The organism is Roseateles sp., assembly GCF_965262435.1.
In the GTDB taxonomy this organism is placed as follows: domain Bacteria; phylum Pseudomonadota; class Gammaproteobacteria; order Burkholderiales; family Burkholderiaceae_C; genus Paucibacter_A.
Window position 1 is genome coordinate 1,885,530 of record NZ_OZ253537.1, and the last position, 112,223, is coordinate 1,997,752.

Genomic DNA, 112,223 nt, shown 5'->3' on the forward strand with positions numbered 1-112,223 from the left:
CCAGGTCTGGACCGGGCGGTGGCCTGGACACGTGGCGAGGTCTCGTTTGACGATGTCACCCTGAATGAGTCCGTGGCCGAGATGAACCGCTACAGTTCGAAGCCCATCGTGATCGTCGATGCCGACAGGCTCAAGGCGCTGCGAGTCAGTGGCCTTTTCAGGACGGGCGACAGTGCGAGGTTTGCGCGAGCTGTGGCGGCGCTGCATGGTTTGGACGTCAGAGCACAGTCTGATCGTTTGGAGCTGGCTCTCCGTTGAAACGCTGCTGCGGCAGCGGCAGGGCAGGGAAGAGGCGGCCCGCTCCCGTGCCAGCGGATGGGGGCTTCAGTGCATTCATGCGGTGCATGAACGCGCCCCCGTGCCGGACAGGCCTTCGGCCAGACCGGTACCGCCGACACCCGCCACGCCCGATGCCGGGCCGCCGGAGCCTGTTCCGGCCGACTTGATGTCGCGCCCTGGGCGTCATTCGTGCACTGGGCTCAAAAGGGTTCGGATATGGTCCGTTTTTGGTCCGGATACGGTCCGGATACGGTTCGCTTACGGTCCGGATATGGTCCGGATATGGTCCGGTTTCGGTTCACATCCGTCTGGTTGCTGCCGTTTGGCCAGCGACCAGGCTCACCGCGTGCTCGGAAAGTTAGGAAACCGCGGTGATTTGGGCTTGGAAATCAGCGCCTGGCCGCAGCTTTGAAGACCAAGAAGAGTAGAAAAACTGAGTGCAGGATAGGCTAGCTGCCAGCATTTGGATGCCGTGAGCGGCAAGGCTACGGATCAATGAGCCGCTGGCCGATCACGAAGATTCCAGCCATCGCCATTGACTCGACAGGGCCTAAAGTCGAGCCGTCATCAACGCGAAACCAATGCGCTCCGTCAGTACGCACAGCCTTCAGGACGGGGGAGAGGTCGTATGTCTCTTCGCAGGTCAGCTTGCCGCCGCCTTGTAGTTGAGCTGCCACCGTGGAGTGGTTGCCGTTCCAAATCATCACGATGGGCCAGGGGTGCCAACCAATCCCAAGGTGGTTGTGACTCTGACGAAACCCTCCCCACGGCCGCCCCTTGCCCATGTTGCCGAGCGCACCATGTAGCCTCCAGCGTTCCCACGGATGTGGAAATACGGCGGCGTCTTCCAGCTTCACCTGGATGGCCTTCTTCTTGCGCACCACAAGGTCATCAAACCTTTGCCCGGCCGCATTGATCGGCAGCCTTGGGTCCCACAGCGGCGACTTGGGATCGAAGGAGTGCGTCCTGTGCTGGCGTGCATCAAACAGCAGCGTTTCGAGCATTTCGCCCTGTATGACACGCGATAGCGCGATGGTCAGGCCTCGCAGGGCGTCTGGACCGTGCTGTGCGGCTGACTCTATCGACCAGAGAAGGCTCTCCCAGCGATGTGACGGGTTAAGCCTGCCTCTGGTAGGAAGCTCTGGGTAGGGAATGCGCTCTGGCTGTTCCTTGTGGGTGGCCTTCCGATCCAGTTTCGTTGCCATTTTTGCCAGTTTGCGTAGGAGCTTCGAATTCACGGGTTACTTTTCTCTGTGTTCGGGCGGCTCACCACAGGCAGCACATCTGGAACCGCCCAGAAGCCCGTCAACCTTCTCGGGCTACTTCATTGACACTAACGTCCTGGCGCACAACCGTGCCAACGTGTGCAGCATGCAGTAGGACGGCTGCACCAAGTTCTTCGCTATTTCCGGCGGGCACCCTTCCTCGGTCTGAGCGATGGCGTGCATGCCAGTGTGGACAAGCCCGTTCATCGAACTCCAGCGGAAGCTGCTGGTCGACGGATTCGTTGAAGTGCCCGATGAACTCGTTGAACTTGCCTATGCCGAAAAGCGTGGCAATCAGCTCCGTGCATTGTGCGGGCGGTCTTCCTGTGATCCGCGAGAACGAGTCGATGCGATTCTGCTCGATGAAACAGAATCGAAAGGTGTCGGGGTTGGCGGCCAGCGCCTCCTCGCAGTTCTGGCGTCATGGTCAACGGGCAGTGAACTCAAACACCATGTAAGTTAGCGCATGCCTTTTGGTAGGCGGCCCAGCTAGGCCGTTGCTCAAGCGCCGCTCGAATCTTCGTCCGACGCGTGATCATGTGTTTCTCAGGCGAAAGCATAGGTTGCATGTCAGGTTAGGTGCGCCGGGCGGCCGATTCGGACAGCAACGTCTTGGCTGCAGCAACGATCGCTCTGTGGTCTGGGTTTGCTGTGTCAAACGCAGGGGTTCGATCAAAATGCCAGTTTGTGAATATGGTGTTCGCCAAACGTTCCGCGTGGCTGGTTCGCCTTTTCGGAGACGTCATGAAGGCTAGCATCCATCACGAGGTATCGTTCGTAACAGCGGGGCATTAGCAGCCGCCGCATGGACCGAGCGCGCAACGAATTCGCTGGGCCATCCCAAAGGGAGGTGTAATTTGGCGACAAGGGCTGGCTCTCATGCTGGACGTGGGTTCCGATATCAGGATGCGGTAGCGGCATGCCTTGCCGTGGAAGGATTTGTCAGCCAGTTTGGGTACGGCAGCGTCGTCCCTGAAGGGGGCGACGATCTCGAGCTCAAGATTGCCAGCGCGAGAACGCTCGCTCAAGTTAAGTCGCGGCGCGACCACATGGGCCCGTTTTCACCTCGCTCGGTGGCGAGTTTCGTCAGGAAGATGTGGGACGGGAAGGGACTTCAACCTGACGACCAATTTCTGCTGGTGCTCGAGAGCAATGTGGGTGAACGCCGCACTGCCGTCCGCCAGTTGCAAGACCTTTCCGCCTATCCGACCGTCGTAGCCGAGCTGAAGGGACGCAAGGGGCTAGCTGGCCTCACTGCGCGAACCAAGGTGCTTGTGCTGCCTGACCCTCGCGGAAGCGCCGTAGCCCAGATATCGGCCAGGCAGGCCTGCACCTCCTTCGAAGGTGAGATGTATTTCGCGGACCTGCTTGGTGTGGTGGGGCGTCTTTCTGATGACAACGGCACACGCACGGCGAACACCTATCTTGGGCTTGCCGTGTCTGACATTCAGCAGCGGTTCGACGCGCTACAGCCGCTTTTGACATCAGCTGTGGTCGAGGCAGCGCTGACCGAGGGCTTGTGTTCAGCTGTGGATTTCTTGACGCCCGATGAGGATCCGCTGTTCTACCTGGGGGTCGATGCGCAGGCGTCGCATGTGGCCGCAGGACTCGTTGTGGAACGCCCTGAGCTCCGTGCGGCCGTCCTAGAAGGACTGGAGACCCGCAAGAACGCGCTAATTCATGGCGTTTCCGGCTCAGGAAAGTCGGCAGTCCTTTGGGAGGCCGCGTACGCCAGTCGCCACGCAGTGCGTTGGTTTCAGGTTCGGCGCCTGCCGCCAGCCGCCATTGCGTCGCTTGTCCAGCTGGCGCACTCCAGGCGAGCTACCGCAGATGCACCCGTCGGCTTCATCATCGATGACGTGGGCCAAGGGTTCTCGGAGGGGTGGACGGCGTTGGCTGCCGAGGTAAGCCGAACTCCCGGGCTGCTGCTCTTGGCATCCGTACGAGAGGAGGATCGCTACCCGCTGGTAGATAGTCGTCGGGCCACCCAGGTCAAGGTTCAGGGCGATGACACCCTGGCTGAACGAGTGTGGAGAGAGCTGCGGGATAGAGGGCAAACCGCTTGGCAAGGATGGCGAGAACCTTGGGCGCTGTCGGTTGGCCATCTGCTTGAGTACACGCACGTGCTTACCCAGGGGCATCGATTAAGCGAGACGCTGCACGCGCAGATTGCAGCGCGCATGAACGATGTCACTCGACACGATGAGCTGGACGTCTTGAGGGTGGTGGCTTGTGTGAACGCCGCGGGTTGCGGTGCCGAGGTGTCAGAGTTGCCTCGAGTCTTGTCCAAGCCCGCGACCGCGGTCTCGGTCGCACTGACCAGACTCAAGGATGAGCACCTGGTTCAAGACGCACATGATGGCAGGATCGTAGGGCTGCATGAGTTGAGGTCAACAGAGCTGCTACGCCTGTCTCACGAGTTCCCGCCGCCCATGTTGTCAACGACGGCCGCAGCTGCGGTTTGGCTGGTGCCGGCATCCGAGATGTCTCGGTTCCTCGAGCGCATGCTCTCTAAGCACAACGGATGCGATGACGCGGTAATTGAGGGTCTGGCGCGCAGATTGGAGCGCGCGCCCACACCGGCACTTTTGGGCGCGATTCTGACGGGCCTGGACCGTGCGAACGCACATCGGGTGATCGGACGATGGCTCCAAACTCCCGAAGCGCAAGCCATGGCGAGGTCGTTGCGAGGAACCCCTGCCGGATTCGCGATTGGCGACATTGAGCCACCGGATATCGGTCCGACTGTGCCTGCATCCCGACGCTTCACTGAAATCAGGACTGAGGTCATCGCTTCAGGTTTGACCGCTCGCCTTTTGGCTCGGTTGGCTCCAAGCGACCTACGCCGCACGCTGCATGCGGCGAGCAGCATAGGAGACTTGACACGGCTCATGGCTTCGCTGCTCGGTCAAGTCATCCCGACTTCGCATTTGGGTGAACTGGCCGCGCATTCCCCTCCGCTCATCGACGCGGACTTTCAAGCCGTAGCCTCGCTACTTCAGGTCACAGCATGGGTCGACAGAACGTTGGCAATCAGCTGGGTCAATGCGGTAGGGCAGGACGCGTTGTTCCAGCGCTTCTCTGACAATGTGGCCTGGGCGGAGGCGCCGAGTTTGAGCCCATGTGAGGAAGGGCAGGAGGTTCGTTCAGACATCTGGTTTGTAGCAACGTCCGTGCAGACCGACCTCAACAACGAGGTGTATCAGACCTGTGAGACCTTGCTGGCGCTGACACCTACGGTCGATATTGTGTCCAGCGACGCGCTCGGAGCTGACGGTGCTGTCGTTCCTTTCACAGTCGGAGGCTACCCGCTTGCCAGCAAACGCATGCCCAGGGCAAACGTTCCCGCGCCCGAGCAGGTCGCCCGCAATCGTGCGTGGCTGGCCATACTCAACGCCCACTTGGCTACAGAGAGCTACACCGCCTATCTAGCGCAATGCCTGGATCTGCTTCGTCTTCTTGTCCCGAACCTCAGAACGCTTCTTGACGGGCAGTTTAGAGTAAAGACAGATGCCACGGCGCTCAACGCCTTAGGGCGCGTCTACGAGGCAGCCCTTGGTTTGGTGGGGCCACAGGAGGAGCCGCCAGCTGGTGAGGTCCGCAGGTGGTCGAGGCTGCCCTCGATCCTGTCGAGTTGCTCCACGGATCTCGTCCGCAGGTTTCTTGCGCTGCCGCAAGGTGCTTTGGCCTACATGGGTTGGCTCGCTGACATCCAGAAGAGCATCACGATTGCAGCGTCCGAGGAGCCATGGGATGTGTTGTCAATTGAGGTTCCGAAAGAGTTGGATGAGCTGCGGCGCATCGTGGAAATGTTGCAGATGATGGCCGGGGAGGCTGAGAAACGAGGGGTGCAGCCGTTCCTCACCCACCGGTGTCGGACGGCACCAAGGGGGAGTGCGCTTGGAAAGGCGGCACTCGCCGCGCGCCGATATCGCGAAGCAGAGTTCAAAGACCTGGAAGGTAGGCTGAGGACTGAGCTGAACGCAGTTAGCCCTGGCATCGGCGTTCATCTGCTGGCTGAGGCCACCATTCCCGAGGTGTGGCCGCCTGCGGACGTGCTGATTACCTTGCCTGTGAACACAGATGGAACAGGCGTGGACCTTGCGAGTGCCTGGCCAGCCTGGCGTGCTCTCGTAGACGGCAGGCGCAAGATTTGTGTCCTGCCTGTCATGAACGGGCTCGGGTTGACGAACCTAGCCACCTTTGGCTTTGACAGGCTGCTCCCGGTTCTACCAAATGAATTGGCACAACCCTGGTGCGCCGCCGCAGGATTCGAGGCAGCTCCGCTGGATTCGCTAAACGGGTTTACGCGTTTCACCAACCCGTTGGCAGAGCTCCAGGGCATCCAGGCTTACTGGAGCCGCAAGGGAGCCAGGACGCCCGACGAGGAGCGCATCTATCGGGCGGTCTCTGAGACTCTCCAAGAGGCGAGGGGGGCTTGGAGCAACTTGGCGCTCACGGATGACATCAAGGGGGCTGGCCTGCACCTCTTGAATCTCGGTCTTCAAGGCGAGTTCCCGATTGCGAATGCTGCCGCAAGGCTCCTGCAAGGCGAGCGAACCCAGACCATCGAACTTATCGAGTCATTTGTCCTGAGTCTTACCGTGTTCGACTGTCAGCGTGCAGGCGTTGGCTAGGTCGAGAATTGGTAACGCATGTGCTACCAATACGCGCTAAAATTCACTTGCTTTCGATGCTCAGCAGAGGCATCCGCGCAAGCCCGCCACGGGCGGTACACGAGGAGGTAGTCGGTGGCACTGACACGCGATTTCAAGGAAACGATCCTCGCCCGGGTGCAAGCAGACCCAAAGTTTCGTGATGCCCTCTTGAAGGAAGGTATCGAGACCATGCTTGCAGGTGACGTGGACGGCGGCAAGGCCATCATTCGGGACTACATCAAGGCAACTGTCGGCTTCGAGAAGTTGGGGGCGGAGTCCGGCTCATCGCCCAAGAGCTTGATCAGGATGTTCGGCACCAGTGGCAACCCGCAGGCCAAGAATCTGTTTGCAGTGATTAGCTGTCTGCAGCAGCTTGAGGGCCTGACGTTGCATGTGACGGCCCAACGGCACGGGCGAGGGGCATGAAAGATGCGTAGCAGCTCTTGGCCACTGACCCGTCAAACACACGACATCTGCAACTTCGCGACGGCGAACCTGCGGATTGGTAATGGAATCTCGACTCTGGGTGTGAAACCAACGACCCAGGTTGTCACGGAAGGTGATATAGCATGAACGCCGATATTCTCAAGCGGGTTGTTCGCGCCATCGCCGATGGTTCGCAAAGCGATCTTGATCGTCTCGCGGGAAAGATCGTCGAGGCAGAACGCAAGACGGGCCATGTCCGGCTGGCCGAGCAGCTGGAGGCTATCCTCAAGCAACCCAAGCCAAAGCGAGCACAACCCTCGCAGGCGCCAGTGGCGGATGTGGAGCGGACGCTCAAAGAGCTGCCCATGAGCCGGCGGCATGGGGAAACGCTCGCGACACTGATCCCGGCCGAGCATCTCGAACACCACATGGTGCTGCCGGCAGCAGTCGAACAGCGGTTTGCGCGTATCGAGTCCGAGTACGCCGCCCGCGACCGTCTTCGCACCTTCGGCCTGCGTCCAAGAAAGACCGTTCTCTTGTACGGCCCTCCTGGCTGCGGGAAGTCGCTGGGCGCAAAACGGCTCGCGTGGAACACCGGCCTGCCCTTGATGAAGGTGCGGTTCGACGTGCTGGTCTCTTCTTTTTTTGGTGAGTCCGCGCAGAACCTTAGGTCGATCTTTGCCGCGGCCAAGGAGAAACCGTGCGTGCTGCTCTTGGACGAGTGCGATTTCATAGCCCGATCGCGTGCGAACTCCAAGGATATCGGCGAGGTCTCGCGCATCGTCAACTCGTTGCTTCAGCTCATGGAGGAGTACGACGCGCCCGGATTGCTGGTCGCGACGACGAACCTTGAGTCGGCGCTGGACTCTGCGCTTTTTCGCCGCTTCGACGACGTGTTCTCGATCCCGTTGCCTGGTCCGATCGAGATTGAGAAGCTTCTGCGCATGACGCTGTCCACGGTTCTCATGGAGAAGCGCATCCTGTGGGATCAGCTGGTGGAGCGGCTGACGGGATCGTCTGCGGCGATGGTGGTCAAGGCGGCCCAGGACGCCGCCAAGGCTGCTGTGCTGGCAGGCGGTGTGCCGTTGTCGAACGACAGGCTGTTTCAGGCGATCGAGGAGCTGCAGCGGCATGACGCCGCACAGAGGGCGTAAACAATGCCGGGCGAGCACAACTTCGAGTACCTGCCACTGATACGTGCTTTCAAAGGACCGGCCAAGCTACGCGGTGGAGGGAAAACCTCGCCGCAGACGCTCGCGAACAGGAACACTCGTCGAGCTCATAGCGCGAAGCTCGACGCCGAAGCCGCCCTGTGCACCGCGAACTGGCAGGCACGCAAGGCTGAGCGGCAGGCCGCCGGTGATGCGCTTCCCGAAATCCCGGTGGGGGTCCCCATCCTGCTCCAAGTCGATCCGGGGCTTGATCTGGATGCTCTGCGCGACAAGTTCTCCTTCGAAATCGTCGCTGAGCAGGAGGAAGGCTATGTGATCGTGGCGTCCGAGGACGTCGAGATCTCGTCGTTCCGCGCGATGATCCAGGGCTTCGCGGTGCAGGTCCACGGCTCGGCAACCATCGCTCAGGTGCACCGGCTGTTTGACGATCCGAACCAGACGGATCGCTTGGCACGCATCCTCTCTGAGCACATGCAGAGCACCTGGGGCATTCTTGGCGACGACCAGCTCTACATCGTGGACATCGGTATCGCCTGCGCGGGTACGCAGGAGATCCCCACGAAGCCCAAACGCGGCAAGCGGGCAACCGATGCGGAGTGGGCGGCCAAGGAGTTGGCATGGTCGCAAGCGCGGGCCAGCGCCTACAACGAATGGGACGACATCAAGATCGAGCGCGAGACGGCGATCCAGCGATTCGCCGAGTTCTACAACGCGGAGATCCTGCATCTCGTTGATGGCTCCGACTTCGAGGCCGGCGTTCTGCCGGACAGCTTCACGGTCAGGTTGAAGATCTCAGGGAAGGGGTTACGGGACTTCGTTCTCAACTATCCTTACGTGTTCGAGGTCGTCGAGCCCGAGGACATCACGCTGCCCCAGAGCGCGGGTCATTTGGAGGCCCAGCCGCTGCCAGCCGTGGCGCCCGTCGCCCCCGATGCCGATGCCCCGACGGTGTGCGTCATTGACAGCGGCATTCAGGAGGGGCATCTCCTGCTTCAGCCTGCTATCGATAAGGCCACGTCGCATTGCTTCCTACCTGGCAAGGCACCGACCGACGTGGGCGACTTTGTCGCTGGTGGCGGGCATGGCACCCGTGTCGCCGGAGCCGTGCTGTACGGCGAGGATGTGCCGAAGGCCGGGAACCCCAAGCTGCCGTTCTGGATTCAGAACGCGCGCTTGCTCGACGACAACAACCGCATGCCGGACGAGATTTTTCCCGCCGAGGCCATGCGCACCACGGTCGAGCGCTATCACCTTGGGCCGCGTGCGACGCGCATCTTTAACCACTCGATCAACGCCTACGGCTACTGCCGGCTCCGGTACATGTCGTCATGGGCGGCGGAGATCGACGCGCTGTCCAACGAGCACGACGTGCTGATCATTCAGAGCGCTGGCAATGTTCGGCTCACGGGGCCAATGCCCTTCCCAGGCGTCAAGGACCATCTCGTCGCGGGCCGCGCCTACCCCGACTATCTCTACGAGGGTGCCGCGCGTGTTTCGAACCCTGGTCAAAGCCTGCAGGCGCTGACCGTGGGCTCCATTGCGTATGGCGCCTTTGCGGCTGGTAACTGGCGCAGCTTTGCGACCGAACCCAACCTGCCGTCCGCGTTCTCACGTTCTGGTCCCGGCATCTGGAACGTCATCAAGCCGGAGGTGGTCGAGTACGGCGGCGACTTTATCCGCACTAGTAACGAGCCGGTGGACGTGCAAAGCGGTGGTGCGATACCGGCGGTCTGTCCAGAACTGGTTCGTTCGACCATGTTTGCTCCAGGTCCGGCTGCAGATCGCGATGCAACGGGGACTTCGTTTGCCGCGCCGAAGGTCGCGCGCATCGCCGCGAAATTGCAGCGCTTACTGCCTGATGAGCCGACGTTGCTTTACCGAGCGCTCCTGGTCCAGTCGGCGCAATGGCCGACCTGGGCTGAGGAGGTGTTGTCGAGGTTGCGAACACCCCACCCGCAGCAGACGTTGGAACAGCGGCAGGAGTTGCTCGATAAGGCCTCGCAAATCATTCGGTGCATCGGCTTCGGCGTCCCGGACGAGACGCGTGCCACTGTGAACACCGATCACCGGACAACGTTCATAACGAGTGCAGAAACGCCGATCAGTGCCGGACACTGCCACATCTACCAGGTGCCGATCCCCGCCGCGTTGCGCCAGCAAGCGGATGAATTTGACATCCGCATCGACGTCACGCTGTCCTATGTCGCGCAGCCCCGTAGAACCCGGCGCAATCTTCGCCGGTACCTTTCGACGTGGGTGGACTGGGTCACCAGCAAACTTGGTGAAGGCCTCAACGATTTCCGCGTGCGTGCGATGAAGGATGAAGAGAACGGCGGGGCAGCGCTCCCTGGCTCGACTCTTCCCTGGACGCTTCAGGAAAGCGCGACCACCGGTTTGGTCCGGGACTCACGGCGCAACAGCGGCACAGTGCAGAAAGACTGGGCCATCGTGAGGTCCAATACCTTGCCGGATCACTTCTGCATCGCGGTGCGCGGGCACCAAGGCTGGAGCCGGGACCCGGATTCGACAGCGCGCTATGCGCTTGTGGTCACCTTCGAGATCGTCGGCAAGGAAGTCGGCATTTACGACCCGCTTCGCATCGCGGTTCTCGAACTGCAAACGCAGATCTCGACCGAAGTGGAAGTCAAGGTGGAGGCTGAGGTCGAGGTCGAAGTGCAGGCCGCCGAATGATTGCCTCGCCACAAGAATTGCAGTTGTCGGCGCGATGACATGTTCGGCAGCAACTCAGTAGATGCCCGGGAAGGCGGCGACGATTGCCCGCGCGAGGACATGGCACGGCCCATCGTTCTCGGCGGTCTGCTGGTGTGGTGATCGGCCGCCAGCGAACTAGGATGCAATGCGCGCGTGCGTGCCTGCGTGCTCCCTGAGCAGGTAGAGAAGCCCCCCGCCGTCGATCAACTCGAGCGGTTTGTCCTTCGAGAAGTTGTAGGCGTCCGTCCCGTAGCCGCTGGTGCATACGAGGATGCCCTTGCTCGCACCCTCGTTGAGCATCGTGCCGTACAGGTCGCGGACAGCGCTGACGCCGACCGTGTCCCGGTAGCGCTTGGCCTGAATCACTACCTTGCCACCGAGGACGGGGCGTGGATCGAACGCCACCGCGTCAACACCACCGTCGCGCGATGAGCGCGTCAGTTTCGTGTCCAGCCCCATTTTGCCAAACAGGTTGGACACAAGGGTCTCGAACTCGCTCGGGGTCAGATCCATGAGGTTAGGGCGGGATTCCAAGACCCCGAGGGCATCGCCTTGCTCGATGAACCGCTTGTCGAACATGTCGAACTCGACGATAGGTTTCACAGCCTGGAACTCATCTGGGCGCGCCGAGACCTGAGCCCCCAGATTGCGCAAGCACGCGATCTTGTCGACCTTGTCCAGATACAGTCGGTCAAACTCTGTCTTAAGTGCGCGAACGCTGACCACCGGGACACGGGTCTCGCGGCCGCTGGCGGGGTCAACTGTATCCAGTACACCATTGAAGGTGACCAAGGCCAGTGCGCCGGCTTGGTCGGCCTCGAAGACCTCGTGAAGCGTACGAAGCGTCACCGCCGCCAAAAGATCCTGGTAAAACTTCTTTACCTCGGCGGGCTTGCGTGCCTTGGACTCAATCTCATCGCGCGTCTTAACGTATCGGTAGTCCGCCTGGCTCGGGATCACTGACGACAGGGGTAACTCGTACTCGATCACCAGCTCGTCCGAGGACGCGTTGAAGGCGAGGCGAAAGTTCTGCGGGAAGCCCTCCTCCGGGTACTCGGAGCGCGTCAGGACCATTTCGTTGTATGCGACCACTGCGTCTGCTTCCTTCGCCCTGTAGTCCGCCTCGAACTCGTCCACCTCAGCGTTGCGACGTTGTTGGTCTGCCTGGTACGCTGCCTTGCGCCGCTCGTGGTCGGCATGCGCGTTCGCGAGCGCTAATGCCTTTGCGGCCTCCGAGCGTTCGTGGGCTGCGAGCGCCTTTGCGTGCTCTGCCCGCGACTGCTCGACGCTGCGTGCATGCTTTGCCCCAGCGCCTGGTACGAGCCTCTGCATCCAGCTCGGCGGAGGGATTGCGGCCTCGAGGGGCGCAGGCTTCGGAGCCAGCTCGGGAGGGCGCTTGAAGTCCTCGAAGGGCATGCGGTTGCGCAAGGAACTAAAGCTGATACGGTCATCAACACGCAGCGTGTGACTCAGGATGCCCTGAAGGGCATCGAGCTGGTTCGCGATCTCGGCGTTTAGGTCATCGGCCTCCGCTTGCCGATCTGCCAGGTAGTGCCCCTTGGCCTCTTTTGCGGCCGCTGCGTCGGTACGACGCAGCTGTGCCATCGCCATGCGCTGATGACGCTCCACCTGCCTTGCTTGCGTTGCGGCGGTCCTCACTGCCCTTTGGCGATCGCGCTCTGCGGCCGCCATTGATCGACCAACCGCACGAAGAAATCCTTCGACTCCAGACCTACGTCCCATTGTTCTCTCCCGTTTAGCCTTGCCCTACGAACAGCCAGTTCTTGCGCCCGGTCGCCCAGTGCCTGATCTGCTGCTCATCGAAGTTGTTGTCGATAGGCAATGCCGGATCGTGCAGGTAGCGCGTGAGCGCACCCCAGCGCTTGAGGTTGTAGTCCATCGCTTTGGCCGTGGCGCTGCCGTCCGGCACTTTGGCGCGGTAGATCACGAGCCAGTCATGCAGCGCTTGCTCAATCGGCGCCGCTCGCGTTCGTCGCTCTCGCAGCCTGTCCGGCGTTGGCCTTCGCTTGGAGGTTTAGTGCGGGCGTACCGGTGGAGCGCTGTCACTGAAACAGCCAGACGCATCAGGAGGGAAATCTCAGGATTCAAGAGCGCCGGTGTTGACTAGCCTGGCGCTTGCCCACCCGCATCGGCCTGCGCAGCAAGAACAGGGCCGAGTTGCTGCGCGAGTAGCTCATCAATCAACTCAACCAGGGGAACCAAGTCCAGAGCCCCCCCTGCAAGGCTTGCGTCAACCTGAGCGAGTGCTGCCACGTAGCGCGGCCGGTTCTGCCTGAGCAATTCCGGAAGTGCCGTGTCCCCCGGCAACATGCCCCCGAGCTTGAGACACAGTACAAAGTAGGCGGCAGCCCTGGCCGTGCGGCCGTTGCCGTTGATAAAGGGATGAATGAAGTTAATTCGCCAGAGCACAAATGCTGCAAGGACAACCGGCTCGGATCTGTCCCATTGGCGATTCACCATGTTTACGAAGTCGTCCATGAGTGCGCCCACGCGAAAGTGAGCAGGCGGCTCGTGGTTCACAATGTCGCCCGTCATGATGCTGACGGGGCAGGGCCGGTATTCACCTGCGTTGGTGTGCATGCATGCGATGGCGTGAAAGTTCAGCGCCTTTATGACCGTGGACGACAGAAAGGCTCGATCGACGGTCAAGCTGGCCTGAATGATAGAAGCCAGAAAGCTGTACTGGCGGCTACCGTTGGCGGCTTCGAGCTGTTCGTACGCTGAGTGTTGCTCAGTGCCGGTTATCTCGTGCAGTATCAATTTGCAGCAGCGAGCAAGTCACCCATTTCGCGGCGCAGTTGCTGGCGCACCTGATCCTTCGTCATGGTGTTGTTCTTGCCGAGAGAGCCGAACACGAAAGACACGCGTTGCTCGAAACGCTGTTCAGGAGACTGAGACATCTTGGCCGCGCGCTCCAGAGCTTGAAGCACCGCGGGGTCACTCTTCAAAGCAAGGGTGTTCAGATTCATGGCATTCCTGAAGTGGCAACGCCGCTGTGAGGCGGCGACGGTTCAAACATATCCGAACTTCGGAGGGCGAACAAATTTCCGAGAGCGATTAGCGCAATCATGCATCGAAAACGCGCAATTCGCATCACCCAAAAGGAGGGGGGAAACGCGCTAATCACACACTCTGCCCGCAGCCGGATCAACCCCGGAGCCCATTCGGCAAAACACGCGATTCTAGCGCGGCATACTCGTCCTGGCTACTCGGACGGAACGGGTGACCATCTCAGCAGCCGTGGTCTCGTTCTCAGGCAATCCGGCAACAATTTGCCGATCCGGCACCATAACGAACGTCTGCTATGGGCCAAGCGTCAAATACACGGCCTCAGCCCTGACTAACGCAATCCATGCACACTCTGGCGGCCTAAATGCCGAGTGTTGCCACAATAGCCGAAAGTCCGGCGGGTAAGTCTGATAGGTTAGTTTGCGCTCAACTCACGAGCAAGCAACTCGATCGCCTCCCGCTTCTCCAGCATGTAGTCGTGACCGTCGTAGTGCCTGGCCTGGATGCCCGTCAGTCCGTGCGATTGCACGTGCCCCCGGATCTCGCGGCTGATGCGGTTGGCAGCCAGCAGCGTTTCCACACCGGACCGAACACGCTTCAGCTGAAAACCTTCAAGCGCATCACCGACCACCTGCGCTGCCCAGCCCGATAAGGTCGTGCCTGAGATTGGCTTCACACCCTTAGTCGTGGAGAAGACATGGTCGCCAACGCGTTCGAATGCCTGAAGGTCGCGCACAGCCGCCTTGATGATCGGCACCGTGTGTGCCCGAGGGCCTCGTCCCGGGCGGCCCTTGGTGTCATGGATCGTGATCGAGTCTGCGCGTACGTCTGCCCAGCGCAGGCGCACGAGCTGCTCGATGCGTTGTCCGCCTGTGAGCAGGTGCATGCGCAGGCAGCGACCGCGTAGCCCCGGCAGCTTCTCGATCAACTGCCAATAGGTGCGGAGTTCATCGGTGCTCAGCGGTCGCTTGTCCGCGCCGTCGAATCGACCATCGCGGCGCGTCTGAGCTGCCGGGTTAGTCTGAACGGCGTAGGCTTTGAATGTGACCGGAATCGACGCTGTCACGCGCACATCGACGGCGCACTGAAACGCGGCCCGCAGATAGGCTCGGAGCTTGTTCGACGTACGCCCTTGCCCTGCTCAGCCAGCCGTCGCAGCATGTCGATCACCTGGTCCTGAGTGATTTCGCTCGCCGGCGTCTGAGCCAGCGTGGGCCAGGCTTTCACGACATGCAGATCGAAGAGGTTCTTCGCCTCGCGGGCGCTGATGCGGCCCTGGGTCGCCTGATGCTTGACGTAATCATCAAGCAGCTTGCCCAGCGAATGCGCGGCCCGGGTCGCCGCAGCCTCCTTGTCGGCCACATACTGCCTGAGCTCAATGGCCTTAGCCTCTTTGAGGCCACCGATGCCTTGTAGCTCCGTATGCTTGAGGGATAGCTGGCGGCAACGTTCGCGGGCAGCAGCGACGCTCAAGCCACGTGATGTCGCTACCAGCTTTTTGGGCGGCGACACGGGGTCGTAGGGGCCGAGCGGCTCGCGGTGCGTACGACCCTCGTTCGCGTAACGCCAGTAGAACTGGACCGCGCCCGTACTCAATCTGCGCGCCTGCAAGGAGCCGCCTTGCTCCAACTTCTCGATCGTGATGAAGGTTCCGGCGGGCAGCGCCAGAAGCTGTTTTGGCAGCGCCAAAGACGCTGGTGCCAGTCCGCTCATTTTTGTCCCCCTTTTTTCTGGTGCCAGTCTGGTGCCAGTTTCAGGGGAGATGCTACGAGATCGCCTGGAACGTCGGTAGACATAACCTATTGATTTATAATGATTTGTTCGTCCCGGGAAATCTCGTAAAATCCCAGTTTGAAGTTCTCATAATCCTTTGGTCGCAGGTTCAAGTCCTGCACGGCCTACCAAGTATTCATGCGGGTTAGTAGGCGATTTCTTCGTTTCGCTGCAGACCGACAAGTACCCACAGGTACAGATTCGGGACCGTGGTCAGGGGCGGTGGCAGCCGACAGCCTGAATGGCGACCGTCGTTTAGACCGATTTTGGGGCACCGAAAACCTTCGACTTCGGTCAGCGCTGCTCTCAGCAGCAGGGGCTGTTTCAGACTTACGTGCAAACAAGCAAGCGCCTTCGGCCCGAATCGGGTGAAGGCGCTCTCGCTTTCTTGGCCATGTCCAAGCCCATCTGACCCCACCGCGCCCTCCAGCGGTTTAGCCTGCCCCCTTCACGGGCGGCTCTGCGCGGGGGCGGCGGAGCAGGGGATCAGAGCGCGCCGAACTTGACGTTGATGCCTGTGAAGAAGCCGATGTCGTTCTTCTTGACGCCGCTGGGAGGCTTGCTGTTGTATTGGTCCGAAAGGCTGACGGTGAGGTTCAGCGTGCTGCTCATGGCGACTGCCAGCCCCGCACTGAACTTGGCCAACATCGCCTTGTCGCCGCTCAGGCCCGGGTACAGGTCCAGGCGCTGCGTGAAGGCCACGGTGGACGACAGCTTGTGGGTCGAAGTTTCAGCCAGGTAGATGCTGGCGCGCGAGAAGCGGGTGTCGGTCTTGCCGCCGATGGTTTTGGTGACGCTGTACTTGTCGGTCGTGTAGCTCAGGCCGCCGAGCAGGTCGAAGGTGGTCAGCTCGGTGTTGATGACCTTGAAACCCAAACCACCCGACAGACCGTTGCGCAGGCTCAGGCCCGTCAGCTTGTCGCCTTCCATGCCGAGCTTGCCGAACGCGTAGGTTTGCGGGGAGAGATTGAAGTCGTATTGACCGGTGGCAGCCCACTTGTCGGCCGTGGTCATGTCCGCACCGTTGACCTTGCTCTTGGCGTAGTTGATGACAGCGCCCAACGTGATCTTGTCATCGGCTGTGGCCCGCGCCACACCGGCGTTGAGTTGCAGGTTGGTGGACGTGGTGTTGCCCGAGTTCATCGCCAAGGCAGCGCCGCCAGTGCCGCGCCACTCTCCGTCGGTCTTGGCTTGCGCCAGGGCGCCGCCCGCGGCGAGGCAGGCGAGTGTGGAGCAGGCGAGCTTGATCAGCTTCGAAGTCATGTGAGGTTCCATTTTTTGGGTTTCAGGGCAGTGCTCCGCCCAGCGCGCCAGCGTTCACGCAGCGCGCGGGCGGGCCTTCAGGGCCGTGCGGGCCGTGCGGGCCGTGCGGGCCTTGAAGAGGCCTTAGTTCTTTGCGAGCGAGTCGCGGATCTGGCGCAGCAGGATCACGTCCTCCGGCGTGGCGGCGGGGGCAGCCGCGACGACCGGTTCGGCCTTCTTCATTTGATTGATCAAGCGAACCATCATGAAGATGATCAGCGCGAGGATGGCGAAGTTCAGCGCAACGGTGATGAAGTTGCCGTAGGCGAACAAGGGCACGCCCGCCTTGCTCAAGGCCTCGTAGGTCATCGGCCCAGTGAAGGTCGCGGGCGCGTCGGCCAGCTGGATGAAGTAGTTAGAAAAATCCAGACCGCCGAAGATCTTGCCGACGATCGGCATGATGAGATCTTTGACCAGGGAGTCGACGATCTTGCCGAAGGCGCCGCCGATGATGACGCCGACGGCGAGGTCGACGACGTTGCCCTTCATGGCAAATTCTTTGAATTCAGATGTGAAGCTCATGGGTGTTTCTCTTCAGGGCGTGTGTTGAGGGAGTGGTGCTGAGGGTGCCGCGCCATCAAGCCTTGCTTGTCGCCGCGACACCGGATTTCGAGGAACTGGAGCAGGCTTTGCCGGGCACCCGGCTCGATCAGTCGTCGCGGCCGGCGACGACGCGGTATGCCATCGCGCCCAGCAGTGCGCCGGCAATCGGCGCCACCCAGAACGCCCACAGCTGCTCCACCGCCCAGCCGCCGACAAACAGCGCCACGCCGGTGCTGCGCGCCGGGTTCACCGAGGTGTTGGTGACGGGGATGCTGATGAGGTGGATCAGGGTCAGGCCCAGGCCGATCGCGATCGGCGCGAAGCCTTTCGGGGCGCGTGCGTCGGTGGCGCCGAGGATGATGACCAGGAACATCGCGGTCATCACCACTTCGCAAACCAGCGCGGCCAGCATCGAATAGCCGCCGGGCGAGTGCGCGCCGAAGCCATTGGAGGCGAAGCCGCTCGACAGCTCAAACCCGGCCTTGCCACTGGCGATGAGGTAGAGCACCCCGCCGGCGGCCACGGCGCCCAGGGTTTGGGCCACGATATAGGGCAACAGCTGGGTGGCGGGGAAGCGGCCACCCGCCCACAGGCCGATCGAGACCGCCGGGTTCAGATGGCAACCGCTGATGTGGCCGATCGCGAAGGCCATCGTCAACACCGTCAAGCCGAAGGCCAGGGAAACACCGAGTAAGCCGATGCCCACGCCCGGAAACGCCGCCGCCAGCACGGCACTGCCGCAGCCGCCGAGTACCAGCCAAAAAGTGCCGAGAGCCTCGGCGCCGTACTTGTTCATAGTCGTTCTCCTCAAGGGTTGTCAGGTGCGCTGGGTGCCGCATTCGGCGTGCGCTTGCCTGAAGTTGCCTCGGCATCGTAGGGAGCGAGAGGAGAGGGCGCGCCCACCGCCGGTTGGGCCCGAACCCATACCTGGGTCGGGCATTGGGCGCGGGCTTTGGGCGCAAGACCTGAGATGCGCCCGATCAGGGCGCCGGCACCAGCCTGTGCTTGATGGCTTTGAGAACGGCCTCGGTGCGGTTGTCCACCTGGAGCTTGCCGAGGATGTTGGTGATGTGGAACTTCACCGTCGGCACGGCGATGGCCAGCTCGGCCGCGATCTCGGTGTTGTTCAAGCCGCGGGTCATCAAGGCCAGCAACTCGGTCTCGCGGGGCGTGAGGTCGGCGCCGGGCGAGCCTTGTTGACGCCGCGTCATCAGCGCATCGGTGGCCTCGGGCGCCAAGGTGCGCCGGCCCGCATGGGCGGCGCGGATGACCGCCACCAGTTCATGGGCGGACGCATTCTTCAGCACGTAGCTGTTCGCTCCGGCCTCGATGGCGCGCTCGACTTCTTGCGGGTCGACCAGACTGGTCAGAATCACGAAGCGGGTGCTGGGCATCTGCGGGCGCAGCAAAGAGACGGCCGCGATGCCGTCCATTTGCGGCATGACCAGGTCCATCAGAACCACATCGGGGGCTGCCGACGGGATCAAGCGCACCGCGTCTTGCCCATTGCCCGCCTCGCCAACGCGCAAGAACTCGTCTTCGCCGTCAATCATCGCGGCGAGACCCGCGCGGATCATGGGATGGTCGTCGACGATAAACACGCGGATCTTGTCGCTCTTCATGACTTGGCGCCTTCCCACTCAACTTGCAACAGCGTGCCTTGCCCCGGGGCACTGGTCAGGGTCAGCCGGGCGCCAATCTCCAGCGCCCGGCTGCGCATGTTTTCGAGCCCGAAATGCCCGGGGTGCGCCACGTCAGGGTCAAAGCCCGCGCCGTCATCACGGATCCGCAACACGACCTGGCGAGCCCCATGCACCTCCCAGCGCACCTCACAGTGGCGCGCGGCACTGTGCCGGGCCACATTGGACAGCGCCTCTTGCGCGATGCGGTACAGCTGGATTCGCAGATCCGGCGTCAAGGCGTCGTCCGCCGCCAGCACGGAGTCGACCTCGATGTCGCCGCGACAGACCACCGCTTCGATCGCGTGCTTCAGCAACTCGGCCATTGGCGTCTGCTGCAGCGCGTCGGGACGCAACTCGAACATCAGCAAGCGCATCTCGGCGAGCGCGCCGCGGTTCAGCCGTTCCAGCGACTCGGCTTGGGCCGCCACCGTGGCGGCGCTCGGCGGCGGCTCGCGTGCTGCGCTGCGCGCCAGCGTGCCGGCCAGCACATTGGCCGCAAACAAGGTCTGCGAGACGGCATCGTGCAAGTCGCGAGCGATGCGGTTGCGCTCGGCCATGACGGCCACCTCGCGCTCCTGCTCTTGCAATCGGGCATGGCGCATGGCCAAGGCGGTCTGGCTGCTCACGGCCTTGAGCAGCCGAGCCCGCTCGGCGTCGAAGTGATCTTCTTCTTCGTGGTCCACCCGCATCACGCCAAGCACGTCCTCGCGGTAGCGCAGCGGCACGGCCATCCAGGACCGGCTGGCGCGGTAGAGCTCGGAAGAGCGGGCATCGTCGGTGACCTTGGACCACAGCCAGGACAAGAGGCCCTGCCGCGCGCGGTTCTCGATCAGCGGCTGGCGCTCGCGCTCGATCTGCTCGTAGCGCTGCAGGTTCGCGCGCGACAGACGCATGCCCGTCAGGTCCTCGCTGCTCGCCTGCTGATGGCCAGAGCCCGCCCGGTAGCCCAGCAGCACGATATGCCCACCCGCCGCGCGTTCGCTGCGCGTCCACAGCGAGGCACTGGCGTACTCCATCGTTTGGCCGAGTGCGGCCAGCGCTTCGTCGACCAATTCGTGCAGGTTGGACTTGCTGGCCAGCCCGATGGACAGGTCCTGCAAGGTGGAGAGCTCATGGGTGCGCGCCGCGAGGCGTGTCTCCAGGGCCGCGTTGCGTTCTTCCAGCAAGCGCTCCCGCAAGCGCGCAGCGTCGACCATGCGCCGCAGGTTCACACTGGCGCGCCGCAACTCCTGCGTGCAGTCGAGCAGGGGCAGTTCCATGTCGAGCGGTGCATCGTCTCTGCGCAAGACATGGGCCGCATCGGCGAGCGTGTTCACGGCCCTGCCTGAGCGCTGTGCAAGCCAGATGGCAGGCAGGCCCGCCCCCAGAGCCCCGCCGGCGATGCCGAGGACGAGCGGCCAAGCTGGTGTCACCGCCATGGCAGCGACGCCGCCCAGGGTCAGAAGCAGCACGCAACTGCCCGTGATGCCGATCTGAGCGGGCAGGCTCTGCGCGTCGAACCAGCGCCGGCCGGTGTCGATCAGGCCCATAGGCTCGGCGTGAGCAACGACCCAGGTTCAGCGGGCCTGGGCATCGGAGTCGTCCTTCTTCTTCTCGAACGACGCAACAGCGGCCTCGAGCAAGCGGGCCGCAACATGGCGCCCCCCAACCCCGGCTGCAATCGCCACGGCAAGGGCCACGGCACCGAAGACGCACCCGAACGCGATCGTGACGATGTCCGCAGGCAGGCCCGCCTGACGCAAGGCAAGCGCCGCGGTGAAGAACAGGATCACGGCGCGCGCCAGATGCGCCAACACCTTGGCATTGGGTGCCGCCGTGCTGCTGACCGCTCGCCCGGCCACGGCTGCGAGCCACAGGCCCGCACCGAAAATCACGAGCGCTGCCGCCAAGTGCGCGAGCAAACCGCCGAGCGAGGCGACGGCCTCGGTGAGCACCGCGAACCCGAGCACCTCGCAGGCTTGTGTGAGCGCCAGCAGAACGGCCGCGACCATCAGCGCGCCACCCGCCAACTCCGAGGGGTCGCGCCCACCAAGGCGCCAGTCCGGTGGCATGCCCAACTGGCCCGGAAGGCGATTCAGGCCCAGGCCGGCCAGCAAGGCGGTCAGCAGGCCTGCCAGCATGCGCCCCAGGATCGCCCCAATGGCGACGATCAGCCCGGCAGAGATCAGCCGAGGGACAAGATCAATCACCGAGTCGAAGAGGCGCCCCACCGGTTTGGCGACGACTTCCAAGCCCAAGGTCTGCAATGCGGCGCTCAGCGTTGGCAGCAAGACCAGCAGAAATACGGCCGACCCGATGACACTGGCCAAGGTCCGATCGCCCAGCGCCGTGCCGAGCCCGATGCGAGCCGCGAGTCGCTCAGACCCTGCCGCGGTCAACACCCCAGTCACCAGTTCACGCAGGATGCGCGCCGCGAGAAAACCCACCCCGAACACCACGACTGCGCCCATGACACCCGGCAGCGCACTGAGCAGCCGCGCCATCATCGCGTTCACCGGCGTCAGCAGCCCTTCCAATTCGAGTGCGCCGAGCAAGGCCGGCAATGCGAACAACCAGACGAGCCAGTACGCAATATTGGCCAGCAGATCCGTCAGGCCGGGTGTTTGCAAGCGGGCTTCAATTCCGCGGGCGGCAGCCACCCGGCTCACCGCCGAACGCGCCAGCCGCGCCAGCAACCAGGCCACCAGCAATAGAGCTCCTGCTCCCAGGGCTTTGGGCGCGAACGGGCCCAACCAAGAGCCCGTCGCGGACAACAAGTCGTTCCATTGATTCATTGAGATCCCTAGGCGCAGCTGCCATTGTTCGCAGCGAACGCCGCCACGGCGTGGATGTTACAAAGCTTTGTGATCGCCGCACCCATCCCAGAGTCGGGGATCGTGGGTCCTTGGAGGAACGAGCCAAGCTCGCGGTTTAGGCGCCGAGTGATGTCGTGGGCAAGATCAGAAAGTCCACGCTCTGCGGCACCGACCTGTACAGCCTGCGCGGCGATGCGCCGACCGGCCTGCCTGGCACCGTGCTGGGCCATGAAGGCGTCAGCGTCAAGGTCGACCAGAACCCGGAGCGACTGGGGGCGCACAAGGTGACGGTCACCACGGGCCTGGTCGACACGGTGAGCATGCCGATGTTGCGCAAGACCTTGCAGCCCTAGACTCTGCCCATGCCCCTCGCTTCCGATCATGCTGTTTCGCGCCTGCGCGCTGCCTGCCTCTTGCAGGACACGAACAACACCCGCCCCCGGCTCGACCGCGGCGAGCCCCGCATCGAGCGTTGCGGGCGCTGCCGCCTGATTCCAAGCCATTGCATGTGCCATCTGCGGCCGGTGCTGGCTCCGCTGCCGGGGCGAGCCGCCGTGTGCCTGATCATGGCGGAGTTCGAGGCCCTCAAGCCCAGCAACACGGGCTGGCTGATTGCCGATGTGCTGCCCGATACGCAGGCCTATTCATGGTCGCGGGTGCGGGTGGAGCCCGGTCTGCTGGCCTTGCTGGCTGATCCGCAATGGCAGCCCTTTGTGGTGTTCCCGGGCGAGTTTGCCGAGGGGCGCGAGGTGGTGACGGAGCTAGCCGCCTTCTTGCCCAGGGATGATTCAGCTCCGGTCCCCAAACGCCCCTTGTTCCTTCTGCTCGACGGCACCTGGTCCGAGGCACGCAAGATATTCCGCAAAAGCCCGTATCTGGCGAATCTGCCGGTGTTGAGTCTGCAACCCGAGCAGCTGTCGCGTTACCGCCTGCGCCGCTCTTCCCACGAGCACCACTTCTGCACCTCGGAAGTGGCGGCTCTGTGCTTGGCCCTGGCCGGTGATGAGCATGCTGCGCAGACGCTGGAGGCTTACCTGGAGGTGTTCAGCAATCGCTACCTCAGCGCCAAGCAAAGTGTGGCGGCGGACGAGGGGGACGAGGGGCATCAGCGTTTGCGGGCGCTGGCGGCGGAGCAGACCCGCCGAGCCTGAAGAATCCGGAAAAGCCGACAAACCCGACAATGCAGCATGGCCCTGCAGCTCCGCACCAAATTCATCCTTCTCGCCGTCCTGCCTCTGGTGACCAGCCTTTTGCTGATCGCGCTGGCGGTGCGGCATCAGGAGCGCGAGCTGGTGCAGCGCGAGCATGCGCTGGTGGAGCGCGCCTATATGGAAGCGCGGCGGGCGGAGCTGAAGTCTTATGTGGCGCTGGCGGTCAGCACGGTGAAGCCGCTGTACGAGGCGCCGGGTGACCCGCTGGTCCAGCGGGCGCAGGCGCTCAAGCTGCTGGCCTCGCTGGACTATGGGCCGGACGGTTACTTTTTTGTCTACGACCTGGACGGCAACTCGCTGATGCACTCGCGCCAGCCTGAACTGGTGGGGCGCAATTTGTGGGACATGCGCGACCCCCAGGGCCGGCCGACCATCCAGGAGTTGATCGCGCAGGCGCGCCAGGGCGGCGGCTTTGTCGATTACCTCTGGCGCCGCCCGTCCAAGGGCCAGGTCGAGGCCAAGCTCGGCTATGTGGTACCGCTCGATCGTTGGGGCTGGATGATTGGCACGGGCCTCTACCTCGGCGACCTGCATGCCACCATGGAGCAGCTGGACGCCCAGGCCAGCAGCAATATCGCCACCACCTTGCTCTGGATCGCCGGCATTGCCGTCTTCGGCGTGGCCTTGATCAGCAGCACGGGGCTCTTGCTCAATGTCAGCGAGCACCGCATCGCCGATGCGAAATTGCGCCTGCTGGCCCATCAGGTGGTGCAGTCGCAAGAGGACGAGCGCGCGCATCTGGCGCGCGAGCTGCATGACGGCACCAGCCAGACCTTGGTGGCGACCAAGCTGCTGGTGGAATCAGCCGTGGACGCGCTGGAGGCCGGGCGGCCGATGCCGGCGCGCGTGCTGGCCACGGCCTTGGAGCGGCTCAAGACCTGCCTCGACGAGGTGCGGCGCATCTCGCATCGCCTGCGCCCGGCCATGCTGGACGACAGCCTGGGCTTGCCGGCCGCGCTGCAAGCCCTGGGGCGCGAGTTCGAGGACGATGGTGGCGCGGGTCTGGTGGAGGTGAGCGTGCAGGGCGAGCCGGTGGAGCTGCCCGAGCTGGTCAAGACCGTGCTGTTCCGCGTGGCGCAAGAGGCGCTGACCAATGCGGCCAAGCATGCGGCGGCCGCGCATCTGCAGCTGGGCTTGAGCTTCGAGCCCGGTCGGGTGCGGCTGCAGATCAGCGATGATGGCGCCGGCTTTGACGAGGCCGCCGTGCAGGAACATCCACGCCAAGGCATCGGCCTGCGCAATATGCGCGAGCGCCTGGCCTCCATCGGCGGGCGCTTGCAGATCCGCTCGCAGCCGGGCGCGGGCACCGAGGTCTGGGCCGAAGTGCCGCTGTCTCTGAACCCCGCTTCCATGGCCTCCGCATGAACTCAGTTTTCGCTTCTGCCCCGATCCGCATTGCCCTGGTGGACGACCACCCGCTGGTGCGTGATGGCCTGCGCCTGCGCCTGGGCGCGGTGCCGGAGTTCGCGGTGGTGGGCGAGGCCGGTGATGCGCGCGAGGCCCTGGCCTTGCTGGCGCACACCGCCGTGGACATCGTGCTGATGGATGTGGGCATGAAGGAGGTCAGCGGCATTGAGCTGGCCGCCGATCTCTTGCAGCGCCAGCCGGGCCTGCGCGTGCTGATGCTCAGCATGTACGACAACCCCGAGTATGTGCAGCGCGCCCTGCAGGCCGGTGCCCAGGGCTATGTGCTCAAGGACGCGCCGGCCAGCGAGATCGTGGCCGCCATCCAGGCGGTGGCGGGCGGGGGCACGTTCTTGAGCCCGGCGGTGTCGCGCCGTCTGTTCCGCGCCCAGACACCGCGGCCCCTGCTGTCTCCGCGCGAGAGCGAGGTGCTGGCCGCCTTGGGCCGCGGCGAATCGAGCAAGCAGATCGCCGCCGCCATGGACCTGAGCGTGCGCACGGTGGAGGCGCACCGGCAGAACATCAAGCGCAAGCTGAATCTCGAGGGCCAGGCGGAGTTGATCAAGTATGCCGTCGAGCATGCCGGGCAGGCGTGAGAGCTTGTAATTTTCTACTGCGCGACTGCCATGCGTCGTTGGTCCGGTGCTCGGAATCCTCACGTACAGGAAGTACGTTCCGGTTCCTGTGCTCCGTCCGCCTAGCCTGACAGCCGCTCGCTACAAAAATTCTCAAGCTCTGCGTCTGGCGGGCGCACGCGGCAGCACAGGCCTGCGCCCCATCAGGGTTGACCCTTAAGTGATGCCACGCGCCGCCGCGCGTGGTCTGACGGATGCGCGCGGCCGGCCGCTGGCCGAGACTGCGGCCACGCAGCGGTCCCCCTCGTTTTTCTTGCCTGTTTCTCTCTCTCGTTCCCACAACCAAGACCGCGCGGATCAGGAGACAAAACTCATGTCCTCGAACATCAGGCGCCACCTTGGGTGGCTTCTGGTCGCGGTGCTGGGCGCTTTTGCGCTGGCCACCGTGGCCCTGGGCCGCGGCGAAGCGGTCAGTGCTTTGTGGGTGGTGGTGGCCGCAATCTGCGTCTACCTGATCGCCTACCGCTACTACAGCCTCTTCATCGCCAGCCGCGTGCTGGAGCTGGACCCGCGGCGCCAAACGCCCGCCTGGCGGCACAACGACGGTCTGGACTACGTGCCGACCAACAAGTACGTGCTCTACGGCCACCACTTCGCCGCCATCGCGGGCGCTGGCCCTCTGGTCGGCCCGGTGCTGGCTGCGCAGATGGGCTACCTGCCCGGCTTGCTCTGGCTGCTGGCCGGCGTGGTGTTTGCGGGCGCGGTGCAAGACTTCATCGTCCTCTTCATCAGCACCCGCCGCGACGGCCGCTCGCTGGGCGATCTGGTCAAGCAGGAGATGGGCCTGGTGCCGGGTCTGATCGCGCTGTTCGGCGCCTTCATGATCATGATCATCATCCTGGCCGTGCTGGCGCTGATCGTGGTCAAGGCCCTGGCGCATTCGCCCTGGGGCACCTTCACCGTGGCAGCCACCATCCCCGTGGCGCTGTTCATGGGCGTGTACCTGCGCTATCTGCGCCCGGGCCGCATCGGCGAGATTTCCATCATCGGCTTTGTGCTGCTGATGCTGTCCATCGTCGGCGGCCAGTGGGTGCATGAGAGCCCGGTCTGGGGCCCGATGTTCACCTTCGAAGGCACGACGCTGACCTGGATGCTGATTGGCTACGGTTTTGTCGCCGCTTCCATCCCTGTGTGGCTGCTGCTGGCGCCGCGTGACTACTTGTCCACCTTCCTGAAGATCGGCACCATCGTGGCCCTGGCCATCGGCATCGTCTTCGTCGCACCGACGATGCAGATGCCGGCTATCACGCAGTTCGCCGCCGGCGGTGGCCCGGTCTGGTCGGGGGACATGTTCCCCTTCCTGTTCATCACCATCGCCTGCGGTGCCGTCTCGGGCTTCCATGCGCTGATCTCTTCGGGCACCACGCCCAAGATGCTGGAGAACGAAACCCACGCGCGCTTCATCGGCTACGGCGGCATGCTGGCCGAAAGCTTTGTGGCGGTGATGGCCTTGGTGGCCGCCTCCTGCATCGAGCCGGGCGTGTACTTTGCGATGAACAGCCCGGCCGCCCTGGTGGGCAAGACGCCCGAGGCCGTGGCCGCCACGCTCTCGACCTGGGGCTTTGTCATCACGCCCGAGATGCTGATCCAGACCGCCAAGGACGTGGGCGAGAACACCATCCTGGCGCGCGCCGGCGGTGCACCGACCCTGGCCGTGGGCATGGCGCAGATCCTGCATCAAGCCATCGGCGGCAAGGCCATGATGGCCTTCTGGTACCACTTCGCCATCCTGTTCGAGGCGCTCTTCATCCTGACCGCCGTGGACGCCGGCACCCGCGCCGGCCGCTTCATGCTGCAAGACCTGCTCGGCAGCTTCGTGCCCGCCCTCAAGCGCACCGATTCGCTACCCGCCAACCTGATCGCCACCGCGCTGTGCGTCTCGGCTTGGGGTTACTTCCTCTACCAGGGCGTGGTCGATCCGCTGGGCGGCATCAACACCTTGTGGCCGCTGTTCGGCATCGCCAACCAGATGCTGGCCGCCGTGGCCCTGATGCTGGGCACCGTGGTGCTGTTCAAGATGAAGAAGCAGCGCTATGCCTGGGTGACGGCACTGCCGGCCCTGTGGCTGCTGATCTGCACCATGACCGCCGGCTGGCTGAAGATCTTCTCGTCCGATGCCAAGGTGGGCTTCCTGGCCCACGCCAGCAAGTACAGCAAGGCCCTGGCCGATGGGCAGCTGCTGGCCCCGGCCAAGACGCCCGAAGCCATGAGCCGTGTGGTCTTCAACGACCGCCTGGACGCCGCCCTGTGCGTGCTCTTCATGTTCGTGGTGATCAGCGTGCTGATCTACAGCGTTCGCGCCATCCTGGCCGCGCGTGCCTCGGCCAAGCCCACGGCCCAGGAAACGCCGTTTGTGGCTTTGTCGGCTGCCGCTGCGACTTGAGCGATCCATGGCGGCCGCTGATGACGTGATCGAACAGGCGCGTGAACTGCGCCAGCGTGTCGGCCAAGCCGGCCGCTACCTGGCCCAGGGCCTGCGCCTGATGGTCGGCTTCCCCGACTTCGACACCTACCGCGAACACATGGCCCGCACCCACCCGGACCAGCCGGCCATGACCTATGAGCAGTTCTTCCGCGAACGCCAGGCGGCGCGTTACGGCGGGGCGGATGGTCGGATGAGCCGCTGCTGCTGACCCGGCGGGCGGCTGCCGGCCGCACATTGCGGACCTTGGCTTGGGTGACGATCGGGCCGACTGGGTGCTTTGCTCCGTTCATGTCCTCCGCCCCCAGCCTGTGGCTGGGGGCTCCTCCTCCTTTACTTCACTTCGCAGAGCACCCAGCCGACCCGATCCAGCAAAGCCTTGCCCCATCGACGAGAGCGCCAATCGGTGGCCCTGACAAGGGGTGTTGGGTGAGTGCTGAAGCGAAGTAAAGGAGGAGGGCCGCGCGCAGCGCGGCCCGGGGGACATGAGCGGAAGTACTCTCCCGACGCCCCTTGGCACAAGCCCAAGCTTCAAGGGCTGTTCTGTGCCGTTTGCGGCCTTCGGCCTCAGACCTTCTTGCTGTAGAAGGCCTGCGCCACCAACTGCTCCAACACGCCTGCGTCCACATCGGCCAGCCGCTTCAGGTAGACGCAGCCTTTGCCGCACTTGTGCTTGCCCAGCGCTTCCAGCAAGGGCTCGGCTTCGTCAAACCCTGTCAGGCCGTAGAGCGCGATATCCGCCGCCCGCGAGGCAAAGCCCACGGCGCAAATCTCACCGGTCTTGCCGCCCGCCAGCGGGTAGCGGTGCAATCCGAAGCCGACGATGGCGCTGCCCCACATCACCGCAGGCTGGCCGGTGGCGCGCTGCATCAAGTCGGCCAGCGCCAGGCAGTCAGCGCGGCGGGTGGTATCGGCAATCGCGTTCAGGTAAGCGGCCACATCGGCGGCTGTGGCTTGGGTCTTGTTGGCGGGCATCGCTCAGGGCTTTCAAGTCTCGGTCGGGGGAGATGTTGAGGGGCAGGCCAGCGTCGGCTTCTTTCAGGGCAGCCGGTCGTCAGCCTCCTCGTTCAATCGCAAGAAGGTGCCCGCAGCATCGAACTTCAGGCCGAGCTGGCCGATCCAGACAAACCCCTCCTTCTCAAAAGGCTCGCTCTCGGGCACGGGCTGTCGCGCAGCCTCGATCAGGGCCTGTCGGGTGTACGAACCCTTGGCCATCGTTCGGATCAGGGCCCTGGTTTGTGCCAGTGCCTGCCTTGTGTCGGATGCCGAAACCTCGGCATAACTGCGTGTGATGGCTGCGTCGATTGCGTGATAAGCCCACCAGGCGTTGGAGCCGATGAGTGCTGCGATGAGCGCAAGGACGAGGTGGCGAGGATGACGCATGGGCGAGGGGCTCCTGTTGTGAGGAGGGGTGAGCACATTCATCGGAATTGTGCGGTCGCGGCCAGCGCTCTCGACCTCCCGCCGCGTTCTCGGAGAATGAGTGCGCCCCACTTCTTGCGAATGCTCTATGTTGTCGCCCGACCGATCCCCCGCCGTCTACCGCGCCCTCGCTCTCCACCTCGCCCACCCCGACCCCAGCCAGCCGCCGCTGATCCAGGGCCTGAGCTTCGAGCTGCGCCCGGGCCTGAGCCTGCTGCGCGGCGGCGATGGTCGCGGCAAGACGCGCTGCTTGCGTTTCATCGGTGGGCGGTTGGGCGCGCCGCTGTCGGGCCAGATCGAGTGCAGCCTGGCGCCGGAAGACATCTTTTTCGAGGACCCGACCGACCCGGCGCTGGATGCACAGCAGGCCTCGGCATGGCTGGCGGGTTTGCGTCGCGGCCATGCCGGCTGGCGCGCGGACCTGGAGCCGGCCTTGGTCGAAGGTTTTGCTCTGGCGCCGCATCTGGACAAGCCGCTCTACATGCTCTCGGCCGGCAGCCGGCGCAAGCTGGGCTTGCTGGCCGCGGCTGTTTGCGGCGCCCGCCTGACCTTGCTGGACACGCCGTTTGCCGCCCTCGACGGGCGCTCCACCCGCCTGCTGGGCGAGCTGCTGCAAGAGGCCGCAGCGCAGCGTGAGCGCGCCTGGCTGCTGGCCGACTACGAGCGGCCGGCTTGCTTGCAAGGGGTGGACTTGCAGGCTGCGATCAATCTGGGAGACTGAGCCAAGCCGCGCCAGTATTCACGTGCTTCCTGGGGATGGCCGGCGAGCCAGCTGGCTCCTATGGTCGTGCTCGCACCGCAGCGTTGCGGGAAGCTAGCAAGCAAGGAGCATGGCATGGCATACGGTGATCGGGTCTTGCGACAAGGGCTCAAGGGTGACGATGTGGTGGAGCTGCAGCTGCGCCTGGCGGGCTACCGCGGCACGCTGCTCGATGGCGACTTCGGCTCGGGCACCGAGCTGCAGGTGAAGTGCTTTCAGCGCGACTACATGGGCCTGAGCACGCCCAGCGGCGTGGTGGACCGCGCCACCTTTCTGGCCATCGACGAGCTGGCCAGCCGCTTTCCCATCGACTTTGCGCAGCTGCGCTGCCCTTGCGGGGGCTGCAGCGGTTTCGGCCAGGGCCGCTTCAAAGGCCGCTACATGCCGGGCGGCGAGGGGCAGGAAAAGTTCCACCGCTATGAATACCCCGGCATCCACCGCCTGATCCTCTGGGCGGCGCGGGCCTTGTTTGCTTACCGCGAGGACATTCGCTTCAGCTTCTCCTCGGGCTACCGCTGTGCGGTCGAAAACGAGCGCAAGGGCCGCACCACCACCAACCATCACGGCAAGGCGGTGGACATCGACACCGTGCTGGCGCCCGGCATGGGCAAGCGCGAAGACCTGGAGCGCTGCAACGCGCTGCGCAGCCTGCTGGTCGAAAAGTCTAACGCCCAGATCGGCTGGCTGGGCCGCAACCGCAAATCGCTGGAACCCTCGGAAATCGCGCCCACCTGGGTCCACTACGACGTGCGCGAGTACGAGAGCAAATACCTGCGCGACGATTTCTTCTGCCGCGACCTGGCCGGCCTGGACCGGCGCGTGCCGATCACGGTCTGAGCCCGGGCTTGCCGCTCAGAAGCTCAGCACTCAAAAGCTCAATACAAAGGCCGCGCCCCCTCCAGCGGCCGCACATGGCGCACGCGGCCGCCCATGCCGTGCACCAGCTGGCGCACCATGGACTCCACGGTCCGCTGCTGCTGACCCTGGGCATCACGCTTTGGCCGCCGCGCGCCACATCCGCCTGGCCTTGAGCCTGCAGCCGGTTGAGGCCTTGCGCTGATTGACGGTCGATCAACGGCAGACCCAAAGCCCGGCGCACAGCGCCAGGCCGATGGCATAGAGCCAAGCCGTGCCCGGCACCAGATAGGGGTAGAGCATCAGCGCCACGCCAAGCCAGAGCTGGCGCCGATTGCCCTGCTTGCGACCCAGGCGCCAGGCCACCAGACCGATCAGGCCGAAGACGATGGCGCCGAAGATGTAGGCGGGGCTGGGTAGCTCCAGGCCCAGGGCTTGCAGCTCGCTGAGGGTGGCGTTCATCGCCGCATTGTGGGCCTCAGCGTAGACTTCCTCCCCCGGCCTGCGAATGGGCAGGCCGGCGAGAACCCACAAGGAAGTGAAGAGACTATGAGTGAGCAGCGCCTGATGGTCGGGGTGGACAAGTTTGAGAACATCGTCGCCCTGCTGCTGGAAGAAGAAGGTTACTGGGTGCGACGCGGCTTCAAGGTCAGCTTGACCCAGGATGAAAAACGCCAGATCGGCAAGACCTCGGCGCCCAAGCCCGAGATCGACATGCTGGCCTACCACCATGGCCGCAACGAGCTGCTGGCGCTGGAGGTCAAGGCCTACCAGGACACGCCCGGCGTCAAGCTGGCGCAGATGCAGGAAGTCCACGAAGTGCCGACCGGCCGCTTCAAGCTCTTCACCAGCGAGGTTTACCGCCGCGTGGTGCTGGCCCGCCTGCTGCAGGACCTGAGCGCCGTCGGCATGGCCGATGCCCAGACCCAGGTGCGCCTGGGCCTGATCGCTGGCAAGGTCAATCAGGGCCAGAGCGAAGCGCTGCGTGCCCACATGCAGGAGCAGGACTGGTTGTTCTGGTCGCCTGATGATGTCAAGGCCAAGGTGGCGGCGCGTTCGGTTCAGGCTTGAGAGCTTGATAGTTTTTTACTGCGCGACCGCCATGCGTCGTTGGTCCGGTGCTCGGAATCCTCACGTACAGGAAGTACGTTCCGGTTCCTGCGCTCCGTCCGCCTAGCCTGACGGGCGCTCGCTACAAAAACTACCAAGCTCTTGGATTGGACGAGGATGGACGATGTCGTCGATTGAACGCTTGCTGCCTCATGGCACCGGCCGTCTGCACTTGCGCCGCCTGCGCGCCAGCGATCTGGCGGATTTCCAGTCCTACCGCCAAGATCCGCAGGTGGGCCTCTACCAAGGCTGGCAGGCGCAGAGCGATAGCGAGGCCCTGGCTTTTTTGCAGCAGATGGCCGAGGCGCCGCTCTTGCAGCCCGGGGTCTGGTGCCAGTTGGGCATGGCCGATGCGGCCAGCGATCGCCTGATCGGTGACATTGGCATCTGCTTGGCCACAGACGCTGCCTCGGTCGAGATCGGCTTCAGCCTGCGGGCGTCCCGCCAGGGCCAGGGTCTGGCGGCCGAGGGCGTGGGCGCCTTGATATCACTGCTTTGGGCCCACACGCCGGCGGCTGAGGTCCGTGCCATCACCGATGCGCGCAACCTCGGCTCCATCCGCTTGCTGGAGCGCCTGGACTTTGCGCGGGTGGACAGCCAGGACGCGGTGTTTCGCGGCGAGGCCTGTGTGGAGCACCACTACCGCCTGCTGCGCCCCGCTCAAGTGGCAAGGTAGTTCCAGCTGCCTTCGCAGCGCACAGTGCTGCGCACCGAGTTTGCGATGAAGCAGTGCTCGTGCGCGGCATGGTGCAAGGCTTGCACGGCCGCCTCGTCGGGCGCCTTGGCGCCGCTGAACTGCACCTCGGGCCGCAGCATCACCTCGGTGATGGCGTCCTGCCCGGCTTCGTTGGGGGCCATCAGGCCTTCGGCCGGGTCGTCGTAGCGGGTCACCACATAGCCGGCGCGGGCCGCCAGGTCCAGGAACCAGAGCATGTGGCAGCTGGACAGGGCGGCGATGAAGGCCTCCTCGGGGTCCACCGCGCTGGGGTCCGAGAAGGGCAGGCGCACGACGGTGGGCGAGCTGGATGCCGCCACATCGGCGCCGCCGTCAAACTGCCAGCGGTGGGCGCGGCTGTAGCGCCGGCCCGTGAAGTCTTCATCGGGGCCCAGGGCCCAGCGGATGGTGGCGTGGTGCGTGGACATGGGAGCGATCCTTAGCAGCGGTGGGCTGCATCTTCCGTCATCCCGCGCAGCGCAAGGTCAGGTTGATGCGCTGCTCGCCCAGCAGCGGGTGGCGGCCCGGGGCCAGCGCCTGCACGCCGTGGAAGGCCAGGCGCGAGGGCCCGCCCCAGACCAGCACATCGCCATGCTGCAGCGGCCAGCGCGCCGGCCGCTCGCTGCGGCTCAGGCCGCCGAACATGAACAGGGCCGGCAGGCCCAGTGAGATGGAGACGATGGGTTGCCGCAGATCCTGCTCATCGCGGTCCTGGTGCAGGCTCAGCGGTGTGCCGGGCAGGTAGCGGTTGATCAGGCAGGCGTCGGGGCGAAAGCCGGGGTAGCCGGCTTCCTCGGCCACCGCCACGGCCAGCTCGGCGATCACCGGCGGCAGGGCCGGCCAGGGCAGGCCGCTCAGCGGATCCCTTGATTGGTAGCGGTAGCCGCGCGCGTCCGAGACCCAGCCCAGGGGGCCGCAGTTCGTCATCGCCACCGCCATGCGCCGCCCGCCCGGGGTGAGCCAGTGTCGTAGGGCAGCGACGGCGATCACGCCCTCGGCCGCCGCGAGCAGTTGCGGCGCCTGGGCCAGCGCCCGGCCGCGCAGCAGCACCGCGCCGGGGGCCAGGTTTTGCCTGGCGGGTGGCGGCTCCAGGGCTTCAAACAGGTCGAGATTCATGTGGCGCGAGCCTGGGTTCTTGTCAATTGGTGAAATCTTTTTTGGGTCAAATTCAGCAAGACTGCTGGCTTGCAAAAGCTTGCAAACCCGGCTTTCCGTGGCCTGAAAAGCGAGTGGTCGCTGACATATTTATTTTTCTATCACCAGCACCGGCTCGCGGCGGGCCGATCCGCTGATCCGGGTCAAAACGGGCTCGCTAAGATGAATGCAGCATGCGCAGCCGGGCTTTCATGGCCCGGCCAGCCGCCACAGCCTGACGCTCCTTTTCTTGATTTTGCGCCCCTCCCTCGGAGTACCCCGTATGAGTTCTTCCAGCAGCACCCCCCAAGCCACCCAGTTCGATTTCGAAGACAGCCTGGCCCCGCAGCGCCAGCCCCTGGCGGCGCCGGCCGCCTTGCCGGCCCAGGAGATCAGCGCCGAGGTGCTGCTGGAGAAGTACGCGAAAGGCGAAGAGCAGACCCTGGACGAGCTGCGCCTGCGCGTGGCGCGCGCCCTGGCCCAGGCCGAGGCGCCCGAGGCCCGGGCCGAGTGGAAAGCCAAGTTCCTCGATGCCCAGCGCCGCGGCTTCGTGCCGGCCGGTCGCATCAATTCCGCCGCCGGCACCGAACTCAGCGCCACCTTGATCAACTGCTTTGTGCAGCCGGTCGGTGACTCCATCGCTTCGATCGACGACGGCCACCCGGGCATCTACACCGCGCTGACCGAGGCAGCCGAGACCATGCGGCGTGGCGGCGGCGTCGGCTACGACTTTTCCCGCATCCGCCCGCGCGGCGCCTGGGTCGGCTCGACCCAGAGCAGTGCCTCCGGCCCGGTCAGCTATATGCGGGTGTTCGACCGCAGCTGCGAGACGGTGGAATCGGCCGGCGCACGCCGTGGCGCGCAGATGGGCGTGCTGCGCTGCGACCACCCCGATGTGGAGGAGTTCATCCGCGCCAAGGACAAAGGCGATCTGAAGAACTTCAATATCTCGGTCGGCGTGACCGATGTGTTCATGCAGGCCGTGGAAGCGAACGCCGAGATCGAACTCGTGCACAAGGCCGAGCCCGGCGCCAAGCAGCGCGCGGCCGGCGCCTACCAGCGCGGCGACGGCCTCTGGGTCTACCGCAAGCTGCAGGCGCGCGAGCTTTGGGACATGGTGATGCGCTCCACGTATGACCACGCCGAGCCCGGCGTGCTCTTCCTGGACCGCATCAACGCCGACAACAATCTGTACTACTGCGAGTCGATCTCGGCCACCAACCCCTGTGCCGAGCAGCCGCTGCCGCCTTATGGCTGCTGCTGCCTCGGTTCGGTCAACCTGACCCATTTCGTGCACCAGCCTTTCGGCCTGGACGCCCGCTTCGACGGCGAGGCCTTTGCCGAGGTTTGCCGCACCGCCACCCGCATGCTGGACAACGTGCTGGACGTGACGCCCTGGCCGTTGCCCGCGCAGCAGCAAGAGGCACGCAACAAGCGCCGCGTCGGCCTGGGCTTCACCGGCCTGGGTGACACCCTGGTGATGCTGAATCTGCGCTACGACAGCGAGGCCGCGCGCGCCATGGCCAGCGAGATCAGCACCCTGATGCGCGACGCCGCCTACGAGGCCTCGGCCGATCTGGCGCTGGAGCGCGGCGCCTTCCCGCTTTTCAACGCCGACCTGTACCTCTCGGGCGGCAACTTCGCCTCGCGCCTGCCGCAAGGCTTGAAGGACAAGATCCGCGCCCAGGGCCTGCGCAACTCGCACCTGCTGTCGATCGCGCCCACCGGCACCATCAGCCTGGCCTTTGCCGACAACGCCTCCAACGGCATCGAGCCCGCCTTCAGCTGGAGCTACACCCGCAAGAAGCGCATGGCCGACGGCAGCTACAAGGAGTACGCGGTCGAGGACCATGCCTGGCGCCTCTACCGCCATATGTTCGGCACCGACGCGCCCTTGTCCAAGGCCTTTGTGACCGCGCTGGAGCTCTCGGCGTCCGACCATGCGTCCATGGTGGCTGCGGTCGCGCCGTTTGTGGACACCTCGATCTCGAAGACCGTCAATGTGCCGGCCGACTACCCCTACGCCGATTTCCAGGACCTCTATACGCAGGCCTGGAAGAGCGGGCTCAAGGGCCTGGCCACCTACCGGCCCAATAGCGTGCTTGGTTCGGTGCTCAGTGTCGAAGCGGCCCAGCCGGCGCCGGCCGCCGCCGTCACCGCACCCGAGCCGCTCAAGCCCGTGGCCTCGGACGGCAGCAACCAGCGCATGCTGGTCTCGCGCCTGCCCAATGCGGTGCTGGCCTCGCTGCGCTGGCCCAGCCGGCCGGAGCTGCCTAACGGCAATCCCGCCTGGAGCTACATGATCCGCCACCCGCATGGCGACTTTGCGCTGTTCGTCGGCGAGCTGCCGGCCGAGGGGCCCGATGCCGGCCTGTTCGGCAAGAACCTGCCTTTTGAGGTCTGGGTCAACGGCGCTGAGCAGCCGCGGGGTTTGTCGGCCGTGGCCAAGACCTTGTCCATGGACCTGCGCAGCAATGACGCGGCCTGGCTGCGCCTCAAGCTCGATGCCCTGGCCACCGTGGCCGAGGAGCGTTCCTTCGAGATGGCCATGCCGCCGGGCGGCGAGCAACGCCTCTTCCCCGGCGTCGTCGCCGCCACGGCCGCAGTGATCCGCTGGCGTTGTGAGCAGCTCGGCGCCCTGGCCGAGGGCGGCGCCACGCCGGTAATCGACGCCATGTTCAGCCGCGAGGAGCCGCGCACCAGCACCATGGGCACCCTGGCCTGGGCGGTGGACGTGGACAACCCGGCCACCAACGAGCAATTCACTTTGACCCTGAAAGAGGTCAGCCTGCCCACGCCGGACGGCGGCTTTGTCACCCGGCCTTGCGCCATGGGTTTCTCGGGAAACTACCCCAAGGCGCTGGACGGCATGGCCCGCCTGCTGAGCTTGGACATGCGGGTGATGGACCCGGCCTGGATCGGCATGAAGCTGCGCAAGCTACTCAATGTCGGCGAACCGCTGGGCCACTTCATGGCGCCCGTTCCTAACCTTTCTGGTGAGCGGCGTCAGCAGATCTGGCCCTCGACCGTGGCCTATGTCGCACGCCTGATCATCCACCGCTACGCCATGCTGGGCGTGCTGGACGAGCAAGGCCTGCCCCTGGTCGAGATGGGCTTGCTGCAAGCGCCGCAAGCCGCGCGCTCCGCTCCTGGTGTCGCTCTGCAGGCCCAAGCTGGCAAGCCCTGCCCGGAATGCGGCAACCGCACCATGATCCACAAGGACGGTTGCGATTTCTGCACCGCCTGTGGTTATGTGGGGGCAGTTTTGTCTGTGTGTTGACCCTTGAAGGCAATGTCTAGGGCAGACGCCGAGCCTCGTCGTCGTAGCCTGTCTTCGCGCAGGCCTGAGAACGTGCGCTGGACCACAGACCGCAGGGCCCGTGCCGCAGAGACTGCGTCATGCGTGCTCTGCTTCTTTTTCTGTCTGTCGGTCCCTTCTTTCTTCAGGCCTGTGGCAGCACCCGCGCCCCTGCGCTGAGTGCTGCGGGCCAGCCCGCGCTGCTGATGCCGGTCATCTGGGCCGGCGCGCCGGCTGGGGCCCGGCCAGGTGGTGCCATGCCTGCGGCCACATCCGGGCGGATCGACAGGCCCTGGTGGTCCGCCTTCGACGACCCCCTGCTCAGCGCCTTGATTGCAGACGCCCTGGCCGCCAACACCAGCATCCACGGCGCGCGTGCCGCCGTGCTGCAGGCGCAGGCTCAGCGGGACCTGGCGGCCGCGGCGCTCTGGCCGCAGCTGGACGCTTCCGCTTCGGCGCAGCGTGGCCGGGCCGGGGGCGCTAGCACCGGCCAGCGCCTGCAACTGGGCCTGGACGGGCGCTGGCAGCCCGATGTCTTCGGCGCCACGCGCAGCGCGGTGCAGGCCGCGGACGCAACGGCCCTGGCCAGTGCGGCCAGCTTGGGCGCTGTGCAGCTGCAGCTGAGCACCGAAGTGGGCTTGAACTATGTGCTGCTGCGCGCCGCTCAGGCGCGCTTGCGCATCGCTGAAGACAACCTCGCCAACCAGCGGGAGACGTTGGAGATCACCGATTGGCGCGAGCAGGCCGGCTTGGTCAGCAGCCAGGAGGCCGCGCAGGCGCGCGCGGCGGCGGCGCAGACCTCCGCGCTGCTGCCGAGTTTGCGCACCAGCATCGCCCGCGCCAGCCATGCCTTGGCCGTGCTCAGCGGCCGGCCGCCGGCCGAGCTGCTTCAAACCTTGGCCCCCGCCGGGGCCCTGCCACAGCTGAGCCCAGCGGCCCAAGCCGGCGCGCTGAACGCTCGCATCCCCGCCGAGACCCTGCGCCAGCGCGCCGATGTGCGCGCGGCCGAGCACCGCATCGCCGCCGCCCTGGCGCAGCTGGACCGGGCCGAGGCGCTGCAGCGCTGGCCGAGTTTTTCAATCAGCGGATCTTTGGGCCTGAGTGCCGCCAGCCTCAGCGGTCTGGGCCGCAGCAGCGCCATGCTCAGCAGTCTGTTGGCAGGCATCGCCCTGCCGGTCTTGGACGGCGGCGCGGCGCGCGCGGAAGTCAGCCTGCAGCAGGCCGGCTTGCTGCAGGCGCAGCAGCAGTACCGGGCGGCCGTGCTCTTGGCGCTGCAGGAGGTGGATGACGCGCTGGTCGCCTTGCACGGCGACCGGCAGCGCGTGGCCAGCCTGCAGCAGGCCAGCGCGGCGGCCGTGCAGGCGGCGAACCTGGCCCAGCAGCGCTACCGCAGCGGCTTGGTGGACTTCCAGGCCGTGCTGGAAACCCAGCGCAGCCAGCTGGCCAGCCAGGACGGCCTGGCCAGTGCGGGCGCGGATGTCAGCGCCGACCAGCTGCGCCTGATCCGGGCCCTGGGCGGCGGCTGGCGCGAGCCGCTGGCAGGCCAGCAGCCATGAGTGACAGCCCGAGCCCGGCAGCCGTGCCGCCCAATCCCAGTTCCGGAGAGGCTGCCGACCTGAGCGAGCTGCTGGCCGAGCCAGCCGCGCGCGTCTGGTACCGACGGCCGCTGTTCTGGGGCACGGGCCTGCTGCTGGCGCTGCTGGCCCTCGGTCTGTGGTGGTGGCTGGCCAGCCGAGCTGCTCAGGCCGAGCCGGTCTATGTGACCCAGCTGGCGGCGCGCGGTGACCTGAGTCTCACGGTCAGCTCCAATGGCAGCTTGCAGCCGACACGGGCCATCAATATCGGCAGCGAGCTCTCGGGCACGGTGCTGCGGGTGCTGGTGGATGTGAACGACAGTGTCAAGAAAGGCCAGGTCCTGGTCGAGCTGGACACGGCCAAGCTGCGCGGCCAGATCCAGCGTTCGCAAGCGGCCTTGCAGGCGGCGGCCGCGCGCCTGGACCAGGTGGCGGCCACGCAAGACCAGGCCACGGCCACGCTGGCGCGGCTGGAGGAGGTCGCGCGCCTGTCCGGCGGCAAGGTGCCGGCCAAGACCGAGCTGGACGCCGCCCGCGCCTCTGGGTCTATGTGGACGAAGCCGATGTCGGCGCGGTGCAGCTCGGGCAGGCGGCCAGCTTCACCGTCAGCGCCTACCCGGCGCGCAAGTTCCCGGCCCTCATCACCCGGGTCGGCTTCGGCTCCACCATCACCGACAACGTGGTCACCTACCTGAGCTACCTCGATGTCGACAACCGCGAGCTCAGCCTGCGCCCGGGCATGACGGCCAGCGCCACCATCACCGCCACGCAACGCCGCGATGTGCTGCTGGTGCCCAATGCGGCCCTGCGTTTCACGCCCAGCGCGGCCGGCGATGCGGCGGCGAGCGGCAAGAGCGTCGTCAGCCGATTGCTGCCCAGCATGCCGCGCGGCGGCACGCGCCGGCAGGCGGCGGCCGGTGCCAGCACGGCCACGGCACGCCAGGTCTGGGTGCTGCCCGGCGCCGCCGAACCCGGGCAGCAAGGGAAGGAGGGCAGGGGCGTGCCGCAGGCCGTGGCGGTGCTGCCCGGCATCAGCGATGGCCGCATGACCGAGATCATCGGCGGCGAGCTCAAGGCCGGCATGCGTGTCATCACCGACCAGAAGAAATCCAGCCAGGCCGGCCCATGACGGCCGCCCCCGCCCGGCCCTCAGTTCCCCTGATCCAGCTGCAGGGCATCAGCCGGCGCTACGGCAGCGGGGCCAGCGAACTGCTGGCGCTCAAGGGCATCGATCTGCGCATCGAGGCCGGCGAGTTCGTCGCCATCATGGGCCCCAGCGGCTCCGGCAAGTCCACGGCCATGAACATCCTCGGCTGCCTGGACACACCCAGCGCCGGCCAGTACCTGTTCCGCGGGGCCCATGTCGAGGCGCTCAGCCGCGACCAGCGTGCGCGCTTGCGGCGGCGCTATCTTGGCTTTGTCTTCCAAGGCTTCAATCTGCTGGCGCGCACCTCGGCGCTGGAGAACGTCGAGCTGCCCTTGCTTTACCGCGGCGACGCGGCAGCCGCACGGCGCACGGCGGCCCTGCGGGCGCTGCAGTCGGTGGGCCTGGGCGGCTGGGAGCGCCACACGCCGGCCGAGCTTTCGGGCGGCCAGCAGCAGCGCGTGGCGATCGCGCGCGCCATCGTCACCGAGCCGGCCGTGCTGCTGGCCGATGAGCCGACCGGCAACCTCGACAGCCAGCGCAGCCACGAGATCATGGCCTTGCTGCTGGCCTTGAACCGTGACCAAGGCATCACCGTGCTGATGGTCACGCACGAGCCCGATATGGCGGCCTATGCGCGGCGCATGGTGCAGTTTCTCGACGGCCGCATTGCCGCTGATGCGGCCAACCTCACGCCCACCGTGGCGCCGCCAGCCAAAACCGAAGCCGAGGCCGCCTGATGCTGCTCAGCGTGCTCCTGTTGGCGCTGCGCTCGGTGCGGCGCAATCTGCTGCGTTCCTTTCTGACCATTCTGGGCATCGTCATCGGCGTCAGCGCCGTCATCACCATGGTGACCCTGGGCAACGGCGCCACCCAGGCCATCGAGGCCCAGATCACCAGCCTGGGCAGCAATCTGCTCATGCTGAGCCCGGGTCAACGGATTGGTGGAGGAGGAGGCGGAGGAGGGGGGGAGCAGCGCGCGCGGCGGCGTGCCCCAGTTCAGCGAGGCCGATGCGGCGGCGATTGAAGCGCAGATTGGCGGCGTGGCGGCGGTGGCGCCGCAGAGCCGCGCCTCGGTCACCCTGGTGGCGAACGGCCGCAACTCGGCCAGCAATGCCACCGGCAGCAGCAACAGCTGGTTCGACACCGGCAACTGGCGGCTGGCCAGCGGCCGGCGCTTTGAAGAGGACGAGCAGCTGGCCGGCGCGGCCGTCTGCATCATCGGCGAGACGGTGCGGCGCGAGCTGTTCGGCGGCACCGTGGGCCAGACCGGCCTGGGTCAAGCGCTGCGGGTCCGGCAGTTCAGCTGCGAGGTGGTCGGCATCCTGGTCGCCAAGGGCCAGGGCGGCATGGGCGACCAGGACGATCTGGTGCTACTGCCCCTGCACACCTTGCAGCGCCGTGTCACCGGCAGCCGCAAGGTCAGCAATCTGCTGGTGGCCATGGAGGAGGGCAGCGACAGCGGGCCGCTGAAAGCCAGCCTGCGCCAGCTGATGCGCGAGCGCCGCCAACTGGCCGACAGCGAGGATGACAACTTCAATATCTTCGACACCCAGCAGCTGGCGGACACCTTGTCCAGCACCATGGGCGTGCTGACCCGCCTGCTCGGTGCGGTGGCGGCGGTCAGCCTGCTGGTGGGCGGCATCGGCATCATGAACATCATGCTGGTCAGCGTCACCGAGCGCACACGCGAGATCGGCCTGCGCCTGGCCGTCGGCGCGCTCGAGCGCGAAGTGCTGCTGCAGTTCTTGATCGAGGCGGTGGTGCTCTCGGCCTTGGGCGGCCTGGTCGGTGTGCTGATCGCCACCGGGGCGTCTTACGGCCTCGCGCGGTTGATGGCCGTGCCCTACCAGTTCGACCCCGCCATCAACCTGCTGGCCCTGCTGTTCTCGGCCGGCATCGGCGTGCTCTTCGGCTACTTCCCGGCCCGGCGCGCCGCGCGCATGGATCCGATCGAGGCTTTGCGGCATGAGTGAGGGGCGTGGGGGGTGAACAGGTGAATGGGTGAATGGGTGAATCGTGAATCGTGAATCGTGAATCGAAAGTGGATGTTTGTTCACTTGTTCACCCGTTCACCTGTTCACCTGTTCACCACTCACCACTCACCACTCACCACTCACCATTCACCATTCATCATTCACCATTCACCATTCACCATTCACCTCCCCAAGCCCCGGCTTTTCCGGGTTTCACTGCCAGCCACAAGCGACTAGGCTCTGCGGCATCTGAGTCGCGGCAATCCGTGGAGGCCTGGATGGCATTTGCACATGAGCTGGTCTTGTTTCCTCTGGAACGCGAGGTGCAAGCCGCGGCCCAGCAGCTGAGCGAAAGCTCGGACTGGAACTCGCGGCTGGAAGTGGCCTGGGGCTTGCGCCAGCTCAACAGCCCGCGCGCGCAAAGCCTGGCCAGCGCCTTGCTGAAGGAACTCGGCGAGGCTGAGGAGCAGACTGCCTTCATGGACCCGGCCGCCCTGGCCGCCATGCGCGGGCGCCTTCATCTGGTGCAGGCCGAGGTGGCGGCGCTGATGCTGCGCCTCGATGACGCCCAGCAGCACATGGCCAAGGCCCAGGCCGAGTTCGACGCCTTTCCCAACCCGGTGGCCCAAGCCGATGTGCAAGGCCTGCAGGCCGCCGTCCATGCCGACCGTGGTGACGTCGACCTTCAGCGCGATGCCTTGCAAAACGCCATGGACTGGGCCGACCAGGCCCGGGACGCCGAGCGCCAGCTCTACTACCGCGCCAATCTTGCGCGCGCAGATCTGTTCCGCGACTTCGAGCTGGCCCGGGCCGCCTGGTCCGAGCAGCTGCCGCTCAGCGGCGAGGGCTTGTCCGCCATGTGCACGGCGGCGCTGGACGACTACCGCGCGCTCGAACATGGCCTGGCCTCCGACTATGTCGAGGCCGGCCGTTTCCTCGAGCTCAGCTACGAGGCCAGCCTGGAGTCCGGCCAGGTGCGGCGGGCCATCTCGGCCGCCTCCAATCTGGGTTATAGCTACACCAGCATTTCCGACTACGAGACCGCCCTGGTCTGGCTGAAAAAAGGCCTGGCGGTGGCGCGGCGCGTGCGCTGGCCGGGCGCCATCGGCCTGTGCCTGGCGCAGACCGGCGAGGCCTTGCGCCGCGTCGGCCAGACCGAATCGGCGCGCGAGCTGCTGCGCGAATGCCTGCAGACCTTGGTCCAACACCCGCACAGCCGCACCGCCATGATGGCGCTGGACTATCTCGGTCAGGCCGAGCTGGACCATGGCCATTACGCAGAGGCGCTCAAGCATTTCGAGCTGCTCGGCGAACGCGAGAGCCATGCCCACTCGTCCGACATGCGCACCGGTGTCGTGCTCGGCCGGGCCCGCGCTTTGATGCATCTGGGTCGCCTCGACGAAGCGCGCACGGTGGCGCTGGAGGCGGTGGCGGTGATCACGGCGCAGCAGCAGCGCTCCGATCTGGTCGAGCTGCGCGCCATCCTGGCCGAGATCGAGCGGCGCAGCGGCGCCGCGCCGGCCGTCGTGCTCGACGGGCTGAAGCTGGCCCTGGAGCAAGCCCAGGCCCTGGACGGCTACCAGCCCAAGCCCGAGCTGCTCGACGCCGCCGCCGAGGCCTTCGATCGCGCTGGCCAGCCGCAGGAAGCCTATGCCATGGCCCGGCGTGCCGCCGCCGCCCGCCAAGCGAGCTGGGCCACGGCGTCCAAGCACGCTCGCCAGCAGGTCGAGGTGGCGCGCAACGAGCGCCAACATGCGCGCCAACTGGCCCAGGCCAAGGAAGAGCGCCTGAGCAAATTGCAAGCGGCCCATGAGCTGCTGCAGCAGCTGGTGGTGCTGAGCCGCGAGATCGCGCGCCAGCGCAGCCCCGGCCTGATCTTCACCGTGCTCGGCCGCGAGCTGCGTTCGGTGCTGGGCGCCGATCTGCTGGCCGTCTACCGTCGCGATGCCAGCGGCCAGACCCTGGTGATGGGCGAGTCGTCCAAGGGCGAGCACGAGGACCTGGCCTTCAAAATCGCGGTTAGCGAGGCCGACAACCCAGTGGCCGCGTGCAGCCGCGATTGGACCGAGCGCCAGTTGCCCCTGGGTGATTCGGGCCGCAGCCGGGTGTTCGCGCCCATGGTCGGGGACGACGCCAACCCGGCCGTGCTGGTGCTGGAGCTGGCCGCCGGCCAGGCCTGGGGTGCGCGTGAGCAGGGCATCCTGCGCCATCTGAGCACCGACGCGGCTCTGGCCGTCAAGCGGGCCGTGGCCTGAGGCTCAGTTTCATGCTGAAAGCGGTGGGGTCTCGCTCTCGCTCTCGTTCTCGATTTCGGGCCAGCCGAAAAAGCATGCCACCCGCTGCTGCTGAGCCCAGGTGTCGGCCTCGCCCAAGGCCATCAGTTCCTCGGTGAAGGGTGCCTCGAACAGCAGGTAGCTGGCCAGGGCTGCGCCCTGCGGCTTGGGGCTGTCCGGCGCGGCCTGACCGACACCGGCGCCACGCAGCAAGGTGCGCACGGCGCGCGGCAGGCTGTCCAGATGGCGGGCGGCGATGTCATCCAGGCGCTGTGAGGGCGCGATCACCAGCGCATCGAGCGGCCGCAGCGGTGTCTCGGCCAGGGCTGCGGGCGGCAGCAGGGCCAGGGTGCGGTTGATGCGTTCCATGCGCTCGATGTCGACCGCCAGCGCGTCGAGAAAAATGCCGGAGAGCGCATGGCCGGCCACCTGGGCCAGGCTGGGGTAGACCGAGCTGAAGCGGCGTTCGGCCGCCGGCTCATGCATGCGACCGGCGCCGATGATGAGCAAGCGGCGCGCGCCCAGATGGATGGCGGGCGAGAGCGGCGCGGTCTGGCGCATCGAGCCGTCGCCGTACCAGGCGCCTTGGCCATCATGGTGCAGGCGCGTGGCCGGAAAGATGAAGGGGATGGCCGAGGAGGCCAGCAGGTGCTCCTGCGTCAGCATGGTCGGCACGGCCAGGCGGCTGGAACGCAACCAGGGCGCGATCGGCCGGGCCGACTGGTAGAAGCTGACATGCTCGCCGCTGCTGTAGCTGGAGGCGGTCACCGCCAGGGCTTGCAGATGGCCGCGCGCCAGCATGCTGGGCAGGCGGCTCATGGGCACCAGGCGGCTGAGCAGGCCGCCCAGCGGCGTGTTGTCCAGCAGCGAGCGCGGGCGAAAGCGCGCCAGCGCCCAGCCCAGAGACATCATGCTCAGCCAGCGCGCGCCGCTGCGCGCCACGCCCAGCGCATCGCTGCGGTAGACCTGCTCGGCGCGGAACTGCGACCAGACCTCGGCCAGCTGGTCGACACCGGCGTCGTAGTGGTCGGCATGGCAGGCCAGGGCGGCGCCGTTGATGGCCCCGGCCGAAGTGCCGACGATGACGCCGAAGGGACAGTCGCGCTCGCTGCGGCCGCCCAGGTGCTGGCGGCGCATGGCGGTGATGGCCTTGAGCACGCCCACCTGGTAGGCCGCCCGCGCGCCGCCGCCGCTGAGGACCAGGGCGGTGGTGGCGGGCGGGTTCATCGCGTGGCCTCAATGCGGATGTTGGCTCAGAACAGCTCGATGCGCGGGCCGCTGGCGCCGGCCATCTCCAGCTGCAGGCCCGGGGCCGGGCCAGCGCCCTCGTTGGGCGCGGCGCTGCGGGCGCTGCCGCTCTCCGGCACGCTGCGACCCAGGGCCATGGCATGGGCCACACGCTGCGAGTGCATCACGTAGTTCGAGGTCCAGAGCTGCAGCAATTCTTCCAGCAGCACCGGCGGCGGCGGGGCCTGGCCGTCGATCAGCTGGTAGAGCTGGGAGAAATGGTTGGACAGGCTGCCCAGCGCTTCGTTGATTTGCTCCAGCAGCTGGCGGTTGATGTCCTGGAATTGCATGTCACCGAGCGTGTCGATGATGTCGGCGCTGACCCGGTCCACCCCGGCATTGACCTCGTGCGAGAGATCGCTCAAGTACGGTACGACCTCGCCCAGGGTGGCGCTCATGTTCTGGATGTGCAGGGCGATTTCGTTGAGCTGGGCGGCGGCGCTGTCTCCGGCGTGGATTTGCAGGGACTGGGCTTCCTGGTCGATGCCGGCTGCCACCTGGGCAATGCCCTCGGCCACCTGGCGGGCCGCGTCGGCGGTCTGTGCCGACAGGCGCCGCACCTCGGCGGCCACCACCTTGAAGCCGGCGCCTTCCGGGCCGGCTCGGGCGGCTTCGATGGCGGCATTGATGGCCAGCAGATTGGTCTGGCGTGAAATCTCCGAGATCAGGCTGGCCAGCGGTGTGAGCTGGCGCACCTGTTGGGCGCTGCTGCGCACGCGTTCCAACAGCTGGTGGCGGGCTTCTTCGAAGCGTTGCTGATGTTCCGCCAACTCGCTCACCGCCGAGGCGTGTTGCGAGCTCTGGGACAGCGAGTCGGCCGAGAGCTGCTCGGAATGCTGGACCGCATCGACCAGCCGGGTGTGCAGGGCTTGCGAGTTCTCATGCACCCGGCCCATGCGCTGACCCATGGACATGACCGCGGTTTCCGAGGTCTGGATCGTGGTGCTGACCTGTTGCTTGAGCACGGCAAAAGCCTGTTGCAAGGTGCTGATGTCCTGGGCCACCACGTCGGCGGGCAGACGCCCTTGCGGGCCGATCTGCTGCAGCCAGGGCCGCGCGGCCCAGCCCAGGCTGAGTCCGCCCAAGAACCAGAACAGCTGGCCATAGCTGAGCCAGTCGGGTGCAACCGCGGGCAGCAAGGCCATCAGCAGCAAGGCAGCCATCGCTGCACGGCGCAGGTTCAGGCGGCGATCGGCCTTCTGCTGGACCGGGCCGGTCGAGGCGGCGGCGTCGCCTTCAGCGCTGGCTGCAGCATCGGGCGAGGGTGGGGAGATCCTGGAGAACTTCATGATCTGGGACCTCACTCATGCGCCAGGCAGAACCTGACGGATCACGGACAGCAGCTCGGCCCCGCCGACCGGCTTGACCAGCCAACCGGTGGCGCCGTTCTTCTTGGCGTCTTCGCGCTTGCCTTGCTGGCTCTCGGTGGTCAGCGCCAGGATGGGGATGAAGCGCAGCAGCTTGCGGGCCTCGCGGATCAGGGCGATGCCGTCCATGCGCGGCATGTTGATGTCGGTGATGATCAGATCGGGCTTCAGGCCTTGCTGCAGGCGGCTCAGGGCCAGCTCGCCATCGCTGGCCGTGTCCACCTTGAAGCCGCTGATCTCCAGCGTGCCTTTGAGACTCATCAGCATGGTGGCGGAGTCGTCGACGAGAAAAATATGTTTCATGGCGGGCTCCTCGGTGAGCGGTTCGGTGCAGTTCAAGCTGGGGCCGGGCGCTGCGCGTCTCAGCGCGGCAGGCTCAGCAGCAGATGGGCCAGGCGTTCGTCGCCGGGCGGGTGTTTCAGGCGTGGGCGCAGGGCCAGCAGCACCTGCAGCACGGCGGCGTGCAGGCCCTCGCAGCGCTTCAGGTCGACCATGGGGCGGGTTTGCTCGCCCAGCCAACTGGCCAGGGCCTCGGCGTCTTCGACGCTGATCTGGCCGTCCAGGGCTGCGTGTTGTTTCAGGTATCGGATGGCCATCACAGCAGCTCCTTGGGGTTGATGATCATCAGCACGCTGCCGTCACCCATCAGCGCGGTGCCGGCGAAGGCGGTCAGGCCTGCCAGCACGCCGTCCAGGGGCTTGAGGATGATGTCGCTGGTGCCGTGGAACTCATCGACGATCAGGCCGATCGGTTCCTGGCCCAGGCGCACCAGCAGCACGGCGTGCTCGCCCTCGCTGTTCAGGCTCGGCGGGCAGGGCATGTCGAGCAAGCTGTTGAGCGTGCGCAGCGGCACGACGCGGCCGCGCAGCACGGCGGTCTGGGCGCTCTTGAAGTGGTGGATGTCTTCGGCCGGCACGCGCACGGTCTCGATGATCAGGTCCATGGGCACGCCGAAACGGATGCCGGCGGTCTCGATCATCATCACATTGGTCACCGCCATCGACAGCGGCAGCGACAGGCGGATGCGTGTGCCCTGGCCGCGCTCGCTGCTCAGGCTGACGACGCCGTTGACCCGCTCGACGGCCGAGCGCACCACGTCCATGCCGACGCCGCGGCCGGACAGGTCGGAGATGGCGTCCGCCGTGGAAAAGCCTGGCAGAAAGATCAGCTGCACCGCCTCTTGCTCGCTGAGCAGCTCGGCGCGCTCGGCCGGGATCAGACCGCGCTCGACCGCCTTGGCGCGCACCCGCTCGGTGGCCACGCCGGCGCCGTCGTCGCTGATGTCCAGCAGCACGCGGTCGCCCTCCTGGCGGGCGCTGACGCGCAGCGTGCCCATGGCCGGCTTGCCCGCAGCCAGGCGCTGGGCCGGGCTTTCGATGCCGTGGTCCAGGCTGTTGCGCAGGATGTGGATCAGCGGGTCGGCCAGCGACTCGATGACGTTCTTGTCGGCTTCGGTGTCCTCGCCCTCGATCACCAGGCGCACCTCCTTGCCCAGGCGCTTGCTGGTGTCGCGCACCAGGCGGCCGAAGCGTTGGAAGATGGTGCCCACCGGCAGCATGCGCACCTGCATGATGGCGTGCTGCATGTCCTCGGCGATGCGGTTGATGACGGCGTACTGGGTCTTGATCTCGCGGGCCAGGTCGCGCTGGCCGTAGAGGGTCTCGGCGCGCTGGGCCAGGTAGGGCAGGGCGTTCTTGGCCACCACCATCTCGCCGATCAAGCCCATCAGGCGGTCGATCTTGTCCTGGTTGACCTTGAGCACGCGTTGGCCGCGTTCGCCCCGCTCGCCATGGCCGGCGCTGCCCGCGCCGGATTCCTGGCTCGGGTCTTCGCCGCTGCTGCTGTTGCCGTTGCCGGCGCCCGCGGCCTTGGCTCCGCTGCCCGGGCGATGCTGGGCCGACCAAGCCAGCACGGCGGCTGCGTTCTCGGGTACTTGCATCAGGGCGCTCAGGCTGGCATCCAGATCGGGCACCAGGGCGCCGTCGCCGGCCGTGCCCTCGCAAGCCAGCACCTGCAGCAGGTGGGCAAAGACTTCACGGGTGGCGCGCAGGCTGGCGGCGTTGGGTGCGCCTTGCTCCAGCAGGCGACGCTGCTCGTCCCAGATCTGCAGGGCGCGGCGGGCCAGCAAGGCCTGGGTGGCTTCGAGATTGCTGGCGCTGCTGGCGCTGGTGCCGCTGTTGTTGGCGGCCGCGACTGCCGGTGCTGGCACGCTGGCGGCAGGGACCTGATAACTCTCGATCTGCTCGGGCACGTAGCGGTAATGCTCGTTCACATAGGCCGGCGGCGCATCGCAGCTGAGCAGGAAGTCCAGCCGGCATTGGTAGCAGTCGAAGTTGGCGTCCTCGGGCCAGGCGATGCCGGGTGCCAGGTCCAGGTGCCGCAGGCCCGGTGTGGCCATGGCCAGGCGCAGCGGGTCTTCGCCCTTGAAAAAGCACTCCGGCTCGGGGCGGTAGCGCAGCAGCACGCGGCCGGGGCTGCGCTGCGCCTCGGGCAAGGCGTTGATCCAGTCGGGGGCCGTGGCCGGGGTGAGCGTCGATGCTGTGGCCGCGTCGGCCGCCGCTGCTGTAGCGGCCTTGCCATCATTCAGCCGCGCGCGGATCTGCTGGGCCAGGGCCTGGCTTTGCGCCAGGCGGCTGTCGTCCAGGCGGCCGTCGCTGGCGATGCGCTCGACCAGCTCGATGGCCAGGTCCATGGCGTCCAGCAAGGCATCGGCGATCTGGCCGCTGTAGCTCAGCTGGCCGCTGCGCACGCGGTCCAGCAGGTCTTCGCCGGCATGGACCAGCAGCTCCAGCGGCTTGAAATCAAACAGGCCGCAGTTGCCCTTGAGGGTGTGGACCAGGCGGAACAGATCGTTCAGCAAGGCCGCGTCGCCGGGCGCGCGCTCGACCTGCAGCAGGCGTTCGCCGATCTGTTCCAGGCATTCGCGCGCTTCCTGCACGAATTGGTCGAGAAGTTCGGTGGTGCTCATGCCAGGACTCCTTTGGGCAGGCTCAGCGAGGAGGGCAGGGCCGCGGCGGCGCCGGCCGCTTTGACGGCGGCGGCGACATCGCCGAGCAGCAGGGCGGCGGTCAGCACCAGCTCGGGCGGCTTGGCCGGTTTGATCAGGTAGCAGTTGGCACCGGCCATGCGGGCGGCGCCGGCGTCCTGGCTTTGCGCCTCGGTGGACACCATCAGCACCGGCGCTTGCACCGCCAGGGGCAGGCGGCGCAGCTCGCGCACAAAGCCGTAGCCGTCGAGCTTGGGCATGTTGACGTCGACCACGAACAGGTCGAAGCGCTGCCCGTCGGACAGGCTGGCCACCTTCTCCAGCGCATCCATGCCGTTGACGGCTTCGGCGCATTGCCAGCCGGCATCGCCGAGCAGTTTGCGGTGGTACATGCGCACGGTGGCGGCGTCGTCGACCACGAGGATACGTGCTGCACTCATGCGGATTCTCCCTGCAGGGGTTTTTGGTAAACCATGGCGTCGGCGAAGCGCCGCACACGGTAGAGCGAAGTGATGCGGCTCATCGATTCGGAGTGGCCGAGGCAGATGAAGCCGCCCGGGCTGAGCGCATCGAACATGGCCTCGGCGGCCACCTTGCGGGACAGGTCGTCGAAATAGATCAGCAGATTGCGGCAGAAGATCAGGTCGATATTGCGGAATCGGCGCGTGTCGGCCGGGTCGCTGAGGTTGACCTGGCTGAAGTCCACTGCCGCCACCAGATCGCGCGAGATGACCCATTCCTGCTCGCGGTTCTGGGTGAAGTAGCGGTCCAGGTAGTCACGCGGCAGGTTGGCGATCGAGCGCGCCGAGTACACCCCCCGCTGCGCGGCGCTCAACACCTTGGTGTCGATGTCGGAGGACAGGATCTCGACCTCGTAGTCGTTGATATGGGCCCAGCGCTCCAGCAGGTAGATGGCGATCGAATAGGGCTCCTCGCCGGTGGAGGAAGGCACCGACCAGATGCGGATGCGATCGCCGGGCGACTTGCGCTTGATCACCTCGTTCAGCATGTCCTTGACCATGCAGTCGAACTGGTAGGCCTCGCGGAAGAAATAGGTCTCGTTGACCGTCATCGAGTTGACCAGGTGCTGCAGCTCCTCCTGGCAGTTGCGCTCGAAGCGCAGGGCCAGAAAGTAGGCCCGGAAGTCATCGGCGCCGGTGGCCTCCATGCGTTCGATCAGGCGCTTGTCGACGAAGTAGCGTTTGCTTTCCTCGAAGTGGATGCCGGTCTTGCGATAGAAGAACTCGCGGAACTTGAGGAAGTCCGCCTCGCTGATCTGGGCCCGGTTGCGGGCTTTGAGTTCGGTGTTCATGCGGCGCCTATGTGTTGCAAAGCCATGTCCACGGCGAAGCTCAGATAAGCGTCGTCGGCGAAACGGGCGCGGACTTGCTGCAGGGCCGCCACATGTTGGTGATCACCGAGCTCCACCAACAGGTCCACCGCGCTGGCCACCACATTGAGCTCCTGCTCCTGCTCCAGCACCTGCAGCAGCCATTGCGGCACCTGCTTGTGGCGCAGCTCGCCCAGCAGGTTGACGCTGAGGATGCGCACATCGGGGTCGGGGTCACGCAGCAACTGCTCCATGCAGGGCGCTGTCAGATGGGGCATGGCGGCCAGGGTCTCGATGGCGCCGTTGCGCAGCTGGGCGTCGTCACTGCGCAGCAGGGGCAGCAAGGCCTGGGCGGCGCTGGTGTTGGCCAAGGTGTTGAGGCTGGTGAACAAGGCCTCGCGCACGGCGCTGTCGCGCTCGATCAGCAGCTGGGTGCCCAGGGCCGGTGCGGCGTCGGGGTGGGCGGCCAGGTCGCGCGCGGCCCAGCGGCGCTGCTCAGCCTCGGCGGCGTTCAGCTGGGCCAGGAGCTCGGGCAGTTGCCGGCTGTGCTGGCGGGGCTGGACTGCGTGCAGCGTGGCGCCGTCGGTGACTTTTCGGAGTGCCATAGAAGTTCCTGTTGCGCCGCTCAGGACGCAGAGATCCAGTGCTGGATCTGTTGGGCAATTCCGCTGCTGGGGCGCACCACGCTGGCGCCCCCGAGGCGGATCAATTCAGCCGGCATGCCGAACACCACGGCGCTGTCGCTCGATTCGGCCACCGTGCGGCCGCCGCTCTGGCGCAGCCGGGCCATGCTGGCCGCGCCGTCGTCGCCCATGCCGGTCAGCAGCACGCCGATCAGGCGCTGGGCAGGCAGGCGGCGCATGGCGCTTTCCACCAGCACATCGACGCTGGGGTGCCAGGGATGCGAGGAAGACTCCGGCCGCGGCTGGGCCACCAGGCGGCCCAGCTGCTCGGTGACGATCATGTCGCCGCCGCCCCTGGCGATCAGCACCGTGCCCGGGGTCAGTGGCGTGGGCGCGCTGCACTCGCGCACAGGGAGGCGGCACATGGCATTCATGCGCTGGGCAAAAGATTCGGTGAAGTGCGGCGGCATGTGCTGGGCCACCAGCACGGCCCAGGGGAAGTTGGCGGGCAGCTGGGGCAGGATGTCCTCCAGCGTGCGCGGGCCGCCGGTGGACACGCCGATCAGCACCAGGCCGGGCAACTCCTCGGTCGCCACGCTGCTGGCCTGGGCTGAGGTCGGGGCCGCGGGGAAGAAGCGCGCCGGTGCCGGAGCGGCCACACGGGGGCTGCGAGCCGGGAACTCGGGCCGCGGGCTGCTGCTGCTCAGCGCCGGGCGCTGGCTGCGGTCGCGGTTCAGTCCGCTGGGGCGGCGCGGCTGGGCCTGGGCGGCGGCGCGCACCTTGCCGACCAGCTCTTCGCGCACCCGGTCCATGGACAGGGAGATGGTGCCGCCCGGCTTGTGGACGAAATCCACCGCGCCCAGGGCCAGGGCTTCCAGCGTGGCCTGGGTGCCCTGCTCGGTCAGCGAAGACACCATCACCACCGGCGTGGGTCGGGCCTGCATCAGCAGGGACAGGGCGGTCAGACCGTCCATCTCCGGCATATTGATGTCCAGGGTCACGACATCGGGCTGCCATTCGGTCAGGCGGTTGACACCTTCGACCCCGGTGCGCGCGGCGGCCACCTCGAAGCCGGCTTCGCTCAGCATCTCGGCCATCAGCCGGCGCATCAGCGCCGAGTCATCGACGATCAGTACCCGTTTCATGGTGCGGCTCGCTGGCAATGGTCTTTGGGATGGCTGCAGGCTCAGGCCGCGCGGGCCAGCACGGCTTCCTGCGCCTGGGACTGGCGGCTTTCAAAAGCCTGCTCCATGGCCAGGGCTTCGCCGGCATCGAGCAGCTGGCGCTGGTCGATCAGCATGACCAGGCGCTTGTTGTCGTCCAGCTTGGCCACCTGGGTGATCAGGCGGCCCTGCTCCACGCTCAGGGCCGGCGCAGGCGAGACGCTGTGGCGGTTGATGCGCAGCACCTCGGCCACCGAGTCGACGATGAAGCCGGTGCGCATGCCGTCGACCATGAAGACCATGATGCGTTGGCGGTCGTTGCGCTCCAGCGTGGCCATGCCCAGGCGGCTGCGCTGGTCGATCACCGGCAGCACGGTGCCACGCAGATTGATCACGCCTTCGACATAGGACGGGGTCTTGGGCACCCGGGTCAGCAGCTCGGGCACGCGCACAATCTCTTGCACGCTCATGATGGGCACGCCGAACTCTTCGGCACCGAGGCGGAAGATCACGACCTGCAGGTCTTCCTGCTGCTCCAGGCTGCTGGCTTCGGTGGGGCTGCTGTGCATGGTGGCGGTCTCCGCGTCAGCTGAATCGGTAGGGAAGGTGCCGGGGCTCAGTTGCAGGGCCGCGGCCTCTTGCACGGCGTCCAGGCCGAGCAGGGCTTGGGTGGAAATCACCGAGACCAGGCGGCGGCCTTCGTCCAGGCGGCAGATGGAGGCGAACTCCTGCATCTGCACATCGCGGGCCAGGATGCCGGGCATGGGCTCGTTCTGGCGGCGCGGCACATGGATCACTTCCTTGACGGTGTCGGTGATCAGGCCCACCAGGGCCGGTTCACCGCCCGGCGCCGCTGGCGGCAGGGCCACCACGACGATGCGGTGGTGCTCGTCGGCGGCGATGCTGCCCAGGCCGAACAGGCTGCGCAGGTCCAAGAGGGGCAGCAGGCGGCGCCGCAGCGAGATCAGGCCGCTGACATGCACGGGCGCGTTGGGCAGGCTGGTGATGTGCTCGGGCAGTTGCACGATCTCCTGCACATCGTTGATCGAGATGCCGTACTCCTGGCCGGCCACGGTGAAGCTGACCAGCAGCAAATCTTCGCCTGCGCTGCGCTCGCCTTCGGTTTGGGGGCCGGCTTCGCTCGTGAGCAGGGCGCCGGGCGTGTCTGCGCCGCAGCTCTCGCGGCTCCCACGGCTCTCTCGCGTTTCGCGGCGCAGCTCACCGGCGGCTTGCAGGCCGGCGAACTGGGCTTGCACCAGGCGCTCAAAATCCAGAATGAGCAACAGCTGGGTGCCGCCCTCGGGGCGTTCCTGCTGGATCAGTCCGCTCAGGTATTCAGTTCGGACCACGCTCTGGATCGCGTCGGCCGCCTGGATCTGCGAGGGCTCCACGTTCACGACGCTGGCCACATGGTCGACGATGAAGCCCAGGGCCTGGCCCAGGTTGATGACCAGGGCGCGGGTCGCGTCGTCGGCCTCGCGGCGCGCCGCGCCGAACAAGCTGCGCAGGTTGATGATGGGCAGGACCCGGCCGCGCAGGTTGGCCAGGCCTTCCAGGGCATGGGGTGCCAGCGGCAGCTGGGCCACCTCGGGCAGGCGGATGATTTCCTGCACCGGGCCCATGGGCACGGCGAACATCTCGCCGGCCACGCTGAAGGTGACGAACTGGCGGTCGGCGCTGCCGTCGTTGGCCGGGGCGCCGGCGTCGGCGTCGGCGGGCGTGGCCCCGCCGTCCGGGTGTTGTGGATTGAGGTTCACGGCGACTCCTTGATGCCTGGGCGCGTGCAAGGCGGACTCAATTGCTTTGCAGCTCGTCGGCCAGGGAGGAGATTTCCTCGATGGCGGCACTCAGCTCGTCGGCGCCCTGGGCCTGCTGGCGGGCGGCGCTGGCGGCTTGCTCGGCCGCCTTCTCGGACTGCTGGGCCGCGGTCGAGACCTGGTCCACGGCGATCTTGACCTGCTGCATGGCGGTGCTGATCTCGCGGGCGCTGGCCACGGCCTCCTGGTTGCCCAGCTCGACCTGGGCCACGTCTTTCTCCATCGCTTCGAGGTTGGCCGTGATGGCGCGGGTCTTCTCGACTTCGGCCAGGCCGGCGCTCATCAGGTCGCTGAGGTCGCGGCCGACGGCGCTGATCTGGTCCTGGATGCTCTTGACCAGGTCCTTGATGCGGTCGGCGTTCTCAGCCGAGTCATGGGCCAGGTTGCGGATGTCGGTGGCCACCACCACAAAGCCCTTGCCGTACTCGCCGGCGCGCGCCGCTTCGATGCTGCCGTTGACGGCCAGCATATTGGTCTGGATGGAGACTTGCGTGATCGCGTCGACGATCTTGTCGATCTTGCGGCTGACCAGCTCCAGCTCCTTGATTTGCTTCATGCTGGCGCGGGTGGCCTCGACGCTGCTGCCGATGGTGCGCAGCAGGCCGTCGATGTGCTGCTTGTTTTCGCCCATCAGGCCGCGGATGGCGGCGGCGCGTTGGCTGGCCTCGGTGGCGCGCTCGTCGGCGATCTGGGCGCCGCGGCTGATCTGGCTGACGGCGGCGGCCGATTCGGTGGTGGCGCTGGCCTGGCTCTGGGCGCCTTTGCGGATCTCGTCCAGCGCGACCATGATCTGGCTGGCGGCGCGGGTGATTTCCGACACCGCGCTGGACAGCTCCTCGGCGGCGGAGGCCACCTCCTCGGCGCTTTTGGCGATGTCGGTGGAGCTCTTCAGCTCCTCGGCGATTTCCGACAGGTTCTGTGCCGTTTGCTCGCATTCTTCGAGGGCGGCGCTTTGCTCTTGAACCGTCTTGGCGGCCTCTTCGCAGGCCGAGGACTGCTGGGTGGCGGCAGCGGCAATCTGCTCGGCGCCCTTGAGCGCCTGGTTGGCGGCGGTGCTGCTCTGGCTGGCGGCGCTGGCGATCTCGACGGCGCCTGAGACGATCTCGGCCGCATCCTTGCCGATGCGCGCCAGCTGCTGCAGGATCTGCTCGCTCTTCTCGACCTCGGTCTGCACCGCTTCGGCCGACTGGTTGATGCCTTCGGCGATCACGCCGACTTCGCCCTGGATCTGGCCCACCAGGTCCTGGATCTGCTTGGCGCTTTTCTCGCTGGTTTCGGCCAGGGTGCGCACCTCGTCGGCGACGACGGCAAAGCCCTTGCCATGCTGGCCGGCTCGGGCGGCTTCGATGGCGGCGTTCAGGGCCAGCAAATTGGTCTGGTCGGCGATACGGGCCACGGCCTTGACGATGTCGCCGATGTTGGCGGCTTGACGTTCCAGTTCGGCCATCATTTGCACCGAGCTGGCCTGGCGCTGGGCGGCCACGCCGACAGCGCTGATTGTGGCTTTGACTTCCTGGTTGACCCGCCCTGACATGTCGCGCAAGCCTTCGGCCTTGTGCCGGGCTTGACCGCAAGCCGAGATCTGCCGGTTCAGGGCGCCCACCACCTGGGTGATGGCCGCCAAGGATTCCTGCGCGGCGCCCGAGGCCTCTTCGGCGCCGCTGGCGATCTGGTCCGAGGCGCGCTTGAGCTCTTCCGACGCCGAAGCCGCTTCGTTGATGCCGGCCGACAGTTGGCTGGAGGCGCTGGCCACGCGCTCGGCGGCCTGCTGCTGCTTGGCCAGGGTGCGCGCGCGCTTGCGGTTGGCTTCGGCATCGCGTGTCATCGACTTGGTGATGCCCTTGACCAGGCCGGGGTTGAGGGCCGGGGCGCTGATGGCGTCGCGTTGTTTGGTGACCAGGGCCATGACGGAACTCCTTGAAAGAGGCTTGAAGTGAGCCCAGACACGGGGTGTGCATGGGCTTGTCCTGGACATCTCGGCCAGCGCCTGCGAAGGCGATCAGCGGGAACGTTGGTTTCGATGTGCTGGCCGCAATTTCACTACAAATGATAAAAATACTAAGTGACGGACTGCACGAATTTAGCGATTGAGCGCACAAATTGAATCTTGCTTAGGTGCGCGGTTCTTGGCGCCACCGGCCTTGTTCGGGTGAATTTCGACCGAGCACCGCCACAGTGACTTCGTGTTCGGAAACTGATTCAGTTGATAGATGTAAACTATCACTTCGGGGCCTGAGCGGCCCGGGCTGCTCGTGCATGGCTTCCGTGGGCGCGTGGGCGGACGGGCTGAGGTACGCTGCGAGTCCGACCTGAGATTCGTTGATTTGGAGTCCTGCCCATGAACAAGGTCCCGAGGCGTAGGCATGAAATCTCCCTCTGAAAAAGCCGCACCTGAGTACCCGCTGCAGCAGCTGCCGGCGCAGCCGCCGGCGATGGCGGAGCGCCTGTCCCAGACCCTGTTGACGCTGGTGGCGAGCCCGCCCGAGTCCAAAGCTCAGCCCTGTGCGCGGCCGGCTGAGCGCGCGCGTCAGCTCGCGGGCGAGGCGGCGGCCAAGGCAGCGCTGGCCGCTGGTTCGCTGGCACTCCCGCCGGGCCCGCTGGCTTGGCTGACGGTGCTGCCCGAGATGCTGGCGGTCTGGCGCATCCAGTCGCAGCTGGTGGCCGACATCGCCGCGCTCTATGGCCGTTCGGCCGAGCTGGGCCAGGCGCAGATGCTCTACTGCTTGTTCCGCCACACGGCGGCGCAGGCGGTGCGCGACCTCGCTGTGCGCGTCGGCGAGCGCCTGCTGGTGCGGCCCGCGACCACCGCCTTGCTGCAGCGCGTGGCCGGCCAGATCGGCGCCAAGCTCGGCGAGAAGCTGTTGCAGAAGACGGTGTCGCGCTGGGTGCCGGTGCTGGGCGCGGCGGCGGTCAGCGCCTATGCCTTTTACGACACCCAGCAGGTCGGGCGGGCGGCGGTGGAGCTGTTCGAGCGAGAACAGCTGCTCGACAACCCTGCCTGACTTTGGCCTGAGGCGGCCTACACTGCGCCATGACTGCGGTCTTGCCTGCCCCCAGCTCCCTGGCCCTGCGCCCCCCCGCCATCCTCGATGTCGAGGCCTCTGGTTTCGGCCGCGGCAGCTATCCGATCGAGGTCGGGTTTGTTGAGCCTGCCGGTGCGGTGTTCTGTTCCCTGATCCAACCCGAGCCCGACTGGCAGCACTGGGACCCCAGCGCTGAACTGGTGCACGGCATCAGCCGGGACATCCTGCAACGCCACGGCAAGCCGCCCGGCTGGGTGGCCGCCCAGATCAACGAACGCCTTGCCGGTCAGACCGTCTACTGCGACGCCTGGGCCCATGACTACCCCTGGTTAGCGCGCTTGTTCGACAGCGTCGACATGGTGCCGGCCTTCCACTTGCAGGATCTGCGCTGCCTGCTCAGCGAGGCCGAGGCGGCATGCTGGCATGTGGTGCGCGAGCAGGTGCGGGACGAGCTGCAGCTGGTGCGCCACCGCGCGAGCAGTGACGCCCGTGTCTTGCAGACGGCCTGGCTGCGGCTCAAGACCCGCGCCGGCAGCTGAGTCGTTTTAGCCCGGCTCACCCAAATCGCCGCGTGCGCAGCTGCGGCCGGCTCGTTTGGCCTCGTAGAGCTTGGCGTCGGCCTCGGTCACCATGGACTCCAGATGCAGCAGTTTGTTGGGCCGCACGCAAAAGCCCACGCTGATGCCGATGTGCAGCTCCAGCTGTTCGATGCGGAAGGGTGCGCCGATGGCCTGGATGATCTTCTCCGCCACCGTGCGCGCCGCGTCGGGATGCTGCAGCCCCGGCAGCAGCACGGCGAACTCATCGCCGCCCAGTCGGGCCACCAGATCCTGCGGTCGCAAGACATGGCGCAGGCGGCCGGCCACGGCCTTGAGCAAGGCGTCGCCGACCGGGTGGCCGTGCTGGTCGTTGACGGGCTTGAAACGGTCCAGGTCCAGGTAGAGCAGGGCGGCATGGCCGGCACCGGGCTGGCTGTGGGCGGCGTCGAACAGGTCCTGCACCTTCTTGTTGAAGCCGCGCCGGTTGAGCAGCTGCGTCAGCGGGCAGGTCTGCGAGGCATCGCGCAGGCGCTGTTCTTCGCGCCGCGCTTCGGTCACGTCCACGGCAATGCAGATCACGCCCTCGATGGCCTCGCTCTCGCTGCGCAGCGGCGCATAGCTGAGCGAGAGCACCAGGGCCAGGGCATCGGCGCTGCCGCGCGGGCCCTCGACGGGCGCGCTGCTGCGGTCGTAGACGCGCTCCAGCTGTGTGGCCAGGCCGGAGAGCGCGCGCTTGATCGCTGCTTCGCGCGCCTGGTATTCCTCAGCGCCCAGCAGCTCGGCGAGCGGGCGGCCCAGCCAGGCCTCGCGGCGCACGTTGTAGCGCGTCTCGAAGGCGTGGTTGAAGAACAGGAAGCGGCCCTCCAGATCCAGCACCGAGATCATGGCTTGCGAGGTCTGGGCGATCGCCCGCATCATGGCCTCGGTGCGCTGGCGCTCGCGCTGCGTCTGCAGGTCGGCCGAGATGTCGCGCAGGATCACCGAGATGGTCTCGGTCGCGCCGTTGGCCTTGCGGTGCAGCAGCACGGTCGCCTCGCAAGGCACCGGCTGGCCCAGCGCGTCCATCACCGCGCCGCGGCCCTGCCACTGCCCTTGCGCCAGCACGGCGGGCAAGATCTCCTCGCGGTAGCGCTGGGCGCCGCCGGGTGCAAAGAAGTCGCTGTAGGCGGTGTCGCTGAGGTCGCTGTCCAGGGGCACGCCCAGGCGTCGACGCGCGGCCGGGTTCATATAGAGCAGGCGGTGGTTCTGGTCGAGCTGGCAGACATAGTCGGGCGTCAGCGCAAAGATGGCGCTCAAGGTGCGCGCGGCGCGTTGCTGCTCGGCCTGCTCGCTGATGTCCTCGACCGTGCCGACCTGGCCTTGCAGTCGGCCATCGAGCCAGAGCGGCGCCGTGCGCACCGCCAGCAGGCGGCGGCTGCCGTCGGCCAAGGTGACGCGGCTGAAGACCTTGAGCCGCTCGCCGGCACGGATCAGCGCCACCCAGTTGGCTCGCAGGCGTTCGCGCCGCTCGGCCGGCATCAGCTCCAACCAGCCCCAGGCCAGTTGGTCCTCGCGCAGGCCTTGCAGGCTCAGGTAGGTCGTGTTGCCATAGACCATGCGGCCGGAGGCGTCGCAGCGGAACAGGCCCAGGGGCGAAGCGTCACTGGCCGCACGTTGCGCCGCTTCATCAAGACGCAGGCGCTTTTGCATGCGTGCCAGCTGCCAGGTCAGGGCCAGGGAGACCAGGCTGACCAGCACGCTGAAGCTGATCACCAGCAGGCGTTCGACGCGGTGGCGCGCCAGCGCGGCGTTGTCGCCCTGCGAGATGAGAAGCTGCAGGCCGAAGATGTCGAGGCTGCGGAAGGCGCCGTGGCGCGGCACGCCGTCCGAAACCTTGCCTGTCGTGCTGAAGAAACCCTCGCGCCCGGCGAAATCGGCGCGCCGCTCCGGGCGCTCGGCGAAGACATCGCGGCCGACAAAGCCGGGCAGCTCGGGCAGGCGGCTCAGGGCCACGCCGTCCTGGCGCAGCAGGGTCACGGCGGCGGCCGGCCCTTGAGCGAAGTACTGGTGCAGGCGCTGCAGGCGAGACAGGTCAATCAGGGCCACCGCCATTTGCAGCTGCTCTGTCGGCGCGCTCAGGCGCATCAGCAAGGGCAACTGGGGCGGGCCGTTGTGGCGCAGCTGCAGCGGCAGGCCGAGCAAGGGCCGGCCCGTGCCTGAGCTCTCGCGCAGCTGGGCGAACTCCGGCAAGGCGGCCAGCTCGGCCACTGCCTGACCACTGATGGCGGGCAGACGGAAGGCCCGGCCGGTGCCGTCGACCAGCAGCACATCGACGATGCCGCGCGAAGTCTCCCGCAACATATCGGCCAATTGGGCCAGCGAGGCATCGGCCAAGGGCTCGCGCTGGCCGCGTGTCAGCAGCCACAGGTCGATGGAACGCAGGCTGCGTTCGGCATCGCGGAATACCGCCTCGGTCTGGGCCGCGGCAGCCTCGGTGCTGCTGCTCAGTTCGGCCCGCTGGTCCACTGCCAGCTGGGCCGGGTAAAACAAGGTGAACCAGATGACAAAGCCCCAGAGCAGGGTCAGCACCAGGCCAATGGCGGCAAAGGGGCCGAGCGCCAGCAAGCGGGCCAGCATGGCTGGCGCGTGCGCGCCGCGTTCGGTTTCGTTCATGCCGGCCATCAACGATCGCCTCGCTTCATAGACACCGAGCTCAGGCGCTGTACGGCCAGGACGCGGCGGCGGGGGGCTTGGGTCGGCTGTGCCAGATGCCGATGGCAGACGCCGTGCAAGCGCGAGGCCAGCAGCTTGCCGCGTTTGGGCATCCAGGCCTTGCGCATCCGCCCGTGGCTGCGCGAGGTGCAGACCGCCTGAGCGGCTGCTTCGCACGGGCGGGATGCCATGTCACTCGCGGGCTTGTCGCGAGCCCGAACCCAAACAGACTGAGGGCTTGCAAGCTGTGGCGGCGAGACAGGGGGCAAGGTCATGGTGCGGTGGATCCTGCTGAAGGCGGCCCAGAGAGAGGTCCGGGCCTGCAGTTCAGGCTTCAGATTAGCATGTGATCCAGCCTCTTTCAGGCAGCGCATCAACTGCCAGTCAAAGGGTTTGAGCCCGTCCGTCGGTCTCCGTGGCGTTCAGCGTCCATGGCCCGTGCGGGAGCGTGCTTCTCGTCGGCCTGCCTTTTTGCAGGCTGATCAGGCCCTGGCGGCTTCTCGCTGCCTTGCGGTCGTCCAAGCCGAGGGCAAGTGTTGGCGCACTGACAAGCCACTTCCTGTGCTGGCGCTCAGCGAGGGGCCTGGCAGCAGCAGCAATTCGCTGCCCGAGTCGACCAGGGTCGGTGAGCGCGTCTGCGGCAGCTCGCGCCGGGTGGCGTGGCAGCGCTCGGCTTGGTCGAGCTTGACGCGCCGGTGCAGGGCCTCCAGCTCGGTCTGGTAGACCGCGCCGGCGGGGCGGCCCGAGCGGGCCGGGTAGAGTGCCAGATGGCCAACGCTGAGCTGCAAGGGCGCCAGCAGGGCGCCAATCTGGGTCAGGGTTTCGGGTGCTTGCCAGAGCGATGGGCTGCACAGCAGGCTGCTGTCGTGGGCGTACAAACGCATGGGGGCTTTCTTGCTGTGAGTTCTTGAGGGCTTGGTGAGCGGGCGTGATTCAGATTGCGAACGACCACTCCTGGAAACTGGCATGCAGTGGACGCTGTTCACGCGCCGCCCGCGCCCAGGCCACCTCGACCCAGCGTTTGGCCAAGGGGAAAGGGCCGAAGCCGGACTCGCTGTTGATGTGGCCGACCCTGCCTAGATTGCTGTAGCTGGCGCCCCAGCGGCGTGCCCAGCGCTGGGCGCTGTGCGGTGTCATCCAGGGGTCGTTCTGGCTGGCAATCAAGGTGCAAGGGATGCGCAGGCGCTGCTGCGGCAGCAACTCGGCCAGACCGAACTTGTCGGGCTCGGCCGGCGCCACCAGCAAGGCATGGCGAATCGGTGTGTCTGCATGTTCGTCGAGGTAACGGGCCAGGGCCAGTGTGCCGAAGCTGTGGGCCACGGCCAGCCATTCACCGGGGCCAGCGTGCTCCACCGTGCTGGCGATGCGGTCGGCCCAGCGCTGCAGCTCGGGCTGGCTGAAGTCGCGCTGCTGCACCCGACGCGCATCGCGGAACTGGTTTTGCAGCCAGCTTTGCCAATGGGCCGGGCCGCTGTCGTGCAGGCCAGGGATGATGAGCAGGCGCGGCGGGCGGTAGGGGGTGGCCATGGCGGGATTGCGCGTTGTGTGACGTTCAGAGCGTGGCGATCGAGACCTCGGTCGCCTTGACCAAGGCCACCACCTCGCGCCCGACCACCAGGCCCAGGTCCTTGACCGAGCGGGTGGTGATGACCGAGGTGACCAGGGCGCCCGAGGGCGTGATCACGTCGATCTCGGACACCACCGGGCCTTCGATGATCTCTTGGATGGTGCCGCGAAACTGGTTGCGTACATTGATGGCGGTGATGCTCATGGTTCTTGCTTCCTTGGCCCGTGGGCCGTTGTGAGCTTTCAGCTTAGGAGGGCCAGGCCAGGCGGGGAAGGAAGGGATGCGCGGGAGCACATGCGCGGGTCAGATATGGGTCGAAGCGAGGCAGAGCGCCGCGGAGGCCACGGCACAATCGCCGCCCATGTCTCTAGCTGCTCCTGCGCCACCAAGCACCGCCCGCCTGCCCGGCCTCGACCTCTTGCGCGCCCTGGCCATCGCCTGGGTGATGCTGTTCCACTCCGTGTGGGTCGGCGGCGTCGGGCCGGACTGGGATGGCCTGGCCCGCTTCGGCTGGGTCGGCGTCGATGTGTTCTTCGTGCTCAGCGGCTTTTTGATTGGCGCGCCCCTGCTGCGCCAGTTGCAAGAGGCGCCTGCGCGCTTTTCTCTGGCCGGCTTCTATGTCCGGCGCGCCTGGCGCATCCTGCCGGCCTACCTGACGGTGCTGGCCGTCTACCTGGCGTTCCCGGTGCTGCGCGAGGACCCGAATCTGGAGTCGGCCTGGAAGTTCCTCAGCTTCAGCTTCAATCTGCTGGTCGACTACGCCCGCAATCCGGCTTTCTCGCATGCCTGGTCGCTGTGCGTGGAGGAGCATTTCTATCTGCTGTTCCCACTGCTGGCCCTGGGCCTGAGCGGGCGGGTCAAGAGTTGGCAACTGCTGACGCTGTTCGCGGCCCTGGCGCTGGGCGGCGTGGCCTTGCGCGGCGCGATCTGGCAGCACTTCAGCGCGCTGCAGCCCGACCGGGCCTGGTTCATCGAGGCGCTCTACTACCCGACCTGGGCGCGGCTGGACGCGCTCCTGGTGGGCGTGCTGCTGGCCGTGGCGCAGGTCCACCGCCCGTGCTGGTGGGCCTGGGCGCAGCGCCATGCCAACGCCGCGCTGCTGCTGGGTCTGCTCGTGCTCGGCCTGGCCTGGTGGCTGTTCCGCGTGCGCACCGGTTTGCTGGCCAACACGGTGGGCTGGCCCGTGCTGGCGGCGGCAGCCGGCCTCTTGGTGCTGGCGGGCGCATCGCCGCACAGCCTGATCGGCCGCTGGCACCTGCCCGGCGTCGCCTGGATCGCTGCCATTTCCTACAGCCTTTACCTGAGTCACAAGCTGGCTTTGCATGCGGTGCAAACCTGGCTGCTGCCTTGGCTGCCCGAGCTGGCGGCGCTGCAGTTTGCGGCCTATGTGGGCGTGATCCTGCTCTTCGGCGCGGCCTTGCATTACGGCATCGAACGGCCGGGTCTGCGCTGGCGCGACCGCGCCCGGGCCCGGCCACTCAGCGAGGTTTCCCTGGCTTGAGGTGGGTGGCGGGCGACTGGGTTGTCAGCAGATGCTGCTGCGCTTCTTCCACCAGCCGGTCCTCGGGGTAGCCGTCCACGCGCAGCAGCCGCCGCTCGTGCAGGGCCGCGCGGCGCAGGCCGGCGGTGAAATGGGTGTCGAACAAGCGCTGGTAGCGGCCTTGGGTCTGGGCCAGCCGCAGGCCATGCTGCAGGAGTTCGGCCAGTTCCGGGGCATCGGGGCGGACGATGAAATAGTCGTCCAGCGGGTAGTGCAGGGCCAGGCCCTGGACCACGCTCACGCCGCTCCCGACCAGTTGAGGCTCGGCGATCTCGTCCCAGATTTCATTGATGCCGCGTGACAGGTAGTCGCTGCGGCGTGCCCGCAGCATGGCGAACAGGCCGGGGTAGGTGGAGGCGGTCACGATCTTGAAACCCAGTTGCTCGAAGGCCGCGCGGTCGCTCCAGTCCACGCCATAGCCCAGGCCCAGGCGCTTGAGCTGGGCGATGTCTTGCACCTGAGCCAGTTCTTGCGCGCGCTCAGCCCGACACAGCAGCAAGCGCAGACCCAGCAAGCCCATGCGCAGCGGCGTGGGCAGCACCAGGCCTTCGCTGGCAGGCATCTGCCGTTGCGTGATCAGGGTGACATCGAGCCGGCCCTGCTTGAGCTCGGCCATGGCGCGAGTCTGGCTGTAGTGCAGCCGCTCCTCGATGCCGGCCTCGTGACCGGCGAGCTCCAGGGCCAGAGCCAGCAGCTGAGTGGGAAAGAGGCGGCGCCGGTCTTCCTTGAGGTCGGCCGCCGGGAAGCTGACGCGACCAGGATGCTTGAGTGCCGGTGCGCCGCGCGCCATGTCGGCGCCGAGCAAGCAGGCGCCGGTGGCGAACAGCAGCGGGCGGCGCGCGATTGGCGGCGGCATGGTCTTCAACGCCCCGGACAGCCCATGCAGGCCGATCGGCCCGGCGCGGCCGAGGCAACACGCATCGCGGCGCGCGCTGCGGCCCTTGCGGAAGTGGCGTGAGTTGGCCTCATGGGCTCGATCATGGCATTGTTTGGCCGTCTGTGCGCGGTCGTTTGCGCGGCCTGGCGAGCGCGGTGTGCTTGCCGTGCAACTGAAGGCTTAGGCCGCCTCTGGCGAGAAGCGTGCCAGTGAAGCAGTAGCATTCCGTCAAATGCCGATTCACCGCACAGCGAACGAAAAGTTTCGATCACCTCCAATCAGTGTGTTTCCACCGCTTTGAGTCTTCACGAGCAGTGCAACGCTCGAGGGTGTGCCATTCTGGGCGGTGCAGGTTTGCCGCACGCTCGTTGCGGTTCTTACGTAGTCGCCATTGCAAACCACGTTGTCGATGGCAAAGACAACGGTGTCTGGAAACCCCACGCCACTTACCGTTACTGCGGTAGCGCTGTTGCGCGTCAGGCTGCTGGGGCTCCGGCCCGTGACACTTGCTAACGTGGCGGCCTGGTAGGCCACCGTCGCCGTCGGCGGCGTGCCGCTGTTGGCCAGGTTGTTGTTGCTGTCACGGGCCTCGACCTTGAAGACGATGTTGGTCGTGGCGCCAGCTGCTGGCAGCAGGGCCGAGCAGGCCTTGCCGTTCTGGCCCGCCCAGCTGCCCGAGAAGCTGAAGCTCTTGGCGCCCGTGCTGGCGCTCAGGTCGGTGTAGCAGTAGGTGTCGCTGGCCGACAGGCCGGCGTGCACCCGCACCAGGCTCACACTCGAACCCGCCACCGCGAAGCTGCCGTTGATGGGCTGGCCGGCGCTGCTCTGGCTTGCCGTCAGGGCCGTCACGCTGATGGGCGTGGATGCGGCCTGGTAGGCCACCGTCGCCGTCGGCGGCGTGCCGCTGTTGGCCAGGTTGTTGTTGCTGTCACGGGCCTCGACCTTGAAGACGATGTTGGTCGTGGCGCCAGCTGCTGGCAGCAGGGCCGAGCAGGCCTTGCCGTTCTGGCCCGTCCAGCTGCCCGAGAAGCTGAAGCTCTTGGCGCCCGTGCTGGCGCTCAGGTCGGTGTAGCAGTAGGTGTCGCTGGCCGACAGGCCGGCGTGCACCCGCACCAGGCTCACACTCGAACCCGCCACCGAGAAGCTGCCGTTGATGGGCTGGCCGGCGCTGCTCTGACTTGCCGTCAGGGCCGTCACGCTGATGGGCGTGGATGCGGCCTGGTAGGCCACCGTCGCCGTCGGCGGCGTGCCGCTGTTGGCCAGGTTGTTGTTGCTGTCACGGGCCTCGACCTTGAAGACGATGTTGGTCGTGGCGCCAGCTGCTGGCAGCAGGGCCGAGCAGGCCTTGCCGTTCTGGCCCGTCCAGCTGCCCGAGAAGCTGAAGCTCTTGGCGCCCGTGCTGGCGCTCAGGTCGGTGTAGCAGTAGGTGTCGCTGGCCGACAGGCCGGCGTGCACCCGCACCAGGCTCACACTCGAACCCGCCACCGAGAAGCTGCCGTTGATGGGCTGGCCGGCGCTGCTCTGGCTTGCCGTCAGGGCCGTCACGCTGATGGGCGTGGATGCGGCCTGGTAGGCCACCGTCGCCGTCGGCGGCGTGCCGCTGTTGGCCAGGTTGTTGTTGCTGTCACGGGCCTCGACCTTGAAGACGATGTTGGTCGTGCCGCCGGCTGCTGGCAGTAGGGCCGAGCAGGCCTTGCCGTTCTGGCCCGTCCAGCTGCCCGAGAAGCTGAAGGTCTTGGCACCCGTCGTGGCCGCCAGGTCGGTGTAGCAGTAGGTGTCGCTGGCCGACAGGCCGGCGTGCACCCGCACCAGGCTCACACTCGAACCCGCCACCGAGAAGCTGCCGTTGATGGGCTGGCCGGCGCTGCTCTGGCTTGCCGTCAGGGCCGTCACGCTGATGGGCGTGGATGCGGCCTGGTAGGCCACCGTCGCCGTCGGCGGCGTGCCGCTGTTGGCCAGGTTGTTGTTGCTGTCACGGGCCTCGACCTTGAAGACGATGTTGGTCGTGCCGCCGGCTGCTGGCAGTAGGGCCGAGCAGGCCTTGCCGTTCTGGCCCGTCCAGCTGCCCGAGAAGCTGAAGCTCTTGGCGCCCGTGCTGGCGCTCAGGTCGGTGTAGCAGTAGGTGTCGCTGGCCGACAGGCCGGCGTGCACCCGCACCAGGCTCACACTCGAACCCGCCACCGAGAAGCTGCCGTTGATGGGCTGGCCGGCGCTGCTCTGACTTGCCGTCAGGGCCGTCACGCTGATGGGCGTGGATGCGGCCTGGTAGGCCACCGTCGCCGTCGGCGGCGTGCCGCTGTTGGCCAGGTTGTTGTTGCTGTCACGGGCCTCGACCTTGAAGACGATGTTGGTCGTGCCGCCGGCTGCTGGCAGTAGGGCCGAGCAGGCCTTGCCGTTCTGGCCCGTCCAGCTGCCCGAGAAGCTGAAGCTCTTGGCGCCCGTGCTGGCGCTCAGGTCGGTGTAGCAGTAGGTGTCGCTGGCCGACAGGCCGGCGTGCACCCGCACCAGGCTCACACTCGAACCCGCCACCGAGAAGCTGCCGTTGATGGGCTGGCCGGCGCTGCTCTGACTTGCCGTCAGGGCCGTCACGCTGATGGGCGTGGATGCGGCCTGGTAGGCCACCGTCGCCGTCGGCGGCGTGCCGCTGTTGGCCAGGTTGTTGTTGCTGTCACGGGCCTCGACCTTGAAGACGATGTTGGTCGTGCCGCCGGCTGCTGGCAGTAGGGCCGAGCAGGCCTTGCCGTTCTGGCCCGCCCAGCTGCCCGAGAAGCTGAAGGTCTTGGCACCCGTCGTGGCCGCCAGGTCGGTGTAGCAGTAGGTGTCGCTGGCCGACAGGCCGGCGTGCACCCGCACCAGGCTCACACTGGAGCCGGCCACCGAGAAGCTGCCGTTGATGGGCTGGCCGGCGCTGCTCTGGCTTGCCGTCAGGGCCGTCACGCTGATGGGCGTGGATGCGGCCTGGTAGGCCACCGTCGCCGTCGGCGGCGTGCCGCTGTTGGCCAGGTTGTTGTTGCTGTCACGGGCCTCGACCTTGAAGACGATGTTGGTCGTGCCGCCGGCTGCTGGCAGTAGGGCCGAGCAGGCCTTGCCGTTCTGGCCCGCCCAGCTGCCCGAGAAGCTGAAGGTCTTGGCACCCGTCGTGGCCGCCAGGTCGGTGTAGCAGTAGGTGTCGCTGGCCGACAGGCCGGCGTGCACCCGCACCAGGCTCACACTCGAACCCGCCACCGAGAAGCTGCCGTTGATGGGCTGGCCGGCGCTGCTCTGGCTTGCCGTCAGGGCCTGCACGACCAACGCCTTGGGGGACACAGCCACCATCAGTTCCGCTCTGCGGCTCTTGACCCCGTCCTTGGCCAAGGCAGAAACCGCGATCGAAAGGCCCTGATCCGTGGCTTTCACAAGCTGGCCGCATCCCGTGAGCGCATACGTTCCGGCAGCCAGCACGGCACCAGGGTTGGGGCTCGGGATGTCGCACTGTGCTCGAGGCACGCCATCGGCACCCAGCGCAATCAGGCGTGCGGTGAGGTCTCGAAATGAGGTTGGGGTTTCGACCGCCACGGAGAGCGTCACCGGCTGATCCGCAAGCACCACCGGCGGACTGATCCGCAGGGCTGTCGGAGCCGCTGCCGAATCGGCGCTCTGCGTCACCTCCAGGTCCTCCTCCTGCATGAAGCGGCCGCCTTCCGGCAAGCGGAATTCGGTACGCACCCGGTATCGCCCAGGTGTCAGGTAGGCATGCTCGACCTCACTGGTCGCATTGAGGGCCTTGCCGCGGTAAGCGGGATCGTTCGCCGTGCTCCAGCCGTCACCGAATGAGACCTCTATGGGAATTTGGGCGGGATCGTTCAAAGCCATGGCGACGACGTTGGCGCCCAGCGGATCCGCCGCCGTTCGTGCGGCAAGTACACGCATTTTTGCCGCCGCCACAGCGACGCTGCGATACGAGCAGAGGGACTTCAACTCGGATCGAATCGCACAGGAGCGCATCCTGCCGAGATCGATGACTTCGTCGTAGTAGACCGGCGACATGACCTGCTCCAGCCGGGCGCGCAACTTGGATTGCTCGGCCATGTTCAGCAGCTCGTTGCGCCGGGCGTCATAGGCCGCGCTGATTTGCGAGGCGATGGCATTCCATTTGCCTTCGTTGGCGACAACAGCTTCGGTTGCAACAACGAGCATCTTCATGAACGAGTTCGCCATCCTGAACACGCCAGCTGGCTTTGCAGGCAGGTGCTCAGGTACTCCGTCAGTCACCTCCACGAGTGCTTTCAGGACTGCCAATCGAATTTGTAAAGTCGTTGCACCTGATGGCAGCTTATGTCCTAGCAGCGCAAGATTGCTGGCAATTGAAAACCTGTCGATGAGCAGCTTCGCAATGCCCTGTGGGTTTAGTGCGTGAGCACCCGCTGTTAGGCATTTCGACGCTGCCTCAAGGAGCTTCCAGTAATCATCGTCAGACAGCTTTGCCACATCGAATGTGGCGTCTCGAATTCTTGCCAATTGCGGAAATTCTTCGGTTACTTGATAAAAGCAGCCGAGGCTATCTTGGCCAGTTAATATCACCTTAAACAGTAACCCTATCTTTTTGTTGATTCCGTACCTGTTGCGGGATGCAAATTTTAAGTCTCCTACATCGATTCCGACATAAGCCTGAATTAGTCCGGCCTCCAATTCTGCAATTGCAGATATTCCATCGTATTTTGATACCTGTGCCCATACGGCATTGTCGAAGTCACTAATTCCTTGGGCGATGTTTAGGCTCAGTTCATCGGAATATTGGTCCTCATTCAATCGAGAAATTACGGTCGAAACGGCACGGTCTATCGAGGCGTCGCCGGCCCATTTCAGGCCCACTTGGTTGAATATGGAGATCTGCGTTTGCGCGAAACGTCTGTCCAAGCGCCCCAGACTCGGGCCTAAGCCATCGGATTTCACGTCGACCTGCCGCTGCTTGAGGTTGGCGAGCACGGTTTCAGTGGCGTTGAACAGGGCGCGGTTGCTCTCCGGCGGGATCACGACCTTGTTCTTCCATTTCACGATGGAAATGGATTGGGTGGAATGGCCCGATTGGGAAGGAGTGAGGAAGGGTGTCGCGGCCGCAGATTGCCAGAAGTAGTTCGGCTGGCTGGGTATTGCAGTTGGTAGTACCGGCGTGGCAGCCTGGGCACGTTTCAAAGGCGCTGCTGCGAGCGAGGTCTGCGAGCCGGACAGGAAATCGGTGCCGGCCAGGATCTCCCTGGCATAGAAAAGGACACCGGCCGCAGCCTCGTCCTGCCGCCCCGCCAGGATGGCTTCGCGATGCTTGGCAAGCTGCATGGATACCACTTTCGCTGCGCGGGTGGTCACAGCAACGTCGCTGCCTGCCCCGGTGAGTGAAACGCCCAGGCGCTCCGAGAGCTGGGCCAGGTCAAGGCCTGAGAGGGCTTGCAACGTCGTCCACGGCGAGACTTCCGAGGTCTCGCCAGGCAGACTGCTCAGCACGTATGCCGTGTGCGAGATGCCCTCCTCGACCATGCGCCCTCCGGCCACGTGTACCCGGAGTCTGGCCGCTTCCGTCGGTTTCGCGGCGATCAGATAGCTTCCGGTGGGGTCAACCTGCACCGGAACTTCGTCGGCGTCGATCTCCCAGTTGTCGTTCCGATCCCAGAACACCCTGGCATCCGCTGTGTTTGCGAGTTTCAGCGTACCCGTCAGCAAGGTCTTGTCGATTGGAGTGCTGGGCTGACTGGGAACGACGACCGGTTTATCTTCGGCCGCCCCCGGGCCACCTCCACCGCCGCAAGCGGCCAGAAGCACGGTCAACAGGGAAGCGGCGAAGCGATAGTAGTGGTGGGCGTGCATGGGGTGGTGTTCAGTTAGAGCCTGAATAGGGAAAGTAACTGCCAGGTGGGGCTAGGTATGGTTTGCACAAAGCGCAGTCATCTGCGCTTGCTCTGACCTGAAGTGCTGTGTTGAAGCCCGCTGCGCGAGCGGCATTTGGTTTTGCCGCGTTTCGCGGCGCTTTGGCCACCTGCACGGCGGATTTCGCGCTTTGAAGGCGAACTCGTGCTTGCACCCCGCCCAGGTGGCATCCACGCCGATGTGAGCCTTCATGCCGAAGAACCACTGATTGCCCTTCTTGCTCTGCTTCATCTCCGGATTACGCTCGCCGTCCGCGTTCTTGGTTGAGCTAGGCGCGGCGATCAGCGTGGCGTCCACCACCGTGCCCGCTCGCAGCATCAGGTCCTTGCTCAGCGGCAAATTGTTGATCGTCTCCAGAACTTGCGGCGCCATCTTGTGCTTCTCCAGCACGCGCTGAAAGCGCAGGATGGTCGCCTCATCCTGCACGCGCTCATCCCAGCCGCCCAGGCTCGCGAAATCGCGGAACAGCGCCATGTCGTGCTGTGCCTCTTCCGTCGCCGGGTCGCTCAGGTTGAACCACTGCTGCATGAAGTGAATTCGCAGCATCACTTCCACCGCAAATGGCGGCCGGCCACACCGGCCTTCCGGCATGTAAGGACTGATCAACGCAACCAGCTCCGACCACGGCGCTACGCGGTTCATCTCTTCGAGAAACACGCGCCGTCGCGTGCGCTTGCTCGATTGCCCCAGTCCAAGACTCGTCTGCTTCATGGGTCGAATCGTCTCAGCTGCTCATCCAGCTGAGTAGCTGATTTTCCCGGGGGGTTGTGCATACCTTCCCTAATGCAGTCCCGCGCTGAGGTGCGGCAACGAAACGTCCCGGTGGTCATGCCGAAATTTCGACCCAGCCGAAACCGTTCACCGCAGAGCAACTGCGAGCTATCCCGAGGTGCCACAACCCGTTGCGAAACTTTGACCTCGCCCTGCTCGCTGCCCCCCAAGACTTCGATAATTTGCCAGTAACTTCGAAACTTTGTTCTCAGCCTCCTCCGCCATGACCCTGCGCTACCAAACCATCCCCGTCACCGCTTTCCAGCAGAACTGTTCCTTGGTCTGGTGTGATGAGACGAGGGAGGCGGCGGTGATCGACCCCGGTGGCGATCTGCCGCGCATCCGGGCGGCCGTGCAGCAGCAGGGGCTCACGCTCAGGGCGATCTGGTTGACCCATGCCCATATCGACCATGCCGGCGGCACCGGGCAACTGGCGCGCGAGTTGCAACTGCCCATCATCGGCCCGCACCCGGGCGACCAGTTCTGGATCGATGGCCTGGCGCAGCAAAGCCAGATGTTCGGCTTCCCAGCCGCCGAGCCCTTCGCGCCGACGCGCTGGCTGGCTGATGGCGACACGGTTCAGATCGGCCATCAGACCCTGAATGTGCGCCACTGCCCCGGCCACACGCCCGGCCATGTGGTGTTTCATTCGCCGGCGATTGCGCGTGCTTTCGTAGGCGATGTGCTGTTCTCCGGCAGCATCGGCCGCACCGATTTTCCCGGCGGCGACCATGCCACGCTGTTGGCCTCGATCCGCGAGCGGCTCTGGCCCATGGGCGACGAGACGGTATTCATCCCCGGACATGGCCCGGAGAGCAGCTTTGGCGCCGAGCGGCGCAGCAACCCCCATGTGCGGGATCGCTGAGCGCGGCGCTTCTCCAGCCGCTCAGCCCGGCTTCTGGGCTCGGCGCTTGGTCAGGGCGCCGATCAGGCCCAAGCCCGCCAGAAGCATCAGATAGGACTCGGGTTCGGGAACCGCGCTGACAGTGTCAATCTGTCCAATCAGGCCTTGGCCGTTGTCCTGGAATTGCTGGGCCACCAGCTGGGTCATCGCCGGCGGCGTGCTGGGCAAGAGGCCTTGGCTGTAGTCGATAGCCCCCAGGTCACTCCAGCGCAGGATCAGCGAGACGGCGCCGAGCTGAAAAGTCAGGCCGTCCACCAGCGGGCCCGTGGGTTCCTGGGGGTTGATCTGGTTGTCGCGCACATAGATCAAGCCCCCGGCGCTGGCGTCCAGCTGCCGCCAGCTGTCGGCGCCGATCTGGTAGCGGATCGTCAGCGCTGAAATGTCGAGCGAATGCCGGTTGGGATTGATGGGCGTCAGTTCCTTGGCTGCCGTGTCGAAGTTCACCACCGCCTGAAAGCCTTCGCCCAGCTGGTGGCTTGTCGTGCTTCCCACGCCCGTGAGCTGGCCTTGGAAACTCCAGCTGACGAGTTCGGCATGGGCCAGAGGGGCTAAAGCCAGCAGAGCGGCACCACAGAGGGCATGAAGTTTGGATGTCATGGCGTGTTCCTGGTCAAGGATCAAAAAAGAGGGGCGGCTTGGTTGCCCAGGCGCTCAGTGTCAAAGACATCAGGCGCGCTGTGTGCGACAAGTCACGACGTTTTGTGACGCGGCTGTCGCATGCCGCAAGACCGGCAAAGCAGTCTCCGGGGCTTGGTCCACCAACCCTCATCAGAATCGGCCACTTACCGAGCAGTTTTGACGTCAGGCATGACCTGACCCCAGGCTGCTCGCGGCTGGGCACTGTGCGGCTTGAGTTTGCGCGTGAATAAGCCCAAGCACTCAATCGCGGGGGGTGTAGCGCGCCGGTGCGTCGGCAAAATTCGCATCCGGTCAAAGCCGAATCTGGCGCGAGGGTCTGCAGCGGCGAGGATTCGCCGTGCTTGCGGCAGCCCGCCTGGATCGATGAAGGACCGAGAACACGCCGGAGAACACCACACGGCATCAATGCAGACCACCCCCGAGGGAGAACACACACCATGGCTTCTACATCCACGATCTTCAGCAAAACCTTGATTGGCGCCGCGGCCGCCCTGACGATGCTGGCGGCCCAGGCCGCGCCGGTGAGCCTGAGCTATTCGGGCGGCGGCACCAGCAGCTGGTGGGCCGCTGCCAAGGCCACCGGCACCGGTTCCTTTGAAACAAGCTCGGGCCAGTACAGCGGAGATATCGCCCTGGGCGATCTCAAGAGCTTCAGCTTCCACCTACAGATCGAACTGGACGGTGTGACCGAGAACTTTGTTTACGGCCTGGATCAACTGGACAAGTTCACGGCCAACGCGGACAGCAGCGGCTTCACCAGCCTCCTCCTTCGCACGGATTTTGTCCGTGGTGATCAGAACGGAGGTCAGGGCCTGAACTTCCTGGGCCTGGGCGTCGATCAAGCCCGCACGCACCACTTCGACATTCCCGGCCCCTTCACCATCGGTCAGCTCAAGGCCACCCTCGGCCCGGACAACCATGTGCCCGAGCCGGCCACCCTGGCCTTGACCCTGGCCGCCCTGGGCCTGGCCGGCGTGGTGGGCTGCGGCCGCCGCCGCAAGGTCTGAGGCGCAGGAGCGCGAGCTACGGTTTCGTTTTTTGCGGAACGGGGTGGCGCCTGACGCTGCCCAAGAGCGCGCCGCGCGGCACTGCTGCCGGCGCGCTGTTGTTTTCATGGCCCGGCTTTCAGAATCGGGTGCCCGCCGAATCGGCGCTCGCCAATCTTCAGGTGAGAGCGACGTTGATTGGGCCCAGCCTGGGCACCCGCCCTGGCAAAGCAGCGCAAAGGAAGACGGTTCGCCATGAAAGCTCATTCATCCACCTCCACCCTGGCCCGTCGCGGCCGCGCCGCCCTGGCCTCGGGCCTGCTGGCGTTGATGGCCATCAATACGGGCCTGTCCTTGGCCGCTGATGCCAGCGCACCCGACACCTTGATTCGTCAGCTGTCACAGGAGACTGTGGAGGCCATCAAGGCCGACAAGGCGATTCAGGCCGGCGACCTGCAGCGCATCGTCCAGCTGGTCGACGAGAAGATCATGCCCCATGTCGATTTCGACAAGACCACGAAAAGCGCTGTGGGCCGACACTGGAATCAGGCCACGCCTGAGCAGCGTGAGCGCTTGAAGACCGAGTTCAAAGGCTTGCTCCTGCGCGTCTATGCCGGCGCGCTGTCGCAGTTCAAGGACCAGACCATCCGCCAGATGCCGCTGCGCCCGGGCGCCACCGAGGGCGGTCAGGTCGAGATCAAGACCCAGATCGTCGGCAAGGGCGAGCCGCTACAGCTGAACTACAGCCTGGAGAAATCCGACGCCGGCGTCTGGAAGATCTGGGACTTCAATGTCCTGGGCGCCTCCATGGTGCAGACCTACCGCAACCCCTTTGCGCAGGAAGTCAGCGCCAACGGCATCGATGGCTTGATCAAGATGCTGGCTGAGAAAAACAAGAAGCCGCTGCCGGCCAAGGCCTGAAGCGAGCGACATCGCAGCGCCTGAGGCGCTGTGGGGTACAAGGGCGGCCTCGTGCCGCCCTTGTCTATTTCCGAGGGACGCTTCAGTTCTGTGCTTGAATTTGGCCCGGCGCGAGGAACGCCGAAATTTAGCGAGCACAAGAACTGGCCCCATGAGCGCAATCCCTTTGTCCGACATCACCCCTGGCCTGCTGGTCCTGCATGGCAACCGTGCCGAGCTGCTGGGCGATGCGGTGTTCGAGTGGCTGCGTCGCAGCCCTTTGCGCCCGCTGGAAGAGGAAGTGCTGCTGGTGCAGAGCAATGGCGTGGCCGAGTGGCTGAAGATGCAGTTGGCCAGCCAACGCGGCATTTGCGCCGCCACCCGTGTGGAGCTGCCTGCTCGTTTCATGTGGCGCACCTATCGCCAGCTGCTGGGGCGCGAGACCGTGCCGCCGCAGTCGCCGCTGGACAAGCTGCCGCTGACCTGGCGGCTGATGCGTTTGTTGCCCGAACTGCTGGAATCAGCGGCAACTTCCGATCCGCAAGCGGCCGAGGTCTACGCGCCCCTGGCTGATTTTCTGCAGCGCGGTGGCCTGGACCGGCGCCTGCAGCTGGCCCAACGCCTGGCTGACCTGTACGACCAGTACCAGATCTACCGCAGCGACTGGCTGGACGCTTGGGGCCTCGGCCACGATGTGCTGCCCGCCCAACTGGCCCCGGCGGGCGAACAGCTGGACCTGCGCCAGGCCCCGCCGCTGGCTCCCGATCAACGCTGGCAGGCCTGGCTCTGGCGCGCCTTGCTGCAGCCGCTCTCGGCGGCCGAGCGGGCCGGCACGCGGCCGGTGCTGCACCAGCGCTTCATGCAGGCTTTGCTGGATGAGCGCCAGCCGCCGCGCGGCCTGCCGCGCCGCCTGGTGCTGTTCGGCATGACCCATGTACCGCAGCAGACCTTGCAGGCCTTGGCCGCGCTGGCGCGCCATTGCCAGGTCATCCTGGCTCTGCCCAATCCCTGCCGCTACCACTGGGCCGACATCATCGATGGCCGCGAGCTGCTGCGCCAACAGCTGCGCGAGCAGCGCCGCCGCCAGCCTCTGCGCCAAGGCCGCGATCTTGCCGAGCTGCCGCTGGAGGAGATGCATGCCCACGCCCACCCCTTGCTGGCCGCCTGGGGCCGCCAGGGCCGCGATTTCGTGCGCGCGCTCGATGCCTTTGACGATGCGGCGCAGACCCAGGCCCGCTTCCCCGCCGCCAAGATCGACCTCTTCGATGAAGATGCCGCTGAAGGTGAGGGCTGCAGCCTGCTGCAGCAGGTACAGGCCCGCATCCGCGACCTGGTGCCCCTGGCCGAGCATGCCGGCTACGGCCGCAGCGCGCCCGAGCCGGCCCTGCTGCAAGACCGCTCCATCGTTTTCCATATCGCCCACGGCGCTCAGCGCGAGGTCGAGATCCTGCACGACCAGCTCTTGAGCCTGCTGGCCGCGCCGCCACCGCCGGGTGCGGCGAAGCTGCAGCCGCGCGACATTGTCGTCATGCTGCCCAATGTGGAGGGTTTTGCGCCGGCCATTCGCTCGGTCTTCGGCCAGTACGCGCGCAGCGATGCGCGCCACATTCCTTTCGACATTGCCGACTTGAGCGAGCGCGGCAACAACCCGCTGATGGTGGCGCTGGAGTGGCTGCTGCGCCTGCCGCAAGCCCGCTGCACCGCCAGCGAGCTGCGCGATCTGCTCGATGTGCCGGGCCTGGCTCTGCGCTTCGGTCTGGAGCCGGCCGATCTGCCGCGCCTGGCGCAGTGGATCAGCGGCGCCGGCATCCGCTGGGGCCTGAACGCCGGGCAGCGCGCCAGCCTGGGCCTGGCGGCCTGTGGCGAGCAGAACAGCTGGGCCTTCGGCCTGCGCCGCATGCTGCTGGGCTTTGCCAGCGGCCAGGGCGAAGCCTTCCAGGGCATCGAGCCCTACGGCGAGATCGGCGGGCTGGAGGCGCATCTGGCCGGCTCCTTGGCCGATCTGCTCGGTGCCTTGCTGGACTGGCAGGCGCAGAGCGCCAGCCTGGCCACGCCGGCCGAGTGGGCGGCGCGCGGCCGAGCCTTGCTGGAGACTTTCTTCGAAGCCAGCGACGAGCGCGAACGCCTGAGCCTGTCGGCGCTGAACGCCGGCCTCTCGGCCTGGCTGGAGGCCTGCGAGGCCGCCGGTTTTGTGGATCAGCCGGTGGACCTGGCCGTGGCCCGCGAAGCCTGGCTGGACGGGGTGGACGAGCCGGGCCTGAACAAGCGCTTCCGCGCCGGTGGCGTCACCTTCTGCACCTTGATGCCCATGCGGGCCGTGCCCTTCGAGGTGGTCTGCCTGCTCGGCATGAACGATGGCGACTACCCGCGCCGCAGCACCCGCAGCGATTTCGATTTGATGGGCCTGCCCGGCCAGCTGCGCCCGGGCGACCGCTCGCGTCGGCTCGACGACCGCCAGCTGCTGCTGGAGGCCTTGCTCTCGGCGCGGCGCCAGCTCTACATCAGCTGGAGCGGCCGCAGCGCGCGCGACAACAGCGAGCAGCCGCCCTCGGTGCTGGTCTCGCAGCTGCGCGACTACCTGGCCGCCGGCTGGGGTCAGGGCTTGCCCGAGGCGCTCAGCACCGAGCACCCGCTGCAGCCCTTCAGCCGCCGCTATTTCGAGCAGCCGGCCGACCCGCGCCGCTTGACTCATGCCCGCGAGTGGCGCGATGCGCATCTGCAAGCCGAGCCGGTGAGCGGCGAGCCCGTCGGCATGGATGCTGCGGCCGAGGAGGAGCAAGCGCCGCTCAAGCTCGTCACCCTGGTCAGCTTTCTGCGCAACCCGGTGCGCGAGTTTTTCCGCCGCCGGCTCAATGTGCACTTCGAGGATGCGGAAGACGAGGCCGGCGATGACGCCGAGGCCTTCGCGCTCGATGGCTTGCAAGACCACAGCCTGCTGGCCGGTCTGTTGGACCAGGTGCTCAATGCCCAGGAGCAGCGCTTGCAAAGCGGTGCGCCGCCACTCAATCAGGGCGATCTGGCCGAGCTGATCCGCCTGCAGGCTGCCCGCCTGCAGCGCGCCGGCCGCCTGCCCATGGCCGAGTTGGGCCGGCGTGAGGAGCAACGCCTGGCCGAGGAACTCCTGCCCATGCTGGACCGCTGGCTGCGCCTGCAGGCCGACTACCCCGATGCCGCGCCCAAGGCCCCGCTGCGCTTGGGCCCGCTGGACGATTGGCTCGACGGGCTGCAGCAGGCCGGCGAAGGCCTGTTTGCCGAGCGCGTCTGGCTGCAGCTGCTGCCCAGCCGCATGTGCGGCAAGGCGGCTGCCAAGGGCAAGCCGCCGGCGCTGCGCATGGAGCGCTTGATCGCCCCCTGGGTGCGCATGCTGGCGGCCAGCAGCTGCGGTTTTGACACCGTGCCCGGCGTGCTGGTCGGGCGCGATGCCTGGCTGCAGCTGCAGCCGCTGAGCCGGGAGGAGGCGCAGCCCCTGCTGGCCGATCTGATCGCGCTGTGGCAGCAAGGCATGCAAGAACCGCTGCCGCTGGCGCCCAAGACCGCGCTGGCTTTTCTCGATACCGAAAAAGGCAAGCCGGCCGAGGTCTTCGAGGGCGGCGGCTTTGCCTCGGCGGGGCGCCAGGCCATGCCGGGCGAGGGCGAGGAGATGAGCCTCACCCGCGTCTACCCCAGCTATGCCGCGCTCTGCGCCGATGGCCGTTTTGCCAATCTGGCCCAGCGCCTCTTCGGCCCTCTGCGCGCTTGGGCTGAGCAAGACGTGGTGATGCAGCTGCATCAAGCCGCGGAGGGCGACGCTTTGAACCTGGAGGCCCAGCCATGAGCACCATCGTGAACACGCCGGGCATTGCACTCGACCCCCTGAGCTTCCCGCTCTGGGGCAGCCGCCTGATTGAGGCCAGCGCCGGCACCGGCAAGACATGGACAATTGCGGCCCTCTACCTGCGCCTGGTGCTGGGCCATGGCGGCGAGGAGGCGGCTTTTGAGCGGCCGCTGCAGCCGGCCGAGATTCTGGTGATGACCTTCACCCGCGCGGCCACGCGCGAGCTGTCCGACCGCATCCGCGCACGCTTGCTGGAAGCGGCGCGTGTGTTCCGCGGCGAGTTGGCCGCCCCCGATGGGCTGCTGCAAGCGCTGCTCGAGGCCTACCCCGAAGGCCCCGGCCGCCGCGCCGCCGCCTGGCGCCTGGCCGCCGCGGCCGAGGGCATGGACGAAGCGGCTGTGCACACCATCGACGCCTGGTGCCAGCGCATGCTGCGAGAGCATGCCTTCGACAGCGGCTGCCTGTTCGACGAAGAGCTGGTGGCCAACGAGCGCCTGCTGCTGGACGGCGCCACCCAGGACTACTGGCGCCAGCAGGTCTACCCGCTGGCCGGCGAACAGCTGGATGCCGTGTTCGAGGTCTGGCCCGGCGTGGCGGCCCTGGGCGCCGATGCCCAGGCCTTGCTGGATCAGGAGCTGGCGCAGGCCAGCGAGGCGGCGGGTTTTGAGCAGGAACTGTCGGGCCAGCTGAGCGGGCTGATCGATGCGCTGCAAGCCCGGCGGCGTGAGGCCTTGGCAACCTTGAAAGAGGGCTGGGCTGAGCGTGCCGATGCCATGCAGCTGTGGTTGGACCTGCAGCTGGCGCCCAAGCAATGCCCTTTCAACAAATCCAAGCTGCACGAGCGCTACTACAAGCCCTGGTTCAAAACGTTGACGGCCTGGGCGCTGGACCCGACGCAAGAGTCCCTGGACCTCAAGACGGGCAGTACACGTCTCTTGCCCTCGGGCTTGGAAGCCGCACTGAAGCCGGGTGAGACCATGCCCGATCTGCCACCCGAGTTCGCCGCCTTCGAAGCGCTGCTCGCCGGCCTGGCCACCTTGCCCTCGGCCAGCGCACCGCTGCGCCTCCATGCGGCCCTGCACATCCGCGATCGCCTGGCCGAGCTCAAGCGCCAGGACGGCAGCTTCGGTTTCGCCGACATGCTGCAGCGCCTGGACGAGGCCCTCGATGAAGGGCGGCACGGCGAACATGCGCGCCGCCTGCGCGAGCGCATGCGGGCCCAGTACCCCGTGGCCTTGATCGATGAGTTTCAGGACACCTCGCCGCTGCAGACCCGCATCTTCGACCGCCTCTATCGCATCGCCGACAACGCGCGCGACAGCACGCTCTTGCTGATCGGCGACCCCAAGCAATCGATCTATGGTTTCCGTGGCGCCGATATTTACAGTTATCTGAACGTGCGCCGCCAGACCGAGGGCCGCCACTACCTTCTGGGCACCAACCACCGCTCGACGCAAGCCCTGGTGCAGGCGGTCAACACCGTGTTCGCCCGGGCCGAGGCCTTTGACGCCGGTGCCTTTTTGCTGGGCAGCGCGGGGCAGGCCAGCCCCTTGCCCTTCCAGCCCGTGGCGGCGCGCGGCCGGGGTGAGGTGTTCGTCAGCAGCCGCGGTGCTGTGCCGGCGCTGCAGCTGTGGCTGGACCTGGATTTGCAAGACGGCCGCGCCAGCCAGCAGCGCTTTGGTGAAGTCTGTGCCGAGACCATCGTCGGCCTGCTCAACGATGAGAAAGCCGGTTTCTTGAATGAAACCCAGGGCAGCTTCCAGCGCCTGCGTCCGGCCGACATCGCCGTGCTGGTGCGCAATGCCCGCGAGGCCTCGGCCGTGCGCGAGGCCATGCGGCGGCGTGGCCTGGCCTCGGTCTACCTGTCTGACAAGGACTCGGTCTTCGCCAGCGATGAGGCCCGCGACCTGCTGGCCTGGCTGCGCGCCGTGGCCTCGCCGCTCGATGCCCGCCTGGTGCGCGCCGCCCTGGCCAGCCCCACCCTGGGCCTGAGCCTGGCCGAGCTGGCCGAACTGGCCCGTGACGACGAAGCCTTTGATCTGCGCAGCGAGCAGCTCAAGGCCTTGCACAGCGTCTGGCAGCAGCAAGGGGTGCTGAGCATGTTGCGCCAGACCCTGCACCGTTTGCAGCTGCCTAGCCGTTGGCTGGCCGCAGGCCTGACGTTGCAGGTCAGCGGTGAGCGCCGCTTGACCAATGTGCTGCACCTGGCCGAGCTCTTGCAGGCGGCAAGCAGCCAGTTGGACGGCGAGCAGGCCTTGATCCGCTGGCTGGCGGCCCAGATCGCCGAGCCCGGTGGCACCGGCGGCGAGGAGCAGATCGTGCGCCTGGAAAGTGACGCCGATCTGGTCAAGGTGGTGACGGTGCACAAATCCAAGGGCCTGGAGTACCCACTGGTCTTCCTGCCCTTTGCCGCCAGCTTCCGCGCCGTGGACAAGCGCCGCGCGCGCTACGTCAAGCTGGAGCAGCAGCTGCATCTGGAGCCCGACGCCGAGCAGATCGCCGCCGCCGATCTGGAGCGTCAGCGCGAGGACCTGCGCCTGTTCTACGTGGCCCTGACCCGCGCCCGCCATGCCCTGTGGCTGGGTGTCTCGGCCCTGAAGGTGGGGCAGAGCGAAGACTGCCAGGTCCACCGCAGCGCCCTGGGCTATGTGCTCGGTGGCGGTGTGCCGCAGACGCCGGAGGAGCTCTGGACCTCGGCCGAGGATCTGGCCGCTGGCGACCCGGCGGGCATTCATTTGAACCGCCTGATCTACCGCCCGGACTGGCCCCGCAGCGCCCTGCAAGCGCGCGAGTCGGCGCCGCCGCTGCGCGAAGCCGAGGTGTATGAAGCCCAGTTCGAACGCCGCTGGACGGTCAGCAGCTTCTCGGCCCTGGTGCGCGCGCTCAGTAGCGCCAAGGCGCCCGCGCTGGATGCCGGCCGCCTGATCAGTGACGCCGCCGCGCGTGACGACGAAGACCGCCTGGCCGACCCCGAGGCCGCGGCCCTGGCGGCGCTGGCGCCCGCTGAAACCCAAACTTCAAGCAGCGTCAGCCTGTTGCCCGCCTGGCACCGCTTTCCGCGCGGCGCTTTTGCTGGCAATTTCCTGCACGACCAGCTGGAATGGCTGGCCGGTGAGGGCTTTGCCTTGGCCGAGTCCCCGGCCCTGCAAGCCCAGCTGCGGGCACGCTGCGAGCGCCAGGGTTGGGGCAACTGGTCGGACGAGGTTTTGAGCTGGTTGAATCGCCTGTTGCAAACGCCGCTGCCGCCGCTGAGCGAGGGCGCCTCGCTCGCGCGCCTGGACGCGCTGCTGCCGGAAATGGAATTCTGGTTTCCCAGCAGCGGGCTGAGCTCACAGTCCATCGACGCACTCTGCCGCCAGCATCTGCTCGGCGGCCGTCCGCGCCCGGCCCTGCCGGAGCGGGCGCTGCAGGGCTTGATGATGGGCTTTGCCGACCTGGTGTTCGAGCAGGGCGGGCGTTTCTGGGTGCTGGACTACAAGTCCAATGCCCTGGGCGAGCGCGATGCCGATTACGACCATGAGGCCCTGGAAGGCGCCATGGCCGAACACCGTTATGACGTGCAGGCCGCCCTCTACCTGCTGGCCCTGCACCGCCTGCTGCGCCAGCGCCTGGGCGAGCATTACGACCCGGCCCAGCACCTGGGCGGCGCGCTTTACCTCTTCATGCGCGGCATGGACGGGCCCCAGGCCGGCTGCCTGTGGGTGCGGCCGCCGCTGGCGCTGCTGGAGGGGCTGGAGGGCTTGATCGATACCCAGCATCAAGAAGAACAAGAGGAAGGGGCATGAACATAGACCCGATGACGCCTTCCGAGCTGCAGCAGGAATTGAAATCCTGGGTGCAGCACAAGTGGCTGCGTCGCCTGGACGCGGCCCTGGCCGGCTTCATGCACGAGCTGGACCCGCAGGCCGATGCGGCCGTCTTGCTGGCCGTGGCCTTGCTCAGCCATCTGGAGGGGCGCGGCCATGCCTGCCTGCCCTTGGCCCAGCTTTGCGAGAACGCGGCCGATCTGCTGGGCTGGGGTGCCGAGCCGGCGCAGCGTTTGGCTGAGCTGAACCTTCCGACGACGCCGGCCGGGTGGACGCAGCGTTTGGCGGCCAGCCCCCTGGTCTGGCAGCCTGGCGCGCCCGACAGCCACAGCCCGCTGGTGCTGCAAGGCCAGCGCCTTTATCTGCGCCGCTACTGGCAGTACGAGCAGCGTGTGGCCAGCCAGGTGTTGGCGCGCGTGGCCGCGACCGAGCGGCTCGACACGGCGGCGCTGCGTGCCTGGTTGGGGCGCTTGTTCCCCACACCGGCCGCGGGCCTGGACTGGCAGCAACTGGCCTGTGCCGTGGCCTTGCGCAGCCGCCTGGCCGTCATCACCGGCGGCCCGGGCACGGGCAAGACCTACACGGCCGCGCGCCTGCTCGCACTGCTGTTCGCCGTCCACCCGCAGCGCCAGACCTTGCGCGTGGCCCTGGCCGCCCCCACGGGCAAGGCGGCAGCGCGACTCAAGCAGTCCATCGAATCGGCCCTGCAAGGCCTGGCCGAGGCGCTGGCGCCGGACTTCGATCTGCGCGAGCTGGCCTCGCACATCGGCCCGGCGCGCACCTTGCATGCCTTGCTCGGCGCGCGACCGGACACGCGCGCTTTCCGCGCCGATGCGGCCCATCCGCTGGAGCTGGACGTGTTGATCGTGGACGAGGCGTCCATGGTTCATCTGGAGATGATGGCGGCCTTGCTGGAGGCCCTGCCGTCCGGTGCGCGCTTGATCCTCTTGGGCGACAAGGACCAGCTCGCCTCGGTGGAGGCCGGCGCCGTGTTGGGCGATCTCTGCCGCGAGGCCGAGCGTGGCGGCTACAGCGCGGCCACCGCGGCTTTTGCGCAGGCGGCGACGGGTCAAGTCTTGCCGGCCGACTACTTGCAGGCCGAGCGGCCTCAAGCCCTGGCCCAGGCCACCGTGATGCTGCGCGAAAGCCGGCGTTTTGGTGGGCCGATCGGTCAGCTGGCCTTGGCGGTCAACCGCGGCGATGTGGCGGCGGCTCAAGGCTTGATGGCGCAAGCAGAAGATCAGGCTTTGCTGCAGCTGCCCGCGCCCGAGCCGGCTGATGTTTTGCGCCTGGCCCTGCAGGGGCGGCCCGGTGCGCCGGGCGGATATGCCTCGTATTTGCAAGCCTTGCGCCAGCGCCCGCCGGCGGAAGCGGGCCTGTTGGCCTTTGAGGACTGGGCGCGTCGGGTATTGGGCGAGTTCGAGCGCTTTCGCCTGCTTTGCGCCGTGCGAGCGGGCGTCTGGGGCACCGAGGGGATCAATCTGGCGGTGGAGCGGGTCCTGGCCGAGGCGGGCCTGCTCAGCCGGCGCGGCGAGTGGTACGAGGGCCGGCCCATCATGGTCACGCGCAACGACCCCAGCGTCGGTGTGTTCAACGGCGACATCGGCATCGCGCTCAAGCCGCACAAGCTGCTCGATGCCCAGGGCCTGATTCCCCTGCGCGCCTACTTCCTCGACGGCCCGCAGCTGCGCTCGGTCGGCGTGAGCCGGCTCAACGATGTGGAGACGGCATTTGCGATGACGGTGCACAAATCCCAGGGCTCGGAGTTCGAGCACACGGTGCTGGTGCTGCCCGAGCAAGGCGGCAGCCATCTGAGCCGCGAGCTGGTCTACACCGGCATCACCCGCGCCCGCAAGTTCTTCACCCTGGTCAGCCCCCAGGCCCAGACCTTCCATCAGGCCTTGCGCCAGCGCACCCGGCGGGCCAGTGGCCTGCTGGACTTGCTGGCTGTTTGAGTCTTCCTCACTGAAATTTTTTCACGCCTGCAGCCCATGCCCAGATTCCTGCACACCGCCGATTTGCAGATCGGCCGCTTGTTCAGCAGCTTCGATCCCGAGGATGCCTTGCCCCTGGCCGAAGCGCGCTTGGCGGCCGTGGAGCGGCTGGCCGCACTGGCCTGTACACACGAGGTCGATGCGGTGCTGGTGGCCGGCGATGTGTTCGATGCGCAGACGGTGTCGGAGCGCACGATACGCCGCATGTTCAATGCCATGGCGGGTTTCAGCGGGCCCTGGGTGCTGATATCGGGCAACCACGATGCGGCCCTGGCCGAGAGCGTGTGGACGCGCGCGCAGCGCCTGGGCGCGGTGCCAGCCCATGTGCATCTGGCCCTGCGGCCCGAGCCCTTGCTGCTGGAAGCCTGCCGCACGGCCATCCTGCCGGCGCCGCTGAGCCAACGCCATACCTACGGGGACAGCACGGCCTGGTTCGACGCGGCCGAAACGCCGCCGGGCTGGCTGCGCCTGGGCCTGGCCCATGGCAGCGTGCAAGGCATCCTGGCTGAATCCATGGTCGACGCGACCAACCCGATCGCACCGGACCGCGCGGCGCGTGCGCGCCTGGACTACCTGGCCCTGGGCGACTGGCATGGCGGCAAGCGCATCGAGGCCCGCTGCTGGTACAGCGGCACGCCCGAGCCGGATCGATTCAAGGCCAATGAGTCCGGCCAGGCCCTGCTGGTGGAGATCGATGCGCCCGGTGCGGAGCCGCGCGTGCAGGCGCTGCGCACGGCGCAGTTCGACTGGCTGGAGCTGAGTGCCAGCCTTCGCGTGGCCAGCGATCTGGACGGCTTGCTGCAGCGCCTGGAGGCCTTGCCGGCCCACACCGTATTGAGCTTGCAGCTCGAAGGCCAGTTGGCGCTGGACCTGCATCAGCGCTTGAATGCCGCCCTGGCCGTCTTGCGCGGGCGCCTGCGTCATCTGAGCGTGGAGGCCTCGGCCCTGAACCTGGCGCCAACCGACGAGGACATCGCCGCCCTGCAGGCCGATGGCTATCTGGCCGAGGTGATTGCGGAGCTGCGCGAACTGGGAGCGGCCGGCACGGCACCGAGCTCTGAGGAGCCGGGCGAGGCCGAGATCGCCCGCGAGGCCCTGGCCTTGTTGACCGCCACTCTGGCCCAGCGCCGCACGGAGCTGTCGGCATGAGCGCGCCTCTGCAACTGAGCCGCCTGCGCGTCGAGCAGCTGCGGCAGTTCCGGCAAGGATTCGAGCTGGCGAACCTGCAGCCCGGCCTCAACATTTTTTGCGGCCCGAACGAAGCGGGCAAGAGCAGTCTGGTGCGCGCCATCCGTGCCGCGTTTTTTGAGCGGCACCGCTCATCGGCCGTGGGCGATCTGCTGCCCTGGGGCGACAGCAGCGCCGCGCCCAGCGTGGAGTTGGACTTTGCTTTCGATGGCCACCAGTACCGTCTGGCCAAGAGCTTCGGCAAGCGGCCGCGCTGCGACTTGCGCATCGATGGACGCAACCTGGAGGGCGCGGAGGCCGAGGACCATCTGGCCCAGCTCTTTGGCTACGGCTTTGCCAGCCGCGGCGCCAGCAAGACCGAGCATTGGGGCATTCCGGGCTTGCTCTGGGTGGAGCAGGGCACAGGCCAGGAACTGCGCGAGGCGGCACAGCATGCGCGTGAGCATCTGCATGGCGCCTTGCAAAGCCAGGCCGAGCGCCTGGAGCAGGGCGCGGCCGCCCAGGTGGCGGCCAGCGGCGGCGATGCGCTGCTCAGCGAGCTGCGCGCCCAGCGCGGCGAGCTGCTCACGGCCACCGGCAAGCCTCGCGCCGAGCTGGAGCAGGCCGCCCAGCGAGTCCAGGTCTTGCAACAATCGCTGCAGGATCTGGACCTGCAGATCGCCCGTTATCGCCAGGATGTGGACCGCCTGGCCCAGCTGCGCAGCCAGCACCAGCGTGACGCGCAGGAGCGGCCCTGGGAGCAGCTGCAGCAGCAGTTGCTCCAGGCCCAGCAGGCGCAAATAGCGCTGCAGCAAAGCGAGCAGCAGCTGGGCGAGGCCCGCCAGCGCCTGAGCCAATTGCAGAATCAGCAGCAATTGCTGCAGCGGCAGCTGCAGGCTTTTGCCGAACAGGAGCGGGCCGCCGCCCAGCGCGAGCAGGCCTTGGCACAGGCCTGCGAACAGCTGCAGCGAGCGCAGGCTGGCCTGGCCCCGGCGCGCGAACAGTTCAAGCACAGCAGCGCCCAGGCACGCCAGGCCCAGGTCCAGTTGCAACAGGCGCGCCAGGCCGAAGCCGCGCGCCAGACCCTGCAGCAGCTGGAGGCAGCGCAGCAACAGCAAGCCCGCTTGACCGAGGCCATGCAGCACGCCGAGACCGCCCAGCAGCGCGTGGCCACGCTGCGCGCGTCACAGGGGCTGCAGCGGCCGCTCACCAAGGCCGACTTGGATACCTTGCGCAAGCTGGATCAGCGTCTGCGCGAGCTGAGTTTGCAGCGCCAGGCCTTGGCCACCAGGCTGGAGTTCAAGCTGGATGCGGGACAGCAGCTGCGTTTGCGCCAGGAGGGGCAGGCCGAGGCGGAATCTCTCGCGGGCCAGGGTCAGGTCTTGCTGGCTGCGCCCGGGGTGCTCGATCTACCGGGCCTGGGCCGCTTGCGCATCACGCCAGGCGGCCAGGATCTCGACGGTCTGGAGGTTCGCTGGAGCGAGGCGCGGGCAGAGCATGCCGTGGCGATGGAGCGTTCGGGCGTGCAGGACCTGGCCGAGGCCGAGAGTCGGTTTGCTGCCCAGCAGGAAGCCTTGGCCCAGCTCAAGCTGGCCGAGCAGGCTCTGGCCTTGAGCGCGCCGCAGGGCCTGGCGCGGCTGCAGCAGGAGCAGGCAGATCTGCAGGCTCGGCTCTTGGTTTTGCAGGATGCGTTGGCGCAGCAGGCCGCCGGTGAAGCGGCGACGGCGCTCGGCTTGGCTGAGGCTGAATCTGCGCTCGACGCGGCCCAGCGCTTGGAAGAAGCGGCCCGCCAGCAGCTCGGCCGCCTGGAACAACAGCACAGCGCGATGGAGGCCCAGCAGCTGCAAGCGCAGCGCGAGCTGGAACTGGCCCGAGCTCAGTTGGCCGAGCCCGGTCGATTGGAGCGGCAGCGCGAGCATCAGCAGCAGTGGCTGGCCGGTGAGGCAGAACTTGCAGCTCTGACCTCACGCATCGAAGCCCTGCAAGCCAGCCTGCACCGCGCGCGGCCGGACATCGTCCAGCAAGACATCGCGCGTCTGCAGCGCAGCGTTCAGCAGCTGCAGCAGGCCCATCAGGAGCTTGCGGTACAGATCCAGCTGATCGAGCAGAGCCTGCAGCAGGCGGGCGCGCAGGGCTTGGACGAGCAGCGCGAGCAAAGCGCCGGTGATCTTGCGCGTGCCCAGCGTCGCTGGCATGAGCTGCGGCTGCGCGCCGCTGCACTCGATCTGCTCTGCCGAAAGCTCGACGGCAAACGACAGGCCAGCCTGGCCCGCCTGCAAGCGCCGCTGCAGCAGCATTTGCAGCGCTATGTGCAGCTGCTGTTCCCAGATGCCCGGCTCGATGTGGATGAGGCCTTGACGCCGGGCTTGCTCCAGCGCGGCGTGGAGAGTGGTGACTTCGAAGCACTGAGCTTTGGCGCTCGCGAGCAGCTGGGGTTGATCAGCCGTTTTGCCTATGCCGACCTCTTGCAAGAAGCCGGCCGGCCGACCTTGCTCATCCTCGACGACGCCTTGGTGCACAGCGATGCTCAGCGACTGGCGCAGATGAAGCGCGTGATCTTCGACGCCGCGCAGCGCCACCAACTGCTGCTCTTCACCTGCCACCCCGAGGACTGGCGCGATCTCGGCGTCGCCCAGCGCAGCCTGCGCTGATCGCCAGCGGCCTGGGCGTGAAAGCTACGCCAGGGCCGCTGTGCTGCAGCAGGAGCAGAAAAAGTGGAGCCAGAAACAAAAAACGCTGCGAATGCAGCGTTGGATGTGTGTGGGGTGGAGGGCTTCGGGTTCCGCGGAACCGATCTGCCTCATCGCAGGGATATGAACAAGAAAATAACTGGTCGGGGTGAGAGGATTCGAACCTCCGGCCTCTACGTCCCGAACGTAGCGCTCTACCAGGCTAAGCTACACCCCGATTTGTTTTTCTGACTTGTTCGGCCGCTCTGCGCAGGTGCTTTTTAAACGGGGTTTAAAAGGACCGCTCAACCGACTGAGCCGCAAATTCTAGCAGAGATTCTTGCCACTTGCTAGCCGGTAGCAAATTCAGGCAGTCGCGGGCCAGCTTCGCTTCGGCGCGTGCGGCCTCGCGCGTGGCCTCTAACGCGCCGGTTGTGCGGACGATTTCCACGATCTCGCTCAGGCGTTCCAGCTCGCCGTGCTCGATGGCATGGCGGATCAGGGTGCGTTGCTCCGGGCTGCCGCGCTCCATGGCGATCAGCAGGGGCAGGGTGGTCTTGCCTTCACGCAGGTCGTCGCCGACGTTCTTGCCCAGGGCCTGGCTGTCGCCTTCGTAATCGAGCACATCGTCGATCAGCTGGAAGGCGGTGCCCAAGGCGCGGCCGTAGCCGGCGCAGGCTTCTTCCACTTCGTACGAGGCGTCGGCCAGGACGGCGCCGAGGCGGGCGCTGGCTTCAAAGAGCTTGGCGGTCTTGTAGCGGATCACGCGCAGATAGCTGTCGACCGTGATGTCCGGGTCGTGCATGTTCATCAGCTGCAGCACTTCGCCTTCGGCAATCACATTGGTCGCCTCGGCCAGCACTTCCAGCACGCGCATGCGGTTCACCGACACCATCATCTGGAAGGCGCGCGAGTAGAGGAAGTCGCCAACCAAGACGCTGGCGGCGTTGCCAAATAGAGCGTTGGCGGTCTGCTTGCCGCGGCGCAGCGAGGACTCATCGACGACATCGTCATGCAGCAGCGTGGCGGTGTGGATGAACTCGATCACAGCGGCCAGCTCGAAACGCTCGGGCTTGTCGTAGCCCAGGGCGTTGGCGAACAGCAGCACCAGCTTGGGGCGGATGCGCTTGCCACCGGCGTGAACGATATAGCCCGCAATCTGGTTGATCAGCGCGACGTCAGAGCCAAGCCGGCGGCCGATGACGGCGTCGACTTCGAGCATCTCGGCGTTCAGCGTGGCAAGGGCCTCGCTCAGCACGGGCTTGGGGGAGGGGGACGAAGCAGGCGCAGCGTGCACTCTCGGCTCTCAATTTGGCGAAGCTGTGATTATAGGAACAGCGTCGCACTGCTCGCCTCAAGCGACGCGCGGCCAGCGTGCCCTCCGGGCGTGGCGCGGCTGAGAGGGGACAGCGGTGAAGCCCGGCTTGCGGGGTTCGCTGCTCCGTGCTACACTCGCGGGCTCTGCGCAGTCCATGCTGCAGAGTTAGGCCTGTACGGGCGAAAGCCGAAAGAGCGGTTCCGGGTGATCGGATGCCGCTCCGATAGTGCAGGTGGTTTAATTGAAAGGGCTGATATGTACGCGGTCATAAAAACCGGCGGCAAGCAATACAAAGTTGCGGCTGGCGAAAAGATCAAGATAGAACAGATTGCTGCGGATGTTGGCCAAGAGATTGTGATCGACCAAGTTTTGGCTGTCGGCAACGGCGCTGAACTGAAGGTTGGCACTCCCTTGGTTGCTGGCGCTAGCATCACTGCCACGGTTGTGGCTCACGGTAAGCACGACAAAGTGCGCATCTTCAAGCTGCGTCGTCGTAAGCATTACAAGAAGAGTCAAGGCCATCGCCAGACCTACACCGAGCTGCAAATCAGCGCGGTGAACGGCTGAGCGGCGGTCAAACGCTAACTTCTTCGCCAACAGTTCAAGGAGCTAATCCATGGCACAGAAAAAGGGCGGCGGTTCAACACGAAACGGCCGCGACTCCAAACCCAAGATGCTCGGTGTGAAGGCCTACGGCGGCCAGACCATCTCTGCAGGTTCCATCATCGTGCGTCAGCGCGGTACCAAGTTCCATCCCGGCACCAATGTCGGTATCGGCAAGGACCACACGCTGTTTGCACTGGTCGACGGCCAAGTGTCGTTCGCCATCAAGGGTGAAAAGAGCCGCCAGACGGTGTTCGTGACTCCGGTCTGATCGTTTCTTAACGAACACATCGAAGCACAGCGCGGGTGGAGGGCAGCAGCCGGCCACCCGACGCACAAAGCCCCGGCTTGCCGGGGCTTTTGCTTTTTGAGGCTGCATTTGCAATGCCGGGTTTTCACCCGCATTGCTTTACCATCGCCTCAAAAGGCACGGAGCAAGCGACAAGCTTATGAAGTTCATAGACGAAGCCACCATCGATATCGTGGCCGGCAATGGTGGCGCCGGCTGTGCGAGTTTTCGCCGTGAGAAATTCATTCCCTTCGGCGGCCCGGACGGCGGCGACGGCGGCCGTGGCGGCAGCGTGTTCGCGGTCGCTGACAGCAATCTCAACACCCTGATCGATTACCGCTATGCGCGCCGCCATGAGGCCCGCAATGGCGAGGCCGGCCGCGGTTCGGATTGCTACGGTGCCGCCTCGGACGATGTGATCCTGCGCATGCCGGTCGGCACCATCGTGCGCGACCTCGAAACCGACACCGTGATTGCCGAGTTGCTCGAGCCCGGCGAGAAGATCCTGCTCGCCAAGGGCGGCGATGGCGGCTTCGGCAATCTGCATTTCAAGACCAGCACCAACCGCGCCCCGCGTCAGAAGACGCCCGGCTGGCCCGGCGAGGCCAAGAAGGTCAAGTTGGAACTGCGCGTGCTGGCCGATGTCGGCCTGCTCGGCCAGCCCAATGCGGGCAAGTCGACGCTGATCACGGCCGTGTCCAATGCCCGACCTAAGATCGCCGACTATCCCTTCACCACCCTGCATCCCAACCTGGGCGTCGTGCGTGTGGCGCCGGAGAAGAGCTTTGTGGTTGCCGACATTCCGGGTCTGATCGAGGGTGCGGCCGAAGGCGCCGGCCTGGGTCATCAGTTCCTGCGCCATCTGCAGCGCACGCGTTTGCTGCTGCATGTGGTCGACCTGGCGCCGTTTGACCCGGCCGTGGACCCGGTGGCCGAGGCGAAAGCCATCGTCAATGAGCTCAAGAAGTACGACCAGGAGCTGCACGACAAGCCGCGCTGGCTGGTGCTGAACAAGCTGGACATGGTCCCCGAGGACGAGCGCGCCAAGCGCGTCAAGGATTTCGTCAAGCGCTACAAGTGGAAGGGCCCGGTCTTCGAGATCTCGGCCCTGACCCGCGAAGGCTGCCAGCCCCTGATTCACGCCATTTACGACCATGTGGCCACGGCACACAAGGTGCATGTGGAAGTGGATCCGCGCTTCCCGGATGGCAAGCCGGCCAGCGAGGCTGACGAAGCAGACGCAGCGGACGCAAAAGCATGAGCCGCGCGCTTGCGGGCGCGCGCCGCATCGTCGTCAAGGTCGGCTCCAGCCTGGTGACCAATGAAGGCCGTGGTGTCGACGCCGAGGCCATCGGCAACTGGTGCCGTCAACTGGCTGCCTTGGCGGCCGAAGGGCGCGAGGTGGTCATGGTGTCAAGCGGCGCCATTGCTGAGGGCATGAAGCGCCTGGGCTGGACCACCCGGCCCACCGAGCTGCATGAGTTGCAAGCGGCGGCGGCTGTCGGTCAGATGGGCTTGGTCCAGATGTACGAGAGCAAGCTGCGCGAGCATGGCATGGGTAGCGCCCAGGTCTTGCTGACCCATGCTGACCTGGCCGATCGTGAGCGCTACCTCAATGCCCGTTCCACTTTGTTGACCCTGCTGCAGCACCGCGTGCTGCCGGTCATCAACGAGAACGACACCGTCGTCAACGACGAAATCAAGTTCGGCGACAACGACACTTTGGGCGCCCTGGTGGCCAATCTGATCGAGGCCGATGCGCTGGTCATCTTGACCGATCAAAAAGGCTTGTACTCCGCCGACCCGCGCCGCGATCCAAATGCGCAGTTCATTGCTGAGGCGGTGGCGGGCACACCGGAGCTGGAGCAGATGGCCGGCGGCGCTGGATCGTCGCTGGGTCGCGGTGGCATGATCACCAAGATCCTGGCCGCCAAGCGTGCGGCCGGCAGCGGCGCCAACACCGTGATTGCCTGGGGCCGCGAGCCCGATGTCTTGCTGCGCCTGGCCGCCGGCGAGGCCATTGGCACCGCGTTGCTGGCCAGCCTGCCCAAGCTGGCGGCGCGCAAGCAATGGATGGTGGACCATCTGCAGCTGCGCGGCGCGGTTTCGGTTGATGCGGGGGCCGTGCTCAAGCTCCAGGGCGAGGGCAAGAGCTTGCTGCCGATCGGTGTGATGGAAGTGCAGGGCGAGTTCCACCGCGGCGATGTGATTGCGGTGCGAGACCCCGAGGGTCGAGAACTGGCGCGCGGCTTGAGCAATTACTCCAGTGCCGAAGCCCGCCTGATCGCCCGCAAGCCTTCGGCCGAGATTGGCCGTGTCCTGGGCTACGCAGCCGAGCCCGAATTGATCCACCGCGACAATCTGGTGCTGCGCTGACCCTCCTGCGGTACTGAAATGGAAAAGCCTGCTGCGACCGCAAGGTCGAGCAGGCTTTCGTCATTTCAGCGCCAACCTATGCAGGCACTTGCGTCTATTCCTGTGCCGCCGTCTTGCCCGCGTCCTGGCCCGTCTCATGCTGTTGTGGCTCGCCCTGCTGCAGCTCGGCTCGCCCATGCTGCGGACGCATGCCCGAGCGCAGATAGCGGTTGTGGTGGTTGATGCGCGGCAGGTAGCGAGCGAGTTCGGTCAGGGCGTTTTCATAGACGCCGCGCTTGAATTCGATCACCGCATCCAGGGGCACCCAGTAGTCGTTCCAGCGCCAGGCGTCGAACTCCGGGTGGTTGGTGGCGCGTAGATTCATGTCTGAATCGCGGCCGAGTAGCTGCAGCAGGAACCAGATCTGCTTCTGGCCGCGGTAATGGCCACGTGCGTCACGGCGTATGAAGTGGTCGGGCACCTCATAGCGCAGCCAGTCGCGGGTGCGCGCAATGATGCGCACATGGTCGGGCACAAGCCCCACTTCCTCGTGGAGCTCACGGAACATCGCCTGCTCAGGCGTTTCGCCATAATTGATGCCCCCTTGCGGGAACTGCCAGGAATGGGTGCGAATGCGCTTGCCCCAGAACACTTCATTCCTGTGGTTGAGCAGGATGATGCCGACGTTGGGGCGGAACCCTTCACGGTCGAGCATAATCAACCTCGAATCTATAGTTGGTTTGATTATTGCATTGGCATGCCGCCTTGGCATCACTGTCTAACCCGCAAGCCAGCTGCGAATCGATCCGCGCGGTCAGCGCGCACTCCCTTCCACTTTTGAATCCGGTTCGGCCCCCGCGGTCGAGCCCCGCCGCCGCCATGAAAGCCAGCCAGTTTTTCGTCTCCACCCTCAAGGAAGCACCTGCCGATGCGGAAGTTGTCAGCCACAAGCTGATGATGCGCGCCGGCATGATCAAGCGCCTGGGCGCCGGCATTTACAACTACATGCCCATGGGTTTGCGCGTGATCCGCAAGGTCGAGGGCATCATCCGCGAGGAAATGGTGCGGGCCGGCGCGGTGGAGCTGCTGATGCCGGTGGTGCAGCCGGCCGAGCTCTGGCAAGAAACAGGCCGTTTCGACAAGATGGGCCCGGAGCTGATGCGCGTCAAAGACCGCCACGGTCGCGATTTCATCATCCAGCCGACATCTGAGGAGGTGATGACCGACATCGCCCGCCAGGAGCTGCGCAGCTACAAGCAGCTGCCCAAGAACTTCTTCCATATCCAGACCAAGTTCCGCGACGAGCGCCGCCCGCGCTTCGGCATCATGCGCGGCCGCGAGTTCACCATGAAGGACGCTTATTCCTTCGACCGTGATGTGGCCACCGCCACGCTCAGCTACCAGAACATGTACTCGGCCTACCAGCGCATCTTCGAGCGCTTCGGCCTGCAGTTCCGTGCCGTGGCGGCCGACACCGGTGCCATCGGCGGCGAACTCTCGCACGAATTCCAGGTCATCGCCGACACCGGCGAAGATGCCATCGTCTACTGCCCGAGCAGCGACTACGCCGCCAATATCGAGCTGGCTGAGGGTGTGGCCTTGCTGCCGGCCCGCGCGGACGCGACGCAAGCGCTGGTCAAGACCGCGACGCCGGGCAAGAGCACCTGCGAGGACGTGGCTGCTTTGCTGGGCCTGCCGCTGACGCAGACGGTCAAGTCCATCGTGCTGGCGGCCGACGAGCTGAACGAACACGGCGAAGTGGTCAAGAGCGTGGTCTGGCTGCTGCTGCTGCGCGGCGACCACGACATGAACGAAGTCAAGGTCGGCAAGGTCGAAGGCCTGAAGGCCGGCTTCCGCTTCGCCACCGTCAGCGAGATCGAAGCTCATTTCGGCAGCAAGCCTGGTTACTTGGGCCCGATCCAGCTGCTCAAGCCGGTCAAGGTGGTGGCCGACCGCACCGTCGCTCTGATGAGCGATTTCGTCTGCGGCGCCAACGAGGCCGATTTCCACTTCACCGGCGCCAACTGGGGCCGTGATTTGCCCGAGCCGGACCTGGTCGCCGACATCCGCAACGTCGTCGCCGGGGACCCCTCGCCCGACGGCCAGGGCGTGTTGGCCATCCAGCGCGGCATCGAGGTTGGTCATGTCTTCCTGCTGGGCACCAAGTACTCGGCTGACATGAAGGCCACGTACCTGGATGAAAACGGCAAGCCTCAGCTGATGGTGATGGGCTGCTATGGCATCGGCGTGACCCGCATCCTGGGTGCCGCCATCGAGCAGAACCATGACGAGCGCGGCATCATTTGGCCGGAAGCCATCGCACCGTTCAGCGTCGTCGTGTGCCCGATTGGCATGGATCGCAGCGAAGAGGTCAAGGCCGCGGCTCACAAGCTGCACGACGAGCTGCAAGCCCTGGGCGTGGACGTGCTGCTGGACGACCGCGGCGAGCGCCCCGGCGCCATGTTTGCCGACTGGGAGCTGGTCGGCGTGCCGCACCGCGTGGTGATCTCGGACCGCGGTCTCAAGGAAGGCCTGGTTGAGTACCAGGGCCGCCGCGATGCCGAGGCTCGCAAGCTGAGCCTGGCCGAGGTGCTGGACCTGCTCAAGCCCAAGACGGCGTGACCGTCGCGGCGCTGCACCCCGCGCCGCCACCGGGCGTGCTGGTGCAGCAGCGCCAGGCGCCGATTGATGGCTTGCGGGCGCTGGCGCTGCTGCCCGTCATTGCCATCAACTGGGTCGGTTATGCCGCGCTGCCGGACGGCGGCCCTTTGGCGGCGCCGCAGCCGGCGGATTCGGGCGCGGCCCAGGTCGCGCTCGCCCTCATCGCGGCGCTGCTGGCCGGCAAGGGCTTGTGCTTGTTGATCTTTCTGTTTGGCTACAGCCAGGCCGCCTCGTTTCGTGCCCAGCGAGTTGCTCGCCTTCTTGCTGGCTCTGTTGCGCCAGACCCCGCTCAGCGCCGCGGCCGCCGCATGCGTCGTCTCTTGCTGCTCGGGGTTTTGCACGGCGTGCTGGTCTATTCCGGTGACATCTTGACCGCCTATGCGCTGAGCGGCCTGCTGCTGCTCCGGGCACCGGCGCTGCGCTTGCGCCAATTGCGGCGGCGCTTGTGGGTGTGGGCCAGTCTTTCGCTGCTGATCACGGCGTTGACCCTGCTCTGGTTTGTGTCGGACAGCAGTTTGTTCGTACCCGAGTCGCCACGCTCTCTGGCCGCGCCCAATTCCTGGTCGGGCTGGTGGCTGCTCAATGGTGGCCACTATCTGCTGATGCAGCTGGGCGTTGTTGTGCAAGGCCTGCCCTTGTTTCTGGGCTTGATGACGGCGGGCCTGATGGCCGGGCGTTTGCGACTTTTCACGCATGCGCGCTGGCGCCCGCTGTGGGCTGCGTGGGCGCGACGCTGGCTCGTGCCTGGGCTCTTGCTCAATGCCGTCTGGGGTGTCGGCTGGTGTTGGGTCTTGATTGATCAGGATCGGCAGCAGGACGCTGTTTATGGCCTGCTCTCTCTCATTGCGGCGCTGCTTTTGTTGATCGGCCTGGTGCCTTGGCTGCTCATGCACGGCCAAGGCTGGCTGAATGCCCTGGCGCCAGCCGGGCGCCATACCCTGAGCATGTATGTGGGCAGTTCTTTGCTGAGTCTGGCTTGCTTGAGCGGCGCAGGCCTGGCCCTGCCTCTGGGAACGCTGGCGCTGGCGGCTGCGAGCCTGCTGTACTGGGTGCTCTGGCTGGCACTGGCCCGCGGCCTGGGGCCGCGGCGACGTTTGCCTTTGGAGGCCTGGCTGGGCTCCGCTTGATCTCACCCACCTGATTGCGTTGAACTTGCTAATCATGAATTCACCCGGCACATCCTGGCCATCCGGCCGACGCAGCCTGCTGCTGTCTGCGGGGGCGCTGCTGTGCTTGCCACGGCCGGCCAGCGCCGGTGCTCAGGTCGAGGAGCCGCTGGCCGACGCCGTGCGCTCGGCGCTGTCGGCTTCGGTGGCCAATAGCGCACCACCCAAGCCGCGCTTCGATCAGATCGACGCTCGCCTGGCCTATCTGCGCTGGTTGGGGGCCATGAGTGAGAAGCTCAAGAATCGCAAGAGCGAGGCGCTGACGCGGATCGAATTTCTCGAGACGATCTGGTACGAATCCAAGCGTGCTGGGCTGGAGCCCAGTCTGGTGCTGGGCCTGGTGCAAGTGGAAAGCGGCTTCCGCAAGTACGCTATCAGCACGGCCGGGGCGCGCGGCTATATGCAGGTCATGCCCTTCTGGGCCAAGCTGATCGGTGACGGCCAAGCCTCACGGCTCTTTCATATGCAGACTAATCTGCGCTTCGGCTGCGTCATCCTGCGCCACTACCTGGACCGCGAACAGGGCGATATGTACCTGGCCCTGGGGCGCTACAACGGCAGCCGCGGCAAGCCCGAATATCCCCGGGCGGTGTTCGCCTCGCGCCGGCAGTGGTTGCTGCCCGGCGAGGTTTGAGTCTTCAGGCCTTCAGGCCTGACCAGCGCTTGGGTTCGGCGCCGCTCACGCCGGCCAGTTCCAGCACCCGCTCGGCACTCTCGTTGACCAGCTCCGCGATGCTCTGCGGGTGGTGATAGAAGGCCGGCAGCGGTGGAAAGACGATGGCGCCCATTTCCGTGGCGGCCACCATATTGCGCAGATGGGCCAGGTTGAAGGGCGTTTCGCGCACCATCAGGATCAGGCGGCGGCGCTCTTTCAGCGTCACATCGGCGGCCCGGGTCAGCAGGTTGTCGCCAAAACCATGGGCCACCGAGGCCAGGGTCTTCATGGAGCAGGGCGCGATCACCATGGCCGCCGTGGCGAAACTGCCGCTGGCCACACAGGCGCCGATATCGCCGGGCGCGTGGGCGTAGGAGGCCTCGGCCTCCAGCGCCTTGCGATCCATGCCCAACTCATGGTGGGCATTGAGCACGCCCGAGGGCGTGACGATCAGATGCGTTTCCAGGCCAAGTTCGCGGCTGCGCCGCAGCAGGCGCAGCGCATAGGCCGCACCGGTGGCGCCGGTGACGCCGACGACCAGTCTTTGTGTCATGCGGGCTGCGGCCTGGAATCAGGCGCTGAGCAGCTCTTGCAGTTCACCGGCTTCGTACATCTCCATCATGATGTCCGAGCCGCCGACGAACTCGCCCTTGATGTAGAGCTGGGGGATGGTCGGCCAGTTGGCATATTCCTTGATGCCTTGGCGCACGCCTTCGTCCTCCAGCACATTGAAGGTCTTCAGATCGCTGGCGCCGCTGGCCTTCAGGATCTGGATGGCACGGCCGGAGAAACCGCACATGGGGAATTGCGCCGTGCCCTTCATGAACAGCACCACACGGTTGTTCTTGACCAGATCGTCGATGCGCTGTTGAACGTCGTTCATTGTCTTCATGCCCCAAAGTAAAAAATTTGGGGCAATTATCGACCAGGCGGCGCCAGGGCACTCAGTAGCTGTAGGACAGCCCGAGTTGCAGCACGGGTTTGAGGCGCAAATCCCGCAGCAACTCTTCGGCGCCGGTGTTGCGGCTCAGGCCCAGGCGCAGGCCACCCAGTGACAGCGGGCCGATCAGACCCAGGTCGGCGCTGAAGCCCCAACCGCCGCGCAAGGACTGGCCGCTGTAGCCGATGCCGAGATAGCTCAGTGAGGGCGCCGCGTCGCCCAGCAGCTGTGTGTCAGGCCGCAGCAGGCTGACACTGCGCTGGCCGACCGCCAGGCGCTGTCGGAAATCGCGTGTCAAAGCGAGGCCGGCGCTGCTTTGGGCCAAACTGGCCGAGCCCATCATCATGCCGCCGGTGGCGCGCAGGCCGCCGGCAATACCGCCGATGCCGGAGCCGGTCAGGTAGTAGTCGCCCAAGAGATTGGCGCTCAGCAGGCGTGCGCCTTGGCCTTCCAGGCTGCTCAGCTGCACGCGTGCCTGCCAGCGCGCCTGGTCCGCTTGCAGACCGAGTCCATCCAGTGCCTGAGCGCTGCCGCAGCACAGGGCCAGCAAGCTCAAGGCCAGTTTCAGGGGAGCAAACAGGGCCGTTCGGGCGTTTGTCATGGCAGTCTCCTGAAACAGTGGGTTCAGCCCATGCTACTGCCTGGCCATGAAAACACACGCGTCAAATTGCCAGCAATTGGCCGGCAATTGCTAATTTGTGTTGCGTGAATCAGCCAGGCCAGCGTGCGCCGCTGACGCGCGGCTGGCCGCCCAGGTCGTGGCGCAGGCTCACATCAACAAAACCACGGCATTCCAGCGCCAGGGCCACCGGCTCGGCCTGGTCGTAGCCATGCTCCAGCAGCAGCCAGCCGCCGGCGCTGAGGTGGGCCGGTGCGCCTTCGATCAAGGTCATCAGGTCGCTCAGGCCGTCGCCGCCCGGGGTGAGGGCGCCCAGCGGCTCGTGGCGCAGAGCCGGCAGATGCGGGTCCTGGCCGGCGATATAGGGCGGGTTGCTGACGATCAGTTCGAAGCTGCGGCCGCGCAGCGGGTTCCACCAGCTGCCCTGCAAGAACTCCACTGCCAGGCCCAGACGCTCGGCATTGCCGCGCGCCACTTCGAGCGCCCCGGCGCTCAGGTCTACAGCGCTGAGCTCGGCCGCTGGTTGGTCGGATTTGATCGCCAGGGCGATGGCGCCGCTGCCTGTGCCCAGGTCCACCACGCGTGGCGCGGTGCCCAGGTCGGCCAGCAGCTCCAGCGCCCAGTCGACCAGGGTCTCGGTGTCGGCGCGCGGGATCAAGGTGTCGCGGCTCAGGCGCAGGCGCAGGCCGTGGAATTCTTTCTCGCCCAGCACATAGGCCAAGGGCAGGCCCTCGGCCATCTGCTGCATTTCGCTGGCCAACTGCGCGGCCAGGGCCGGGCTCAGGGCCTCGTCGTCATGGCTGATCAGCCAGGCGCGGCTTTGCTGCAGGCGCTCGGACAGCAGGGTTTGGGCATCACCGCGCTCCAGGCCCAGCTGGCGCGCCAGGGCCAGGGCGGCTTTGACGTCAAGGGGCGGGTTCAGGCTCATGCCCGGCCTTCCTCCAGCAGGGCCAGCTGTTCGGCTGCCTGGGCCGCTTGCAGGCCGGCGGCCACATCGTCAAGGTCGCCGTCCATGATGGCGCCGAGCTTGTACAGCGTCAGGTTGATGCGGTGGTCGGTCAGGCGGCCTTGCGGGAAGTTGTAGGTGCGGATGCGGTCGCTGCGGTCGCCGCTGCCGATCAGGCCCTTGCGGGTGGCGGCCTCCTTGGCGGCGCGTTCGTTCTTGTCCTTGTCGCGCAGGCGGGCGGCCAGCACAGCCATGGCCTTGGCCTTGTTACGGTGCTGGCTGCGGTCATCCTGGCATTCGGCCACCAGCCCGGTGGGCAGGTGGGTGATGCGGATGGCCGAGTCGGTCTTGTTGACGTGCTGGCCGCCGGCGCCGCTGGCGCGGAAGGTGTCGATGCGCAGCTCGGCCGGGTTCAGCGTCACCTCCTCGGCCTCGTCGGGTTCGGGCATCACGGCCACGGTGCAGGCGCTGGTGTGGATGCGGCCCTGCGATTCGGTCGCCGGCACGCGCTGCACGCGGTGGCCGCCCGATTCGAACTTGAGCCGGCCGTAGACCCGCTCGCCCTCGATGCGCACCACCAACTCCTTGTAGCCGCCCAGGTCGGACTCGCTGGCCGAGAGGATCTCGCTGCGCCAGCCCTGGCGTTCGGCATAGCGCAGGTACATGCGCGCCAGGTCGCCGGCGAACAGAGCCGACTCGTCGCCACCGGCGCCGGCGCGGATTTCCAGAAAGGCCGGGCGCTCGTCATCGGGGTCGCGTGGCAGCAGGGCCAGTTGCAGCGATTCATGCAGGCGCGTGATGTCGGCGTCGGCCGCGGCGATCTCCTCGCGTGCCATCTCGGCCATCTCGGGGTCTTGCAGCAGGCTGCGAGCCTCGTTCAAGTCAGCCTCGCGCTGCAGATACTGGCGGTACTGGCCGACCAGTTCGGCGGCCTCGGCCTGCTCTTTGGTCAGGGCGCGGTAACGCTTCATGTCGGCGGCCAGGGAGCCGTCGGCCAGCAGCGAATCGAGCTCGCTGAGGCGGAAGGCAAGGCGGTCGAACTGCTGGCGCAGGGAGTCTTTCATGGGAGGCAATCGGCAAAGACAGAGAACGAGCGGATCTGGGGCATAAGCCCGCAGGGCAGGGGCGAAACCTGCTCGGTCGCTAATTCTCGGAGGCCGATTTTTCCGGGCTGCGCGGGCTGTTGCGCAGGAACAGGCGCGAGACGGTTTGTGCCAGCTGCAGGCGCTGCTCGCCGTCGACGCTGTGCAGCTCGGCCAGGGCGCCGTGCAGCATTTTTTGCGTCAGGCCGCGGGCCAGGGCTTCCATGACCTCGTCGACATCGGCGCCCTTGGCCAGCAGCTTGCGCGCACGGCTCATCTCATGCTCGCGCCAGTCCTCGGCCTGGGCATTGAGGGCCTGGATCAGGGGCACGGTGTGACGCTGGCCCAGCCAGTGCACAAAGCTCTGCACACCGGTTTCGATGATGGCCTCGGCCTGCTCGACCGCGGCCTGGCGTTTTTCACCGGCCGACTGCACCAGGGTGGCGAGCTCGTCGACGGTGTAGAGGTAGACATCGTCCAGCTGCGCGACTTCGGGTTCGATGTCGCGCGGTACGGCCAGGTCGACCATGAACATGGGGCGGTGGCGGCGCGCTTTCAGCGCCCGCTCGACGGCACCGAGGCCGATCAGGGGCAGGCTGCTGGCGGTGCAGGAAATCACCGCGTCGAACTCATGCAGGCGCTGCGGCAGGTCGGCCAGACGCACGGCCTCGGCACCCAGGCGGCTGGCCAGCTTTTCGCCGCGCTCCAGCGTGCGGTTGGCCACGGCCATGTGCAGCGGCGTCTTGGCAGCGAAATGGGTGGCCACCAGCTCGATCATTTCACCGGCGCCGACGAAGAGCACGCGGATCTTGCTCAGGTCTTCAAACAGCTGGCCGGCCAGGCGCACCGAGGCGGCCGCCATGCTGATGGAATGGGCGCCGATCTCGGTCGAGCTGCGCACCTCCTTGGCCACCGAGAAGCTGCGCTGGAAGAGCTGGTGCAAGGTGGTGCCGACCGTGCCGGCGTCTGTGGCTTCACGCACCGCCTGCTTCATCTGGCCGAGGATTTGCGGCTCGCCCAGCACCATGGAGTCGAGCCCGCTGGCGACTCGGAAGGCGTGGCGCGCCGCGGCGCTGCCCTCGCGCACATAGGCATGGTCCATCAGCGCGGCCGGGCTGACGCCGCCGACCTGGGCCAGCCAGTCCACAGCGGGCTGCACGCCGGCGGGGGAGCCGGCGATGTAGAGCTCGGTGCGGTTACAGGTGGACAGCAGGGTGGCCTCGGCGGGCACCTTGCTGGCGAGGGCGGCGCGGCTGAGCTGTTCGCGGACGTTCAGCACGGTCGGTGCCAGCTGGTCCAGCGAGAACGCAAAACGGCCGCGCAAATCCAGGGGCGCGGAGTTGTGGTTCAGACCGAGGGCGAAGACCGTCATGGGCGGATTATAAAATTGACTGAGGAGACGCCTGTGGCCGCAAGGCCATGGATGTGCCCGAAAAGCTTGATGCACATCAAGCAAACCCCGTCCCAACGAACCGCCAGCTTGCGAGCACCGCCACCTTGAACCCCCTGGACGCCTTTTGGCACCTGAGCAATTTCTTCCTGCCGGCCTGGGCCGTGGCCGCGCTGATGGCGGGTGGCGCCAAGCTGTTGTGGCGGCGCGAGCTCAAGGCTCTGGCTTGGCGGCGCTTGACGGTCTGGGGTGGCTGGGGCGGCAGCCTGGCTTTGATTCTGGCCATGGTGCTGCTGGGCCGGGACGGCAAGATGCTGGGCTATGGGCTGATGCTTTTAGGCATCAGCCTGCCGCAATGCGTCTTGAGCTTCAGGCTGGGACGCTGACGGTCTCCTGGGTCAGCACCTCGGCGCGCAGCGAGTGCGCGAAAGCCTGGGTGATCTTGACGTCCACCAACTGGTTCATCAGCCGGGCCTGACCCTTGAAGTTGACGATGCGGTTGCACTCGGTGCGGCCCATCAGCTCGCTGGCGTCCTTGCGAGCATTGCCGGTGACGAGGATGCGCTGGGTTGTGCCGACCATGGTTTCGCTGATGGCCAGGGTGTTGGCCTCGATCACGGCTTGCAGCTCCTGCAGGCGCTTGACCTTCACTTCGTAGGGCGTCGTGTCCTCCAGCGCGGCGGCCGGCGTGCCGGGGCGGGGGCTGAAGATGAAGCTGAAGGATGCGTCGAAGCCGATGTCGTGCACCAGCTTCATCAGCTTGGCATGGTCTTCTTCGGTCTCGCCGGGGAAGCCGACGATGAAATCGCTGGCGATGCGGATGTCCGGGCGGATGGCGCGCAGCTTCTTGATCGTGCTCTTGAACTCCAGGGCGGTGTAGCCGCGCTTCATGGCCATGAGGATGCGGTCGCTGCCATGCTGGACCGGCAGGTGCAGATGGTTGACCAACTGCGGCACCTTGCCGTAGGCCTCGATCAGGCGCTGGCTGAACTCGTTCGGGTGGCTGGTGGTGAAGCGCAGGCGCTCGATGCCAGGGATCTCAGAGGCGTATTCCAGCAGCAGGGCCAGGTCGGCGTATTCGCCCGTGTCGCCCATCTTGCCGCGGTAAGCATTGACGTTCTGACCCAGCAGATTGAACTCCACCACGCCCTGGTCGGCCAGGCCGGCGATCTCGGTCAGCACATCGTCAAAGGGGCGCGAGACCTCTTCGCCGCGGGTGTAGGGCACGACGCAGTAGCTGCAGTACTTGGAGCAGCCTTCCATGATGGAGACGAAAGCCGAGGCGCCCTCGACCTTGGCTGGCGGCAGGTGGTCGAACTTCTCGATCTCGGGGAAGCTGATGTCCACTTGCGGGCGGCGCTCCTCACGGCGCGCGGCCAGCATCTGCGGCAGGCGGTGCAGGGTCTGCGGGCCAAATACCACGTCCACATAGGGTGCGCGCTCGATGATGGCCGCGCCTTCTTGCGAGGCCACGCAGCCGCCCACACCGATCAGCACGCCTTTTTCCTTCAGGTGCTTGACGCGGCCCAGATCGCTGAACACCTTCTCTTGCGCCTTCTCGCGCACCGAGCAGGTGTTGAAGAGGATCAGGTCGGCCTGCTCGACGTCGTCGGTCTTCTCGTAGCCCTGGGCCGCGCCGAGCACATCGGCCATCTTGCCCGAGTCGTACTCGTTCATCTGGCAGCCGAAGGTTTTGATGAAGACTTTCTTGGGGGACGGGGTGTTGCTGCTCATGGCGGGACTCAGGAAAAAAGAGGGTGGGCTGGCCCGTTCGGCCAGCCAGATGCAAGGACGCTGCGGACGCTCAGCGCTTGAGCCAGGTCTGCGTGCCGGGCTCGAAGGCCCAGCTGGCGGCTTCCAGCGGCGTGCGGGGCCAGGTCTTGTTGGCCAGCTCGACCGGGTTCAGCAGCCAGACATCGAGGATCTGGCCATCAGGTGCCATGGTGTAGTGCACGGTCAGCTTTTGGCCCGCCAGGCTGGCCGGTTGCTGCAGCAGGTTGGTGTCGCCATACACGCGGGTGCCGGGCGAAAGCTTGCTCGGTTTGCCGTTGAGCAGCACGTCGGGTGTTTGCACCAGCAGGAATTCACCGCGCAAGGTTTGCGGGCTGAATTGCCGGTGGGACTGTGCCTGCGCGGCAAAAGGCGCACTGAGCGCGAGGGCGGCGCCGGCCAGGGTGGCCAAGGCGGAATGAACACAGCGTTGCATGGTATTTGTCCAGGGGCTGCGTGAATGGGCGTGCTGCGCGGAGGCTGCACGGGGCGGGGCGCTGGCTTCAGCGCAGCCGCTGATTTTAGTGCAGCGCCCGCCGGAGCCGGCGAGTCTCAGCCGATGACGCCGTCGAAGAAGATCTTCCACTGCCCATTTTGTTCACGCCAATACTGGCGCTTGAGCCGGGCGCGCTCGTCCTGGGCGCTCAGTTCGCGGTAGGTGACGATGAGCACCGGTTCGGCTTGCTGGCCCGGCAGCACGCTCAGGCGCTCCAGCGCTTGCACCGGCAATTCCTGGCGCTCCATGCGGGAGAGGTTGCTTGCAAGCTTGTCGCTGCTGCTGTCCGAGCCGCGCTGCAGCCCGGGCTCGTACAACTGGCGCAAGGCGGCTGCGTCCTGGCGCAGGCGGGCCTGCTGCCATTGTTCAAAAGCCGATTCAAAGCCGGCATCCAGCGCCGGCGGGCTGCTGACGCTGCTCTTTTTGACCCAGCGGATTTTGTCCATCACCAGCACCGGCGTTTCGCGCGGCGTCACGGTTTCCGCCAGCAGGCGCATCTCGTCATTGCTGAGCACGATGCAGCCGTCTGTGGACTGCGGGCTGCGCGCGTAGTTGCCGCTGCGCTCGCCGTGCAGCCAGATGCTGGTGCCGCCGCGGCCGGCCAGGCGGTCGATCTCATTCGGGTAGTTCAGGGGCAGGGCCGCGGCGCCGTAGCGCGCAGCCGCCTCATCGCGGCGCAGGCCCACGTAGTAAGTGCCCAGCGGCGTGCGCTGGTCGCCTTCGACCAGCTTGCCGGTGCCCAGCTTGCCAATCGAGATGTAGCTGTCGCGCAGCAGGCGCACGCCGTTGGCGCTGTTTTCGAACAGATAGAGTCGAGCGCGGCTGGTGTCCACCATGATGGCGTGGCGCACGCTGGGCGCGAGGCCGAACATCTGCTCGGGCAGGGCGTCTTGAGGCGGGCGCTCGACCAGGGCGGCCAGGCGCAGGCGCGCTTCGGTGCGCAGCAGGGCGGCCGGGTCGGGGTTCTTGGCGCCGCCGGCCGCCACCAGATGGCGCTCGACCGCCTCGCCCTGGCCGCTGCGTGCCAGCAGCAAGGTGCCGTAGACCATCTGTGCCAGGGCGAAATCGGGCTGTCGACGCACCAGTTGTTCCACCAGCGCAAAGGCTCGGCCGTCCTCGCCCTTGGCCAGCAGTTGGTAGGTCTGGATCAGTTGGCCCTCTGGAGTTTGTCCGTCGATCTGGGCCGTCAGCAGGTCGGGGCTTGGGGTCGTTTGACCGATGCTGGCGCTGCTGTTCTTGTTCTTTCCGCCCAAGGCCGCAGGCACGCTCAGCTCGACCCGCGCCGAGACGAAGCCGACCGCGCCGATGGCGCCCAGCACGGCTGCGGCCAGGCCGGCGATCAGCAGCGGGCGCTTGCGCTCGACGCGGCCGTGCCGGGAGGACAGGCGCTCGGCCAGGCGGTCAAGGTCGGAATTCGGGGCCGGCATGAGAAAGAAAATTCGGTACAGCGCAGACTGGCAAGAAGGTGGGGCGGGGTGTGGCTCGGTGCGGCCAGGGCTCAGCGATTGGTCTCGTCCGAAATCTGCCAGCGGCCGTTGCGGCTGCGGTTCAGGGAGAAGCTCTTGCTGCTCTTCACGCTGAGGGCGTCGGAGTTGTAGTCCTGGCGCAGGCTGACCGTGGCCTTGTCGCCCTGGAGCTTGACCTTGATGTCGCTGAGCGTGACCTTGATGCTCTTCTTGCTGGTGATGCGGTCGCGGCGCTCTTGCTCCCAGGCCTTGCGGTTGGGTGACTTGCCCTTGAAGTCAGACGTGTAGGCGGCGTAGTAGCTGTTCATGTCACGCGAACTCCAGGCCTTGGCCCAGGCCAGCATGGCGTTCTCCACCGCCTGGCGGTCGGCTGCGGCGCTGCTCTCGGCCTTGGCCGGTTCGGGTTTGCTGGGCTCGGGCTTGGCCACGGGAGCGGGTGTTGGCACGGGCGCAGGCTTGACAGCCGGTGTCGGAGCCACAGCAGGGGTCGGGGCCGCCGCCGGGGCCGGGGTGGCGGCCGCTGGCGCGGGCGCAGGTTTGGCCGCGGGCATCGGCGCGGCAGCGGGGGCCGGGGCTGGAATCGGCGCAGGCGCGGGCGCCTTGCGTGGGTCCACACTCGATTCAAAGATGTTCTGTACCACCGCCAGCTTCAGCGGCAGCACGCCGTCGTTCTTGTCCAGGGCCAGGGCCTTTTTGTAGGCCTGGCCGGCCAGACGGGCGTAGACGTCGCCGAGGTTCTGGAAGGCGGTCGCATAGGCCGGGTTGGTGCGGATGGCCAGCTCCAAAGCTTGGCGGGCTTTCTCGTACTCGCCCTGGTTGCCGTAGAGCACGGCCAGGTTGTTGTAGGGGCCGGGCAGCTCGGGGTGGGTTTCGATCAGCTTCTGGAACACGCCGATGGCCTCGGCGTTGCGATTCAGCAGTGAAAGCGCGATGCCGCGCTGCAGGCGCAGGCGCGGCTCTTCGGGCTTGGCGGCGAGCAGCTGGTCCACCTTTTTCAGGCCCTCGGCGGCTTTGCCGGCGGCCAGAATGGCCTGCACATCGCTGACCTCGTCGGCACGTGCCTGGCCGGTGCTCATCAGGCCCAGGGACAGCGCCATCAGGCTGGCCAGGACGGTCGGGCGGAACGCGGTGCGTGTCACGGACAAGAGCTTGGAAGAGGGCATGGTCGCGGCCGATTGAGAAGTGGCGCGATTGTAGTGGGCCGGCCTGCGCGCTGCCCGGGGCGGCCGGCACGGGAACTACCCGGATTTCCCCCTTCTGCCCGGGCTCTTGGCGGGAGGGGCCCATGCTAGAGTCGTTGGCAGTTTCTGCTGGATGTCCGGCAGGCCTGACTCGCCTTGGTGTGCATGCTGCATAACGTTGATTTTCGCGAACGGATGTTCCCTCGGGCCTTGGGCCTGGCGCTCCTGCTGCTGGTCGCCGACCCCAGCCAGGCGCTGGACATCAGCCCGCCGCGGCTGCAGTCGGTCCTCGGCCAACCGCTTCAAGTCCAAATAGCCCTGCGTCTGAGTGCCGGAGACAAAATCAGCAAGACCCTGACCGACCCCTGCTTCACGGCCGAGGTGAGCATCGGCGAGCGTGCACTCAAAGCCAGCGAATTCATGCGTTCCATCGACTGGCAGGCGGCCGACGGCAGCATTCTGATGCGCTTGCGCACCGCCGTGCCGGTGACCGAGCCGTTGGTGCAAGTGAGTCTCGGTTGTCCGCGTCAGCAGTTCAGCTTGATGTTGGATCCGGCCGAGGACCTGCTGCCGCCGCCCGCGGCCGGCCCGGTGGAGGCAGCGCCGACCCGTGTCGCTGCCAGCAAAGCTGTGACCAAAGCGCAGCCTCCTGCTGCGCCGACCGCCCGCCGCAGCGGGCCTGCCCTGCGTCTGGACGCGGCCTTGTCCGAGCGCGCCAGCGGCACGCCCGCCGCCGCCAGTGGCGATTGGTTTGCTCCGCTGGCTGGCATTCGGCTCTTGCTGGCCCTGGATGTCGGCGGTCCGGCCGGCGCCACGCCTGAAACCCACCCCGGTGTCGAAGGCCCGCGCCCTGACCGCATCAAGCAGGCCGAGGCACAGTTCGCCGCTTTGCAGGGCGAGCAAAAGCAGTTGCAGGCTGCGATGACGCAGCTCAGCAGTCAGCTGCTGGCGCGCGAGCAGCGGCGTGCGGCCAACCAAACGCAATCCACCGCTTGGCTGGTTGGCCTGGCTGTATTGGCCGCGCTGGCTGCTCTGGCCGGGGCAGGTGTGTGGATCTGGAAACGCCGCGCAGCGGCCCGGCGCGGCTGAGCGCGTTTTTGCGCGCGCATGAAAAAAGGGCTCCCGAGGGAGCCCTTCGTTCTATTTGCGTCCTGTGATTTGATCAGGCGCAATCCTGCTTGCGGCGGCGCGAGAACAGGCCGATCGCACCCAGGCCGGCCAGCATCAGGGCGACGCTGGCGGGTTCCGGCACCGGGGTCGTCGGCACGAAGGGCTCGTAGCCCAGCTCCAGGCGGCCGTTCGGGCCGGCACTCAGGGAGTTGGCGATCAGGGTGCCCTCCAGGTGGCCGCTGCCGATCACGTCCGCCTTCACCGCCAGCACGCTGCCGTTGATAAAGCTGGCCACGTTCAGGTGGGTGGCGTTGCTGAAGTTGTAAAGGATGCGGTCGCGATGCTGGGCCAGCGCATCGCTGGAGTTGACCTCGTGGCCGCCGAAGTCACCGCTGAGCACCACATTGCTGAGCGTGCTGTTGATGATCACATGAGCACCGGCCTTGACGTTCTCCAGCGTGATGCTGGTGCTCAGCGAGGTGTTGCCGAGGTTGAAGACCTGCGGGTTGTCGCTGCCGTCGCCGGTCAGCTTCAGGCCGCCCGAACCGGGCAGGGCTTGCCAGCTGCCGGTGGCGCTCAGGCCAGCCAGTTGGGTGGACAGATTGCTCAGCTGAGTCTTGGCGGCGCCAAAGTCCAGGTAGCTGGCGTTCTTCACGGCGCTGCCGTATTGCCAATCGCGGGCGCTCAGGCTGGTGCCGTAGACGATCTGGCCGTAGTTCACGGCGCCCGGCAGCCAGCTGGCCTCGGACGGGCCGATGCCGGCGTTGGTGTCGATGTTGGTGTTGGGGCCGTTGTAGACGGTGCCGGCGGGGCCGCCCGAGGCGTTGGTCAGCGAGACACCGCCCTTGACCACCAGGCTGGGTTGGTTGGAGCCGTAGGCATTGCGGTAGCCGATGTCGAAGCCGGCCGTCAGGTTGCCGCCGACGGCCAGACGGCCTTCCACGTCCGAAGCCGCGTTCACATTGCCGAAGAAGAAACCGCTGTAGCCGCTGGCCGGGCCCAGGTCGATCACCGAGGCTTGCACCGAACCGGCCATCAGCAGCAGGGTCGCCGCAGCAGATACCAGTTTAAATCCGCCGATTTTGCGGAGGCTGTTTGTATTCATCACGAATCCCTTGGGTAGGAGCGGCGTGCAATCAGGGGAATTCCTGCGCTGCAGCCAGCGAGATTCTAGAAATAACGCCTTATTTACCTACCCCCGATTCAGGGGATGTGGTTTTGTAGTGGTATTCCATTTGGTGGCTGGGAGGTGTCACAGTTTTGACTGCTGCATGCGCTGCGACAGCGCCTCTGCGCTCTCCTTGCGTTCGCTGTAGCGGTCCACCAAACAGGGCCCGATGTCGCGCGTCAGCAAGGTGAATTTGAACAATTCCTCCATCACGTCGACCACCCGGTCGTAGTACGCCGAGGGTTTCATCCGCCCCTGCTCGTCAAACTCGAGGAAAGCCTTGGCCACCGAGCTCTGGTTGGGGATGGTCAGCATGCGCATCCAGCGGCCCAGGACTCGCAGCTGGTTTACCGCATTGAAGCTTTGCGAGCCGCCGCTGACCTGCATCACCGCCAGGGTCTTGCCCTGGGTCGGGCGCACGGCGCCGCTGGTCAAAGGAATCCAGTCGATCTGCGCCTTCATCACGCCGGTCATGGCGCCGTGGCGCTCGGGGCTGCTCCAGACCATGCCCTCGCTCCATAGCACCAGTTCGCGGAGCTCTTGCACCTTGGGGTGGCTGTCCGTGCTGTCGTCCGGCAGGGGCAGGCCGCTGGGGTTGAAGAAGCGCACCTCGCCGCCCATGGCTTGCAGCAGGCGCCCGGCTTCTTCGGCCAGCAGGCGGCTGAAGGAGCGCTCACGCAGGGAGCCGTAGAGCATCAGAAAGCGCGGCGCGTGAACGCTGGCCTGGCCTGGGCGCAGGGCTTCGAGGCTGGGACGCTGGAACAGCTGCGCGTCCAGGGCCGGAAAGTCTTCGGGCTTGATGTGAAGAGGGTCAGTCATGGCGAGTGGTTCTGGGAGAGAGAGCGTGATGCAGCGCCAGGCCCAGCACAGCGCCCAAGAGCTCGGCCAGCACAAAGCCCGGCGCGCTGGCCGGGGCGATGCCGGCAAAGCTGTCGCTGAACATGCGGCCGAACACGGCGGCGGGGTTGGCAAACGAGGTGGAAGCGGTGAACCAGTAGGCCGCGCCGATGTAGGCGGCCACCAGGGACGAGGCCCGGCCCGCCGGCGCGCGCAGGATCACCAGCAGCAGGCCGGCGGTGGCGATGCCCTCGGCCAGCCATTGCGCCGGGCCGGCGCGCAGCTTGGCCGCGGTTTGCAGCAGGGGCAGCTCGAACATCGCGTGGGCCGCCCAGGCGCCCAGCAGCGCACCGAGCAGCTGTGCGGCGATGAAGGGCGCCAGGCTGGACCAGGGCAGCTCGCGGCGCCAGGCCATCACCAGGGACACGGCCGGGTTGAAGTGGGCGCCGCTGATGGGACCGAAAACCTCGATCAGCACATAGAGCCCGCCCACGGTGGCGGCGGTGTTGGCCAGCAGGGCGAGGGCGACATTGCCGCCGGCCAGGCGCTCGGCCATGATGCCGGAGCCGATGACGATGGCCAGCAGCAAGGCCGTGCCCAGGGCTTCGGCCAGCAGCTTTTGAGACAAGCGATGGTGCATGGTGAACAGGACCCCGGTCGACTCAGCTGCGCGCAATGGCCTGCAGGGCCGCAGTCAGCTCAGTGCCGCGCAGTTGCTCCAGCGGCAGGGCCAGAAGCTGCAGCATGCGGTAGGCAATCGCCTGGCGGGTCAGCTCAAAGGCGCGGCGCTTGCCCTCGTCGCCGCCCTCGGCGTTCGACGGGTCGGGGTAGCCCCAATGCACCTTCACCGGCACCTGCTCGCTGCCGGAGAAGAACACCGGGCAGGTTTCGGCCGCCGCGCTGTCGCAAACGGTGATGACGATGGACAGCGGTGGCGCCTCCGGGCCCGTGAACTCGTCCCAGCTCTTGCTGCGGTAGCCCGCGACTTCGACGCTGGCACTCGTCAAGGCTTCCAGCGCGAAGGGGTTGAGCCGGCCGCTGGGCGCGCTGCCGGCGCTGTGGGCGCGCACATTCCGGCCGAGCTTTTGGGCCCAGTGATTGAGCATGCCTTCGCTGAGCACGCTGCGCGCGGAGTTGTGGGTGCAGAGGATGAGGACGTGGGTGGTCATGGGGCGGGGTGTGAATGGGTGAACAAGTGAATGGGTGAATCGTGAGTCGTGAGTCGTGAGTCGTGAGGGGGGCGGCTTGAGTTCACCCGTTCACCTGTTCACTCGCTCACCTTCCCCACTCAGCATCCGCAATCCACCGCCTTGGTCTGCAAACAGTCCTGGCCTTGGCAGCAGTTTTCGCCGAGGTAAGCCAGCAGGCCGTTCATCTGTGCAAAGTCGGCGCGGTAGACCAGGTTTCGGCCCAGGCGTTCCTGGCTGAGCAAGCCGGCGTTGCTAAGTTCCTTGAGGTGAAACGACAGGGTGGCCGCCGGCAAGGCCAGGGCCTCGGCCAGGGCGCCGGGCGTCAGGCCGTCCTGACCGGCCACCACCAGCAGGCGAAAGATGCGCAGGCGGTGGCTTTGGGCCAGGGCGGCGAGGGCGCGGATGACGTGTTCTTCAGGCATGGAAATTATTATTCCATATCTATGGAAATATCGAAAAGTAAAAACCAGCGATGCGCTTGACTCTGGACTCACTCCAGGGTTTCCAATGCAAGCCATGGACACACGCGCCCCTTCTGCTTCCCGCTCCGCTCCTCATGCCCACAGCCATGAGCATGACCATGAGCACGGTCATGCCCATGCCCCGGCCGCGCTGGCCGCCCACGGCGACTGCTGTGGCCATGCCTGCGAGACGGCCGAGCCGGTGCTGCCGCTGGCCGCGCCCGCAGCGCTGGCCGGCTACACCCGCTACCGCATCGCCAGCATGGACTGCGCGGTCGAGCAGGCCGAGATCCGCGCGGCGCTGGAGCCGCTCGCCGGCATCGAAGCGCTGCGTTTCGATGTGCCCCAACGCCAGCTGGCCCTGAAAGCGCCGGAGGCCGTGCAGGCCCAGGCCCTGGCCGCCATCCGCCGCCTTGGCTACGAGCCGCAGCTTTTGTCCCAGGACGCCGAGCAGGGCAGTGCCGCTGCAGCGCCCGCGAGCCTGGGCGCCGGTATCTCGCGCCTGATCGCCTCCTTGCTGGCGGCCTTGGGCGCCGAAGCCTTGGCCTTTTTCGCGCCGGACACGCTGCCCTTCCAGATCGCCTCCATGGCC

97 protein-coding genes, 1 tRNA gene and 3 pseudogenes (2 of these 101 cut by a window edge) are annotated in these 112,223 nt (G+C 66.3%); 44 read left to right on the plus strand and 57 right to left on the minus strand.

What is annotated here, in order from left to right; translation table 11 throughout:
* Window positions 1-258: the end of a FecR family protein gene (locus ACQY39_RS08170; protein ID WP_428510757.1), read on the plus strand. 507 nt of this gene lie to the left of the window's left edge; only the last 258 of its 765 coding nucleotides appear in the window; its start codon lies off the left edge, out of view; the stop codon is at window positions 256-258.
* A gap of 506 nt (window positions 259-764) precedes the next feature.
* On the opposite strand, the gene ACQY39_RS08175 is transcribed toward ACQY39_RS08170, so the two are convergent.
* Together ACQY39_RS08175 and ACQY39_RS08180 are read right to left on the minus strand one after the other, a co-directional pair.
* On the minus strand, window positions 765-1,517 hold the full coding sequence (locus ACQY39_RS08175) for a DUF6710 family protein (RefSeq protein WP_428505126.1): 753 nt from the start codon (window positions 1,515-1,517) through the stop codon (window positions 765-767).
* Window positions 1,518-1,598: 81 nt separating this feature from the next.
* Window positions 1,599-1,751, minus strand: coding sequence for a hypothetical protein (locus ACQY39_RS08180; RefSeq protein ID WP_428505128.1), 153 nt, complete (start codon window positions 1,749-1,751; stop codon window positions 1,599-1,601).
* Between ACQY39_RS08180 and ACQY39_RS08185 the strand changes: the two genes are divergently transcribed.
* From ACQY39_RS08185 to ACQY39_RS08205, 5 genes are all read left to right on the plus strand, one after another.
* Window positions 1,726-2,007 carry a hypothetical protein gene (locus tag ACQY39_RS08185; protein WP_428510946.1) on the plus strand — a complete coding sequence of 94 codons (282 nt, stop codon included), beginning with the start codon at window positions 1,726-1,728 and terminating at the stop codon, window positions 2,005-2,007. The genes ACQY39_RS08180 and ACQY39_RS08185 overlap by 26 nt on opposite strands.
* Window positions 2,008-2,473: 466 nt before the next feature.
* On the plus strand, window positions 2,474-6,181 hold the full coding sequence (locus ACQY39_RS08190; protein WP_428505130.1) for a hypothetical protein: 3,708 nt from the start codon (window positions 2,474-2,476) through the stop codon (window positions 6,179-6,181).
* A gap of 114 nt (window positions 6,182-6,295) precedes the next feature.
* Window positions 6,296-6,628: a transcriptional regulator gene (locus ACQY39_RS08195; RefSeq protein ID WP_428505132.1), complete on the plus strand. Its 333-nt coding sequence runs from the start codon at window positions 6,296-6,298 to the stop codon at window positions 6,626-6,628.
* Window positions 6,629-6,771: 143 nt separating this feature from the next.
* Window positions 6,772-7,782, plus strand: a complete 1,011-nt coding sequence (locus tag ACQY39_RS08200; protein WP_428505134.1) for an AAA family ATPase — start codon at window positions 6,772-6,774, stop codon at window positions 7,780-7,782.
* A 3-nt stretch (window positions 7,783-7,785) separates the two neighbouring features.
* The gene (locus tag ACQY39_RS08205) at window positions 7,786-10,491 is read left to right on the plus strand and encodes a S8 family peptidase (protein WP_428505136.1); all 2,706 of its coding nucleotides are present in this window, start codon (window positions 7,786-7,788) and stop codon (window positions 10,489-10,491) included.
* A gap of 156 nt (window positions 10,492-10,647) precedes the next feature.
* Here the strand turns inward: ACQY39_RS08205 and ACQY39_RS08210 are convergent, their stop codons facing one another.
* From ACQY39_RS08210 to ACQY39_RS08265, 12 genes and pseudogenes are all read right to left on the minus strand, one after another.
* A complete protein-coding gene (locus ACQY39_RS08210; protein ID WP_428505138.1) occupies window positions 10,648-12,123 on the minus strand; it encodes a restriction endonuclease in 1,476 nt (491 codons plus the stop codon).
* A 154-nt stretch (window positions 12,124-12,277) separates the two neighbouring features.
* Window positions 12,278-12,523: pseudogene (locus tag ACQY39_RS08215) on the minus strand (IS66 family transposase); the annotation flags it as partial.
* Window positions 12,524-12,636: 113 nt separating this feature from the next.
* Window positions 12,637-13,293, minus strand: coding sequence for a Fic family protein (locus ACQY39_RS08220; RefSeq protein ID WP_428505140.1), 657 nt, complete (start codon window positions 13,291-13,293; stop codon window positions 12,637-12,639).
* Window positions 13,290-13,502 (minus strand): hypothetical protein, encoded by a 213-nt coding sequence (locus ACQY39_RS08225; protein WP_428505142.1) that lies wholly within the window; start codon window positions 13,500-13,502, stop codon window positions 13,290-13,292. The genes ACQY39_RS08220 and ACQY39_RS08225 overlap by 4 nt, the downstream gene beginning before the upstream one ends.
* A gap of 455 nt (window positions 13,503-13,957) precedes the next feature.
* Complete coding sequence (locus ACQY39_RS08230; protein ID WP_428505144.1) at window positions 13,958-14,608, minus strand: hypothetical protein; 651 nt, start codon at window positions 14,606-14,608, stop codon at window positions 13,958-13,960.
* Window positions 14,605-15,255, minus strand: coding sequence for a hypothetical protein (locus ACQY39_RS08235; protein WP_428505146.1), 651 nt, complete (start codon window positions 15,253-15,255; stop codon window positions 14,605-14,607). The genes ACQY39_RS08230 and ACQY39_RS08235 overlap by 4 nt, the downstream gene beginning before the upstream one ends.
* A gap of 546 nt (window positions 15,256-15,801) precedes the next feature.
* Window positions 15,802-16,578: a DUF481 domain-containing protein gene (locus tag ACQY39_RS08240; protein ID WP_428505148.1), complete on the minus strand. Its 777-nt coding sequence runs from the start codon at window positions 16,576-16,578 to the stop codon at window positions 15,802-15,804.
* Window positions 16,579-16,701: 123 nt separating this feature from the next.
* A complete protein-coding gene (gene mscL, locus ACQY39_RS08245; protein ID WP_428505150.1) occupies window positions 16,702-17,139 on the minus strand; it encodes a large conductance mechanosensitive channel protein MscL in 438 nt (145 codons plus the stop codon).
* A gap of 127 nt (window positions 17,140-17,266) precedes the next feature.
* Window positions 17,267-17,956 (minus strand): aquaporin Z, encoded by a 690-nt coding sequence (gene aqpZ / locus ACQY39_RS08250; RefSeq protein ID WP_428505152.1) that lies wholly within the window; start codon window positions 17,954-17,956, stop codon window positions 17,267-17,269.
* A gap of 184 nt (window positions 17,957-18,140) precedes the next feature.
* Window positions 18,141-18,782 (minus strand): response regulator, encoded by a 642-nt coding sequence (locus tag ACQY39_RS08255; RefSeq protein ID WP_428505154.1) that lies wholly within the window; start codon window positions 18,780-18,782, stop codon window positions 18,141-18,143.
* Complete coding sequence (locus tag ACQY39_RS08260) at window positions 18,779-20,371, minus strand: histidine kinase (protein ID WP_428505156.1); 1,593 nt, start codon at window positions 20,369-20,371, stop codon at window positions 18,779-18,781. Before ACQY39_RS08260 ends, ACQY39_RS08255 begins: the two co-directional genes overlap by 4 nt.
* 27 nt (window positions 20,372-20,398) lie before the next feature.
* Window positions 20,399-21,616, minus strand: a complete 1,218-nt coding sequence (locus ACQY39_RS08265) for a mechanosensitive ion channel (protein WP_428505158.1) — start codon at window positions 21,614-21,616, stop codon at window positions 20,399-20,401.
* Between the two features lie 155 nt (window positions 21,617-21,771).
* Between ACQY39_RS08265 and ACQY39_RS08270 the strand changes: the two genes are divergently transcribed.
* The 6 genes from ACQY39_RS08270 (at window position 21,772) to ACQY39_RS08295 (ending at window position 27,520) form a co-directional block, all read left to right on the plus strand.
* Window positions 21,772-21,990, plus strand: a complete 219-nt coding sequence (locus tag ACQY39_RS08270; RefSeq protein WP_428505160.1) for a hypothetical protein — start codon at window positions 21,772-21,774, stop codon at window positions 21,988-21,990.
* Window positions 21,991-21,999: 9 nt separating this feature from the next.
* Window positions 22,000-22,788, plus strand: a complete 789-nt coding sequence (locus tag ACQY39_RS08275) for a tRNA-uridine aminocarboxypropyltransferase (RefSeq protein ID WP_428505162.1) — start codon at window positions 22,000-22,002, stop codon at window positions 22,786-22,788.
* Between the two features lie 36 nt (window positions 22,789-22,824).
* Complete coding sequence (locus ACQY39_RS08280; RefSeq protein WP_428505164.1) at window positions 22,825-24,213, plus strand: cache domain-containing protein; 1,389 nt, start codon at window positions 22,825-22,827, stop codon at window positions 24,211-24,213.
* Entirely contained in the window at window positions 24,210-24,848 is a 639-nt protein-coding gene (locus ACQY39_RS08285) for a response regulator (RefSeq protein ID WP_171829123.1), read from the plus strand. Before ACQY39_RS08280 ends, ACQY39_RS08285 begins: the two co-directional genes overlap by 4 nt.
* Window positions 24,849-25,200: 352 nt before the next feature.
* The gene (locus ACQY39_RS08290) at window positions 25,201-27,270 is read left to right on the plus strand and encodes a carbon starvation CstA family protein (protein WP_428505166.1); all 2,070 of its coding nucleotides are present in this window, start codon (window positions 25,201-25,203) and stop codon (window positions 27,268-27,270) included.
* Between the two features lie 46 nt (window positions 27,271-27,316).
* Window positions 27,317-27,520 carry a YbdD/YjiX family protein gene (locus ACQY39_RS08295; RefSeq protein WP_102769604.1) on the plus strand — a complete coding sequence of 68 codons (204 nt, stop codon included), beginning with the start codon at window positions 27,317-27,319 and terminating at the stop codon, window positions 27,518-27,520.
* 356 nt (window positions 27,521-27,876) lie between these two features.
* On the opposite strand, the gene ACQY39_RS08300 is transcribed toward ACQY39_RS08295, so the two are convergent.
* Complete coding sequence (locus tag ACQY39_RS08300; RefSeq protein ID WP_428505168.1) at window positions 27,877-28,284, minus strand: DUF1801 domain-containing protein; 408 nt, start codon at window positions 28,282-28,284, stop codon at window positions 27,877-27,879.
* A 63-nt stretch (window positions 28,285-28,347) separates the two neighbouring features.
* Window positions 28,348-28,692 carry an Imm58 family immunity protein gene (locus ACQY39_RS08305; protein ID WP_428505170.1) on the minus strand — a complete coding sequence of 115 codons (345 nt, stop codon included), beginning with the start codon at window positions 28,690-28,692 and terminating at the stop codon, window positions 28,348-28,350.
* Between the two features lie 127 nt (window positions 28,693-28,819).
* Between ACQY39_RS08305 and ACQY39_RS08310 the strand changes: the two genes are divergently transcribed.
* The gene (locus tag ACQY39_RS08310) at window positions 28,820-29,452 is read left to right on the plus strand and encodes an ABC transporter ATP-binding protein (RefSeq protein ID WP_428505172.1); all 633 of its coding nucleotides are present in this window, start codon (window positions 28,820-28,822) and stop codon (window positions 29,450-29,452) included.
* 114 nt (window positions 29,453-29,566) lie between these two features.
* Complete coding sequence (locus tag ACQY39_RS08315) at window positions 29,567-30,328, plus strand: peptidoglycan-binding domain-containing protein (protein ID WP_428505174.1); 762 nt, start codon at window positions 29,567-29,569, stop codon at window positions 30,326-30,328.
* Window positions 30,329-30,562: 234 nt separating this feature from the next.
* On the opposite strand, the gene ACQY39_RS08320 is transcribed toward ACQY39_RS08315, so the two are convergent.
* Entirely contained in the window at window positions 30,563-30,808 is a 246-nt protein-coding gene (locus tag ACQY39_RS08320) for a hypothetical protein (protein ID WP_428505176.1), read from the minus strand.
* Window positions 30,809-30,895: 87 nt separating this feature from the next.
* On the opposite strand from ACQY39_RS08320, the gene ACQY39_RS08325 reads away from it, so the two are divergent.
* On the plus strand, window positions 30,896-31,417 hold the full coding sequence (locus ACQY39_RS08325; protein WP_428505178.1) for a hypothetical protein: 522 nt from the start codon (window positions 30,896-30,898) through the stop codon (window positions 31,415-31,417).
* A 163-nt stretch (window positions 31,418-31,580) separates the two neighbouring features.
* On the plus strand, window positions 31,581-32,132 hold the full coding sequence (locus ACQY39_RS08330) for a GNAT family N-acetyltransferase (protein WP_428505180.1): 552 nt from the start codon (window positions 31,581-31,583) through the stop codon (window positions 32,130-32,132).
* Here ACQY39_RS08330 and ACQY39_RS08335 read toward each other — a convergent pair.
* The gene (locus ACQY39_RS08335) at window positions 32,117-32,599 is read right to left on the minus strand and encodes an OsmC family protein (RefSeq protein WP_428505182.1); all 483 of its coding nucleotides are present in this window, start codon (window positions 32,597-32,599) and stop codon (window positions 32,117-32,119) included. The genes ACQY39_RS08330 and ACQY39_RS08335 overlap by 16 nt on opposite strands.
* A gap of 37 nt (window positions 32,600-32,636) precedes the next feature.
* A complete protein-coding gene (gene alkB, locus ACQY39_RS08340; protein ID WP_428505184.1) occupies window positions 32,637-33,287 on the minus strand; it encodes a DNA oxidative demethylase AlkB in 651 nt (216 codons plus the stop codon).
* Between the two features lie 301 nt (window positions 33,288-33,588).
* Between alkB and ACQY39_RS08345 the strand changes: the two genes are divergently transcribed.
* From ACQY39_RS08345 to ACQY39_RS08375, 7 genes and pseudogenes are all read left to right on the plus strand, one after another.
* On the plus strand, window positions 33,589-36,585 hold the full coding sequence (locus tag ACQY39_RS08345) for an adenosylcobalamin-dependent ribonucleoside-diphosphate reductase (RefSeq protein WP_428505186.1): 2,997 nt from the start codon (window positions 33,589-33,591) through the stop codon (window positions 36,583-36,585).
* Window positions 36,586-36,704: 119 nt separating this feature from the next.
* Window positions 36,705-38,159 (plus strand): efflux transporter outer membrane subunit, encoded by a 1,455-nt coding sequence (locus ACQY39_RS08350; RefSeq protein WP_428505188.1) that lies wholly within the window; start codon window positions 36,705-36,707, stop codon window positions 38,157-38,159.
* Window positions 38,156-38,872, plus strand: coding sequence for a biotin/lipoyl-binding protein (locus tag ACQY39_RS08355; protein ID WP_428505191.1), 717 nt, complete (start codon window positions 38,156-38,158; stop codon window positions 38,870-38,872). Before ACQY39_RS08350 ends, ACQY39_RS08355 begins: the two co-directional genes overlap by 4 nt.
* On the plus strand, window positions 38,857-39,306 hold the full coding sequence (locus ACQY39_RS08360) for a hypothetical protein (RefSeq protein WP_428505193.1): 450 nt from the start codon (window positions 38,857-38,859) through the stop codon (window positions 39,304-39,306). Before ACQY39_RS08355 ends, ACQY39_RS08360 begins: the two co-directional genes overlap by 16 nt.
* Window positions 39,303-40,061 (plus strand): ABC transporter ATP-binding protein, encoded by a 759-nt coding sequence (locus ACQY39_RS08365; RefSeq protein ID WP_428505195.1) that lies wholly within the window; start codon window positions 39,303-39,305, stop codon window positions 40,059-40,061. The genes ACQY39_RS08360 and ACQY39_RS08365 overlap by 4 nt, the downstream gene beginning before the upstream one ends.
* Window positions 40,061-41,297 (plus strand): annotated as a pseudogene (locus ACQY39_RS08370) (ABC transporter permease). Before ACQY39_RS08365 ends, ACQY39_RS08370 begins: the two are co-directional and overlap by 1 nt.
* A gap of 278 nt (window positions 41,298-41,575) precedes the next feature.
* Window positions 41,576-43,552, plus strand: a complete 1,977-nt coding sequence (locus tag ACQY39_RS08375; RefSeq protein WP_428505197.1) for a hypothetical protein — start codon at window positions 41,576-41,578, stop codon at window positions 43,550-43,552.
* A 9-nt stretch (window positions 43,553-43,561) separates the two neighbouring features.
* Here the strand turns inward: ACQY39_RS08375 and ACQY39_RS08380 are convergent, their stop codons facing one another.
* Genes ACQY39_RS08380 through ACQY39_RS08430 form a run of 11 tightly spaced genes read right to left on the minus strand, consistent with a single transcriptional unit; the run spans window position 43,562 to window position 56,049 of the window.
* Entirely contained in the window at window positions 43,562-44,797 is a 1,236-nt protein-coding gene (locus ACQY39_RS08380; protein ID WP_428505199.1) for a patatin-like phospholipase family protein, read from the minus strand.
* A gap of 26 nt (window positions 44,798-44,823) precedes the next feature.
* Window positions 44,824-46,146: a methyl-accepting chemotaxis protein gene (locus tag ACQY39_RS08385; protein WP_428505201.1), complete on the minus strand. Its 1,323-nt coding sequence runs from the start codon at window positions 46,144-46,146 to the stop codon at window positions 44,824-44,826.
* 15 nt (window positions 46,147-46,161) lie between these two features.
* The gene (locus tag ACQY39_RS08390) at window positions 46,162-46,527 is read right to left on the minus strand and encodes a response regulator (RefSeq protein ID WP_428505203.1); all 366 of its coding nucleotides are present in this window, start codon (window positions 46,525-46,527) and stop codon (window positions 46,162-46,164) included.
* A gap of 59 nt (window positions 46,528-46,586) precedes the next feature.
* Window positions 46,587-46,820 carry a hypothetical protein gene (locus ACQY39_RS08395; RefSeq protein ID WP_428505205.1) on the minus strand — a complete coding sequence of 78 codons (234 nt, stop codon included), beginning with the start codon at window positions 46,818-46,820 and terminating at the stop codon, window positions 46,587-46,589.
* Window positions 46,820-49,192, minus strand: coding sequence for a chemotaxis protein CheW (locus tag ACQY39_RS08400; RefSeq protein WP_428505207.1), 2,373 nt, complete (start codon window positions 49,190-49,192; stop codon window positions 46,820-46,822). The genes ACQY39_RS08395 and ACQY39_RS08400 overlap by 1 nt, the downstream gene beginning before the upstream one ends.
* A complete protein-coding gene (locus tag ACQY39_RS08405; RefSeq protein ID WP_428505209.1) occupies window positions 49,189-49,650 on the minus strand; it encodes a response regulator in 462 nt (153 codons plus the stop codon). Before ACQY39_RS08405 ends, ACQY39_RS08400 begins: the two co-directional genes overlap by 4 nt.
* Window positions 49,647-50,522: a CheR family methyltransferase gene (locus ACQY39_RS08410; protein WP_428505211.1), complete on the minus strand. Its 876-nt coding sequence runs from the start codon at window positions 50,520-50,522 to the stop codon at window positions 49,647-49,649. The genes ACQY39_RS08405 and ACQY39_RS08410 overlap by 4 nt, the downstream gene beginning before the upstream one ends.
* Window positions 50,519-51,145, minus strand: coding sequence for a HEAT repeat domain-containing protein (locus ACQY39_RS08415; protein WP_428505213.1), 627 nt, complete (start codon window positions 51,143-51,145; stop codon window positions 50,519-50,521). Before ACQY39_RS08415 ends, ACQY39_RS08410 begins: the two co-directional genes overlap by 4 nt.
* A gap of 20 nt (window positions 51,146-51,165) precedes the next feature.
* Entirely contained in the window at window positions 51,166-52,308 is a 1,143-nt protein-coding gene (gene cheB / locus ACQY39_RS08420) for a chemotaxis-specific protein-glutamate methyltransferase CheB (RefSeq protein WP_428505215.1), read from the minus strand.
* A 41-nt stretch (window positions 52,309-52,349) separates the two neighbouring features.
* Window positions 52,350-54,083, minus strand: coding sequence for a chemotaxis protein CheW (locus ACQY39_RS08425; RefSeq protein ID WP_428505217.1), 1,734 nt, complete (start codon window positions 54,081-54,083; stop codon window positions 52,350-52,352).
* A gap of 37 nt (window positions 54,084-54,120) precedes the next feature.
* Window positions 54,121-56,049: a methyl-accepting chemotaxis protein gene (locus tag ACQY39_RS08430; protein ID WP_428505219.1), complete on the minus strand. Its 1,929-nt coding sequence runs from the start codon at window positions 56,047-56,049 to the stop codon at window positions 54,121-54,123.
* Window positions 56,050-56,506: 457 nt separating this feature from the next.
* Between ACQY39_RS08430 and ACQY39_RS08435 the strand changes: the two genes are divergently transcribed.
* Together ACQY39_RS08435 and ACQY39_RS08440 are read left to right on the plus strand one after the other, a co-directional pair.
* Window positions 56,507-57,145 (plus strand): hypothetical protein, encoded by a 639-nt coding sequence (locus ACQY39_RS08435; protein WP_428505221.1) that lies wholly within the window; start codon window positions 56,507-56,509, stop codon window positions 57,143-57,145.
* A gap of 29 nt (window positions 57,146-57,174) precedes the next feature.
* A complete protein-coding gene (locus tag ACQY39_RS08440; protein WP_428505223.1) occupies window positions 57,175-57,705 on the plus strand; it encodes a hypothetical protein in 531 nt (176 codons plus the stop codon).
* Window positions 57,706-57,711: 6 nt separating this feature from the next.
* On the opposite strand, the gene ACQY39_RS08445 is transcribed toward ACQY39_RS08440, so the two are convergent.
* The 5 genes from ACQY39_RS08445 to ACQY39_RS08465 all read right to left on the minus strand — a co-directional run bounded on the left by ACQY39_RS08445 (window position 57,712) and on the right by ACQY39_RS08465 (window position 62,167).
* On the minus strand, window positions 57,712-60,357 hold the full coding sequence (locus tag ACQY39_RS08445) for a diguanylate cyclase domain-containing protein (protein WP_428505225.1): 2,646 nt from the start codon (window positions 60,355-60,357) through the stop codon (window positions 57,712-57,714).
* An 8-nt stretch (window positions 60,358-60,365) separates the two neighbouring features.
* The gene (locus ACQY39_RS08450) at window positions 60,366-60,587 is read right to left on the minus strand and encodes a hypothetical protein (protein WP_428505227.1); all 222 of its coding nucleotides are present in this window, start codon (window positions 60,585-60,587) and stop codon (window positions 60,366-60,368) included.
* 291 nt (window positions 60,588-60,878) lie between these two features.
* Window positions 60,879-61,280: a hypothetical protein gene (locus ACQY39_RS08455; RefSeq protein WP_428505229.1), complete on the minus strand. Its 402-nt coding sequence runs from the start codon at window positions 61,278-61,280 to the stop codon at window positions 60,879-60,881.
* A 49-nt stretch (window positions 61,281-61,329) separates the two neighbouring features.
* The gene (locus ACQY39_RS08460) at window positions 61,330-61,923 is read right to left on the minus strand and encodes an RBBP9/YdeN family alpha/beta hydrolase (RefSeq protein ID WP_428505231.1); all 594 of its coding nucleotides are present in this window, start codon (window positions 61,921-61,923) and stop codon (window positions 61,330-61,332) included.
* A gap of 25 nt (window positions 61,924-61,948) precedes the next feature.
* Window positions 61,949-62,167 (minus strand): TOBE domain-containing protein, encoded by a 219-nt coding sequence (locus ACQY39_RS08465; RefSeq protein ID WP_428505233.1) that lies wholly within the window; start codon window positions 62,165-62,167, stop codon window positions 61,949-61,951.
* A 157-nt stretch (window positions 62,168-62,324) separates the two neighbouring features.
* On the opposite strand from ACQY39_RS08465, the gene ACQY39_RS08470 reads away from it, so the two are divergent.
* Entirely contained in the window at window positions 62,325-63,464 is a 1,140-nt protein-coding gene (locus ACQY39_RS08470) for an acyltransferase family protein (protein WP_428505235.1), read from the plus strand.
* Here ACQY39_RS08470 and ACQY39_RS08475 read toward each other — a convergent pair.
* The 3 genes and pseudogenes from ACQY39_RS08475 to ACQY39_RS08485 all read right to left on the minus strand — a co-directional run.
* Window positions 63,442-64,359, minus strand: coding sequence for a hypothetical protein (locus ACQY39_RS08475; RefSeq protein WP_428505237.1), 918 nt, complete (start codon window positions 64,357-64,359; stop codon window positions 63,442-63,444). The genes ACQY39_RS08470 and ACQY39_RS08475 overlap by 23 nt on opposite strands.
* Window positions 64,360-64,620: 261 nt before the next feature.
* The gene (locus ACQY39_RS08480) at window positions 64,621-68,562 is read right to left on the minus strand and encodes a hypothetical protein (RefSeq protein WP_428505239.1); all 3,942 of its coding nucleotides are present in this window, start codon (window positions 68,560-68,562) and stop codon (window positions 64,621-64,623) included.
* A gap of 1,881 nt (window positions 68,563-70,443) precedes the next feature.
* A pseudogene (locus ACQY39_RS08485) lies at window positions 70,444-70,989 on the minus strand (IS5 family transposase); the annotation flags it as partial.
* 283 nt (window positions 70,990-71,272) lie between these two features.
* Here ACQY39_RS08485 and ACQY39_RS08490 point away from each other — a divergent pair.
* Complete coding sequence (locus tag ACQY39_RS08490) at window positions 71,273-71,914, plus strand: MBL fold metallo-hydrolase (RefSeq protein ID WP_428505241.1); 642 nt, start codon at window positions 71,273-71,275, stop codon at window positions 71,912-71,914.
* Between the two features lie 21 nt (window positions 71,915-71,935).
* Here the strand turns inward: ACQY39_RS08490 and ACQY39_RS08495 are convergent, their stop codons facing one another.
* Window positions 71,936-72,550: a PEP-CTERM sorting domain-containing protein gene (locus tag ACQY39_RS08495; RefSeq protein ID WP_428505243.1), complete on the minus strand. Its 615-nt coding sequence runs from the start codon at window positions 72,548-72,550 to the stop codon at window positions 71,936-71,938.
* A 479-nt stretch (window positions 72,551-73,029) separates the two neighbouring features.
* On the opposite strand from ACQY39_RS08495, the gene ACQY39_RS08500 reads away from it, so the two are divergent.
* The 7 genes from ACQY39_RS08500 (at window position 73,030) to ACQY39_RS08530 (ending at window position 87,910) form a co-directional block, all read left to right on the plus strand.
* Window positions 73,030-73,599: a PEP-CTERM sorting domain-containing protein gene (locus ACQY39_RS08500; protein ID WP_428505245.1), complete on the plus strand. Its 570-nt coding sequence runs from the start codon at window positions 73,030-73,032 to the stop codon at window positions 73,597-73,599.
* Between the two features lie 234 nt (window positions 73,600-73,833).
* Window positions 73,834-74,499, plus strand: a complete 666-nt coding sequence (locus tag ACQY39_RS08505; protein ID WP_428505247.1) for an MlaC/ttg2D family ABC transporter substrate-binding protein — start codon at window positions 73,834-73,836, stop codon at window positions 74,497-74,499.
* A 151-nt stretch (window positions 74,500-74,650) separates the two neighbouring features.
* Window positions 74,651-78,292, plus strand: a complete 3,642-nt coding sequence (gene recC / locus ACQY39_RS08510; protein WP_428505249.1) for an exodeoxyribonuclease V subunit gamma — start codon at window positions 74,651-74,653, stop codon at window positions 78,290-78,292.
* Window positions 78,289-82,077, plus strand: coding sequence for an exodeoxyribonuclease V subunit beta (recB, locus tag ACQY39_RS08515; protein ID WP_428505251.1), 3,789 nt, complete (start codon window positions 78,289-78,291; stop codon window positions 82,075-82,077). Before recC ends, recB begins: the two co-directional genes overlap by 4 nt.
* Window positions 82,074-84,053 (plus strand): exodeoxyribonuclease V subunit alpha, encoded by a 1,980-nt coding sequence (recD, locus tag ACQY39_RS08520; protein ID WP_428505253.1) that lies wholly within the window; start codon window positions 82,074-82,076, stop codon window positions 84,051-84,053. Before recB ends, recD begins: the two co-directional genes overlap by 4 nt.
* 36 nt (window positions 84,054-84,089) lie before the next feature.
* A complete protein-coding gene (locus ACQY39_RS08525) occupies window positions 84,090-85,241 on the plus strand; it encodes a metallophosphoesterase family protein (RefSeq protein ID WP_428505255.1) in 1,152 nt (383 codons plus the stop codon).
* The gene (locus tag ACQY39_RS08530) at window positions 85,238-87,910 is read left to right on the plus strand and encodes an AAA family ATPase (protein WP_428505257.1); all 2,673 of its coding nucleotides are present in this window, start codon (window positions 85,238-85,240) and stop codon (window positions 87,908-87,910) included. The genes ACQY39_RS08525 and ACQY39_RS08530 overlap by 4 nt, the downstream gene beginning before the upstream one ends.
* 179 nt (window positions 87,911-88,089) lie before the next feature.
* Here the strand turns inward: ACQY39_RS08530 and ACQY39_RS08535 are convergent.
* Window positions 88,090-88,166, minus strand: a tRNA-Pro gene (locus ACQY39_RS08535).
* A gap of 54 nt (window positions 88,167-88,220) precedes the next feature.
* Complete coding sequence (ispB, locus tag ACQY39_RS08540; protein ID WP_428510759.1) at window positions 88,221-89,150, minus strand: octaprenyl diphosphate synthase; 930 nt, start codon at window positions 89,148-89,150, stop codon at window positions 88,221-88,223.
* A 351-nt stretch (window positions 89,151-89,501) separates the two neighbouring features.
* Here ispB and rplU point away from each other — a divergent pair, with 351 nt between their 5' ends.
* The 4 genes from rplU to proB all read left to right on the plus strand — a co-directional run bounded on the left by rplU (window position 89,502) and on the right by proB (window position 92,514).
* The gene (rplU, locus tag ACQY39_RS08545; RefSeq protein WP_263516960.1) at window positions 89,502-89,813 is read left to right on the plus strand and encodes a 50S ribosomal protein L21; all 312 of its coding nucleotides are present in this window, start codon (window positions 89,502-89,504) and stop codon (window positions 89,811-89,813) included.
* Between the two features lie 49 nt (window positions 89,814-89,862).
* Complete coding sequence (rpmA, locus tag ACQY39_RS08550; RefSeq protein ID WP_263516961.1) at window positions 89,863-90,120, plus strand: 50S ribosomal protein L27; 258 nt, start codon at window positions 89,863-89,865, stop codon at window positions 90,118-90,120.
* Between the two features lie 178 nt (window positions 90,121-90,298).
* On the plus strand, window positions 90,299-91,399 hold the full coding sequence (obgE, locus tag ACQY39_RS08555; RefSeq protein ID WP_263516962.1) for a GTPase ObgE: 1,101 nt from the start codon (window positions 90,299-90,301) through the stop codon (window positions 91,397-91,399).
* Window positions 91,396-92,514, plus strand: a complete 1,119-nt coding sequence (gene proB, locus ACQY39_RS08560; protein WP_263516963.1) for a glutamate 5-kinase — start codon at window positions 91,396-91,398, stop codon at window positions 92,512-92,514. Before obgE ends, proB begins: the two co-directional genes overlap by 4 nt.
* 94 nt (window positions 92,515-92,608) lie before the next feature.
* Here the strand turns inward: proB and ACQY39_RS08565 are convergent, their stop codons facing one another.
* Window positions 92,609-93,208: an RNA pyrophosphohydrolase gene (locus ACQY39_RS08565; RefSeq protein WP_263516964.1), complete on the minus strand. Its 600-nt coding sequence runs from the start codon at window positions 93,206-93,208 to the stop codon at window positions 92,609-92,611.
* 164 nt (window positions 93,209-93,372) lie between these two features.
* On the opposite strand from ACQY39_RS08565, the gene ACQY39_RS08570 reads away from it, so the two are divergent.
* The 3 genes from ACQY39_RS08570 to ACQY39_RS08580 are packed head-to-tail and all read left to right on the plus strand — an operon-like array spanning window position 93,373 to window position 96,954.
* Window positions 93,373-95,115, plus strand: a complete 1,743-nt coding sequence (locus ACQY39_RS08570) for a proline--tRNA ligase (RefSeq protein WP_428505261.1) — start codon at window positions 93,373-93,375, stop codon at window positions 95,113-95,115.
* A complete protein-coding gene (locus ACQY39_RS08575) occupies window positions 95,112-96,281 on the plus strand; it encodes a hypothetical protein (protein ID WP_428505264.1) in 1,170 nt (389 codons plus the stop codon). Before ACQY39_RS08570 ends, ACQY39_RS08575 begins: the two co-directional genes overlap by 4 nt.
* A 34-nt stretch (window positions 96,282-96,315) precedes the next feature.
* On the plus strand, window positions 96,316-96,954 hold the full coding sequence (locus tag ACQY39_RS08580) for a lytic transglycosylase domain-containing protein (RefSeq protein ID WP_428505266.1): 639 nt from the start codon (window positions 96,316-96,318) through the stop codon (window positions 96,952-96,954).
* A gap of 4 nt (window positions 96,955-96,958) precedes the next feature.
* On the opposite strand, the gene ACQY39_RS08585 is transcribed toward ACQY39_RS08580, so the two are convergent.
* The 6 genes from ACQY39_RS08585 to hemA all read right to left on the minus strand — a co-directional run bounded on the left by ACQY39_RS08585 (window position 96,959) and on the right by hemA (window position 101,934).
* Window positions 96,959-97,528, minus strand: coding sequence for a UbiX family flavin prenyltransferase (locus ACQY39_RS08585; RefSeq protein ID WP_428505268.1), 570 nt, complete (start codon window positions 97,526-97,528; stop codon window positions 96,959-96,961).
* 18 nt (window positions 97,529-97,546) lie between these two features.
* The gene (gene grxD, locus ACQY39_RS08590; protein ID WP_263516969.1) at window positions 97,547-97,858 is read right to left on the minus strand and encodes a Grx4 family monothiol glutaredoxin; all 312 of its coding nucleotides are present in this window, start codon (window positions 97,856-97,858) and stop codon (window positions 97,547-97,549) included.
* Window positions 97,859-97,919: 61 nt separating this feature from the next.
* The gene (locus tag ACQY39_RS08595) at window positions 97,920-98,516 is read right to left on the minus strand and encodes a hypothetical protein (RefSeq protein ID WP_428505270.1); all 597 of its coding nucleotides are present in this window, start codon (window positions 98,514-98,516) and stop codon (window positions 97,920-97,922) included.
* 109 nt (window positions 98,517-98,625) lie between these two features.
* Window positions 98,626-99,462: a peptide chain release factor N(5)-glutamine methyltransferase gene (prmC, locus tag ACQY39_RS08600; protein ID WP_428505272.1), complete on the minus strand. Its 837-nt coding sequence runs from the start codon at window positions 99,460-99,462 to the stop codon at window positions 98,626-98,628.
* Window positions 99,459-100,544 carry a peptide chain release factor 1 gene (prfA, locus tag ACQY39_RS08605; protein WP_428505274.1) on the minus strand — a complete coding sequence of 362 codons (1,086 nt, stop codon included), beginning with the start codon at window positions 100,542-100,544 and terminating at the stop codon, window positions 99,459-99,461. Before prfA ends, prmC begins: the two co-directional genes overlap by 4 nt.
* 79 nt (window positions 100,545-100,623) lie before the next feature.
* Window positions 100,624-101,934: a glutamyl-tRNA reductase gene (hemA, locus tag ACQY39_RS08610; RefSeq protein ID WP_428505276.1), complete on the minus strand. Its 1,311-nt coding sequence runs from the start codon at window positions 101,932-101,934 to the stop codon at window positions 100,624-100,626.
* Window positions 101,935-102,059: 125 nt separating this feature from the next.
* On the opposite strand from hemA, the gene ACQY39_RS08615 reads away from it, so the two are divergent.
* Complete coding sequence (locus ACQY39_RS08615; RefSeq protein WP_428505278.1) at window positions 102,060-102,338, plus strand: hypothetical protein; 279 nt, start codon at window positions 102,060-102,062, stop codon at window positions 102,336-102,338.
* Here ACQY39_RS08615 and miaB read toward each other — a convergent pair.
* From miaB to ACQY39_RS08635, 4 genes are all read right to left on the minus strand, one after another.
* Window positions 102,322-103,686, minus strand: a complete 1,365-nt coding sequence (gene miaB, locus ACQY39_RS08620) for a tRNA (N6-isopentenyl adenosine(37)-C2)-methylthiotransferase MiaB (RefSeq protein ID WP_428505280.1) — start codon at window positions 103,684-103,686, stop codon at window positions 102,322-102,324. The two genes, ACQY39_RS08615 and miaB, sit on opposite strands and share 17 nt — an antisense overlap.
* Window positions 103,687-103,756: 70 nt before the next feature.
* Window positions 103,757-104,158 (minus strand): hypothetical protein, encoded by a 402-nt coding sequence (locus tag ACQY39_RS08625; protein WP_428505282.1) that lies wholly within the window; start codon window positions 104,156-104,158, stop codon window positions 103,757-103,759.
* Between the two features lie 116 nt (window positions 104,159-104,274).
* Window positions 104,275-105,645 (minus strand): L,D-transpeptidase family protein, encoded by a 1,371-nt coding sequence (locus ACQY39_RS08630; protein WP_428505284.1) that lies wholly within the window; start codon window positions 105,643-105,645, stop codon window positions 104,275-104,277.
* Between the two features lie 71 nt (window positions 105,646-105,716).
* Window positions 105,717-106,847: a L,D-transpeptidase Cds6 family protein gene (locus ACQY39_RS08635; RefSeq protein ID WP_428505286.1), complete on the minus strand. Its 1,131-nt coding sequence runs from the start codon at window positions 106,845-106,847 to the stop codon at window positions 105,717-105,719.
* A 183-nt stretch (window positions 106,848-107,030) separates the two neighbouring features.
* On the opposite strand from ACQY39_RS08635, the gene ACQY39_RS08640 reads away from it, so the two are divergent.
* Entirely contained in the window at window positions 107,031-107,954 is a 924-nt protein-coding gene (locus tag ACQY39_RS08640; protein WP_428505288.1) for a hypothetical protein, read from the plus strand.
* 73 nt (window positions 107,955-108,027) lie between these two features.
* On the opposite strand, the gene ACQY39_RS08645 is transcribed toward ACQY39_RS08640, so the two are convergent.
* The 5 genes from ACQY39_RS08645 to ACQY39_RS08665 all read right to left on the minus strand — a co-directional run bounded on the left by ACQY39_RS08645 (window position 108,028) and on the right by ACQY39_RS08665 (window position 111,592).
* The gene (locus ACQY39_RS08645; RefSeq protein WP_428505290.1) at window positions 108,028-109,080 is read right to left on the minus strand and encodes a collagen-binding domain-containing protein; all 1,053 of its coding nucleotides are present in this window, start codon (window positions 109,078-109,080) and stop codon (window positions 108,028-108,030) included.
* A gap of 147 nt (window positions 109,081-109,227) precedes the next feature.
* Complete coding sequence (gene arsH / locus ACQY39_RS08650) at window positions 109,228-109,962, minus strand: arsenical resistance protein ArsH (protein ID WP_428505292.1); 735 nt, start codon at window positions 109,960-109,962, stop codon at window positions 109,228-109,230.
* The gene (locus tag ACQY39_RS08655; RefSeq protein WP_428505294.1) at window positions 109,955-110,620 is read right to left on the minus strand and encodes an aquaporin; all 666 of its coding nucleotides are present in this window, start codon (window positions 110,618-110,620) and stop codon (window positions 109,955-109,957) included. Before ACQY39_RS08655 ends, arsH begins: the two co-directional genes overlap by 8 nt.
* A 22-nt stretch (window positions 110,621-110,642) precedes the next feature.
* Entirely contained in the window at window positions 110,643-111,149 is a 507-nt protein-coding gene (locus tag ACQY39_RS08660; protein ID WP_428505296.1) for an arsenate reductase ArsC, read from the minus strand.
* Window positions 111,150-111,268: 119 nt separating this feature from the next.
* The gene (locus tag ACQY39_RS08665) at window positions 111,269-111,592 is read right to left on the minus strand and encodes an ArsR/SmtB family transcription factor (protein ID WP_428505298.1); all 324 of its coding nucleotides are present in this window, start codon (window positions 111,590-111,592) and stop codon (window positions 111,269-111,271) included.
* An 85-nt stretch (window positions 111,593-111,677) separates the two neighbouring features.
* On the opposite strand from ACQY39_RS08665, the gene ACQY39_RS08670 reads away from it, so the two are divergent.
* Window positions 111,678-112,223: the start of a heavy metal translocating P-type ATPase gene (locus ACQY39_RS08670; RefSeq protein ID WP_428505300.1), read on the plus strand. Its footprint extends 1,764 nt past the window's final position; only the first 546 of its 2,310 coding nucleotides appear in the window; it begins with the start codon at window positions 111,678-111,680; its stop codon lies beyond the right edge, outside the window.

What these genes read in the sequence shown, in the direction of transcription:
- ACQY39_RS08185 (WP_428510946.1), top strand. Translation starts at nt 1,726, where the DNA reads ATGCCAGTGTGGACAAGCCCGTTCATCGAACTCCAGCGGAAGCTGCTG.
- ACQY39_RS08180 (WP_428505128.1), bottom strand. Translation starts at nt 1,751, where the DNA reads ATGAACGGGCTTGTCCACACTGGCATGCACGCCATCGCTCAGACCGAG.
- ACQY39_RS08200 (WP_428505134.1), top strand. Translation starts at nt 6,772, where the DNA reads ATGAACGCCGATATTCTCAAGCGGGTTGTTCGCGCCATCGCCGATGGT.
- ACQY39_RS08205 (WP_428505136.1), top strand. Translation starts at nt 7,786, where the DNA reads ATGCCGGGCGAGCACAACTTCGAGTACCTGCCACTGATACGTGCTTTC.
- ACQY39_RS08210 (WP_428505138.1), bottom strand. Translation starts at nt 12,123, where the DNA reads ATGGCGATGGCACAGCTGCGTCGTACCGACGCAGCGGCCGCAAAAGAG.
- ACQY39_RS08225 (WP_428505142.1), bottom strand. Translation starts at nt 13,502, where the DNA reads ATGAATCTGAACACCCTTGCTTTGAAGAGTGACCCCGCGGTGCTTCAA.
- ACQY39_RS08235 (WP_428505146.1), bottom strand. Translation starts at nt 15,255, where the DNA reads ATGAGCGGACTGGCACCAGCGTCTTTGGCGCTGCCAAAACAGCTTCTG.
- ACQY39_RS08240 (WP_428505148.1), bottom strand. Translation starts at nt 16,578, where the DNA reads ATGACTTCGAAGCTGATCAAGCTCGCCTGCTCCACACTCGCCTGCCTC.
- mscL (WP_428505150.1), bottom strand. Translation starts at nt 17,139, where the DNA reads ATGAGCTTCACATCTGAATTCAAAGAATTTGCCATGAAGGGCAACGTC.
- aqpZ (WP_428505152.1), bottom strand. Translation starts at nt 17,956, where the DNA reads ATGAACAAGTACGGCGCCGAGGCTCTCGGCACTTTTTGGCTGGTACTC.
- ACQY39_RS08255 (WP_428505154.1), bottom strand. Translation starts at nt 18,782, where the DNA reads ATGAAGAGCGACAAGATCCGCGTGTTTATCGTCGACGACCATCCCATG.
- ACQY39_RS08260 (WP_428505156.1), bottom strand. Translation starts at nt 20,371, where the DNA reads ATGGGCCTGATCGACACCGGCCGGCGCTGGTTCGACGCGCAGAGCCTG.
- ACQY39_RS08265 (WP_428505158.1), bottom strand. Translation starts at nt 21,616, where the DNA reads ATGAATCAATGGAACGACTTGTTGTCCGCGACGGGCTCTTGGTTGGGC.
- ACQY39_RS08275 (WP_428505162.1), top strand. Translation starts at nt 22,000, where the DNA reads ATGCCCCTCGCTTCCGATCATGCTGTTTCGCGCCTGCGCGCTGCCTGC.
- ACQY39_RS08280 (WP_428505164.1), top strand. Translation starts at nt 22,825, where the DNA reads ATGGCCCTGCAGCTCCGCACCAAATTCATCCTTCTCGCCGTCCTGCCT.
- ACQY39_RS08285 (WP_171829123.1), top strand. Translation starts at nt 24,210, where the DNA reads ATGAACTCAGTTTTCGCTTCTGCCCCGATCCGCATTGCCCTGGTGGAC.
- ACQY39_RS08290 (WP_428505166.1), top strand. Translation starts at nt 25,201, where the DNA reads ATGTCCTCGAACATCAGGCGCCACCTTGGGTGGCTTCTGGTCGCGGTG.
- ACQY39_RS08300 (WP_428505168.1), bottom strand. Translation starts at nt 28,284, where the DNA reads ATGCCCGCCAACAAGACCCAAGCCACAGCCGCCGATGTGGCCGCTTAC.
- ACQY39_RS08305 (WP_428505170.1), bottom strand. Translation starts at nt 28,692, where the DNA reads ATGCGTCATCCTCGCCACCTCGTCCTTGCGCTCATCGCAGCACTCATC.
- ACQY39_RS08310 (WP_428505172.1), top strand. Translation starts at nt 28,820, where the DNA reads ATGTTGTCGCCCGACCGATCCCCCGCCGTCTACCGCGCCCTCGCTCTC.
- ACQY39_RS08315 (WP_428505174.1), top strand. Translation starts at nt 29,567, where the DNA reads ATGGCATACGGTGATCGGGTCTTGCGACAAGGGCTCAAGGGTGACGAT.
- ACQY39_RS08320 (WP_428505176.1), bottom strand. Translation starts at nt 30,808, where the DNA reads ATGAACGCCACCCTCAGCGAGCTGCAAGCCCTGGGCCTGGAGCTACCC.
- ACQY39_RS08325 (WP_428505178.1), top strand. Translation starts at nt 30,896, where the DNA reads ATGAGTGAGCAGCGCCTGATGGTCGGGGTGGACAAGTTTGAGAACATC.
- ACQY39_RS08330 (WP_428505180.1), top strand. Translation starts at nt 31,581, where the DNA reads ATGTCGTCGATTGAACGCTTGCTGCCTCATGGCACCGGCCGTCTGCAC.
- ACQY39_RS08335 (WP_428505182.1), bottom strand. Translation starts at nt 32,599, where the DNA reads ATGTCCACGCACCACGCCACCATCCGCTGGGCCCTGGGCCCCGATGAA.
- alkB (WP_428505184.1), bottom strand. Translation starts at nt 33,287, where the DNA reads ATGAATCTCGACCTGTTTGAAGCCCTGGAGCCGCCACCCGCCAGGCAA.
- ACQY39_RS08345 (WP_428505186.1), top strand. Translation starts at nt 33,589, where the DNA reads ATGAGTTCTTCCAGCAGCACCCCCCAAGCCACCCAGTTCGATTTCGAA.
- ACQY39_RS08350 (WP_428505188.1), top strand. Translation starts at nt 36,705, where the DNA reads ATGCGTGCTCTGCTTCTTTTTCTGTCTGTCGGTCCCTTCTTTCTTCAG.
- ACQY39_RS08355 (WP_428505191.1), top strand. Translation starts at nt 38,156, where the DNA reads ATGAGTGACAGCCCGAGCCCGGCAGCCGTGCCGCCCAATCCCAGTTCC.
- ACQY39_RS08365 (WP_428505195.1), top strand. Translation starts at nt 39,303, where the DNA reads ATGACGGCCGCCCCCGCCCGGCCCTCAGTTCCCCTGATCCAGCTGCAG.
- ACQY39_RS08375 (WP_428505197.1), top strand. Translation starts at nt 41,576, where the DNA reads ATGGCATTTGCACATGAGCTGGTCTTGTTTCCTCTGGAACGCGAGGTG.
- ACQY39_RS08380 (WP_428505199.1), bottom strand. Translation starts at nt 44,797, where the DNA reads ATGAACCCGCCCGCCACCACCGCCCTGGTCCTCAGCGGCGGCGGCGCG.
- ACQY39_RS08385 (WP_428505201.1), bottom strand. Translation starts at nt 46,146, where the DNA reads ATGAAGTTCTCCAGGATCTCCCCACCCTCGCCCGATGCTGCAGCCAGC.
- ACQY39_RS08390 (WP_428505203.1), bottom strand. Translation starts at nt 46,527, where the DNA reads ATGAAACATATTTTTCTCGTCGACGACTCCGCCACCATGCTGATGAGT.
- ACQY39_RS08395 (WP_428505205.1), bottom strand. Translation starts at nt 46,820, where the DNA reads ATGGCCATCCGATACCTGAAACAACACGCAGCCCTGGACGGCCAGATC.
- ACQY39_RS08400 (WP_428505207.1), bottom strand. Translation starts at nt 49,192, where the DNA reads ATGAGCACCACCGAACTTCTCGACCAATTCGTGCAGGAAGCGCGCGAA.
- ACQY39_RS08405 (WP_428505209.1), bottom strand. Translation starts at nt 49,650, where the DNA reads ATGAGTGCAGCACGTATCCTCGTGGTCGACGACGCCGCCACCGTGCGC.
- ACQY39_RS08410 (WP_428505211.1), bottom strand. Translation starts at nt 50,522, where the DNA reads ATGAACACCGAACTCAAAGCCCGCAACCGGGCCCAGATCAGCGAGGCG.
- ACQY39_RS08415 (WP_428505213.1), bottom strand. Translation starts at nt 51,145, where the DNA reads ATGGCACTCCGAAAAGTCACCGACGGCGCCACGCTGCACGCAGTCCAG.
- cheB (WP_428505215.1), bottom strand. Translation starts at nt 52,308, where the DNA reads ATGAAACGGGTACTGATCGTCGATGACTCGGCGCTGATGCGCCGGCTG.
- ACQY39_RS08430 (WP_428505219.1), bottom strand. Translation starts at nt 56,049, where the DNA reads ATGGCCCTGGTCACCAAACAACGCGACGCCATCAGCGCCCCGGCCCTC.
- ACQY39_RS08435 (WP_428505221.1), top strand. Translation starts at nt 56,507, where the DNA reads ATGAAATCTCCCTCTGAAAAAGCCGCACCTGAGTACCCGCTGCAGCAG.
- ACQY39_RS08440 (WP_428505223.1), top strand. Translation starts at nt 57,175, where the DNA reads ATGACTGCGGTCTTGCCTGCCCCCAGCTCCCTGGCCCTGCGCCCCCCC.
- ACQY39_RS08445 (WP_428505225.1), bottom strand. Translation starts at nt 60,357, where the DNA reads ATGAACGAAACCGAACGCGGCGCGCACGCGCCAGCCATGCTGGCCCGC.
- ACQY39_RS08450 (WP_428505227.1), bottom strand. Translation starts at nt 60,587, where the DNA reads ATGGCATCCCGCCCGTGCGAAGCAGCCGCTCAGGCGGTCTGCACCTCG.
- ACQY39_RS08455 (WP_428505229.1), bottom strand. Translation starts at nt 61,280, where the DNA reads ATGCGTTTGTACGCCCACGACAGCAGCCTGCTGTGCAGCCCATCGCTC.
- ACQY39_RS08460 (WP_428505231.1), bottom strand. Translation starts at nt 61,923, where the DNA reads ATGGCCACCCCCTACCGCCCGCCGCGCCTGCTCATCATCCCTGGCCTG.
- ACQY39_RS08465 (WP_428505233.1), bottom strand. Translation starts at nt 62,167, where the DNA reads ATGAGCATCACCGCCATCAATGTACGCAACCAGTTTCGCGGCACCATC.
- ACQY39_RS08470 (WP_428505235.1), top strand. Translation starts at nt 62,325, where the DNA reads ATGTCTCTAGCTGCTCCTGCGCCACCAAGCACCGCCCGCCTGCCCGGC.
- ACQY39_RS08475 (WP_428505237.1), bottom strand. Translation starts at nt 64,359, where the DNA reads ATGCCGCCGCCAATCGCGCGCCGCCCGCTGCTGTTCGCCACCGGCGCC.
- ACQY39_RS08480 (WP_428505239.1), bottom strand. Translation starts at nt 68,562, where the DNA reads ATGAAGATGCTCGTTGTTGCAACCGAAGCTGTTGTCGCCAACGAAGGC.
- ACQY39_RS08490 (WP_428505241.1), top strand. Translation starts at nt 71,273, where the DNA reads ATGACCCTGCGCTACCAAACCATCCCCGTCACCGCTTTCCAGCAGAAC.
- ACQY39_RS08495 (WP_428505243.1), bottom strand. Translation starts at nt 72,550, where the DNA reads ATGACATCCAAACTTCATGCCCTCTGTGGTGCCGCTCTGCTGGCTTTA.
- ACQY39_RS08500 (WP_428505245.1), top strand. Translation starts at nt 73,030, where the DNA reads ATGGCTTCTACATCCACGATCTTCAGCAAAACCTTGATTGGCGCCGCG.
- ACQY39_RS08505 (WP_428505247.1), top strand. Translation starts at nt 73,834, where the DNA reads ATGAAAGCTCATTCATCCACCTCCACCCTGGCCCGTCGCGGCCGCGCC.
- recC (WP_428505249.1), top strand. Translation starts at nt 74,651, where the DNA reads ATGAGCGCAATCCCTTTGTCCGACATCACCCCTGGCCTGCTGGTCCTG.
- recB (WP_428505251.1), top strand. Translation starts at nt 78,289, where the DNA reads ATGAGCACCATCGTGAACACGCCGGGCATTGCACTCGACCCCCTGAGC.
- recD (WP_428505253.1), top strand. Translation starts at nt 82,074, where the DNA reads ATGAACATAGACCCGATGACGCCTTCCGAGCTGCAGCAGGAATTGAAA.
- ACQY39_RS08525 (WP_428505255.1), top strand. Translation starts at nt 84,090, where the DNA reads ATGCCCAGATTCCTGCACACCGCCGATTTGCAGATCGGCCGCTTGTTC.
- ACQY39_RS08530 (WP_428505257.1), top strand. Translation starts at nt 85,238, where the DNA reads ATGAGCGCGCCTCTGCAACTGAGCCGCCTGCGCGTCGAGCAGCTGCGG.
- ispB (WP_428510759.1), bottom strand. Translation starts at nt 89,150, where the DNA reads ATGCTCGAAGTCGACGCCGTCATCGGCCGCCGGCTTGGCTCTGACGTC.
- rplU (WP_263516960.1), top strand. Translation starts at nt 89,502, where the DNA reads ATGTACGCGGTCATAAAAACCGGCGGCAAGCAATACAAAGTTGCGGCT.
- rpmA (WP_263516961.1), top strand. Translation starts at nt 89,863, where the DNA reads ATGGCACAGAAAAAGGGCGGCGGTTCAACACGAAACGGCCGCGACTCC.
- obgE (WP_263516962.1), top strand. Translation starts at nt 90,299, where the DNA reads ATGAAGTTCATAGACGAAGCCACCATCGATATCGTGGCCGGCAATGGT.
- proB (WP_263516963.1), top strand. Translation starts at nt 91,396, where the DNA reads ATGAGCCGCGCGCTTGCGGGCGCGCGCCGCATCGTCGTCAAGGTCGGC.
- ACQY39_RS08565 (WP_263516964.1), bottom strand. Translation starts at nt 93,208, where the DNA reads ATGCTCGACCGTGAAGGGTTCCGCCCCAACGTCGGCATCATCCTGCTC.
- ACQY39_RS08570 (WP_428505261.1), top strand. Translation starts at nt 93,373, where the DNA reads ATGAAAGCCAGCCAGTTTTTCGTCTCCACCCTCAAGGAAGCACCTGCC.
- ACQY39_RS08580 (WP_428505266.1), top strand. Translation starts at nt 96,316, where the DNA reads ATGAATTCACCCGGCACATCCTGGCCATCCGGCCGACGCAGCCTGCTG.
- ACQY39_RS08585 (WP_428505268.1), bottom strand. Translation starts at nt 97,528, where the DNA reads ATGACACAAAGACTGGTCGTCGGCGTCACCGGCGCCACCGGTGCGGCC.
- grxD (WP_263516969.1), bottom strand. Translation starts at nt 97,858, where the DNA reads ATGAACGACGTTCAACAGCGCATCGACGATCTGGTCAAGAACAACCGT.
- ACQY39_RS08595 (WP_428505270.1), bottom strand. Translation starts at nt 98,516, where the DNA reads ATGACAAACGCCCGAACGGCCCTGTTTGCTCCCCTGAAACTGGCCTTG.
- prmC (WP_428505272.1), bottom strand. Translation starts at nt 99,462, where the DNA reads ATGAGCCTGAACCCGCCCCTTGACGTCAAAGCCGCCCTGGCCCTGGCG.
- prfA (WP_428505274.1), bottom strand. Translation starts at nt 100,544, where the DNA reads ATGAAAGACTCCCTGCGCCAGCAGTTCGACCGCCTTGCCTTCCGCCTC.
- hemA (WP_428505276.1), bottom strand. Translation starts at nt 101,934, where the DNA reads ATGACGGTCTTCGCCCTCGGTCTGAACCACAACTCCGCGCCCCTGGAT.
- miaB (WP_428505280.1), bottom strand. Translation starts at nt 103,686, where the DNA reads ATGAGCAGCAACACCCCGTCCCCCAAGAAAGTCTTCATCAAAACCTTC.
- ACQY39_RS08625 (WP_428505282.1), bottom strand. Translation starts at nt 104,158, where the DNA reads ATGCAACGCTGTGTTCATTCCGCCTTGGCCACCCTGGCCGGCGCCGCC.
- ACQY39_RS08630 (WP_428505284.1), bottom strand. Translation starts at nt 105,645, where the DNA reads ATGCCGGCCCCGAATTCCGACCTTGACCGCCTGGCCGAGCGCCTGTCC.
- ACQY39_RS08635 (WP_428505286.1), bottom strand. Translation starts at nt 106,847, where the DNA reads ATGCCCTCTTCCAAGCTCTTGTCCGTGACACGCACCGCGTTCCGCCCG.
- ACQY39_RS08640 (WP_428505288.1), top strand. Translation starts at nt 107,031, where the DNA reads ATGCTGCATAACGTTGATTTTCGCGAACGGATGTTCCCTCGGGCCTTG.
- ACQY39_RS08645 (WP_428505290.1), bottom strand. Translation starts at nt 109,080, where the DNA reads ATGAATACAAACAGCCTCCGCAAAATCGGCGGATTTAAACTGGTATCT.
- arsH (WP_428505292.1), bottom strand. Translation starts at nt 109,962, where the DNA reads ATGACTGACCCTCTTCACATCAAGCCCGAAGACTTTCCGGCCCTGGAC.
- ACQY39_RS08655 (WP_428505294.1), bottom strand. Translation starts at nt 110,620, where the DNA reads ATGCACCATCGCTTGTCTCAAAAGCTGCTGGCCGAAGCCCTGGGCACG.
- ACQY39_RS08660 (WP_428505296.1), bottom strand. Translation starts at nt 111,149, where the DNA reads ATGACCACCCACGTCCTCATCCTCTGCACCCACAACTCCGCGCGCAGC.
- ACQY39_RS08665 (WP_428505298.1), bottom strand. Translation starts at nt 111,592, where the DNA reads ATGCCTGAAGAACACGTCATCCGCGCCCTCGCCGCCCTGGCCCAAAGC.